The sequence below is a fragment of the Salipaludibacillus daqingensis genome, assembly GCF_029891575.1.
Classification (GTDB): Bacteria; Bacillota; Bacilli; order Bacillales; family Salisediminibacteriaceae; genus Salipaludibacillus; species Salipaludibacillus daqingensis.
In genome coordinates, this window is sequence record NZ_JARZHF010000001.1 from 230,686 (window position 1) to 346,028 (window position 115,343).

The following is a 115,343-nucleotide window of genomic DNA, read 5'->3' on the forward strand; positions in this document are numbered from 1 at the left end:
AACTAATAAATTTATTCCATCTAAAGGATTCTCTGATAAGATATTTTCTTAGTAAAGAGTAATCATTGCTATTAGCAATTAATACAAAACTGATAATAAACAAAGAAGGCTACTAATCAGAAATTTTATGACTATCTCGTACTATAAAAAAGGGTGCGGAAGTGTTATTACACTCCGCACCCTCACATTCTTTTTGATCTTTATTCTGGTGACACGTCTAAATGGAAGTTAGTTTCGTTACCGCAAACACATCGTTTAAAACCTGTATCGAAACCACCCTCTTCATTAGGACGTCCGCGAAGAATATATTTTTCTCCACAACTTTGACAACGAATCGTCACTTTGTACCTTTGTTCTTTTGTTTCAGGCAAAAAGATCACTCCTTTTTCATGGGCACATTTCTACTTTTATAGAAAACGAAGCCTAACTAATAAGTGTCGTTGCCATCCACTATACAACGAATCACGGGTAAGATTCAACAATTGGGTATTCTATCCTGCTCTTTGACTAAATTGATTGATTGCCTCTTGCCTATTTGCTTTCTTCACTTTTGTTAAAGCAAAAACCCATAAGAATACCATAAAAGGCGTTAATACATATACCCATTGGTTTAATGTTAATAGAATGAAATGGTATAAACTATGTAGCACGTATGGAAAAAAAAGTGCCAAAAATAAATATCTATAGCGGTGGCTATCGTCAAACTTCGCTTTACCAAAATAGTACCCCATGACAACACCAAACAAAGCATGGCTTGACACTGGGAAAACTGCCCTTAAAAAGGCTGTATCCACTCCATTCGCAATAATGTATAACATATTTTCCACAGAGGCAAATCCTAACGCAATTGCGGTAGCATAAACTATCCCATCATATCTTTGGTTAAAATGAACATGATAAAATACGGCAACTAAAACAATAAACCATTTCATGAATTCTTCTATAAAACCAATTTGTATGAATGAAATCGCGTAAGGAGAAAGGAACCCAGCTTCCTCTTGAATGGCAAATTGTACGAACATTACAGGAAAAACTAGAAGTGCACCAAAAACAAAACAACGAAATACCATCGTGATTGGCTCTTGTTCAAATTCATCTTTTAAATAAAAAAATAATAAAAGTGCTATAGCCGGGGTTAACGCCACTGTTATAATAGAAAGCATAGGCAATTTTCCTTTCAAATCTTATTATTATATAACCAGATCACTGACAGTTAGTATGGCGCTATGTTCATAGTAAGAAATTGACGAATAAATTGCAATTAAACAGAAGAATTTCAGGAGGTTTAAGATGAAGAAAATATTAATCATGCATACTGGTGGGACAATTGCTATGAGTGAAGACAAGGAAACGGGTGAGGTGAAGCCTAATCAACTGAATCCTCTTCACGCATCATTAACTAGCTTAGAAGATGTCGATTTTTCAATTGAAGATTTTCTTAACATTCCCTCGCCACATATGACAATGGACTTTATGGTTTCATTAGCCAAACGAATTGATTATCTAATTTCAACTGAATCATTTGATGGTGTTGTGATTACACACGGAACCGACACATTAGAAGAAACAGCTTACTTATTAGATTTAATTTTGACAAACAATTGTCCTGTTGTACTTACGGGAGCCATGCGGTCTAGCAATGAACTTGGTTCTGATGGTCCTCATAATTTACTTTCATCTATCAGGACTGCGATGAGTGATGAAGCTTCTGGTAAGGGTGTTCTAGTCGTTTTAAATGATGAAATTCATACGGCAAAAAATGCAACGAAGACACACACTAGTAATATCGCTACGTTTCAGAGTCCACAATATGGTCCAATCGGAATTGTAACGAAAAGACGTGTTCATTTTCATCATACCCCAACATTTAATGAAAGATTTGATATAAAATCTCTGTCAAAAAAGGTCGTTTTAATTAAAGCTGTTGCTGGGATGGAGAGTGAAATCCTTGAAGCGTTTTGTGATATGAAAATTGACGGAATCGTTATTGAAGCACTTGGTCAAGGGAATATGCCACCTGAAACCGTTCAACCAATCCAAAACCTTGTAAATAAGGGGATTCCAGTCGTCCTAGTCTCAAGATGTTTCAATGGCATTGTGCAAGACATTTATGGATATGATGGTGGAGGGAAACAACTAAAAGATATTGGCGTTATTTTTACAAACGGCTTAAGTGGACAAAAGGCACGAATAAAGTTAATGGTTGCATTAGAAAAAACAACAGAGTTAGTCGACTTGCAACATATTTTTCAACAATAAATTCTATCATACAGACCCGAGCAGGAAGCTGTTCGGGTCTGTTGTTACTATTTCGCTGCAATATGTTTTGCAATGATTTCTCCGTGCAATCGACCATTTTCAATGAAAATTTCGTTTGCATTATTCCCTGCTGCAATGACACCCGCAATATAAATATTATTTACATTCGTCTCCATTGTTTTTTCATTATAGAATGGTCGTCCTGTATTATCATCAATCGATACGCCCATTCCCTTTATAAAAGAATGATCTGGATGATATCCTGTCATTGCAAATACAAAACGGGCAGGGTATTCCGTTACGACGTCATTTTTTTTAGCAATGATGCTTTGGTTTGTAATTTCTTCGATCTCCGTTTCAAAATGCATCGTGATGTCGCCTTTTGTAACTAAACCGCTAAATTCCGGTAGTATCCAAGGTTTCACACTAGGAGAGTAATCGTCTCCCCTATAAAAAACCGAAACTTTTGCTCCAGCTTTTTCTAATTCGAGAGCGGCATCCACAGCGGAATTCTTTCCGCCAATGATTGCTACTTCTTGATCAAAAAAGGAATGAGCCTCATGAAAATAATGAAAAACATGCGGTAACTCTTCACCCTTAATCCCCATATAATTCGGCGAATCATAGTAACCAGTTGCAATAATGACAAAACCGACGTTATAGTCCCTCTGCTCCTCTGAATTTCTTATTGTTTGTAAGTGAAATTTCCCATCCGACAATTTGTTAACTTGCTTAACTTCTTCAAACGCATGGATACGGATATTTTTTTCCTTCACTACTTGTCGATAATAAACGAGGGCTTCATTTCGTTTCGGTTTCCTCTCTGTACTATAAAACGGAATATCTCCAATGGAAAGTTTCTCACTAGAACTAAAAAATTGTTGGTGTGTAGGATATTTATAGAGAGAATGAACGATATTCCCTCTTTCGATAACTAAAGGATTGTACCCTTCTTTTTGTAATTCAATCGCAGCTGATAAACCACAAGGTCCTGCTCCGACTATAATGACATCTTCCTTATGCATTCGTTACACCTCTTTCAATGAATGAAAAAAAGAATCCCTTTATTTTACTAAAGGGATTCAAACTATAGTGATATCTTAACGTGAAATCATTATTAAATCCAGCCTCGGAACCTACTTGCCTCAGCCATCTTTCTGACACCGACCATGTAAGCAGCCAATCTCATATCTACGTTTCGAACGGAAGCTACTCTGTAAACATTGTCAAAGGCAGTGACGATAACCTTCTCTAATTTTTTTGCCACTTCCTCTTCTTCCCAATAGAATCCTTGATTATTTTGCACCCATTCAAAATAGGAAACAGTGACGCCTCCAGCACTTGCAAGCACATCAGGAACGAGTAATACTCCTCGATCACTTAACATTTTTGTCGCTTCAATCGTAGTCGGTCCGTTTGCAGCTTCAACAATAATACCTGCTTTAATTCGATCGGCATTGCTTTCCGTGATTTGATTTTCAATTGCAGCCGGAACGAGAATATCACAATCTAATTCAAGTAATTCATCATTAGAAATCGTATCTTTGAAAAGCTTAGATACGGTCCCGAAACTGTCTCTACGATCCAATAAATAATCAATATCTAATCCCTCAGGGTCATATAGACCACCATATACATCGGAAATCCCAACTACTTTAGCACCTGCATCAAACATAAATTTCGCTAAAAAACTACCTGCATTACCAAACCCTTGAATCACAATTCGAGCACCTTCAACATTTAAACCTTTTTTCTTTGCAGCCTCTCGGATACAAATCGTGACCCCTTTAGCTGTGGCAGATTCTCGTCCGTGAGACCCTCCTAATACAAGTGGTTTCCCCGTTATGAAACCTGGTGAATCAAATTCTCTCATGCGACTATATTCGTCCATCATCCATGCCATGATTTGAGAATTTGTAAACACATCCGGTGCAGGAATATCCTTTGTTGGTCCAACAATTTGACTGATCGCACGAACATAACCTCTACTTAACCTTTCCACCTCAGGGAAAGACATTTCTCTTGGGTCACAGACAATCCCTCCTTTCCCACCACCATAAGGAAGGTCAACAATCCCCGCTTTTAAACTCATCCAAATTGATAGCGCTTTCACTTCTGTTTCTGAAACATTAGGATGGAAACGAACTCCTCCTTTAGTTGGTCCAACAGCATCATTATGTTGAGCACGATAGCCGGTAAATATTTTGTTTGATCCATCATCCATCCTGACTGGAATGCGCACAGTCATCATTCTCAATGGTTCTTTCATTAACTCAAACATTTCATCTGAATATCCTAGTTTTCCTAACGCTTGGTGGATAACCGTTTGAGTAGACTGAAGAACATTCTGTTTCGATTTTGGTTCTTCTTTGATACCATTTTCTGTTTTTCCCATCTTATCGCTACCTGCCATTCGTTTCACCCCTGCTCATATGACTAGAAATATGGTTGATTAATTTATAGGTTGCTTCTCCTTCTTACTATAAAGAACTTAACACTTTTTTTCCACTGTTCTGTCATATTTTTAATGATTATTTCAAGGTTAATTTTATCTTTTAACCTATAGGATTACCTCTCTATTAAAAGATAATGTTGATCGTGAAAATGTAGTTCTCTTTCCTTCACTTAAACTTTCCTGAAATTACAACTCACGAAAGAAATGTGTATGCATTTCAAATGAATTTCCAAAATTCCAAAATTAACACCTGATTAACAAAATAAGAAAAAAGAAGCCAAATGTACTTCTGGCTTCTTTAAGAAAAATGTGCGCACATTTGTTGTACGGCCATCGATTCCATGATTACGTTTCCGTATTCCTCGATTTGATAAGTAGTTACGTTTGCTCTTTCTCCGAATTCTCTCATAATTGATACAAGTGTCGTTTTTTCTAAATGAGAAACATCATTTTCATGAAAGTGAAAGAAGTACAAACCTTCAAAGGAATAAAGTTTTCCTTCATGAATATCGAGTGATGATAATGTTTTTGACATTTGAATAACGTGTTCAATGTTATCAAATTGAAAGAGTATTGGATCGTTTTGTGCATTACTTAACTGCCACTCTAACACTGGTTCTTCGATATCATCCAATAGATCTTCGGTTTTTGTAACGATAACAACGACTCCTTGCGCTGGAATAGAAAAAACTTCAACGACTACCGGTCCTTCAGCATCAAAATCTAATTCTTGACTAGCTTCAGCGATCATATCTTGAAACATGTCATCAATGACAGGTACATCTGTCCACGTTTTATCTGTTGAAATCCCTCGTTCTTCAAGGTCTTCATATGTTAAAAATATTTTCATCTTATCGTAAGCTAGTCTTTCGAGGCGCATGAAAATTCCTCCCCTATTCATGTCATCTTTCTTCATTTCCGTGTTCGATGACTTTGTTAATTCTAAAATATGTTCATCTTGAAGAATTGGTGCGATATCTTGCCTATATATTACTTCTATGTTAATTGCGATTTTAACCATTCAAGCCATTCGTCATCATTTTCACCAATTAAATAAGGACGATACATTGTTTTTGCTGTTTTAGACAAGCTTTTTACAGCATGTCCACCTAAACCTATTTTTAATTCACTAAAATGTTCATCTAATTGGCTTACTAATCTAATCGTATCGGATAAATGATCAACAAGCGTGCATGAAATAACAATCATTTTTGGTTTTACTTCTTCCACTACTTGAAAGACATCTTTTTCTGGAATGCCTGAACCTAAATAAATTGCTTCATAACCTCTTCTTCGCAGAAAAAATGTGAATATAAGTAATCCGATCTCATGTCGTTCATTAGGACCGCAAACACAAATGACTTTTGGAAGCATTGTATTTACCGGTAAGTTATGAAATACCATCCCAATTTTTGTGCGAATAAACGATGTAACAAAATGTTCATGGGCAATGGATATTTCATTTCTTTCCCAAAGATCTCCTACTTCAACTAAAATATCACCTAGAATCGTGATGACTACTTTTTCTATTGAAAAAACGTTAAAAGCAAGATCCAACGTCTGATTGGATTTATTTTCATTAAAACTAAGCAATGATTGCAAAAGATCTTCCTTAAACGTGTCAAGTTGGTTACTAGAAACCCTCTCTTTGTCAACATCATCGATGACATCTTGTTTATCTAATAGTTCAACAGCTTGTCCTATCGTAAAACCTTGTTCTACTTTTGCCATTATCCATTTAAGAACTTTCATTTGATCTTCTGTATACAAGCGATGACCTGCTTCGTTTCTAACAGGCTCAATGACATTATATCTTCTTTCCCATGCTCGAAGTGTCCCTGGGTGGATTCCAAGCATGTTTGAAACAGCTTTAATATTATACTTTCCAGTTTGATCACTCATACCCGGACACCTTCTTTAGCTAGTATCATTGCTTCTAAATAAGATAAAAGTACTCCTTATTTGCTTAATTTGTAAAAAACAAAGGAATGCTTGAAATTATTTTTATTTTAGTCGATAAATTCATTATAATCCATCAGTAGAATTGTGCAAATTTCTAGTTAAGCTTTTATGTATCACTTTTGATTGTAACAAGATGAACTTCAGGAACGGCACCAAATCTAAGATGAATCCTTGTTGTACCGAAACCATTGCTAATTAAAACAGGAAATTTATTTTTTACTTTCCATCCTCCTTTTTCCGATATGGAAAATGGGCCTAACCGAATTTGTCCACCATGAGTATGACCTGAAAGAATTGCTTGCACGTTTTTATGTTCTTCCCTAAGTAAATAAGCTACTTCAGGATTATGAGCTACTAATAACACAGGTCCTACTGAGTTTGATAGGGCTTGCTGAACATTTGTTCGTTCTTGGCCTAGATCTTCTACTCCAGCAATTGTCCACTTACCTAGATGTCCATCGATCGTTATCGAATCATTGTTTAACGCTAAAATACCATGCTTTTCTAAACAATGATTTAATTCTTTTTCACCGTACTCATAATCATTATTTCCCCAAACAAACAACGTTTTTCCAAAAGAGGTTAAGGTAGATAAATTATCATCAAGCAGACCTGGTTCTAAACCAACCTCACAGACATCTCCACCGATGATGACAAAATCAACTTTTGGTATTTCTTGAAACAAGTTTCGATCAATCTTTCGTTTATGTATATCGGTAACAAATAAGATTGTCATTTCATTTATGGAGATAGGTAAAGTAACAGTTTCATGTTTGATGTTTAGTTTATTCGCCTCTCGATACATGAGTATGGGTAAAATGACCATCGCAGTTAGGATCAATACAATTATTATGTACATCGGGTGCTCCTTTGTCCCTTCTTTCAATTTGTGTTAGAATATCGTTCAGTATAACGAAAAACACCACATAAAACAATATAATCATTTAGATAATTGATTACTCGACAACTGTTTAAATAAAGCTGCATTGCGGCCTCGAGAAATAAATACATCTGATACAAAGTGGAGGTCTTCCGTACTTTTTCTCAGGATAGTTTACTGAAAAGAAACAGAGTGGTAAACGCCACTCTGTTTCTTATTTAGTATTCTCAACCTATGATTCATTTAAATACTCTGAACACCTAAAATAACCCGAGTGCTTTTCCATTCTCATCTACGTCCATATTTACAGCTGCAGGTACTTTTGGTAATCCTGGCATTGTCATAACATTTCCAGTTAATGCAACAATGAAACCTGCTCCTACCGAAGCTTTTAATTCTCTTACAGTAATAATAAAATCGTTAGGCCGTCCTAATTTGGTAGGGTCATCAGATAAAGAATATTGAGTTTTAGCCATACAGATAGGATATTTCCCCCACCCATTTTTCTCAAATGCCACCAATTGTTTTTTTGCTTCAGCAGAAAACTCTACTCCTTTTGCTCCATATACCTTTGTAGCAACGCTATTTATTTTTTCTTCAATGGATGTATCTAATTCATACATATGCTTAAAATCAATCTCAGCATGATCAATCTCATGTACGACACGCTCTGCTAATGAGATTCCACCTTCTCCTCCATCAGCCCATACATCGGCTAGTTCCACATTTATGTCTTGATCTTCACACCATTTTGTCAACGTACTAATTTCATCTTCCGTATCATGAATGAAACGATTAATGGCTACCACATGAGGAAGACCAAAACTTCGTATCGTTTCAACATGCTTCTCGAGATTTGAAAGTCCATTCTTTAATGCTTCAACATTTTCCAACTTTAACTCATCTTTCGGGACTCCACCGTGCATTTTCAATGCTCTAATCGTTGCTACAATAACAACTAAACTTGGATCAATGTCACCAGCACGAGTTTTAATATCAAGGAACTTCTCCGCACCTAGATCCGCACCAAAGCCAGCTTCTGTCACAACGTAGTCTGCTAATTTAGAGGCCATCTTCGTTGCGATAACACTATTACAACCGTGGGCAATATTAGCAAAAGGTCCACCATGAATTAAAGCCGGAGTATTTTCTAACGTTTGTACAAGATTAGGTTTCACTGCTTCTTTTAATAATAATGTTAACGCCCCTTCAGCTTGAAGGTCACTAGCTGTTACAGGTTCTTCGTCAACATTATATGCTACGACCATTTTAGCTAATCGTGTTTTTAAATCTTCAAGACTCCTAGATAAACATAATATAGCCATGATTTCTGAAGCAACAGTAATATCAAATCCAGATTCTCTCGGAACTCCTTGAAGTGGACCACCTAATCCGACAACAACCTGACGGAGCGCTCGGTCATTCATGTCCAAGACACGTTTCCACATCACTCTTCTCACATCTATTTTCAACTCGTTCCCTCGATGAATATGGTTATCCAACATTGCGGCTAGAGCATTATGAGCTGTTGTGATCGCATGAATGTCTCCTGTAAAGTGTAAGTTAATGTCTTCCATTGGAACCACTTGAGAATACCCGCCTCCAGCGGCGCCACCTTTAATACCCATCGTAGGTCCTAATGAGGGCTCTCTTAAAGCAATCATTGTATTTTTATTTATTTTGTTGAGCGCTTGACCTAATCCAACTGTTACCGTTGACTTACCTTCACCTGCAGGAGTTGGATTTATTGCTGTAACAAGAATTACTTTACCGTCTGGTTTCTTCTCTAAACGATCCAAAACCGATAATGAAAGTTTTGCTTTATAGTGGCCGTAAGGTTCCCACTCCTCTTCATGGAGTTGAAGTTGGTTCACGATTTCTTGCACCTTAATCATCTTACTTTCTTGGGCAATCTCAATATCTGACCTGACTTCCTTACTCATTCGATCCTCTCCTTTTTCTTTCGGTATTGATCACGCAAGTGTTGATCAAAAGAAAACACTTCTGAGACGGTCATGTAACGATTGATTGTCTTATATGATGCTCTTTGATGTAAAAAATAATCGATTATAAGACACTTTCAATCTTCCTTTCACACATCAAAATGCTCATCCTAGTTCTTGGACTGAATGAGTAGACGTGCCGTTCGCTCAGAAAGGGGTACTTTTGATATCAACGTTGTAACATTTATCATTTTCCAACTACTCTAATACATTGACTATTCTATCATTTTATTTCGTTAAGAAGAGCTTTTTTTCAATAAGATTTTCTCCTGCAAGGATTGCTTCCTCATTTACACCTATCAGGTGTTTCTTCTTTTCCCCTAACACGTTAATTAACGCTTCTAAAAGACTATCTTTAGACAGAACCTTTGTTTTTGTTATAAAAGCTCCTAATAAGACCATACCTGCTACTCGTTCCATTTTTAAATTTTTTGCAATTTCCGTTGCAGGAACCGGTAGAAAATAAATATCTTCTCTCTTGCTTGATATATCAACTAAATTTGAATTGGTGAATAAATCTCCCCCTTCGATTAACATCGGTTCAAACTTCTCAAAAGAAGGATTATTTAAAGCAATGACAGAAGTCGGTTTATCAATGACAGGTGACCCTACTTCCTTATCACTTATAACAACGGATACATTCGCTGTCCCACCTCGTTGTTCTGGTCCATATGAAGGGAGCCATGAAACGTGTTTGCCTTCTTTCATTCCAGCATAAGCGAGAAGCTGTCCCATTGACATCACACCTTGACCACCAAAACCAGCAATGATTAATTCCTGTTTCATTTTTATTCACTACCTTTCTTCACGTAGGTCTTTATAAATGCCTAATGGATAGTAGGGAATCATCTCATCTTTTACCCATTGTAAAGACTCTTCTGGAGTTAATCCCCAGTTCGTTGGGCATGTGGATAAAATTTCAACCATAGAAAAACCTTTATTTTTTTCTTGTGTATCAAACGCTTTTCTAATCGCTTTTTTAGCTTTCATAACATGGGCAACATCATGCGTGGATACACGCTCGATATAGGTAGTTCCATCTAACGTTGCTAACATTTCTGAAACACGAATCGGTAATCCTTGTGCTGCAGAACTTCTTCCTAATGGAGATGTTGCCGTCTTCTGTCCCATAAGTGTCGTTGGTGCCATTTGACCACCAGTCATACCATAAATAGCATTATTCACAAAGATGACGGTAATATTTTCACTCCTTGCTGCACTATGAACAATTTCACCCATTCCAATAGATGCCAAATCTCCATCTCCTTGATAAGTAAAGACAAGACGATCATCCGGTAACACACGTTTCACGCCTGTAGCAACGGCAGGCGCTCGACCATGCGCTGCTTGTGTCATATCACAATTGAAATAATCGTATGATAGAACAGAACAACCGACTGATGCAACACCTACAGTTCTTTCTAACGCCCCCATCTCGGCGAGAGTCTCTCCGACTAATCTATGAATAATCCCATGTGTGCACCCTGGACAATAATGAGTATCTACGTCTTTCAAACCATTTGTTCGTTCAAACGCCGTTTTCATGAGGTCACCCCTTTTCCAAGTTTTAAAATCTCTCTATAGATTTCATCTACTGTGGGAATGATACCACCTGTACGTCCGTAAAAACTGACAGGGGATTTACCTTCTACGGCTAAACGAACATCTTCAACCATTTGCCCTGCACTCATTTCAACCGTTAATATCGCCTTTACATTTTTACTCGTGTCAGAAATTATTTTTTTAGGAAACGGCCACAATGAAATAGGTCGAATGAGTCCCACTTTTATGCCATCTTGTCGTGCTTTTTCTATGGCACTATGCGCAATTCTTGCAACAGTTCCATAAGCAACAATCACATAATCTGCCTCTTCTACATTTTTCACTTCCACTTTCGTTTCATTATTTTCGATTTTCCGATATTTTGCTTGCAAGCGATGATTTCGTTGTTCTAGTTTTACATCATTTAAATCAAGAGAAGTAATTACTTTGGGTAAACCATCTCCTTCTGTTCCTGTTGTTGCCCAATCTTTCATGAAGTTATCACCAGTCTCTGTTTTTTCATTAAATTCAACAGGTTCCATCATTTGTCCAAGCATTCCATCACCAAGTAAAATTACTGGAGTCCTATATTGATCAGCGATTCGAAACGCATCTGATGTTAATTCAATAATTTCTTGTAAGTTAGCCGGTGCTAAAACAGGCGTGTGATAATCACCATGCCCACCACCTTTTGTTACTTGAAAATAATCTGATTGAGATGGTTGAATATTACCTAATCCCGGACCTCCTCTTGCCACATTAACAATGACTGCCGGAAGTTCAGCACCAGCAAGGTAGGATATCCCTTCTTGTTTCAAGCTAAAACCTGGACTTGAAGATGAGGTCATCACTCGCTTGCCAGCCGAAGCCGCTCCATAAACCATATTAATCGCTGAAACTTCACTCTCTGACTGTAAAAATAATCCACCCACTTCAGGTAATCGTTTAGCCATATAGGCAACTAATTCGCTTTGAGGTGTAATTGGGTACCCAAAAAAATAATAACAACCTGCATGAATGGCTGCCTCACCAATAACTTCATTACCTTTCATCAATACTTTCCCCATCTGATCCTCTCCCCTATGATGCTCTCTGTTTATTTTTTATAGGTCGATAAACAGTAATCGCTGAATCTGGACACATCCGTGCACATGCTGCACAACTTGTGCATGCCTCTTGATCGACGACTTCGGCTGCCTGGTATCCTTTTATATTCATTCTTGTCGATAAACGAACGATCCCTTGTGGGCAAACACTGACACATAAAGAACACCCTTTACAACGATCTTCGTTGAATTCTACTCTCATGCGAGTTCCCTCCTATTTTGTTATACATACCACGGTGATCGTAACCTTCTTTTGAAAATGATTAATTGTTCTTTAGCTATTAAAGATTCTGAAATTTCTTTATACAATTCTTCTTCTATCATGGTCGCTACTAAAGGTACTCCTAATTTCTTAGACACTTCTTGACAAACGGTTTCTCCGTGGTGTATTTCTTCCGAAGTTACTGCTTCCCCACATAAATGTGTATTGTGGATAATACCTGTCACGTGTAACCGAGAATTTAATTCAATGGCTCGTATGACTGAAATCATTTTTTCTGCTGTTGCGACACTCGGGCGATTCATATTTGCAATAAACAAAAACTCATATGGCATCTCTTCAATAACTGGTGCAAATTGTCCAAGTACCGTTGCCCCATCTTCATCACCACCGACATCAATAATGACAGTGGCATCTTTCTCATTAAGCCTCATTGCCACTTCACCAGTAACAATTGGCAAATCCGCTTTCATTAAATCGCCTTTAGGTGCTACGAGGTTTACCCCATTAACCTCTAACTCCTCTTTGTAATCTCTCGAACGAAAATAAGGATTTATTACGTCTAAATCACACAAGTAAATCTGGCTCCCTTCTTTTTGAAGAGCCTCATGTAAAGCGTATTCTGTTTTTCCACTGCCGTAGTGACCCGTTACAATGATACGGTTCGACTCCACAGCGTCACCTCCCCCTCATCTCACTCTTAATTATAAACCATTGTTGAAAACGCTTTCAATACAATATATGTTATGTTCATAAAAACGTTGGAAATAGAAATTAAACCTAAATGTATATTCATTTATTAAAAAATGAAGCTTGAAATAAACAACCTATTCCGTATATAATTACCTTATCAGAATATTCTGTTTATTGGAGGTGAAGGATCTGTTGGAATTACTCTATAGCAATAAACAGTTTCTCGTCACTGATGATGATTTTCTTGAATTTAATAAGTACGGCCTTCCAATTGAAGTTTTTTGTCCAAATGAATGCAAAACGATAGCGTTTGGTTGTTTACAAAAGTTAGATATTGACCATGCATTAGTAAATGGAATGAAATTCGATCGAAACAAAGTCATTTTTTTCGGTAAATAACATATGGAATCCTCGGAATAGTTTCATTAATAACATGAGCTTATGTGCATTACCATAAATAAACCGAGATCATGGACATGACCTCGGTTTATTTATGGTATAAATTAATATCGTACGTTTGTTTTAGTTCTTCAAATATTCTAGAGCGCTCCATCCACTGTTCTGGCGTAGACCAAATATCAGAAGCTCTTTCTATCATATCTTCTTTTAATTCATCATAATCTTTCTCAGCTTTTTCAAACTTAAATTTTTTATTTTGTAAATGGACAAAGCTAATTCCGATCACAGACATAAAAACTAATACGATTGGATCGCTTGCTATTGTCGTTAACATAGAAGGGCTATTCATTAACATCTCCCATTGCGTTGATAAATACAAAAGAAAACCTGCAACACTTCCTAGAACAAATAACCCTGCCTTAAATAATTTTTTCTCCGCTTTTTTTTCTTTCATTTTTGCCTTTACAATGGCCTTTACCAAGTAAGAATCAATACTTTCTACTTCATTATCTTTTAATTTCTCTTTCCCTACCAACTTGTCCGCCTCCTTTTGTAAAAGCTTATGCAAAAGGAAGTTAAAATAGGATATTTATTTATCCCCACCATGGATAAGTCGTTACAAGAGCAACCAGTAATAAAAATAAAAATAACCATATTCTAACTAATGGAAATCGAATCCTTGTTTTCTTTTTACGTTTTTCCATCCGTGATTTAGCTTGAGAATTTTTTTTGTGCGCTTCTTTTCTAGGGGGAAGATTATCTACGCTGATTTCGTCCATATTTGAGTCAACGTTGTCCCATTGCTTTTCATGATCTCTATTTTCTCGTTTTAATTGTTGTGACAATGGAATCACCTCACTTTTATTCAAGCAGTCTCATTACCGTTGATGTCATAATTTAAATCTACCATGTACGGTAACTTTCTGAAACACTTATCCTGTTTTTTCTTTTCCTTTCGATTTATATCGAATAAGAAGTCCTAGTATGACGTCAATGATAAAATGAGCAACGATGACTGTTAATAAGTTTTCAGTCCAAAGAAACAAACCTCCTAGAGAGAAACTAAGGGCGACAGTAACACTAAATAAAAATATATTTGATAAATATCGAAAATGAACGAGAGCGAAAATGAACGATGCAATCCATATACCAAATTGAGACTGTAAAACGCCTCGAAACAATATTTCTTCACTAATTGCTACAATCAAAGATATAAAAACAATATGTATTGGATGCAATGCAGAGAATACTCGCTCATTTATACCTCCATCATCAAACCATTTTCTTGGGACTATACGGTATAAGAAGAGTTCTATTAGAACAACCCCAATACCAAAAACAAAACCAATCATCAAATGATCTAATTGAAAAAATAGATGTTGAAAGGGTAAAAACACATTACCTAAAAACAAACTTATTAATATTGCAATAACAAGCATGCCAATTTGGGTAACATAGAGGTTAAGTATAAGTTCTTTATCTGTTAATTTCTTTATTAATTCTGCTTGTTTATTCACTATTCTTATCCCCGTTCCTTCTCAACAACATAGATTGCAACCTATCTCTCCAAGACTCTTGGTGAGAATTGCTTTCTATTTGAGTTTTTATTGCTTCTCCTTTCCTCAATCCTTTTCTTTCTTGAACATATGAATCAAACTCCTGACAAGCTGAACAACACCATGTCATTTCAGAATAATTTTGAACGTCATCACCGAAATAGTAACTTATATTATTTCGAATGCACTCCTTTGAATGCAATAGGTTATTCATTCGATTTAACTGTGTTATTTTATCGTTTTGTCTTCTAGTAAAGTGTTTTTTAATTTTTGCCAATACTGTATTTGTTCTTCCTTTAAAATCAAAATAACCTTTTTTTATAACGTTTTCCTTTTCAAGATAAAACATTAGCATTTTCCATTGTGTCTCATCGATTTGGTATAGTTGCCGCACTTCTTCTACTGCCAGTCCATCTATCCGCTCACCTGACAACATATGATCTAACCATGTTTCGTTTGGAAATTCGTTTTCAATAAATGAGATAGGCAAAAACCGATCTTCTTCACTATTAATCAGAAGAGCTAAACTTTGTTCCTGGTCTCGTCCCGCTCGTCCTATTTCTTGAACATATTGTTCGATAGAAGAAGGAAGGTTCAAATGGATAACCGATCGGATATTAGGCTTATTAATTCCCATACCAAAAGCATTTGTACAACAAATAACATCAACCTCATCACGAATAAATTGTTGCTGAATAAGCAATCGATCTTCTTTAGTCATTCCCCCATGATAAAAAGCTACATGAAGAAAACCTTCTTTTTGAAGAAGATTGGCATAATAAACAGTCCCTTTTCTCGTTCCTGTATAAACGACTGTTGGATGATTGATTTTCTTCATCACATCTAAAAAAAACGCATCTTTTTCTCGAGGTGTTTTAACTGTTTCCATCGCCATGTAAATGTTGCTCCTATTAACAGGAGCTCGGTAAACTGATTCATTTTGCATCTCTAAGTATCGACGAATGTCTTGTTCCACTTCTGGTGTAGCTGTTGCCGTTAATGCCATACACGGAGGCCCACCAAGCTCTCGACGAACATCATTTAATCGTAAATAGTCCGTCCGAAATTCATGCCCCCATTGAGATATACAATGTGCTTCATCTACAACGAATAAACTGACTTGTTGACTGATTAATTTTTGTTTAATAAACGGGAGGGCTAACATCTCAGGTGATAAAAAAATCATATGATAGCTTTGTATATTTTTCAGGATCTCTTTTCTTTCATTAGGGGAAATTAAACTACTAATATGTGCTACCGCTTTGTCACCATTTGCTCTAATTTGAGTAACCTGATCTTCCATTAATGATACAAGTGGTGAAACGATAACTGTTAATCCACCAAATATTTTTGCTGGCAAGTGGTAACATAATGTTTTTCCACTTCCAGTTGGTAGAACAGCAAGAACATCCCTTCCAGATAATATCGATTGAATGATTTCTAGCTGCCCTTCCCTAAATTGATCAAATCCAAAGTCTTTTTTTAATATTTGCAATACGTTGTTCATTGACTCCATTCTCCTTTGTAAGAAGAAATTGCTAAACGTATTTGAAAATAAGTATACTTATCGCCAAATTCATCTTTTATAGGTTTTAGCTTTCTTGTATTTAACCGTTTCATTTCTTTCTCAATCTCTTGTAACTGCTCACCAGTAATAAATGAATCGAAGTTAAAGTTAGGATCATGGATCGCTAATTCAATGACGTGATCTTCGATGGTACTATGCTTCAAGTTTCTTCGTTTAGCAATTTCGTCCAAGGAATACCCTTCTTCAAATAATTTCTTTGTCACAGTTGACGTTTGAGTAATTGTAAAGGTTCCATCCCTGTCAATTTGAAAATACGATAAAATAGGATTGTTCTTACGATCCTCATTGGCCTTAGCTATCATATCATGCAAAGTGGAGCGAAATACGATAGATGTATACAATCTGTCTCCATAGTAAATCGATGACAGTTGATCGAAAGTTCTCCCTGTCCTAAAATTAGATGTTAAGCGATTAACAAATAGTGTCGCTTCTTTTTCCGTTTTATTCGATAAAACTCTTTCTATTTCTTGATAAACTTGGTCACCTATGTAATCTATATCATGATATTTTTGTAGTAATTGCTTCACTTTATTTTGCGCTATTCTATCATAGCTCACAGGTATAAATGCAGATTGCTTATCTTTTAAATAAGAAATCGTTTGAACGAGTAACGAGAGCTGTTCCCAAAAATAATAACTAGAATGATTCCATTCGTATTTTAACCCGTGATATGTATCCGGAATATTATATTTTTCTAGTAATTTCTCTCGTGCCATATTGCCAACAGTACTTAAATTCACGCCTCTATCAGAATTTTCTACTATCCATCCATTTTCAAGAAGTTCATTTGCTTTTGCATCTACATATTTTTTCGGTTCGTTCTTTAAAATAGCTGCCGATTGCTCTAGTTGAAATAATGATATGTCTTGAATCGTTTGAGCTGATCTTTTCCCACGTAAAATATGAATAATACCATTAATCGTTCTATCTCCTTGAATAGCATATGTTGTTTGCAAGATAATATAATGAAGACTGGTCATTCCGTTTATCATATCAACTGTCTCCTTTATTGTGACCTATTTTTATTATAAGTGAAAAGGTACACCCAATCCAATCGAGGCCTTGGCTGAAAAGCATTCTCAATTACTTTTTCTATTGAAAAGTCATGTGATAACCTTTACAATGAAAATAGAAAGAACAGCTTTAATGATGAAGATGTTCTTGAAATTATGCCCTTTTTATATATAGAGAGAGTCATAAAGGGTTTCCATATTACAATTCAATGGGAGGTTATTTTTAATGGCAAAGTACACTATCGTAGACAAAGACACTTGCATTGCTTGTGGGGCATGTGGAGCAGCAGCTCCAGACATTTATGATTACGACGATGATGGCATCGCGTGGGTAATCTTAGATGATAACCAAGGTACAAAAGAAGTTCCTGAGGAACTTTATGAAGATATGGAGGACGCACTAGACGGATGTCCAACTGATTCTATCAAAATTGCAGAAGAGCCTTTTGATGGAGACGCGTTGAAATTCGAATAGCGTATACTTTAAAACCACCGATTAATCGGTGGTTTTTTCTATATTAGTTTCTATTAGGCTACCTTGAAAATAGACTAGAGAGAGTTCCAGCATCTTCACAGATAGGAATCCTATTTTCATCCCACATGGTCTGAAATAGATTAGCATGGTTGTCTCTAAAAAAACAGGCTTTATTAAAGCTTTCTTTTATTAGTTATTCAGATCAAATTTTTGTTTAACAATAATTCGATCTTTTTTTACATCAACAAACCCTTCGTGTTCCCACTTTTTCAATTGTCGACTGACCGTTTCTCTAGAAGCACCTATGATATTACCTAATTCTTGGTGCGTTAATTGTATGACACTTCCTTGAACATCAACTAAATAGGAAAAAGTAGATTTAAGTCGCGACTCCACATTTAAAGATAACACTTCGTTTAATTTACGCTGTAGGTAGACGATTTTCTCGTTCATAACTTGAATAATTTTAAAGGCAAGTTCTGGTTTTTCACGTATAAACCTTTCAAATCCCTCAATAGGTATACATAACACCGTTACATCTCTTTTCGCTGTTGCTGTTCCGGGATATGGAGATCGATGAAAAAATCCTGTGTGAGGAAAAATTTCTCCCTCTCCTAAAACGTTAATTAAACTCTCATCTCCACTTTCCGAAAGTTTACTAATTAATATTGTACCTTTTCCGAGAACGAAAAATGATTCTTTTTCTTCGCCTTCCCAAAATAATCGTTCTTTATCTTTTAAAGTTTTCTTTCTACTCATGGTTATAATTGGCACTAATTCTTCTTCTGTCAACCCCTCAAACAAAGGAGAAGACTGTAAATATTTTATCCACTTGCTAATGAGATCCCCTCCAATCTATTTAAACTGTTCTATTCTTTAAATAATTCACTTTCAACACCAACAATATGATCCATCATCGCTCTATATGCTCCGTCTGAATCTTGGTTTTTTATCGCCTCAAAAATTGCTACATGCTCTTGATAAAGTTGAGTCATTTTCATAGGATTAGAATAAAGAAAAAGCTGACGTGCTTCTTTCATTGATTCTCTCATCGTATCTGAAACCGTTGTCATTAAACGATAAAGCATATCATTTTTTGTTGCACTGACAATAGCCATGTGAAAATCTATATCTGCTTTCTCCCCTAACTCACCGTTTCCATGAATTCGTTTCATCGCATCAATAATTCGTTCAAGCTCTATTATATCTTGATTTGTTCGGTTGATGGCGGCTAAACGAGCAGCTCCTGTTTCGTTTAGTTTCCTAACTTCAAAAAGTTGTTCCAAATCTTTTTTTAAAATCACAGAAGGAATCATTTTACTTGATATATCGAAGTCAACTTTTTTGACAAATGTCCCTTCACCTTGGCGGATTTCAATTAATCCCATGGCTTTCATAGCACTTAACGCTTCTCTAATTGCGGACCGACCAACATCAAAATCCTCAGCAAGCTGTTGTACAGACGGTAAGCGATCTCCAGCTTCAAATTCGCTATTAATGATCATTTCCGTTAGTTGTTCTGCGACAATTTCATAGATTTTTTTAGATCGAACGTGTTTAATCACAACCGTTCTCTCCTTTCTTAGTTCGTAACTTTTTTACAAGATAACGAGTTGTGAAACCCTCTGATTGCCATGTGAATTAAGTATGTTAGTATACTTTATTTGTGAGACACTTAACAAATTCTTATAGCGTAATCGGGAATCATCTTATTTATTCATATGCAACATACTTACTTATAAATTGTACATATAAAAACGAAAAGATTCAATACAGTAATCTATCAAAATTTTCCTATACATTTTATTTTTATAATAAACCGTTTTCTAAGAAATGGTTACTTTTAAATGAGAAGAGTCTTTACTATCTCTTTCTTATTTTTTGAATAGAATACTAAAGTTTTTTTAATGATATGATATAGCTAAGTTTATGTCATTTTGAGCTCTATTCTTTTCATACATTAAATCTATAGTGTAATGACTGAATTTCGTGTTAATATAGAATAATTAAAAAATTATTGAGTAGGAGATGGATTATGGTACAAATTCAGCAACCGACCAAAACTAATAAAGAACTATTTACGATTCTCGTGTCCGATCAAATGGACAAACAAGGTTTAAAACCGGTTCTTGAAAGCTCAATAGTTAACGTGGTTTTTGAATCAATAAAAGATACAACTGTTTCTCTAGATGAAGTTGATGCCCTTCTCATTAGAAGTGCCACAACTGTAACAAAAGAACTTATTGAGAAAATGCCCAGCTTAAAAATAATTGGTAGGGCAGGCGTAGGTGTAGACAATGTAGACATGGAGGCGGCCACCTCTCATGGAGTTGTTGTCATTAATGCTCCTGATGGGAATACGATATCAACGGCAGAACATACCTTTGCTATGTTAGCTTCTCTCGTTCGAAATATTCCTCAAGCAAACCAATCTATGAAAGAAGGGCGATGGGACCGTAAGTCTTATCAGGGAGAAGAACTATATGGTAAAACATTAGGCATCATTGGATTTGGAAGAATAGGAGCCGAATTAGCTTCTAGGGCCAGAGCGTTCCGAATGAATGTGATCGCTTATGATCCGTTTTTAACAAAAACACGAGCTGAAAAAAACAATGTTGTCCCAGTTGAATTAAGTGAGGTTCTTTCGAATAGTGATTTCATCACTGTCCATACCCCTCTGACAAAAGACACAAAAGGATTATTAAACCGGCAGACACTTAAACAAACAAAACCAGGTGTTTATATTTTAAATTGTGCTCGAGGTGGGATCATTGATGAGGAAGCATTGTATGAAGCCATTACTGATGGGCAAGTAAAGGGCGCAGCTATCGATGTATTTGAAGAAGAACCTGCTAAAAACCATCCGTTAACTAAATTAGAACAAGTAATTACTACACCACATATTGCAGCGTCAACAACCGAAGCTCAAAAAAATGTTGCAGAACAAGTTGCTGTTGAAGTATTAGACTTTCTTGAAGGGAACCCTGCTCCTCATGCGTTAAACTTACCATACCTTGAAGGTAATATATTCGAGAAATTTTCTCCTGTCACTAAATTAACTAGAACTCTTGGAGAAATGACTTCTCAACTATTCCGTGAACCAGTTAAACAAATTGAGATCAGCTATGCTGGTGAGATCTCTCATCAAGAAACAGGATTATTTAATCGAAGTTTTCTTGCTGGTTTTTTTCGTCATAGAATAGATGAATATGTCAATGAAGTTAACTCTTCTTGGATAGCTAAACAACGAGATGTTCAAGTAGTTGAAAAACATGAGAATGAATCTCAAGGCTATTCCAATTTTGTTAAAGCAACCATCTATGGAGAAGGAAATTCTATCGAAGTTTATGGTACATTTAGCCAAGAAATTGGCCCAAGAATTGTTCAAGTAAACGGCTTCTCTTTTGATTTCCAACCGGCGAAACATACTTTGTACGTTCAACATAATGATAGACCAGGGGTTATTGGGAAAGTAGGACAACTGTTAGGTACTCATGATATCAATATTGCAGCAATGCAAGTAGGCCGAAAACAGGAAGGTGGTAAAGCAATTATGCTTATGTCTACTGATAAAGAGTGCGATAAGTCTGTTCTCGAAGCTTTTGCTAAAATTGAAGAAATTGTCTCCGTCTCAAGTATCGAATTATAATTATTTACGACTTTATAGCATCGCGAACTTTCCTTAAACGAAGGAAGTTCGCGTTTTTTATTTACATTATACCCATTTTTAAATAACGCTGATCAGGATCGACTCGTTTTCCGTCTACGAACACCAAATCCCCTTATAGTTTTGTTTTACAATGGGTCATGAATCCGTATTATTAATTATGTAAAATGCTTACGTTCCTTCGTATGAATTGTCAAGGTTCTAGACATAAACATCAAGTTTTTTAGAATTAATAAATTGAATTAGTCTCCTCTTCTATGGTAAAGTTGTACTTATGCACATATTTCACACATAGACAAAGAAAGGTTGATTAAAAAAATGAAGAGAATGAACAAAAAAGCTCTACTTGCTCTTCCACTTTCAGCAGCAATTCTTCTAGCTGCATGTGGCGGAGAAAATGATGAGGCAAATAACGGAGACAATTCCGCTAATCAAGAAAATAACAACATTACTGAAGAAGAGAATAATAATTTAGCTAGTAATGAAAATGGTGAGGGAGACATGGATGGTGAAGCTGATATGGAAGCTGATCCAGAAGAAGCGGTAGCTACTGTCAATGGAGAAGAAATTAAAATGGCAGATCTTCAAGCTCAAATGGCACAATATCAGCAAATGTTTGCCCAGCAAGGTGTTGATTTTGAAGATGAAGAAAATGCAGAGATGCTTATGCAAATTCAACAAGGTATTCTTGATCAACTGATTACTCAAGAAGTAATCACACAAGAAGCACGTGATAAAGACATCGAAGTATCTGAAGAAGAATTGGAAGCAGAACTTGAAGAAATTCGCGCTCAGTTTGAAAGTGAAGAAGAGTTAGAAGAGTATCTAGCTACTCAGAACTATACGGTTGAAGAAATGGAAGAAGAAATTCGTGATATTTTATTAATTGAAGAATTTCGCAAAATGGAACATGTTGATGAAGATGAATTTGATGTGACTGAAGACGAAGTTAGAGAATACTACGACCAATTAGCTATGCAAGATCCTGAAATTGCTGAGTTTGAAGAGATTGAAGACGAGTTAGAGAGTGAAGTCAAAGAACAACAATATATACAACAACTTCGTGACGACGCTGACATCGAAATTCTTATCTAGATTTACTATTAAGAATTAATACTAGAAACAACCATATCGGCAGATTATCGAGAACCTCCACCTTTTTCAAAAGGTGGAGGTTTTTTTTATTATTCATAAATTCTATTGAGAACAGCTTTTACTAAGACCAAAGAAGATCGCAAACCATCCCCACACCCCAATAAGATGGTTTGCGATCTAAGCACCCAAAAAAGCTGTTGAGAAGAATTTTCCAACAGCCCAATCTCGGGTATTTATTTGGTTTTAATTCTTATTTGAATACGTCTTTCCCTCGCTCATAAAGGACATCTTCCGTTCCTTCTCTCGCGTTAACTACCCTTGCAATTGCAAAAAAGTAGTCAGATAAACGATTTAAATATGCAATTGAATGGGGGGGAGTTTCTGATTGCTCATTGACTCTTACAACTAACCGTTCTGCTCTTCTAGCAACTGTTCGACAAACATGGAGTTGCGCTGCCCCTTTTTCGCCACCAGGTAAAATAAACTTCCGCAATTCAGGCGCTTCCTCCCAATATTTATCGATACTATTTTCTAAATCATCAATATACTCTTTTTTCACTGCCCATTCATGATTATTTGTCACGTTAGCTAAATCACCGCCAAGATCAAAAAGTTCATGCTGAATTTTAGTAAGTTGTTCAATCATATCTTTATGCATTTTTTCGTTAAGAAACGTCACGGCAAGACCAATTTCGCTATTTAGTTCATCTACTGTTCCATAAGCTTCTACTCGTTCATGAGTTTTTTTTACTTTTTGTCCAATCAGGTGTGTATCTCCCTGATCGCCTTTTTTTGTGTAAATTTTCATAAAATGCCAAACCTCCTAGTATTTCTGTTCATTCATTGATCTGTATTTTTCATTATACAAACTATCACTAAAAATAGCACTCAGAAACAATTATATTGCTCCATTCGTTTGTTTATTTTCTAAATTCTTAGTAAGATATTAATGACACGATAGGAGGGTATTTTTATGAGTGTAGAGGAACATAAACAAGAAGCACCAACAAAAGTTTCATGTATGGTTCTTACAGTTTCAGACACAAGGTCATTAGAAACAGATAAGAGTGGTCATATTATGAAGGAAATGTTAGAAGAAGCTGGTTACTCTGTCATAAAACACGAAATAGTTAAAGATAGCTTAACTGACATCCAGCAATGGATTCGTTATGCTGACAATAGTGAGAACGTTGAAGCGTTACTTTTAAACGGTGGGACGGGAATCACATTCAGAGATACTACATACGAAGCAGTATCCACGATGCTTGATAAGGAACTACCAGGATTCGGTGAATTATTCCGTTATTTAAGTTACGAAAAAGATATTGGTCCCGCAGCGATGCTTAGCAGAGCGATTGCTGGTGTAAGAGGATACACGGCTGTTTTCTCAACTCCTGGATCATCTGGTGCAGTGAAACTTGCCATGAAAGAATTGATTGTTCCAGAACTTGCACATGTGATGAGAGAAATTTACAAAGATAAAAAATTATAAATTGAAAAAACGGTCTAATCGGGCCGTTTTTTGTTGATTAAAAGGAAGTTACATTGTATTTTTTACATGAATCTGCTTTTTGCACACCACTTATTACACCTTTTTTGCTCCACCAGCACCTTTATTTTGTGATACCATATCACGGTCAAAATCTTTTTACTACGCTAATCTCTCTTCAAAGTCTAATATGCAGTAATCTATAAAATAACCTCCCCAAAAATAAAAAGGCCGCCCAACATTCATTGGAACTGCCTTTTTATGTTACTTGTGAAACAAGATTATACCTGTTTTTTTTATAAATCTTGCGAAGATCCGTAAGGTAAAAACACAGAAAATGTCGTTCCTTCTCCCATTTTGCTATGAGCAGATACTTTTCCTCGATGGGCATCTACAATATTTTTGACTATTGCTAGACCTAGACCTGTTCCGGAACGTCCTCTTGTTCTGGCCTTATCAGCCTTATAGAATCGCTCAAATACGAACGGAAGGTCATCTTCAGGAATTCCTCCACCTGTGTCTTCTACTTCTAGTTTAACGCCATTATGGAAATGCTCTAGACGGAGAGTGACTACTCCATCATCTGGAGTATGCCTAATCGCATTGTCAATCAAATTAGTTAATATTTGCTCGACTCGGTCTTGATCTGCATAAACGGGTTGATTTATCTCATGAATATCTCCTACTAGCTCTACATCATGCTCTTTTGCTACACCTTGAAACTTTCGAACAATTCTATTTGAAAATTCCTCAATTTCTAATGGTTCTATATTAAGTTGAATATGTCCGGCTTCCATTCTTGCTAAATCTAATAATTCATTTACTAACCTACCCATTCTCAGTGATTCATCATAAATAATTTGGGCTAGTTCTTTCTTCTCTTCTTCACTACCAGCAATATCATCAACAATTGCCTCACTATAACCTTGTAGCATCGAAATTGGCGTCCGAAGTTCATGAGACACATTAGCAATAAAATCTTTTCTTAATTTATCATGCAAACGTTCTTCCGTCATATCTCGAAGGACAGCAACTGCTCCACGAACATGCTCTTGATCATAAAGCGGAGTCATTAAGATAACCCAACTTCGACCTTGAACGTCGACTTCTCCCATTTGCTCTCTTTCTTCTTTGACAACAAGTTCAAATAGGTTTTGCAACTCTTCAGGTAACTCTCCTGACTCTTCCACTTCATATCCTTGTTCAAATAACCAAGCTCCAATAAATTCATTTGCTGGTGGATTCGTAACCATCACTGCACCGTCACGGTCAAGAGTTATAACACCATCTGCCATTGAACTTAATATTCGTGAAAGCTGTTCCTTCTCCTGATTTAGAGCATTTAAATTCGTATTTAGTGCTCGAGCCATTCGATTAAAAGCAATTCCTAATAATCCTATTTCATCGTTTGTTAAAATAGGCACTTTCGTATCAAAATTCCCTTTAGCAACTTCTAAGGACGCTTTCCTCATTTTCCTTAATGGAGCAGTAATCCTCGTTGTTAAGAAAAAAGCGAATACGGTTGTTAATACTATTGCGATACCAGCCGATAAATATATGATATTTTTCGTTTGGTTTGAAGCTTCTTCCACAACATCAAGAGATTGATAAAGAAACAACGAACCTCTTTGCCCAGTAGCAAACTCAACTGGAAGACCGACGACCATCACTTCTTCTGTTATTTGTTCACCACTAACAGGAAACGTATAATTTCCTTGTGTTACAACTGTCTCATTTGAGTTAATCACTCGAGATAAAACCTCGTCCTCATAAAAAATGGAAATAGGTAAATCATCTACGGTTTCATGTGATGTATACCAATACTCATCTTCATCAAGGATAATCAACGCTTTCGTAGAATATGTTTCTGATATCTTTCTACTCATCGTAAATGCCGCATCATCCGTTTCTCCATCCTCTAATAATGATACAATCAAAGTAGCATGATTCATTAATTCACTCTCTGCATGATCCGTATGAAATCTCTCAAAATACTGCAATAATAAGACAGTTAATATAACAAGTACAACAGAAACAAGGAGGAGAATCGTAAACCACAGTTTGCCTACGACACTACGCCAAAACATCATTATTCTCTCACAGCCTCAAATTTATAACCTACTCCCCAAACCGTTGATATCATATTTGCCGCTTCTGGAGAGACTTTATTTAACTTTTCTCTAAGACGTTTTATATGTGTATCAACCGTTCGTAGGTCTCCGAAGAACTCATAGTTCCAAACATCTTTAAGTAACTGCTCTCTTGCAAAAACTTTGTCTGGCGCTAGTGCAAGATAATGTAATAATTCATATTCTTTTGGTGTTAAGTTGATATGTTTGCCTTCAGCTGTTACACGATGGGCATCATTATCAATTGTCAAGTGTGGGAAAACAAGTACATCTTTCGTCGTTGTCTCCGTCTGTAAGAATTTAGTTGACGATGCTCTTCTTAATAATGCTTTTACACGAAGAACTACTTCTCTTGGGCTAAATGGTTTTACAATATAATCATCCGTTCCTGCTTCAAACCCCTGAACTCGGTTAGCTTCTTCCCCTTTAGCGGTCAACATAATAATTGGCGTTGCTTTCTGTTTACGAATTTCTTCACAGACTTCTATTCCATCAATACCAGGCATCATTAGATCTAATACAATTAAATCATAATCTTCTGCTAATGCCATACTTAATGCTTTTTCACCATTTTCTGCATCATCTACATCATATTCTTCACGCTCTAAATACATTTTTAATAAACGTCTAATACGCTCTTCATCATCGACTACTAAAATTTTTGCCTCATTTGCCATTGTCATTTCCCCCTTAAGACTCTTGCTGAATTATTTACTATTATAAAATGAAATCGTTTTAGTCTTTTTTCACATTTATTGTAACATGTTACAGCATTATAGTGTATATGTCTTTCATAAAGAGCAGCACCGAGGGTGCTGCTCTAATTATCATGCATATGAATGCAAACCTGCTATAACTAAATTAACAAAAATCAAGTTAAACATAATCAGCGCAAAACCAATCACACATAACCATGCACTTTTTTCACCGTGCCATCCTTTCGATAACCTAAGATGCAAATAGACAACATAAAATAGAAATGTAATTAATGCCCAAACTTCTTTTGGATCCCAACCCCAAAACCGTGTCCAAGCAATTTGAGCCCATATCATAGCAAAAATCAATCCACCTAAAGCGAAAATTGGCAGACCAATTGCTATCGCTCGATAGCTTATTTCATCTACTGTTTGTGGGTTTACACTTTTAAGTAATGGTTGAATAGCTCCACCAATCGGTTTTCTTAACGATAGCCTTAATAAAAGATATAACACTAACCCACCTAAAACAGACCATAGTACTGTATTTAAATCTGCACTTTCAATATATGCTGGAACTTCTATAAAAGGATTGATACCCTGCTCAGAAATAAGCTCTCCTTCATTTGGTCCAATAATAGGTGGGAAAACATAATTTATTTCAGCTTCGTTGCCTTGTTCGTTAACAAATTCAAATGTTGCTTGATAATCAGCAGCCCCAAAACTAAAACCTAGTATGACGTATGCAAGGGTGCATAACAACGTATACATGATGAACTCTAGTCCTTTTACTTTCTTTGTTGCTTTATTAAAATCAATGACCTTCACCAAATAGATGAGTCCACTGACAAATCCTATTGCTAGAATTCCTTGTCCAATTACTGTGGTAATAACATGAATCGTTAACCAATGAGATTGCAAGGCAGGTATTAATGGCTGCACTTCTCCTGGAAACATGGAAGCATAGGCAACAATGAGCATAACGATTGGCATCGTAAATAATCCAAGATAATTATTACGATAAATAGCATAGATGATGATGAACCCTAAATTGATCGCTATCCCTAACGCCGTCGTATACTCAAACATATTACTTACAGGAGCATATCCAACACCAATCCACCTCGTTGTGAAGTAAGTCATCATAGCTAAGAAAGCTGCAATAGATGAAATATAGCCAAGCAGACCAGCTTTATTTTTTTCTAGTCCCTGCTTATTTTTAAATTTTTTCCCTGTTACAGATACAGCAAATAACACTGTCGCCGCAAAATAAAGAAAGAAAGATGCATACATGAAATTACTACTTAGTTCGATCATCGTCCTGACTCACTCCTTTATTATCCTTATCAGTTTGGTCCAGTGGTAAAGGAATATGAGTGTTATCAGAAACCAACTGAAAATCATTCTTCAGTGCCTGCCAATTTTTATTCGCATGGCCTGCTAATAACAGCGTCCCTTCACGATTTTGAATCCAAATCCGACGATGGTGCCAATATGATCCCTGTATGAAACCGATCATAAATATAATTCCTCCAAGAGAGATAATCGGTAATGTTCGATCTTTACGAATTGTTAGGCCAGTAACATCTACCATTTCTGCACCAGTCATGCGGATCGTATGATCGTTCTCACCATTTAGAGCCTCATTAACTTGAATACCGATTAAACTTATTTCCCCTTCGTCTTCATTCGCTCCAGGGGGAAATACTTCAAAGATAATACGCGGGTTGTCTGGTATTCTGTTTATTGTTGTTGGTTCTCGATTATCGTCAATGATAAAGTTAGGAAAATACTCCATGATTTCAACTCTATAACCATTATCAAATTCAAATGTTTTTTGTGGATCATTTAAATTAACAGTGAACTCTATATCCGAAAAATCTGCATCTACTGTTTCACTTTCTAATGTAAAAGTAAATTCGGATAGTTCATTCAATTTGAAATCAACTTGATAAAGCGAAAATCCCTCAAACGTTAACGGATCGTTTACTCGAATATCATAATCTTTGATTTCTTCTAATTCGGTTTCACTTCCTACCGTTCCATCACTAGTCCTTTTTAATAATGTTGCCGACGTTTGATATGTTTTCACAACAGGACCATCAGCTCTTGATAACGCGTCTTGATACTTTTCATCTTCTTCATCATATAATTCAATTAAAAAATCATTATTTCTTAAAAAATATTCTCCATTGGTTCCACTAACTACTTCATGCTCTCCTTCACGTACCCACATGTGCTCATCTAAGTACATTTCAGGAAAAAATCGTAACATTCCTCCTATGAGAAAGATGATTAGTCCGACGTGGTTAACATAAGGCCCCCACCTAGCAAATCGACCTTTTTCGGCTAGAAGATTACCATTTTCCCTACGTATGTTATATCGTTTTTCTTTTAATAGTTTTTCCGCTTTTTGTATTTCTTCATCAATGTTATCAATTTTGTTTGATTCCCCAAAAAGCCTTTGTCTCTTAAGAAAACCTTCGTGCCTTGATACTCTTTGTGTTTTTAACGCTCTATATAGAGGAACGAATCGATCTAAACTAGCAATAACAAGGGAAATACCTAAAGAAGCAATCAATAACATATACCACCAAGAACTATATAAATTATGAAAACCTAATTGATAATATAGTTTACCCAATAGTCCATATTCTTGTTCATAATAAATAGTTGCATTTTCCCCCGGCGGAATATACATCTCTTGTGGGAATAACGTTCCTAGAGATGACGTGACTAATAGTAATACAATAATCCAAATTCCTACTTTTACGGAGGAAAAGAAGTTCCAAACTAAATCGACAGGTGATTTCTTATAAGTCTGTGAACGGCGAGCCACACCTTCATAACGCATGTTCGCCACTTTGCCCTTTTCTTCTTTAAGCGGTTTTCCACAAGACTCACATAAGTATGTCCCATATGGATTTAAATGACCGCATTCACATTTCACTTTTTCCATTTTGAACCTCCACTAGCTACTTGGAATTAATTCACTTAACGAGTCCAAGACTTGTTCTTCTGTTTTAGCACCAATCTGCCTTTCGGTTACAATGCCATTTTCATCTATTAAAAATGTTGCTGGAAGACTTCGGACTCCATATGCATTGCTTACTAGCATATTACGGTCAATAAACAATGGATAATCTAAACCTTGTCGCTGTTTATGCCTTTCTACTTGGAGTGTGGTTTCATTCACATTCACTGACACAATCCGCACACCTTTATCCTCATATTCCTCATAAAAATTTTGTAAGTATTGCATTTTATCTCGACAATACGTACAGTAAGTTGCCCAGAAATTCACATAAACACCTTCACCAGAAAGTTCTTGCAATTCAAAACGGTTTCCATCAAGATCTTCCAAGACAAAATTAGGGGCTTTATCACCTTGATCAACCAATCCTCTTTCATCCGCGAAATGATTGTAAAATGTATAACCAACCGCTGTAATCATAACGATTAATATAACAGACCGTATGAATAATCTACGCTGTTTCATCATACTCCCCCACTATCTCTTTTAAGAGTATCTCTCACTCTATATTAACATCACACAAATAGTGTTAACAGTCATGTGCGAGTGAGTTTGTGAACATTATGTGACAGCCAATTCTCTCAGTTGTTTTACTTCATGAGGCTTTAGTTCTCGAAATTCTCCAGCATTCATACCACGAAGATGTAAAAAACCATAATTTTCTCTTTTAAGCTTTAATACAGGATGACCTACCGCTTCTAACATTCGGCGAACTTGACGATTTTTACCTTCGTGGATCGATATTTCGACGATAGAGGAATTCTTAGTCTTATCTGTTTTTTTGACTTTTACTTGTGCAGGTGCTGTTTTGCCGTCTTCTAGTTGCACGCCTTTTTCTAATTTTTTAAGCGTTTCTCTTAAAGGCATTCCTTCTACTTTTGCAATATAGGTCTTTTTAATCTTATATTTTGGATGCATAAGTAAATTAGCAAATTCTCCATCATTGGTTAATAACAACAATCCAGAAGTGTCAAAATCTAATCGTCCAATAGGATAGATGCGTTGCTCCACATCAATATAATCTGTTACTACTTTTCTGCCAAATTCGTCTGAAACACTGGATATTACCCCAGTTGGTTTATACATTAAAAAGTAAACTGGTTCCTCTTTATTAATCGGAACCCCATCAACCACTACTTCATCCTTCGATGCATCCACTTTCGTACCAAGTTCCGTTACTTTATGCCCATTTACGGATACTTTACCACTTGTAATTAGTCCTTCTGCTTTCCTTCTTGACGTGATTCCTGCTTGAGCAATCACTTTTTGTAAACGTTCCATTTCTTTCACCTCAGCCTCATCATATCATTATCTTTATTGTCGTCGACAGTAATTGGATTCCAAACGTTAATTTTAGCTTTTTTTTTGTAAAGATACAACAAAAACCCTTGAATCTTTAGATTCAAGGGTAAACCTTCTATAAAAATACGAGTCGTACGATAATAATTGAAGCAATAATTCCTATTACATCTGCAGATAGTCCAACTTTCAAAGCGTCACCCATTTTTTTAATTCCAACGGCTCCAAAGTATACTGTAAGAACATAAAAGGTAGTATCCGTGCTCCCTTGCATCGTAGACGCTAATCTTCCAATAAAAGAATCTGGTCCATAGGTTGCAATAAGATCACTTGTCATTCCCAACGCTCCATTTCCAGAAAGTGGTCTAATGAGAGCAAGCGGTAAAATTTCAGTCGGAATATAAAATAATGCAAATAAAGGACGTAATGCATCAATAAAAAAATCTAACGCTCCTGACTCTCGGAACACTTTAATAGAAACAAGCATCCCTACTAAGTAAGGGATGATAGAAAAGGATAGGTTAACGCCTTCTTTCGCTCCATCAGTAAACGCCTCATATGTGGGGACTTTTTTCCAGGTTGCGATTAGTAATATAATAAATATGAATGAAGGGATGATCCAGATGGAAATCGCCGACAAACCACTCAATAGCTATCACGTCCCTTTTTTAACCTTCTATAATAAAAAAAGCGGTCAATGAGAATTGCCCCAATGGTAGAACACGTTGTAGCTAAAATCGTTGTTACAACGATTTCTGTTGGTGCAATAGAATTATATTCAATCCGAAGTGCAATAACCGTTGTTGGTATAATCGTTAAGCTAGCCGTGTTAATCGCTAATAATGTAATCATCGATCGACTTGCTTCATCTTTATCATGATTTAATTTTTTTAACTCTTTCATCGCTTTAATTCCCATTGGTGTCGCTGCATTACCTAACCCAAACATATTGGCACTCATATTGGAAACGATATAACCAAAAGCTGGATGTCCACGAGGGATGTCTGGAAACAGGCGTGATACAAGTGGGTGTAACCACTCCCCGACTTTGGTCAAAATACCGGCAAGTTCTGCGATTTTCATCATTCCTAACCAAAAGGTTAAAACGCTAATTAATCCAATACAGATAACGACTGCTTCCTTTGCCCCTGAAAAAATTGCTTCATTGACATCCTCCATGTTTCCATTAATTGCAGCAAAAATAAATCCGATAAAAAATAAACTTACCCAAATCACGTTAACCATATGAAAACGCCTCATTTATCATAAACAATTTCTTTAGCCATTTTTTATAAAAAGATTCTTGTTGAATTTCTGCTCCTTTGTAATGTAATGGGACGATTCCGATGACTTCATTATTTAATTCGACTTGGATCGTTCCAATCGGAGAAGGATACCCTTCTTTTTTCCAACGCTCCTCATTGGTTGGATTAGGTACGATAACCCGTCGAGATAAGTTTTGCTTGTCCTTTTCTGATACAGGATACTCAAATGAGAAATCTGCTTCTAACTTATCTTTATAAAACGGATCTTCTATTTGCTCAACCACTCCTTTTTTTATAACCGTTTGTAAATCAAACTTAGAGTAGCCCCAATCAAATAAATTCATATGGTCATTCCAGTCACTAGGGGCATTGATCGTTACTGCTATAAATTTCAAGTCATCTTTCTCTGCCGTTGATACAAGCGTTCTTTTCGCTCTTTTCGTATAACCTGTTTTTCCCCCTGTTGAATATTTGTACAATTGCGTGAGTAGTCGATTCTTATTTTTAAAAACTCGAATCCGATCTTCTTCCGTTTTTGATGTATACGATTTTGTCGAAGATACCTCTGCATATGTTGGATTTTTCATAGCATACTGGGTTAATAAAGCCATATCAAAAGCAGTTGAATAATGTTCTTCATGGTCATCTAGTCCATGCGGATTCGAAAAAAATGTATTTTTCATCCCGATTTCTTCCGCTTTTTGATTCATCAAATATACAAAACCTTCTAAACTTCCTCCTACGTGTTCTGCAATCGCAACTGCAGCATCATTTCCTGAACGCAACATTAATCCATAAATCAAATCCTTCAAAAGAATCTTTTCATTTTCAGCTAAATATATCGAGGAGCCTTCTGTCCATGCTGCGTTTTTCGACACTTTTACTGTGTCGTCCAAATCACCGTACTCAATAGCCAATATCGCAGTCATTATTTTTGTAATACTAGCAATTCTCATTTGTGTTTCCGCTTCTTTTTCAAACAATACTCTTCCACTTTCTTGCTCAATAAGAACAGCTCCTTGAGCAGAAACTCCTTGATTGTAAGCTTCGTCTTCAGACACCTCTGCCCCGATTAATAACAAGATTGTTATCCCACAAAAGAATAAAACAATATGGTTTTTCTTCATTATTTTCCTCCGTTCATAGATAGCGACGAGAGTTATCATCACCAATAAAGACGTATTATCTCTTCCTTCCTCAAACAAAGGAAGAGACACAAATGAACCATTATTTGTACACTTATCATTTCTTAAGTCTAATCTGACCTCTTTAAGAACCAATTTATGCAAAAAAAAATAAAGTATGTCCAAATCATTTCTACTTTAATGGAATATCTATCATTTAATTGTAAATGCTATTTTTAACCACTAACAAAAGAGGGAAGGTGAAGGGGTTGAACGAGACCTTTTGGTTAGATACGTTAAGAGTAATTGTTAGAATTTCAACGATCTTACCATTACTACTTGTTGTCACTTTATATATGGGAAAAAGAGCCATTGGTCAACTACCTCTGTTCGATTTTCTAGTTATCGTCACCCTCGCTTCTGTTACAGGGGCAGATATCGCTGACCCGAACATTCAACATTTCCATACAGTGATCGCTATTTTATTCATTGCCCTTCTACAAAAAATTGTGAGTTATCTACTCATAAATAAAAAATGGCTAGGACAAAAAATGACATTTAAACCAACAGTGGTCATTGAACACGGTGTGCTTTTAATTAAAAATATAGAAAGTATTCGCTATTCTATTGATAATGTTTTACAGATGCTTCGAGAAAAAGACGTCTTTGATCTTTCTATCGTGAAATTAGCTATCGTGGAAGCAAATGGTAAACTAACAATTTTTCGCGAATACAAAAATAATCCTGTTACAATAGAAGATCTCAATATAAATAAAAAATCTTCTAACCTTGCTTACCCAGTGATTATCGAAGGGCAAGTATATGTTAATATGCTAAAATATTTAAACCTGTCTTTAAGTTGGTTACATACAGAACTGCAGAAAAAAGGCATTAATCATATGGAACATGTTTTGTTTGCCAGTGTCAGTGAAGAAGGCTACCTTCATATATCATTAAAAAATCAAACCAATAAAGGCATGCCATTTCATCACTAAAGTATCTTAGATATTTTTACCTACTTTCAAGATTCAACTTGAAAAATAATGAGATTTAAAAATACATATACCTTTTTTACCCTTTTGGTTTAAACAGTAAAGCTGCAATAAAACTGAAAATAATCGCTGAAGAAATACCTGCGCTTGTCACTTCAAATATTCCAGTTAAAATACCAACCCACCCATTTTGTTCTGCTTCTGTTATAGCGCCATGAACGAGTGCATTACCAAAACTTGTGATAGGAACTGTTGCCCCTGCACCTGCAAAATCAATGAGCGGTTCATATAAGCCAATGCCATCTAAAACAGCACCTGATACAACTAACGTACTAAGTGTATGAGCGGGTGTTAATTTTCCAACGTCCAATAATACTTGACCAATGACACAAATAATACCGCCAACAATAAACGCATTTACGAATATCAATCGATTTTCCTCCTTTAATTAAAATAAATAAAATAGATTAATTACAGTCCAAAAAATGTCATTTTAATGATCACAATGAAAAATGCTGCAACTACCCCAAAAACAATAACAGCCGCGGCTAATTTAAACATATTGGAGGATACACCTAGTACATATCCTTCAGTTCGATGTTCGATTGCTGCAGAAGCCATTGAATTTGCAAAACCAGTTACAGGAACAGCCGAACCAGCTCCAGCAAAGTGTCCAAAACGGTCATAAACACCTAACCCTGTTAACAAGGTAGCTAAAAATATTAATGTTGCTACCGTAGGGTCTCCTGCTGTTTTTTCTGTAAAATCAAAATAATATATGTAACCCGTTTGAACCAATTGTCCAAAGGTACAAACTAAACCTCCAATCAGAAAAGCCTTTATACAATTTTTCATTACTGGCCGTTTTGCTTCATGTTTTCTTGCAATTTTTTGATACGCTCTTTGCGTTGGTGAAACTTTTGAATCCTTTGCCATTTTTAAACACCTGCTTTCAAATCTTTATCAACTTTTTTCAAATCGTCTTCCAGCTGTTTTCGAGTTATTTCTTGGTCACTGAGTTTCTGTTTTAATTCTGTTAATTCCAATTCAATCTTTTTATCTGTTGATACTTCCACTGTCCCATCTGGATTTTCAGCTTCTAATTTATCTTTCGCTTCTTTTCTAATGTCTTTTAGAAAAAATCGATCAAATCCTCTAACATCTAAATGAACATACACATCCTTTTTATTAGAAACAGCTGTCGCATCGTCTACTCGGTCCAATTCTTTAACTGTTTTCTCTGCATCTTCAGCAACTTTCTGTGATATTTCACTAGCATCGTCTGCTGATTGTGCTTCAAATGTTTTCTGACCAGTATCACACCCACCTAGATTTAGTAATAAAAATATAAATAGAAAAATAAATGATTTCTTCATATTCACTTCATCATCCTTTCCGCATTCTACTTTTAGTATTGGAAAATCACCCATAAATATGTTGGAAAAAAAGGGTAGTCAATTTATTCAATTACCACTCCATTTCAGAAATAACTAAAAAAAACACATACAAGAATTCTCCTGTACATGCTTTAATAAAATAAATGATAATAAACTCTTTACTTAGAATTAACATTTTTAATTTATACAATGGAACAATTAAAAATAGAAGATTCAGTGTGACTCCCGAAGAAGCACGAGAAGGCTTAAAGTTTATTCGCTTTTCCTTTTTCCTTTGTTTGTAAATCACGATACCAAAGACTATGACGATGTTTCACATAACTTTTATCTACTTTACCAGTAAACATACCTGGTAACATGTTGCGATTTTCTTTGAATAAAAAAGCAGCCATATGCCCGATAAATGCGAATATTATCAACACTGTTCCGATGTTATGCCCCATCGTTACTATAACCATCATTGTATTTGAAATATTAACTCCCATTAAGTTTTGATATACTTTCACGATCCCAGTTCCAATTAATAACAAAATCGCTACAGCAAATAATAAGTAAGCAAGTCGTTGTTCAGGTAAATACTTCTCACTAGGTGGCTCTTGTTTCTTCAAAATCATCGCTTTCATTAAAATCAAAGACGCTTTCATATCACCTTTTTTTGGGATGATAGCATATTCTTTTCGAATAACATGAAAGAAAGCATGATAAATAATGATAAAAATTAAGATTGATGCAAAAATATAGTGAACCCACAATGTCATCTCATAACTTGTTAACCAATTGGTTCCGAATGGCTGCCATAATAGATAACGACCATACAGTGGAAGCTGTCCCAAACCTGTGATGATTAACATAATAATCGAGATAGCACTTACCCAGTGAACAAACCTATTAGATTTAGATTGACGTACAATTTTTTCGGCGGAGTTGTTTTTATTCATTCGAAGACTCCTCCTCTTTTTCACCTTTTAACGTTTTATAAGCAGTTATCCCTGCAGCAGCAGCTCCTGCTACTGGAGCTATCATCATAGCTAACGTGAAGCCATGAGCTGTATCAAGTAAATTTTCCACATCTGGTTTCATATGTGGTCGCCCAGGACGTTGGTCATTATTTGCTTGTTTATCTTTAGCAATTGCCTCATCTATTATTTCAAACGGAACGTCTGATACGTACAATGTATGTGTGCCACCATTTTCATCATCACCATACACATAACCACCAATTTCTTCTGCTCTGGTAGACGCCTCTTGTTTGATTTGATTTAGTGGACCAAACGTAATGGCATCTTTTGGACAACTGGTTTCACAAGCTGGCTTTTGTCCTTTTTCAAGTAAGTCAACACACATATCACACTTAAACATGACTCCTCCACCTGCTAAGTCAGGCATAAGATTCATGTATATTCCAACTCCAGCTTGGCGTTGTGGAATATCCCATGGACAAGCTGAGCGACATTTTGCTCCTCCCATACAGAAGTCTTCATCAATCGTAACTGCTCCATGCTCACTTTTGTGAATCACACCAAAAGGACATAGTTTTTGACAAGTTGCATCATCACAATGCATACATCTGCGAGGAACGGAAACTTTTTTCGTCACTCCGTTATGCTCTACTTCTACCTTATCAACAAACGTCCAGTTGTAAGGTGTCAGCCTGCCCGTTTGATCTTGTTCCCCTGACCAATCTTCATGGTGTTTTTGTGGCCAATAATCTTTTATCGGTTTTTCCGGTTGAGGAAATCGATCAGCATTTTTCGTTTTGCAAGCCGTCACACAAAGTGGAGTATCTTCCAATTCACACCCATCGCATTTCGTCAAATCAATAATCGATCCAATCTGTTTTGAATCCTCTACCCCTGTTGCCGAAACCCATTTTTGTTTTGTTGTCATTACAGCCGCAGCAGCTGTTGCTGCGCTTGCTCGTTTGATAAATGATCTTCTATCCACATAATCCCCTCCAATTTCACAAATACTAATACCCCTACTAGTATTTAATCATAAAACTGACACTTGTCGAAGATTTAAATGTGTCATTTGTTTGACAATTTTGATAAGATAAAATCGAACAGGAAGGGAGAATAGCATTAGATGGAATTAATGATTATTAGTCTCTTATTACTTATTTTTTTGACTCAGCTAATAACAATATGGCTCTATTTTAAAAGAAAACCTCTTACTAAAGGCGATAAATTGAACGGGAATAAAACTCCCATCTCGCAAATGCAACAAAATAATAAAGAAAGCCTAAAAGATGAATGGAATGAAGAAGTAAAACGAACGGTTGAACTTCAACTTATGAGAATTCGCAATGCTGTTCAAAAGCAAACAAGCAGCATTCATAAAAAAGAAATTGAATTGGCACCCAAATCTTTGATATTTGATGAAAAAGTTTTAATGCACGTTTACAATGAAAAACAACGGTCCATTCTTCAAACTTACATATCTAGCTTTCATACATACTTACAGCGATTTTGGTATACGAAAAACGGTAAAATAAAGACGGTTTTCCCCGGAACGACTGAAAATACAAATTCAGAAGTAGCTCAACTTTCTCAAGCTTCTCATGAGCTTTGTCACCTAATGGATACTTGGATAAAGGAACTTCAGGTTCGTTAAGCGAACATTTATACGACAGAGTTTTGTGTGAAACTAAGTATAACCGCAGGAAATAAACACTCCGCTTATATCCACTTATTAAGCCTCTTTTCGTTCCATAGTAGTGTTTAAATTATTATCGCGTGCATTTAACAGATCCAACAAAAAGAAGGAAGAGACCACAAATGGCCTCTTCCTTCTTTTTGTCATTATTATTTACTTTCTCTTTGTTTCACTTTCGTACGATAATCTGTTTCATAGTAGTCCAGCTCTTCGCGAACTTCTTGGAGTGGTCCTTCCATTGCTTTGACAATATCTTTAATTTTTACAGGAACATCTGATCGGAAACGAATTGCATTTTTACCAGTATATGCAGCTCTACTATCTTCAAACCAAATATCATAGTGCGGCTGGAAAAATTCTTCTACACATTGATGAAAAATCCAAAATAACGTTTTTTCAGCTGCACTTTTTCGGAAATTCTCACTTCTAAGTAATAAGTTCCCAGACTCTAACCCTTCATCAAAAAACACAAGCAGCCTGCGGAATTGATCAAGAATAAGTTGATAATCCTCTTCGGATGTATCATTACCTTCACTAATTAAATTTGATAACGTTGCTTCATTCAAGAAACTTCTCAATTTCTTTGATGCCACATCCATATTATCCATCGTAATCGTCAGTTGTTGTTTTACTAAATCATTTCCCATGTTAAAACCTCTCTCCTTCGTCATCTATATATTTATTTATCACGTTAACTGGCTTGAATATATACCAGTAACAAACAGTTAATAATCGATCGTTTTTATGACGCTTCGTTACTTCACATCTTGTTCATTTTTGGATAATTGTTGCTGAAATTTTTCAAAGAATAAATCCACTTCTTCTTCCACTTCATCTTCTGCCACTGATTCAGGAAGGGGTGGAAGCTCTTTAATTGATTGCAGTCCAAACTGCTCTAAGAAAAATTTAGTTGTTCCGTATAGAATTGCTCTTCCTGTTCTTTCTGCACGACCAACTTCTTTAATAAACCCTTTTCCATTAAGTGTACGGAGTGGGCGCTCCGATTTAACTCCTCGAATATCTTCTATTTCCACACGAGAAATCGGCTGTTTATATGCAATGATCGCTAATGACTCTAAAGATGCTTGAGAAAGTGTCGCTGATGTTGGAGATTGCACCAATTTCTTAAAATAACTAGCGTGTTCTTGTTTTGTCGTTAATTGATATCCACCAGCTACTTCTACTAATTGGATACCTCTTGTATTCGATTGATAATTTTCTTTCATTTCAGCTAAATAAAACTTGAGTGATTTACGATCAATTTGTAAAACGTCCATCATCTGATTTTCATCTATACCTTCTTCGCCAGAAACGAATAGAAGTCCTTCAATAACTGCTTTTATTTCATGACTTTTCAAACGATTGGACCTCCTTTTTGAAAATCATAATATCATCAAAATTTTGTTCTTGTTCGCATCGAATCGTATTTGATTTCATTAACTCTAGTAATGCAAGAAAGGTCACGACAATATGTTCATAACCATCTTCTTGAAACAACTCTGAGAAACGACTTTTACCACCGCGAAGATGTAATCGACCGATTATCTGTGACATTTTCAGTTCAATAGGAACCTCTTCCCGATGAACTTTAGAGTAAATCGGTTCATGTTTCTTTTTCCTTTTATTCATCTTTTGAAAAGCTTGAAGCATGTCATATATAGAAACATTTATTTTCGACTCTTCTTTGTCTTCTTCAAAATCACTTAGGAGTGGCGTAAGGTCAGTCATTGGTTTGGAAAACAGCTCACTTCTCGCTAGCTCTCGGCCCTTTAAATCACCTGCCACTTCTTTATATTTTTTATATTCTATAAGTTTTTGCATCAAGTCTTCCCTCGGATCTTCCTCATCTAATAAGAGATCCTCATCCCAAACATCTTCTTCTACTGGGAGTAATAACTGACTTTTCATATGTAATAATGTAGAGGCCATCACCAAATATTCACTGGCCACATCTAACTGTAGTATTTGCATTGCATGAATATAAGTCATATATTGCTCCGTTATCTCTTTTACAGGGATATCGTATAGATCCAAATCATTTTTTTGAATGAGATGGAGTAACAAGTCCAACGGCCCCTCAAAGGAATGAAGCTTTACATTGTATTGCATTGGTTCACCATTCCCTTTCATTCATGAATGAATTATACCATATTCTTTTTTGTTGAATGAATAAAATATATGATTTCGTTATCTTCACATTCAGATTCGAATGGTTTATGATGAAAGTATAAATTAGATTTTTGGAGGAACTTATGAAAAACTATCCAGAGCCCTATTTAGATTATCTTATCCATTTCCATGCATCAAGAGATTACTTTGAATGTCATGAGATTATGGAAGAGTATTGGCTTGAAAATAACCGTCAAAAGAAATGGCTAGCTCTCATTCAATTAGCCGTCGCTGTTTATCATGAACGGCAAAAAAATTATTCTGGAAGTCTGAGATTGTATCGTAAAGTGTTATCTCATCTTAGGACAAATAAAAGCATGCTTGATGACTTAAGTATTCACCAAGCTGACTTGGAGCAGCTCGTTAAGTCACGCATAAAAAATATCCTAAATGACGGGGATTATCAACCGATGAATATTCCGATATTTGATGAAGATTTAATTCACCAATGCGTTCAACTTGCTGAAGAAAAAGGTTGGAAATGGTTATCATCTGAAGAAAAGGAACAAGAACTGATTTTCAGACATAAACTTCGTGATCGTTCTGATGTCATTCTCGCTCGGCAACATTCTCTCATAAAAAAGAAAAAAGAAAGGGAAGAGCAATAATCTTCCCTTTCTTTTTGGCTCTATTTACTAAAAGATTTTGATAAGTTCGCCATTTCTATCGCTCCGGCAGCAGCTTCCCAACCTTTGTTACCTGCTTTCGTTCCAGCACGCTCCACGGCTTGTTCGATACTATCTGTCGTTAGTACTCCGAAAATGACAGGAACACCACTAGATAACGAAACAGATGCGACCCCTTTAGATACTTCACTGCATACATAATCAAAATGAGGTGTGGACCCTCGAATAACGGTGCCTAATGTTACTACAGCGTCATACTTTCCAGACTCCGCCATACGTTTTGCAATTAACGGTATTTCATATGCACCTGGAACCCAAGCTACATCAATGTCATCTTCAGACACACCATGACGTTTAAATGCATCTTCTGCCCCGCCTAATAACTTACTTGTAATAAATTCATTGAATCTCCCTACAACAATTCCTACTTTTAATCCGGTTCCAATTAAATGTCCTTCAAATACTTGTCCCAATCTTAACGCCTCCTGTAATTTTAAAAAAATTATTACTCATGAACATGAGTTTTTGATTGTTCATTTTAATGAATGATGACAATCCGTTACTGTTCTCTCTTTTCAAAATTTTAAGAGGAGAACAGCACGAAATGTAATCTAAAAATTTAACAAATGGCCTAACTTTTCTTTTTTCACTCTCATATACTTCTCATTATTTTTTGAATGAGGCATTTGCAAAGCTACTCGGTCAACAACTTCTAAATCATACCCTTTTAAACCCGTAATTTTCCTAGGATTATTTGTTAATAATTTCATCTTGCGAATACCTAAGTCACGAAGGATTTGTGCACCGATACCATAATCCCTTAAATCAGGTGCAAAACCGAGTTTTTCATTAGCTTCGACAGTATCATAACCTTCTTCTTGAAGTTTATAAGCTTTCATTTTATTTAAGAGACCAATCCCTCGTCCTTCTTGACGCATATATAGAAGCACTCCAGATCCTGCCGCTTCTATTTGTGTAAGGGCTGCGTCTAATTGGGGGCCGCAATCACAACGTTGAGACCCAAACACATCTCCTGTTAAACATTCGGAATGAACTCTCACTAACGTTGGTTTTTCTCCTCCAACTTCCCCTTTTACGATCGCTACATGTTCTTTACCATCTACGATATTAGAATATGCGATTGCTTTGAATTCTCCAAATTGTGTTGGTAACTGAATTTCAACTTCCTTTTTGACTAACTTATCTTTTCGATTCCGATATTTTATTAAGTCTTTTATTGTAACCATTTTCAGTTCATGTTCATCAGCAATCTTACGGAGGTCAGGTACTCGAGCCATTGTACCATCCTCTTTCATTATTTCACATATAACACCTGCAGGTTTAGCACCACTCATTCTAGCTAAATCAACAGCTGCTTCCGTGTGACCGGCTCTTCTTAATACTCCTCCTTCTTTAGCAATCAAAGGAAAAATATGGCCAGGTCGTTGGAAATCTGTTCCTACAGTACTATCATCTATTAATGCTTTTACTGTCATTGCTCTTTCAGGTGCTGAGATTCCCGTTGTCGTATGTTTATGATCGACACTGACCGTAAAAGCTGTTCCATGGGGATCAGAGTTCCGATCTACCATTGGTACAAGCTCTAACTGTTCTGCTCTTTCCCGTGTAATAGGCGTACATACAAGCCCTCTCCCATGCGTGATCATAAAATTAATAACTTCCGGCGTTGTTTTTTCAGCTATGGATACAAAATCTCCTTCATTTTCACGGTCTTCATCATCACAAACGATGACAACCTCACCTTGAGCAAGAGCGTATATCGCTTCTTCAATTGGATCAAACATACTCATAATTATGAACCCCTTTCGTTATTTAAACCCATGTTCTTTTAGAAAACTTTCAGTCATTTTTTCAGATGATACTTCATCTGAAGAGAAACGATGCATCATTAATTCTTCAATATATTTTGTCAACATGTCGCATTCAATATTGACAATTTCTCCAGGACCTTTTTTACCAATTACTGTTTCTTGAACAGTATGAGGAATAAGAGAAATTGTAAATGTATCATGTGTTAATCCAAAGATGGTTAAGCTTGTTCCATCAACAGCAACACTGCCTTTCATCATCATGTACTTCCTTAAGTCTTTGCCAACTCCTATTTCATAGTAGATGGCATTATGCTCTGTTCGTTTTGACTTTATGACACCTGTTCCATCCACATGCCCGGTAACAAAGTGACCACCAAATCGTCCTTTTGCTGACATGGCACGTTCTAAGTTAACTTCAGAACGTACTTGCAGGTCTCGTAAGCTTGTATTTCTAACGGTTTCAGGCATCAAGTCCACTGTAAACGAATGATGATCAAACGTCGTTACCGTTAAACAAACACCGTTAATTGCAATACTATCTCCTAACTGAACATCAGATAGAATTTTCGATGCCAAGATTGTCATCTTTATTGCATCACCTGTTTGTTGTATGTGTTGAACGGTTCCTTTTTCTTCAACGATACCGGTGAACATTATTTTTCCCCCTCTTTATAAAATACAAATTTCACATCATCACCTATTCGTTCCATTGATTTAATTTCCAACCTTGGTGCTTCGTTTAAGTTTGTTATACCATTACCGGAAAAAGATGAACGGGCGTTTTCCCCTCCGATCAATATTGGAGCCATGTATTTCACAACACTTTGGAAATTATTAGAGCGAAGAAAGCTATCATTTATTTGTCCTCCACCTTCAACTAGTAAAGATGTGATGTCTTTTTCTGCTAATAACGTTAACATCGATGAAATCGAAATCATGTCATCATCCATGACAATGATTTCTACACCTAGGTCTTCTAACTCTCGTTTTTTTTGTTTATGAGCAGATCGAGTAGTAACGATCCATGTTGAAGCTTGGTTATCAGTGACTAACTTTGCGTTCAATGGCGTTCGAAGCGTTCGGTCCATCACTATTCGAATAGGGTTCTTACCACCTTGTTCTAATCTCGTTGTTAATGTTGGGTCATCTTGAATAACCGTATCAACTCCAACAAGTATAGCATCGTGCTTATGTCTTAAACGATGTCCATCTTCTCTTGCTTCATCTCCAGTAATCCATTTGCTTTCACCAGATGATGTAGCAATTTTGCCATCAATACTCGTGGCCATTTTCAAGGTTACATATGGTTTTGAGTGTTTCATATAATGAAAAAACACTCGGTTAAGCTCATCTGCTTCTTTTTGCATTATCCCTAATGTGACCGCAATTCCTGCTTTTCTCATTCGTTCAATGCCTTGCCCTGCCACTTGGGGATTAGGGTCTGTCGATGCGATATACACTTTTGATATACCTGCTTCAATAACTGCATCAGCGCATGGTGGTGTTCTACCATGGTGTGAACACGGTTCTAATGTCACATACATCGTAGCTCCCCTTGCTTTTTCTTCAGCCATTTGAAGAGCGTGACGTTCAGCATGCTCATGGCCTGCTTTTAAATGCGCACCTAAACCGACAATTTCACCATTGTTGACAATAACACAGCCTACAACGGGGTTCGGAGATGTTTGTCCTATTGTTTCTTTAGCCATTTTTATAGCTAGCTCCATATAGTGGTTATTCATCGAACCCTCCTCTAAATATGAAAACGCAGTAGCAAACTTTTATTTTTTGCTTTTGATCAGCGTCATTTTCGTATGTTTTATAAAAACAAAAAAACCTAAAGGGAAACACCCTTCAGGACATAGTTGCAGAATATGATTTGTGCAAAACAAGATGCTAATTTTTCACAGAAAAATCCAATATTGCTTTCGATCTGTGAAACAGATGTCTCAGAATACGTGAAGATTTCACACACGTTCCCTATGTCATCTATCATCTTTTTTACCGTCATATCCTTCTCCCATCCAGACTTTACTGTCGGCTTTGGAGTTTCACCAAATCCACCGTTGCTAAAAGTAGCACCGGGTCACGGACTTAAAGGCTTTGCCTTATCACCGCCGGTTGGGAATTTCACCCTACCCCGAAGGAACGGTTTATTCATTTTGTTTATTATATCACAAGAAAATACAAAAGTTTTTAAATTTGCTCAAAAAAAACGTCTGAAATATGAACATTTCAGACGTTTAAATGAAAAATTATGCTTCGTATACAGTCACTTCTTGCATTGTATCTCCCGCTTTAATCCTCGGTAGAATGTCGACACCTTCCGTAACCTTACCAAATACAGTATGAACACCATCTAAATGAGGCTGAGGTTCAAGTACTAAGAAAAATTGACTTCCTCCTGTATCTTTCCCTGCATGGGCCATAGAGAGGCTTCCCTTTTCATGTTTATGAGGGTTTCCTTTCGTTTCACATTTAATGGAATACCCTGGTCCACCCGTTCCATTACCAGTTGGACAACCTCCTTGGGCAACAAAACCTGGAATGACACGGTGGAAAGATAATCCATTGTAAAATCCATCATTAGCTAATTTTTCAAAGTTAGCAACTGTTCCTGGTGCTTCATCTGCAAAAAAGTCTATAACCACTTTCTCGCCGTTTTCAAACTTAATTTCACCTTTTTTCATATTCATTACCTCCATTTTTTTCATTATGTATTGTACACTTTTACTATTTTACACGACTTGAGCAAAGAAGGAAACAAAACGAATGCTTGTTTTGTTTCCTTCAAATTATCCTTCTTTTGTAACAGTATTAGATTCTTGCCTGATTGAAACGTTTTTATACGAACGTTCATGCCTTGTTAAATCTTGAAATGTTTCTCTTTCAATGACTAATGTATGCTCACCATTCTCCACAAAAACAACTGCAGGTCTTAAGATCCTATTATAATTATTTGCCATGGAATAACCGTAAGCACCTGTAGAGGAAACGGCCAACAAATCGCCTTGAACAACAGGTGGAAGTGCCAGGTCCCATATAAGCATATCCCCACTTTCGCAACACTTCCCTGCTATGGAGACAACTTCTGTTTTATCTTGATCCGCTTTGTTTGCTATAATTGCTTCGTATTCTGCTTGATACAAAGCAGGACGAATATTATCTGTCATACCTCCATCAACCGAAATATATGTTCTTAAATCTGGTATATCTTTTCTGGAGCCAATCCGATATAACGTCGTTCCTGCTTCACCAACTAAAGCTCGACCTGGTTCAATCCAAATTTCTGGTAATGGCATATTTAACTTTTCAGATTCTTCTTTTGCTGATTCTACCATTTTATCTATATACACGTGTAATGGTAGTGGATGATCATGCTCTCCATATCGTATTCCAAATCCTCCCCCAACATTTAAGACTTCAGGGTAATAATCTAGTTCTTGTTTCCATTCAGCTAACGATAAATAAATTGCTTTAACCGCTTCTTGAAATCCTTCTGCTTTAAAAATTTGCGAGCCAATATGAGAATGAACACCTTTAAGGTTTAAATATGAATGAGTTAAAATCATTTTTATTGCTTTTCTAGCTTGGCCACTATTTAAATCAAAACCAAACTTAGAGTCTTCTTGCCCCGTTGAAATATAGTCGTGAGTATGCGCTTCTACTCCTGGAGTAATCCGAATTAATACATCCATTTCTGTTTTCATGGATTCTGTCATAGCCATAAGCCATGATAACTCTGTGAAATTATCAACGACAATACATCCAATTTTCTCTTTCACAGCCATTTCAAGCTCATCTGGTGTTTTATTATTTCCATGAAAATGGATTCTATCAACGGGGAAATTTGCTTCTAAAGCTGTATACAGTTCTCCACCTGAACAAACGTCTAAACTGAGACCTAATTCATCTGCTAATTCAATCATAGCAATACAACTAAATGCTTTACTCGCATATGCCACTTGATACTGAACCTGTTGTTTATCAAAGGCTTCTTGAAACTCTTTAGCTCTATTACGGATGTCTTTTACATCATATACATATAACGGTGTTCCATATTGATCGGCTAACGTATTGACGTTAACCCCTCCAATGGTTAAATGACCGTCGTTATTCACTTCGCTTGTTCCATACAATCCCATTATCGCTCACTCCTTGTAACCTACTATGTTAAACATCTCTTCGATAGATAAACTAAACTGTTAAATGCAAAAAGGGAAATGAATGTGAAACACACTCATTTCCCTTTTGGGCCATCTTGGCAATCCATCAGGATAGTGCTCCACTACATATTGCAGTGACAGTGAGTAGTTTATTCAACTACCCCCCAGTTTACTAAAGGAAGGAACCTTTAGTTACTTCGGCAAATTGACCTTTCTATAGCTCTCATCGCTTCCTTACACTCAAGCTATGTACTGATTCTTTTTGCACCTCTACCTATTGTTCGTTCTATTTTAGTTAAATTAGTTTTTTTAAACAATATCATACTCTTCATCATCCTGCAACTGTCTTCTACAATAATTGCAACGTCCACTATTATAGAGAATGAATGAAGTATTATCAATAAAAAAGATTTGTTTTCATGTTTTATTATTTATCCGAATCAGTTACGTATTGCTTTGTCTTATGATATTTTTGGGATGCACAATGCTAGGTCTCTTACGTTTAATTGGAATCGCACGTCTAATGAGAATATCTACAAATGCTTTTGGATAGAAAGGTAGAAAAGGCCACAGATAAGGCGCATTTAAAGCCTTTGATTGAACAAGCAAGATGAATAAAACGGTTGTTCCAATTACAAAACCAGGAACATTAAATAACGCAACTAAAATGATTAAAGCAAGTCGAAGCATCTTTAATGCAACTCCTAATTCATAACTTGGAGTCGCGAACATTCCAATTGCACCTAATGCAACATAGAGAATAACCTCAGAAACAAACAAACCAACTTCGATAGCTATTTCTCCTATTAACAATGCAGCAACAAGTCCTAGCGCTGTGGCTAAAGGCGAAGGTGTGTGTATTGCTGCCATCCTCAAAAGCTCAATACCAATTTCCGCAAAAATGATTTGTAAAAAAATAGGAACAGTAAAATCATCGTCTTCAGGCCCAATAAATTCCAAAGTTTCAGGAAGTAATTCTGGTTGTTGAACTAGCAATAACCATAAAGGTAAGATAAACAAAGCAAACAGCATTCCAGAAAAGCGGACCCAGCGAAAAAACGTACCAGCTATTGGTGCTTGCCGGTATTCTTCTGCATGTTGCACATGATGAAAAAATGTTGCTGGAAAAATGATAACACTTGGGGAAGCATCAACGAATAGAATAACATGGCCTTCTAAAAGATGAGTAGCGGCCACATCTGGTCTTTCCGTATAGCGAACCATCGGAAAAGGATTAAGTCCTTGTTTAACTATAAATTCTTCCACTTCTTTATCAGCCATCGTTAGGCCGTCTATATCGATTGCTTCTAATTCTTTACGAATGATTTCGACAAGATCAGGGTCTGCAACACCTTCAATATAAGATAGACTTAAGTCGGTCTTTGAGCGACGCCCTACTTGCATAATTTCATTCCGTAATCGTTCGTCACGAATTCTCCTTCTCGTTAACGCCGTATTCTCAATGATGTTTTCAGTATATCCGTCACGACTACCTCTGACAACCTTCTCTGTGTCTGGTTCTTCAGGACCTCGACCTGGATAACTTCTAACATCCACTATAAGCGCTTCAGACTCACCTTCTATGAGGATGAAAATTAATCCAGACAACATTTGAGTAATCGCTTTATCTAATGTATCCGTTTCCTCCACTTGCACATGAGTGAGTCGGTTCACAATTTGATCTTTGACACTGGATTCTTTTCGTTCAACAGCATCTAAGAACATTAATTCCTTCAATAATTCAATAATATATTGAATATCACATAAACCATTCACAAAATAAAATTGTATTTCTTTATCAAAAACATATATTTTTCGTACGTCGACATCAAAACTGGTGCCAATCCCCACTCTTTTTTTTATTATACGTTCATTTTCATGTATATCTCCTGAAATAGGATGGTCAATCTTTGTTTCATCTTGGTGGCTCACGAAGACCGCTCCTTTCCATTATTATTTGAATAGCTTTTTTTGTGATAGGTGCTCCCACTTCAAAGTCGTCAAACCCTCCCATTTTCCCTACATCTCCAATCCCAATAATGATTGGTTCATCATGAACATTTAACAGATCTACCGTATCCCCTCTAATTCTTTTTACTACTGTTTCTTTAATTCCAGCTTTATCCACTCCGTACTCAGTAATTTCACCAAACCGATCGACACATATATCAACGTTTGTCCAGTCGTTCGTGTCTGAATGGGCTGCAACGGCAATGATCCCTAGTACGTATATAAATGGGGAGTTAGCAACTTCTTTCATTCGCTTTTCACCAGGTCCTGTGCCTGGAAACCCTGCATCATCAAATAAAATAATAACCGGCTCCAAAGGTGCCTCCATAATTTTTTTTATTAAAACCTCAGTCTTAACAAAACTTGGATTCCCTTTGGATAAAGATAGAAAATAACATTGAAGGGTATCAGCAGCAACTTTCACTGCATTTACGGCTGAATCATCGCCATCTGTAATGAAGATAACTTTTTTCCTTGCTGTCATATATTCACCTTTTTTCGTCTTAACTATAACGTTCGTACGAACTTAGTATGAGTGAAACATTGGAAAACAATACAAAAAAAACAACTCAACATCATTCGTTGAGTTGTTCTTTTAACTGATTTAAAATTTTCTTCTCTAATCGAGATACTTGTACTTGAGAAATCCCTAAACGATCAGCTACTTGTGATTGAGTCTGATCTTTATAATATCGCAGATAGATAATAAGTTTTTCTCTTTCATTGAGCTTATCGATTTCATCTCTTAATGCAATTCTTTCAAACCATTTCCCATCTTCTTTATTTGAAATTTGGTCAAGGATTGTTATTGGATCACCGTCATTTTCATATACTGTTTCATGAATAGATGCTAGTTGTCGACTGGCTTCTTGTGCAAAAACGACCTCTTCTGGTGATATATCTAATTTTTGAGCAATTTCTTGAATGGTAGGAACTCTACCTAGTGTTTTTGATAATTCATCATTCATTTTTCTAATATGATTACCGGTTTCTTTAATAGACCGACTTACTTTTACCGTTCCATCATCCCTTAGAAAACGCTGTATTTCTCCAATTATCATTGGGACGGCATATGTTGAAAATTTCACTTCATAACTTAAGTCAAATTTATCAACAGACTTGATTAAACCAATACAACCTATTTGAAATAAATCCTCCTGATCATACCCTCGATTCATAAATCTTTGCACAACAGACCATACAAGTCTTGTATTGTGTTTGACGATTCTATTTCTAGCGTCTAAATCGCCCTTCTGTGCAATAGCTATCAATCTTTTAACTTCATCGTCTTGTAAATGCTTCTGTTTTTCTTTTTTATAATCCAAATTCGTCATAGGCTACCCTCAATTACATAAAGCTTTTTGCTTTGAGAGTCGCTTCACTAAGGTCAAGGTTGTTCCTGTCATCGGTTCTGAATCAACTTGAACATTATCCATGAAATTTTCCATGATCGTAAAGCCCATTCCACTTCGTTCTAACTCTGGTTTCGAAGTATATAGTGGTTGTCTCGCTTCATCTAAGTCTTCTATACCACGACCTTCATCTCGAATAACTAGATGAACAGTTTCATTGATTAGCTCAACTTCTATATTAACTAATCCATCGTCATTTTCACCATATCCGTGAATAATAGCATTCGTAACAGCCTCACTTACTACTGTTTTTATTTCCGTTAATTCATCAAGAGTTGGATCTAATTGTGTTACAAATGCACCTACTGATACTCTTGCGAATGATTCATTCGAACTTTTCGCTGAAAAGGATAGCTCCATTCGATTTTTCATGACGCCACCCCCAAATTCAACAATGCTTCTCTTTCATTCGTAGCAAACGTTACTATTTTAAACAAGCCTGAAAGCTCAAACAGCCGTTTTACTTGAGGTGATAAAGAACAGATAACTAATTCGCCACCAATGGAATGAACCTTCTTATATCTACCTAACACTACGCCAAGTCCTGAACTATCCATAAATGTTAATTTTTCTAAATTCAACAGTACATGTGTCAAATGTTGTTCAGATAGTGCTTCATCTACTCTTTCTCGCAATTTTATTGCAGTATGATGATCCAATTCACCAACAAGCCTTACGCATAAAACTTCTTCCTTTTTTTCCAAATCAATTAATAAGCTCATGACGTTTCACTCCTTTAATATAAGTTCATTCCCCACAGTTTCCCTCTCCATGGAAACGACGGCTACGCTCAACTAATTCCTTGTCAATTTGTAAATTTCCTTCTCTAAAACAAAACTAGTGCCTTTTCGCCAAAAGGAGTTTTCATTCGATATTATTTTATGATACATCACCAAATAAAACAGCAGATGTTCGTTTCATTAACTTCCATATTGATGCTTGATCGATTGATTCCGATGCAACTAAATCATTTGAAATGATCACTTTACCGTCTTTTTCTAATTCAACCTTCCCTAAGTAGTCACCTTGTTGCACTGGTGCTTTTACCTCATCGCTAATCGTTAATTTCTCTGTCATGCCATCGATATTTTCTCCTTTCTTCAAAAGGATTGACAGAGGTTCTTCCATCGTCACATCCACTTCTTTTTCTTCACCTTTATCTACTCTCGCTTTTCCTAGTACATCAGAAGTTTGATAAATGGTATGAAGCTTAAATTGACTATAGGCATAATCAAACATTTCACTAATTTGATTGTTTCGTGTTTTAGGTGAAGGTGCTCCCATAACAACGGCAATCATTCTCATCCCATCTTTATTTGCACTTGCAGTTAGGCAGTATTTCGCTTCACTTGTATATCCTGTCTTTAAACCATCTACTCCAGGATAAAATTTGACAAGTTTATTCGTATTAACAAGCCAAAATGGATCGTCTGTATCTTCTCTTAAATAATCTTCGTAAAGACTTGTAAATTCGGTGATTTCTTCATGGTGCAATAATTCTTTTCCAATTTGAGCTAAATCATATGCGGAAGAATAGTGATCTTCTGCAGGTAATCCATTGGAATTGACGAAGTTTGTATTTTTCAATCCTAATTCGTTCACTTTTTCATTCATTTGATTTACAAATTCTTTTTCTGATCCGGCTAAATGTTCTGCCATTGCGACAGACGCATCATTACCAGATGCAATAGCAATCCCCTTCATCATTTCTTTTACTGTCATTTCCTCCCCTGGTTCTAAAAAAATCTGTGATCCTCCCATTGATGCTGCTCTTTCACTCGTGCGCACATTGTCATCCCATGACAACTCTCCTTTTTCAATTGCTTCCATAATTAATAGCATTGTCATCACTTTTGTCATACTAGCTGGGGGTAGAGTCTCTTGACTATTCTTTTCAAAAAGGACAGAACCAGTATCCCTTTCCATTAATATAGCCGAAGTAGCTTCATCGGCAAATTCTTGACTCTCTTCTTCATCATTAGCTTGAGCAAATGGGGTTTGGTAGATAAATACTAGAATGGTTAAGCAAACAAAAATAACATTTTTCAATTCATATCCCTCCGGTGATCTTCATCTAAGTTCTCTTTATTTTCTCCAATCCAATCCTTATTTATTCTTAGTAAAGGTCAAAAGTTAGAAAATATAACTTTTTTGACACAAAAAAAAAGCTGCCTCTACTTTATGTAGTAGAAACAACTTTTTTATATCATTTTAACACTTTCAAGGTAGCCTTCATTTAAGAGATCACATCGTATATCAATGTAGGAGCTTTCACTTCCGTTGATGTAATTTCATAAGAAGACAATATTTTTTGCTTGGAAGCTTCTATATCTTCTTGATTTGCATAAATGGTTGCAATTGGTTCCCCAGTTTTCACTTTGTCCCCGATTTTCTTTTTTAATTCAATTCCAACTGCTAAATCAATGACAGACGTTTTTGTTGCACGACCAGCTCCTAGAAGCATCGCTGCGGTTCCAATTTGGTCTGCAACAATCCCAGAGACAAATCCATCATTTTCTGATAAAATATCAACTTTATATTCTGCAGTTGGAAGCCTTTCAGGATCGTCAATCACAGATGAATCACCGTTTTGAGACTCAATAAATAGCTTGAAATGTTCTAAAGCTTTTCCTGAAGCAACCGCCTCTTGTAACATTTCTTTTGCTTCTGCAAGTGTTTCTGCTTTTTTCGCTAAGACGATCATATGACTTCCTAACGTCATACATAGTTCGGTTAAGTCTTCTGGTCCGTTTCCTTTTAGTGTATCGATCGCTTCTTTTACTTCCAAAGCATTTCCAATCATATAACCAAGAGGTTGACTCATATCAGAAATGACCGCGGACGTTTGTCGACCTAAGTTGTTACCTATTCTCACCATGGCCTCTGCTAATTCTTTTGATTCTGATAATTCTTTCATGAATGCTCCAGCGCCTGTTTTAACATCTAAAACGATAGCATCGGCGCCAGAAGCAATTTTTTTACTCATAATGGAACTAGCAATAAGTGGGATCGAGTTCACCGTTGCTGTCACGTCTCTCAATCCATAGAGCTTTTTATCTGCCGGTGTTAAATTTTGCGTCTGACCGATAACAGCTGCTTTATTTGTATTCACTAAATCAATAAATCGTTGGTTGCTAATCTCTACACTAAATCCAGGAATTGCCTCTAGTTTATCAATCGTTCCACCAGTGTGCCCTAACCCTCTACCACTCATTTTAGCAACGGGTACACCAACACTAGCTACTAAAGGAGCTAGCACTAATGTGGTTGTGTCTCCCACTCCACCAGTAGAATGCTTGTCAACTTTTACCCCTTGAATAGCTGAAAGATCGATTGTGTCACCAGATTGAACGATGGCATCTGTTAAGAAAGCTCTTTCATCTTGTGTCATATCTTTAAAGAAGATTGCCATCGCCCATGCACTTATTTGATAATCTGGGATCGTATCATTTGAATAGCCCTCAATAATAAATTCAATTTCTTCTTTTGAATGAGGAAGTCCGTTTCTTTTCTTTTCTATCAAATCAACCATTCTCATCGTTTATTCCTCCTCTTTTTGATTCCACAAACGTCGGTCCCCAGATGCCAAGACATGACGAACTAATGCTTTAAATCTTGGTTTGGCCTTCGCAGCAACTTCCATTACTTCTTGATGGGTGATTCCTTCAATTGTTTCACCTATAGCCATATCTGTAATACAAGAAATTCCTAATATATTCATAGACATGTGCCTAGCAACCATAGCTTCCGGAACAGTCGACATTCCTACCACGTCGCCTCCTAATTTTCGTAACATGATTAGTTCCGCACCTGACATGTAAGTTGGACCACTCACCGCTGCATATACACCTCGTTGGATCGTTTGTCCTAACTTCTCAGCAGCTTCAAACGCATGGTCTCGTAATGCAGGTGTATACGTTGTACTCATATCAGGAAAACGAGGACCATATTCGTCTAAATTTTCACCAATAAGTGGGTTCCCACCAGTGAAGTTAATGTGATCATCTATAATCATCAAGTCACCGGGTTGAAAATTCTCATTCATTCCTCCACATGCATTCGTAACAATTAAACTTTCACATCCAAGTTCTTTCATGACTCGAACTGGAAATGTTATTTCTTGCATGGAGTAACCTTCATAGAAGTGAAACCTTCCTTGCATAGCCATAACAGGAATTCCTTCTAATGTTCCAACAACAAGTTGACCTTTGTGCCCTGCAACCGTCGAAGTCGGAAAATGCGGGATATTTTCATATGAAAGGTAAACAGCTTTCTCTATTTCATCTGCTAAGTCGCCTAAGCCTGAACCTAAAATTAATCCTACAATCGGTTTCATCTCTGCTTGTTGTTTTATCCACTCTGCTGATTCTTGAATCATCTTTACAGTTGTCATCATTTCACCTCTTAATTCAATTTACCAACAATTTGTTTCACAAATTGAAGGAAATCTGCTCTGACTTGTTCGGTTGTTTCCATTACTTCATCATGAGTCAAAGGTTGATCTAGAATTCCAGCCGCCATATTGGAAATACATGAAATTCCAAGTACGTTCATATCGCTATGTCGAGCGACGATCACTTCAGGGACAGTGGACATACCGACGGCATCTCCTCCCATTGCTCTTAACATTCGAATTTCTGCAGGCGTCTCATACGTTGGTCCAGTATTTCCTACATAGACACCTTGTTGAACGTTTAAATTAATTTCATTAGCCACATTTTTTGCTAACTCAACTAATTCCTTTGAATAAGCTGTGGACATATCTGGAAAACGGACGCCTAAGCTATCATCATTAGGTCCAATCAACGGATTAGAACCAAACATATTTAGGTGATCAGTAATAATCATTAAATTCCCAGGTTTATAGTCTTCATTTATTCCTCCAGCAGCATTTGTAACAATCAATTCTTCGACCCCAATTGCTTTCATAACTCGTACTGGTAAAGTCACAAGATCCATGGAGTAACCTTCATAATAATGAAAGCGACCTTGCATAGCCACAACTGTTTTCCCTTGGAGCTCACCTACAACTAACTGTCCTTTATGACCTGCAACAGTTGACGTTGGGAATCCGGGGATTTCATTGTAAGGGATTTCTACAGGATCAGTAATTTCATCTGCTAATACTCCTAATCCTGAACCGAGGATAAGTCCAATCGTCGGTTTTGCATTTAGTTTTTTTTCGATATACTTCTTCGCTTCATCAATCATTTCATAATGAATCATTTTACCATCTCCTATTTCAATTCTTCTAGAAAGCTCGTGCCAAATTTCGGTAGAGCTACATTAAAGTTATCTGCTACCGTTGCACCAATATCTGCAAATGATTTTCTAATTCCAAGGGATTTTCCAGTCGTCATTTCCTTGTTAAAAACAAGTAGTGGAACGTATTCTCTCGTATGATCTGTTCCATGGTGAATCGGATCATTTCCATGGTCAGCTGTAATGATTAACAAATCGTCTTCTTTCAGGTTTTCTAGCACCTCAGGCAGTCGAGCATCGAATTCCTCCAAAGCATTGCCATATCCAATCGGATCACGGCGATGACCAAACTTCGCATCGAAGTCAACCAAGTTAAGAAAACTTAATCCATTGAAATCCATCGCAATTGTTTCATTCAACTTATCCATGCCATCCATGTTAGAGGTTGTTCGAAGTGATTGTGTAATCCCTTCACCATCATAAATATCAGCTATTTTCCCAATACCTATGGAATCATACCCACTATCTTTCAACTCATTCATGACGGTTCTACCAAAGGGTTTCAATGCATAATCATGTCGATTCGCTGTTCGCTCCCAGTTTCCTGGCTGTCCAAGAAACGGTCTTGCAATCACACGTCCGACCATATATTTTTCATCCAAAGTAAGTTGACGAGCCATCTTACATATTTCCCAAAGTTCTTCTGCTGGTATCACTTCTTCATGAGCAGCAATCTGAAGCACTGAGTCTGCTGATGTGTAAACAATTAAATCGCCAGTTTTCATATGTTCTTCCCCTAATTCATCAAGGATTTCCGTCCCCGATGCAGGTTTATTCCCTAAAACTTTACGTCCTGTCCGTTCTTCGATTTCCTGAATTAGTTCTGATGGAAATCCCTCTGGGAATGTTCTAAATGGCGTATCAATATGAAGTCCCATGATCTCCCAATGTCCTGTCATCGTATCTTTACCAACTGATAACTCTTCCATTTTTCCAAAATAAGCTTGAGGATCGTTGATTTCTTGGCCACCTTCGTACTGTTTAATTTGAGTCAAACCTAAACGATCCAAATGCGGCATTGTCAAACCATCCATCTTCTCTGCAATATGTCCAAGGGTATCGGCTCCTTCATCATTAAATGCTTTCGCATCTGGTGCTTCTCCAATCCCTACTGAATCCATAACTACTAAAAAAATACGATTAAATTTCTTTTGACTCATATTCTTCCTCCTCAGTTCTCTTTTGGTCTTTGTCATACTATACCCTAGATCATCCCAACCAATCGATACATGCATCGATGTCTGAGGTCAGACATCTTCAACGAAAAAATTAAGCTCTTGGATGGTATTTCGAGTACACTTCTCTCATTCTTACCTTTGTCACATGGGTATATATTTGTGTTGTAGAAATATCCGCATGACCTAACATCTCTTGTACAGCTCTCAAGTCTGCTCCATTTTCTAATAAATGAGTGGCGAACGAGTGTCTTAATGTATGCGGCGTTACTTTCTTGTCTATCTTAGCATCTTTTGCTAATTGTTTAAGTACTTTCCAAAAACCTTGTCTACTTAACGGTCTACCATGATGATTTACAAACAGAAAATCGTGATGGTTTTTTTTCATTAGAGTTGGGCGGCTTTCTTCTAAATAAGAACCTAAAGCGTCAGAGGCAATTTCACCTATAGGAATAATTCGCTCTTTATTCCCTTTACCAAGACACCGGATAAATCCCATTTGTAAGTGAAGATCCGAAAGTTTCATGCTGCATAGTTCACTCACTCTCACTCCAGTAGCATAAAGCAATTCAAACATCGCTTTATTTCTAATTCCTAGCATAGTTGGATTTTTTGCTGCCTCAAGTAAGGCATCTACTTCTGTTGTGGAAAGAATTTTGGGTAGATTTTTATCAGGTCTAGGCATCTCAATATGCAAGGAAGGGTCGTGTGAGACAACCGCTTCTCTAATTAGGAATTGATGAAAAGTCCTAATAGAAGATAGCATTCGAGACATCGTTGAACTCGCTCTACCTTGATCATTTAAATGATGCAAAAAATAAAGAATCGTTGATTTTTTTACATCATTAAAAGCCTTTACATTCTCCACATTTTCTAAATAACTAATGTAAGTAGATAAATCTCTCTCATAGGCTTTTGTAGAATTTTGAGCTAGGCCTTTCTCCACTACTAAATAATGAATAAACGCTTTCAATTCTTCTTTCAATTAGTGGCCCCACCTTTCTTTACTTATTCACCATCAACAAGAAATAATCGTAAACGTTCGATGGGTAGCCATTCTTCTTGTACATCTAATGAAGATGGAGAAACCACTTTCATAGATCTTCCTTGAGGTTCATCATATCGATGGTACTCTTTATATTCGTCACTCACCCATAGAATACCATAATAAAAAAGCAACGTGCACCCCATGAACAATAAAAATAACCATATCATTTGAAAAAAACGAAAATAACTTTGCATAGTCATCCCTCTTTTTGTGTAAATCTATTGATATTTAAGGATATGTCCATGCCTTTGTCTTCTATACATATTTTCCTAATATTCATTGTATACTTTCTTTTGAACAATTTAAATCAACTTGTGAAAACTTTTCTCGCATGAAAGAACGAGACATTATCAAATATTATTCCTCATTTTCATTTAAAAACGTACAAAAAAAGCAGCTTTGTATAAAGATACGAATGAGCTGCTTTCAACCATTTAGTTAATATTTTAAACGTTAAAATCATTTACATCGATGACAGATGCCATGAAAAGTTAATCGATGATCTTTTATAACAAAGTTCCAGCGATCTTCCACTACTTTTTCCACATCCTCAAGTAAATCTTCTTGAATTTCATCAACTGAACCACATTCAATGCAAACAAGATGATGGTGGAAATGCGCAGCCCCTTCTTGTCTTAAATCGTATCTTGATACTCCATCACCAAAATTAATTTTGTCTACAACTTTAAGTTCTGTAAGAAGCTCTAAAGTACGATATACCGTTGCTAAACCAATCTCAGGATACTTTTCTTTCACAAGCATGTAAACATCTTCCGCACTCAAGTGATCATCCTCATGCTCAAGGAGAACTCGAACTGTCGCTTCACGTTGTGGTGTCAATTTATAGCTTTGAGAATGCAATTGTTTTTTTATACGTTCAATTCGTTGTTCCATCAGTTTTCCCCCTACAACTAACTTGTCGATATTCCTTTGACATTCTTTTAATGAAGCGAAAGGAACGGTAGCTCGTTAACGCTCTTCTAAAAATGACCTATTCTCACTTCATTATACTCTTTGAGAAAAAAAGGTGTCAAATAAGAATAGTTACAAAATTTTATTTATAACTATTATAATTTGATTTTCATTATAATTTAAAGAGCCCTCTCTACAAGAAATTGCATAACAACAGGAGTAACCAAAGCCTCAAATGCGGAGACAATCACAAGTCCTCCGCCAACTAAAAGGATAAACATTGTATATGATACAAATTGATGAAAAATTGGTTGATGTCCTCTGCTTACAATTTGTTTCCATATTTTTATGGAAAACGAAGTTGCTGTGGAAGCGACAAGAATAAAAATCGGAATTAAAAAGATATTTTGAGGGAAAACAGATGAAAATGCGAACAAAAAACCCTCAAACCCCATTTGATCCACAAGAAAACCTACCGTAAATCCAATCGTAAGACCTTTTATAAAAAGTAAGATGAATACAATAGGTAATCCTATGATGGATAAACCTAGGAACCAGATAAACCCTAGCACTTTAGAGTAGTAGGCAAAACTTTGTGTAAATATATCTCTAGCATTTGCAAATTCACCTTTCTCAACTTCACTAAAAAAAAGGGTCAAATAAGCATATAAATCATTTTTTTGCGAAAAACTCATGCTATTTACTATAATTGAACCAAAGACTACTCCCATAATTAATAAAACGGTAGTGAAAATAAATGTTGACCGATTATCTTCCCAGTAATATAACAATTTATTTTTTCTTATATAGGACTTTCCCATTCCGCGCCCCTCATTTCTATCATCTGAATATGTATCTATCAGAGTCTATGAAATGAAGATGGAAACTATGATAAAAATAAACAGTGTCCACTCTCTTACTATCTATAAAATTTTTCCTTTCACTCCTCCCCCTCCTGGCCTTATATGCAATTTACCTTTCCTCATCAAATCAATTTTTTCAACAGCGGAGTTCGAAACAACTTCTTTCAGTTTCGATGAAGGGACTTCATGTAACACTTTCATTTCTGAACCGAATCGACTAATAAGATCTTGAATCGTTTTTGGCCCTACGCTTGGAATCATTTCTAACGGAGCTTGGTGAAGATATGTTGGTCTATGGATGTTAATCATATTCTTCCCATTTTGTTTCGATGATAATTCTTGAACTCTATCGCTCACTCCTTTTACGACAGAATTTCTTTCATGATCGTCACACTTATTTTCACTACCAATACAAAAATCACACACCGTTTGATAATACTTCACTAATTTTGGGCTTAATCCTACATTTTTGAGTATTTTTCTCTCGTTTTTTGTTTGCAATACTTTACCTAGCTCTATAAAAGATGGCTCTTTACATAATATAACTTGATGTTCCCGAGCGATCATTTTCACAGAATGCGCATCTGAATTCGTCAAAAAAGGAAATGGATCTAATTCAGGAAGTGTTCTTGCCATATGTGTATCTGAACTCAATCCAAGTTCAACGGCATCGATTTGTTTTATTTCAAACACCTCTTCCATGTAGGTATCTACGCCTTTCCCATAGACACTTTTAAACGGAGTAAATACGTGGGCAGGAATGAACCACCCACCTCCATCTTTCACACGCTGTTGAAGGATTTTTGCTGAAATATAAATCCTTTGTGTACTTAAAGTGATATTTTTTATATACATTCGGCACCAATTGGAGAACGATCTCATGCTTTTAAGCGAAGGAAAATAACATAATACATGAATAGGACCTTTGCAATTTTGATCATATACTTCTATTTCAGCTCCAAGAATAATCGTTAGTTTCCCATCAACGAGTAAACCACCTTCTTGTAATTCTATAGCCCTTCCTTGTTGAATATAATCTTCTAACTCATTAAGTACCAAAGGAGAAAGACAATCAATCAAACCTATGACGTCCATTCCTTTGTGAAAGATCGCTTCCTCAATGACAGAATCGACATTCATTCGATTGGAGGCAGTAATTTTTACAGGTGCATTTTTTAATGTTCGACCTAAATGAATATGTAAATCCATATAATAAACTTGCAACTGTGTTTTATTCAATCTTCTACATTCCTTGTCTTTGATTTAATTGCCAATACTGAATCGCATAGATTGTTTTTGCATCATGAATTTCCTCAGATAAGATCATTTGATTCGCTTCTTCCAACGTTACGTCGACTCTTTCCACAAATTCATCTTCATCCATATTTACATTTCCAGTATGCAAATCTTCAGCCAAATAAACATAAACAATTTCATTTGCAAAACCAGGACTCGTGTAAAAAGAGTGTAATTTAGACCAATTCTTAGCTTTTACTCCCGTTTCTTCTTCCAATTCTCTTTTCGCACACTCAAGAGGATCTTCTCCTGATTCTAACTTTCCAGCAGGTATTTCTGCTATTGCTTTTTCTAAAGCTTTCCGATACTGTTTTACCAAGATTAACTTTCCTTCGTTTGTAAAAGATATAACAGCAACCGCCCCTGGATGATGTATTATTTCTCGCTTACTTTCTTCTCCATTTGGTAATTGAACGTCTTGAACTTCAAGATCTATAATCTTCCCTTTAAAAATAGATTTCGTTCGAATTGTTGTTTCTTTTAAATGATCATTCATTTTAATGTCCTCCATTATTCGTTATCAGTTATTCCATTTAGCATATCAAAGTAATCTCCATATTTCATTATGAACAAATGATTAGGGACCAATGATTTTATCATTTATTTAACGATCATCGATTTTCCTTGTATAATTTGACTATAGTCTAAAGGTATATGTAGTCTCCTGTATCTTTGTTGAAAATAAACAATGTAGCATTATATAGTCCATAGTAAATAAGATCGAAGAATATTTACTGATTAATAAGGGTAAATAGCTTATGGAGGTGTATGTATGAAAAAAAATCAATTAGGAACATCGCAATTATATGTATCTGAGATCGGATTAGGCTGTATGTCCTTATCAGAAGACCACAAAACAAATAAAAGCATCATTGACGAAGCAATTGATAGAGGTATCAATTATTTCGATACAGCTGATTTATATCAGTTTGGGTTTAATGAAGAAACTGTTGGTAAGGCGTTGAAAGGAAAAAGAAACGACATCATTCTTGCATCAAAAGGTGGAAATGAATGGGGGAGTGGAATTGATGGATGGCGATGGAACCCAAGAAAGAGCTACATAAAAGAAGCTCTAAAAAATTCTTTAAAGCGGTTAGATGTGGATTATCTTGACCTTTACCAATTACACGGGGGAACAATTGATGACCCTATCGATGAAGTTATTGAAGCGTTTGACGAACTAGTTGAAGAAGGTACGGTACGCTATTATGGCATCTCTTCTATCCGTCCAAACGTGATTAAGCAATTTGCCGAAAAATCACAAATAATAAGTGTGATGATGCAGTATAGTCTGTTGGATAGACGACCTGAAGAATGGTTTTCATTATTCGAAAAACATGACATTTCTGTTATTGCTCGTGGGCCAGTTGCCAAAGGACTTTTAACAAATAATTTCAAAAATAAAATTAGTGACAAAGGTTATCTAGATTATACAAAACAAGAACTCGAAAATATATTACCTGAACTAAGTAACATAGCTGCAGATAAAGGAATGACAATGCAACAAATGGCATTAAGATATATTATAGACCAAACTCCTGTTTCAACAGCTATTACAGGTGCGAGTAAACGTTCACAAATCATTGATAACGTTCAAAGTGCCGAAGCATCGACACTTTCTAAAGAGTTCGTGGAAAATATACAAGCGATCGTAAAGAAAACGACTTACGAAAATCATCGATAATCTTAACAAGGTCTCAAGGTATAAACTTGAGACCTTGTTTATTTTGGGGAGGAAGGGGTAACCCTCATTTACTTCCTTTCATTTGTGCGATCCTCTCGCTCCGAGTACAATGACTATCCTTTCCTTCCTTTCCCCATTCTCTTCCATCCAGAAAGTCTATTAACTCTTTTATTCCCGCTATTCAAAGAGAAATTTATAGCAAAAGACCTTATTCTATCTTAAGAAATACTTGGCTAATCGCTATAACTTGGCGAAAGCCTTCGTTTTTTATACTTTAGCCCTTTAACAAATTTAAACTTTCTAAAAGCATAAAAAGCCAGATCTCAAAAATGAGATCTGGCTTTCCACTTGTATCATATTTAGGTGATGTTGAACAAACCTATTCTTTCAAAACGCTCTTTGCTGTTTCACTCTAATAGCTGATATTTTCCTGTTAAGAAGTTTGCTCCTCTTCATAGCTCCTCTTCACATCAAGATAATAGTTTTCTAATAGTTCATAGTTGATAAACCCTTGTCTTCGCACAGCCACTCGACCATCTGGATCGATAATATATGTTGTTGGCATCACAAGTATCTCATAATCTCGAAGAATTATTTCATTTTCATCCAATGCTGTATAAAAAGGGATATTAAAATCATCGACAAATTGCTGTACATCATCCATATTTCGTTCTTGTGTCGTCATATTAACCCCGATCATCTCGACACCTTCATCTTCATATTTTTCGTAAAAATCAATAAAATCAGGCATTTCGTCACGGCAAGGTGGGCACCATGTTGCCCACATATTTACAACAACATAGTTACCTCGAAAATCAGATAAGGTAATTGGATCTTCACTTTCTAAATTAGCTAAAGTAAAATCTTTTGCCATCATTCCAGGTGTGGTTCCTTCTTCATCTTTTGGATCATACTCTTCAAATTCATCACTTCCTAGATCCCTCTCAACACCACCAGTATTCAAATACTCATCTAATAGCTCTTGATTGTGATTCGCTTCCCGTTGATTATCATAAACAACAAATGCTCCAACCCCTATAGCAGCAATGAAAATAGCGATACTAAACCATTGTTTCGCTTGCATAATCACATCTTCCTTCCCATCAAATTAGCTTGTAATTCTAATCATTGTAGTTATTTAATCATGTCTCATTAATTTATTCATATAAATAAAACAAGCTATATTATCCTTCAGATTTTCACTCTAATTATAAGCATTTACGATCATTTTTTAAAGAATGATGCTTTTTTTAAAATAACTATACTTTATTACCTTAAGCTTTGGTAAAATAACAAATGGTAGATTAGATGAGATTAACTTCCATGCCATCACAATAAAAAGATGCTTAGGCAATGTCTTCATTCAAGACCATACCACCATTCATACAATAAAGCATTCGTTAGCCTATTCATACTATCTTATCTCATCAATCCAGTTTTTCGATTTTTAATATCATTATAATGAAAAATAATGAACAACCTATTTAGCTTATGAGAGGAAGATCACATTGACATTATTTGAAGCAATTGTTTTTGGCATCATTCAAGGGATTACAGAATTTCTCCCTGTATCAAGTACGGCTCATATCGTCATAACGCAGTTGGTATTTGGATATACATTTCCTGGACTGGCTTTTGAAATCTATTTACATCTTGCCTCTGTACTAGCAGTAGTCATGTATTTTTGGAAAGACCTTTGGAATGTAATTGAAGGATTTTTCAAATTTATTGTTAAACGATCAAATGAAGATCGAGTTCAGTTTTATTTTGGAGTGTATATCCTTATTGCAACAGTCATTACTGGTATTTTAGGAAAACTATTATCTGATAGTATAGGAGACGGTTTAAAATCACCTGCTATGATTGCTGGTGCTCTTACAGTCACTGGTTTTGCCCTTATTTTTATTGAGAGATTTCACAAAACTGGTCAAAAAGACGAATCTTCCATGACAGTCGTTGATGCAATTATCGTTGGATTAGGACAAACATTAGCTGTGATCCCAGGAATATCAAGATCGGGATCCACTCTTGTCATATCATTGTTAGTAGGATTAAATAGAGAAACGGCAGTACGCTATTCTTTTTTATTAGCGATCCCTGTCATTCTTGGTTCCAGCGTTTTGGCTCTAGATGATTTCTCAGCAGAAATGCTTGCTTACATTGGACCACTTAATCTATTCGTATCCTTTATCGTTACGTTTTTCTTTTCTATTCTTGGTATCATTTGGTTAATCCAATTTTTAAAACAAAGCAAGTTAATCTATTTTGCCATCTATTGTTTTATTGTTGCCATTCTCGTATATACGATGATAGATCCTGAAACGATTATCGACATTTAAAACTTATGCTAGTTATTGTTCGCTAGAAAATCTATTAATCAACAAAGTAAAAATTACTATTCATATGTTCATTTTAGAAGCCCGCAGTTTAAAAATCTACGGGTTTTCTTTCATCTATGTTACATCTTCTTAAAACTAATTTACGTCGTCGCTAACCTCTGCTAGAATGATTCACAGCTAATACTATTTTAATAAGAAGTCGAGGTCTATCTATGAAGAATAATAAAGGTACTCTTATTGGCAAGGACTTATTAGGCCTTGGTTTACTATTTTTATTTCTACTCCTATTTCTATTTAGTGAACAAGTGAGTACAAGTGAACAAATGGAATCTCTTCCAAATGCCATGGTCAATGTAAATACCATTTTTCTTAGTATCGTCATTGAAGCCATTCCATTTATTTTACTTGGGGTATTTATTTCAGCCCTTATACAAATGTATGTATCAGAAGAGACAATTCAACGCTTTTTACCTAAAAATGCTGTTGCTGCATTGGTTCCAGCTGCAATGCTCGGTGCGATTATTCCTTTATGTGAGTGTGCCATTGTCCCTGTCGTAAGGCGTCTTATACGGAAAGGCATGCCTCTGCACGTTGGAGTCGTATTTCTTGTAGCGGCACCGATTTTAAACCCAGTTGTTTTTGCATCCACTTTTTTTGCTTTTCGAAATAATCCCACCATTCTTTACTCAAGAATGGGACTAGCTTTTGTATTATCGATTATTATTGGGGCGATCATATTAAAGTTATTTAAAAATAAACCGGATCAACTTCGGCAAACGGCTAATATGTCCTTAGCTAGTCATCACGTTCATGTTGAAGGAATTCAACCTCAGCGAAAAAAAGCAACCATCTTAACACAAGTTCGAGACACCCTTTACCATGCTGTAGACGAATTTTTTATGATGGGAAAGTATTTGATCTTAGGCGCGTTTATCGCGGCATTATTTCAAACATTTCTCGACAGAAGTTTACTTGAAACAATTGGATCAAATGAATATTCGTCAACAGTCGTAATGATGGTTTTTGCATACCTTCTATCCTTATGTTCTGAAGCTGATGCATTTGTTGCATCATCATTCGGAAATCAGTTTACAGATCAATCATTGGTTGCTTTCTTAGTTTATGGACCTATGTTAGATTTAAAAAATACATTTATGCTATTTGCATTCTTTAAAGCAAGATTTGTTATCGCATTTATGATTATTGTTACATTTATTGTATTCGTTTCTGTTTTGTTATTATTCGGTTGGATATTGTAATGAATTTTCGATTAAAACAACGATACTATGATACTTTTCTTAAAGGAGGGCTTTCCATTGAAACCATATGATCATTCCTTTCATGCCTTTATTCAAGGCATCATTCTCATTGGATTCGCTTTACTCATGCTCGGATTGATTTTGTCAGGGAATATTGTTTATTATATTGCTCCTACAATGATGCCGTTCATCTACTTTTCCATGACTACATTTTTCTTTTTAGGTATCGTACAAGTTTTTCGCAGCACAAAAAAAGAAGATGACCATGACCACGACCATACAGCTTGTAACTGCGAACACGATCACCAAATTAATGGCCCGCCATGGGTAAAGGTAATGATTTATAGCATCTTTATTCTTCCTGTTATTTTCGGATTTGCTCTTCCTGATCGAGGGCTAGATAGTTCTGTCGCTGCTAACCGTGGCATGCAACTTGGTTCTGGAATTAATGAGGAAATTTCTAAAAAGAGTGCGAATAAAAAAGAAACAGTAGAGAGTTCAGACAGTGAAGAAGAAGTGTCTCGTGTCGATGATTATTTAGACGATCCAGAAGGGTATATCGACAGTTTAGGCTCAAGCTCTGACGATCTACAAGATGAAGATCACTATGTCATCGAAGATTTATACGATGAAGAATGGTTTGATGACTATTATGTTGAACTAGCAGAAGAAATGATGGACGAAGATATCATCGTTGTCACAGAAAAAAACTATTTAGATATGATGACTATCTTTGATCTTTATTTAGATAAATTTATAGGAAAAGAAATTGAAATTGCTGGCTTCACCTTTCGCGAGCGAGATTTTGATAGCAATCAAATTGTTGCTGCTCGTTTTTCTATGACTTGCTGTACAGCTGATGCTGGAGTTTATGGAACGTTAATCGAGTCAAGTGAAGCAGAAAATTACGATGATGATACGTGGATTTCAGCAAGTGGAACGATTGAAAAAGATGAATACAACGGTCAAACCGTTCCTGTTATTACAAACGCAACAATTTTTGAAATTGAAGAACCAGATAGTCCTTACGTTTATCCAAGTTTTTAATAGAAACTCACAGCAACTTAGATGACTATACGACTTGTTTCCAAGATATTTGATAAAAGATTTAAAATAATGCACACAAAAGGTTTGCCTTTCACCAGAATGTCGGTGAAAGGCAAAGACAAGGTTTATAATGATATAGGGTTCGCACTTCTGGCGGTGAACTTAAGGAAGAACACCGCCAGAACAAAATCCTTTTTATAATCAAACAAAACGCATCCGACTATCAGTTTTGATAATCGGACGCGTTTTTTTACTATTATTGCATTATCATTACTTTGTTGTAATTGTCATGATAGTTGTTTCTCCAGCAGTTGCTTGTTGATTTTCTTGTTTATCAATATTACTTACAATATCTCCATTCGTAATTATCACAGGTGTAATGGTACTCTCTGCTTTCTCATTCACTAAGTCCATATCAAATTCAATCAGTTTATCACCTTTTGCGACTTTATCTCCTTCTTTCACAAAAGATTTAAAGCCTTCTCCTTGCATGTTAACAGTTTCAATTCCAATGTGAATTAGAATTTCAATCCCATTGACTGTTTTAATACCGACAGCATGTTTGGTTGGGAATAATTGCATGATCTCTCCGTGGACTGGAGACACAATCACACCTTCTGATGGTTTAATAGCAAGACCATCTCCCATCATTTTTTCTGCAAAGGTAGGATCAGGAACTTCAGACAATGAAACAACCTCTCCTGTTGCAGGACTTGCTAATACATCTTTTCCATCCGCTTCTGGCATTTCAACTGTTTTAGCTTCTTTCTTATCTAAACCAAATAATTTTTTAAGCATTATTATCACCTTTCCTGTTCGTATTCTTGTATGTACACGTTCCACGTTAAAGCATATTCTAAACAAAAAAAAACCCTATGTAAACCTCTAACATCATTTGTCATCAGATTGTAGCATTTTCACTATTTGGTCCCTCCCCTTAAACACGAATAATATTTAATTATTATTGATATTCATTCGTAAAAAAGACTTGATTCACTATAAACATATGATATAATCAATCCATCTTCACCAAAAACACATTACTCGTATAACTGTGAGAATATGGCTCACGAGTCTCTACCAAACAACCATTAATTGTTTGCCTACGAGTGACAAAAATTGAGTAGCTTACGGATAGGCAGCACTGCCTTTCTTTTTTTCCGTACGCTTATTTCATTGATTTCCCTTCATTGATGCTCGATATTTTGTTCACTCCTTACAATAGTGGTGAATAAAATATCGAGTTTTTTGTTTTTTGTACATACATACTTTATCTAGGAGGATTTTTATGCAACGTTTAAAACAGTTTATAGAAAAAGAAGGCTCGGTAATAAATGATCAAGTCCTAAAGGTTGATTCATTCCTTAACCATGCCATTCACCCTCAACTAATGAAACAGATTGGCGAGGAATTCTCCCATCGTTTTCAGCATGATGGTATTACTAAAATAGTAACTTTAGAGTCATCAGGAATTGCCCCGGCATTGATGGCATCATTAGCACTTAATTGCGAGCTTGTTTTTGCCAGAAAACGAAAATCAATGACGATGACTGATCATCTTTACACTTCTTCTGTTCATTCTTTTACTAAAAATCAAGTGAACGATATCTCTGTCAGTAAAAACCTTCTTGAAAAAGGAGAAAGAATTCTTATTATTGATGACTTTTTGGCAAACGGTCAAGCAGCACTAGGCTTAATTGATCTTGTCAATCAAGCTCAAGCTAACGTAATTGGACTCGGTATTGTTATTGAAAAATCGTTTCAACCTGGAAGAGAAATATTAGAGAAAAAAGGATATAGAGTGGAGTCATTAGCGCGAATTGCTCATTTATCAGAGGGGAAAGCAACTTTTCTAGAATCTATTACATCAGCTAATTAGGAGTGAAGATTATGTCAGTTAACAAAGTAAATTATCCGTGGTTTATAAAAGAAGATATTGATGCTTTTTTTACATTGTTTCAAAATAATTTGGCCAATTTTGTTATTATCGCAGTAACGATGCTCGGATTAGGTTTTCCAGCTTCTCTTGTTTTTGGCAAAGTCATTCCTGGTGCAGCTGTTGCTGTTATATTCGGAAATATTTATTATGCGTATATGGCTAACCGGTTAGCTAATAAGGAACAGAGAACCGATGTAACCGCCCTTTCATATGGAATTAGTACTCCTGTTATGTTCATCTTTTTGTTCGGGGTTCTCGTTCCTGCTAACGCCTTTACTGGTGATCCAGAATTAGCTTGGAGAATTGCTTTAGCTGCAGCTTTTATCAGTGGGTTGATTGAAGTATTAGCTAGTTTTACTGGTAAATGGTTACAAAGAAACATACCGAGAGCAGCGATGCTTGGAGCCTTAGCTGGTGTTGCACTAACCTTTATTGCAGGTGAAATGCTGTTTACTTCTTTTGAAATGCCTGTTGTCGGTTTGTTTGTTTTAGCGGTGATTCTTATTGGAATTGTTGGAAAAGTTGCTTTGCCTTTTCGAATTCCAGCTTCCCTTTTTGCAATGATCATTGGAACCGGATTGGCTTTTGGTCTTGGTTATGCTGATATTAGTGCAATAAATGAAGGAATGTCTCATTTAGGATTTTATCCTATTCTCCCATCCATTGATGTATTTCAGGGATTCCAATACTTATTTGGTGCAATGATTGCTCTTCTTGCTGTTATTCTTCCGATCACTATTTATAATGCTGTAGAAACGATGAATAACGTAGAAGCGATGAAAGCAGAAGGCGATGATTATGATGTAAGAGAGTGTCAAGCTGTTGATGGTATAGGAACGATGATTGGTGCTATATTCGGAGGCATGTTCCCAACTACTGTTTACATTGCCACTGTCGGATCTAAAAAGATGGGCGCTGGTCGTGGCTATAGCTTGTTAAATGCTGGCGTTTTCACAATTGCTGCCTCATTTGGAATCATTGCTGCCCTTAGTGCAATCATTCCTGTTGCTGTCGTTGCACCTATATTAGTGTTCGTTGGTATTTCCATGGTTTCATCAGCTTTTAGTAATAATAAAGAAAAATATTATCCAGCTGTGGCGATAGCCATGCTACCTTATTTTGCAAACTATTTAATGACGAGATTTAATAACCCATCTCCCGAAGCTATTGCTGATTTATCTGCTGGTATTGTTCCATTAGGACAAGGGGCCATGTTTACAGCAATTATTCTCGGAGCTATTACTGTATTTATTATTGATCATCAATTTCACCGCGCAGCAATTTTTTCGTTTGCAGGTGCATTTCTGAGCTTTATCGGTCTCATGCATGCCCCTAGCTTAGAGTTTGCAGCAGCCATGGATTTTGCAATCGGATATGCGTTTATCGGCATTTTCTTTGGCGCTTATTACTTAAAAGATATTCGAGTTAAAGCTCAATCAAAAGAGAAGGCTGACGCTAAAGCTGCATAACGAAAAAGCATCGACCTAATTTTGGTCGATGCTTTTTTTACGTCTGTTATACAGACCTATGAACTTTAGAAATGACCGAGCGTATAGCATCGGCAACACCATCTTCACTATTTGGTTTAGTAATAATATCACACATATTTTTGATTTCTGTTTCTGCGTTTCCCATAGCTACTGACAAACCTGCTTTTTTCATCATCGATACATCATTGTAATTGTCTCCAATAGCCATCGTTTGCGCTAATACTGTTCCATATTCCTTTGCTATTATTTCTATTCCTTTCCCTTTTGTAGCTAAGTTGTGAGTGATTTCCAAGTTGTCTTTTGCTGAAGCACTAATACTTACGTCAAGCTCATTTTCTATTCGCTTTTTTGCTCGCTCTCTTCTTGTTTCATCTTTTGAAAAAGCTAACAATTTAAATAAATCATATTGCGGGTATTCCAACAATCTTTTGTAATCATTCGTTCGATTCACGGAACCTTCTTGAAATCTTTTTTCAGCTAATTGCATTGCTTCGTCATAAGAATTAAATTCACCTGTTGTTAACAATAAATCAATAACTAAGTCCAACCCTTGTTTATCATCATTTGTATAGGCACCTTTTGACGTATAAATTTCAAAATAAATGCTTTCTTCCTTAAGGATTCGATCCATGATGTTAAACTGTTCCATTGATAATGTTTGTTGGTGGATAATTTCTCCATCTTCTTTTCGTAAATCCGCTCCATTTACACAAATAAGCGGTAACCTTAAGCCCGCCTCTTTCAAAGGATAAGCAGCTTCGGTATAATCTCTTCCTGTCGCAACAACAACATGGATCCCTGCTTTTTGTGCCTCTTTAATTGCGAGAATATTCTCTTTAGAAACCGATCGACCATCATTTAATAAAGTTCCATCCATATCCGTTGCAATCAATTGTATGTTTGTCATTTTTCAGTCTCCTCGAAAATCAATATATCGTCGATAGTACGCCACTTTTGAATAAAGATCAATGATTATAAATCATTTTACGCGTCATCCCACCATCAATCACAAGGTTCTCCCCGGTAATAAAATCATTGTCAGGTGACGATAAAAAGAAACATGCACGAGCAATGTCTTCTGGTTTTCCCACCCGTTTCGACCAATGTTGTTCATGGTCAATCGTTCTTAGTTGTTGATATTTATCGTTTTGAATCCAACCTGGACTGATCGCATTCACCCTTATCTCCATATCAGATAAACTAGCTGCCAAAGCATGAGTCAGGGAAACGATTGCTCCTTTGGAAGCAGCATAAGCTTCGCTGCCAGGTTCGGACATATTTGCCCTTGTGGAAGCAATATTTATAATCGAACTTCCTTTTTTCAAAAATCTTGCTCCAAGTTTTGAAAAAAGAAATGCACTACGGACATTTGTATTCATAATCATATCCCAATCTTCTATAGTAATCTCGTCTAATGGATGGAAGGATGATACTCCAGCATTATTAATAATCACATCTAATGTAATATTTTCTAACTCTATTTTATGAAACAATGATTGAATATCTTCAAGTTTAGAAACATCTATCGTCACATGCGTGCAGCTTAACCCTCTAGTTTTTAGGTCTTTCTCTAAATGAAGTCCTTCTTTTTCGAGAATATCAATGAGCCAAACGTGAAATCCCTTTACGGCAAATTGTTCTGCTATTGCTTTTCCAATTCCTCTTGCTGCTCCAGTTACAATAACTTGTTTCTCCATGTTATGTTTCATCATTATATCCCCTTCTGTTTTCATAAAATTGCATGTTGTTGTACAATTTTTCCACCGTCATATATAATTTAACATAGTAACTATATTTAAAGTTTGTTTAAATAAAGCTGATATCCATCCTTAATAGAATGATGAATGCACTAGTCTATCTGTTTATCAAGCTTTAGACTTCACCGGAGGATCCGATCAGCTTTTTTCATTTAAACACACTTTTTAAAGGAGTATTAAACATGCCAGCAAAATTTGACGTTTACTTGTTTCGATTTTTTGTGATTTGGTACACAATTGGTGTTTTCCTTCTATCGTTTGATTTGGTGCCTCCATGGCTTGAATGGGCCAATGTCGTCTTTTTAATTACTTCTGGTCTTTTAGCGGTCGTATATTTTTACAGAAGCGGTTCCAAAGTCAATAGCATCATTGCTATCATTGTCATTTTCTTTCTTTCTATGGCTATCGAAAGTTTTGGAGTTCATACAGGACTATTTTTCGGTGATTATACATATAAAACAGATTTTGGTCCAAAAGTAATTGGAGTCCCTATCACGATTGGATTTGCTTGGCTGATGGTTATGGGAACCTCACATGTCCTTGCTGCACCTATTATTAACGTCGTTTCTCGCTTCAAAGCATTGATTTATGCAAGTTATGGTGCATTTATTGCCACATCATTAGATCTAATTATAGATCCTGTAGCTTATGATGCAAAACAATATTGGGTCTGGAATGAACCTGGTTTATATTATAACATCCCATTTTCTAACTTTTATGGATGGTTTATCTTATCTTTTGTCCTTCACATTGTTATTTACGGATTATTTTTCCGCTCAAATCAATGGATAAATATAAGATCTGTATTTTGGCGTAACAACATGGTGAAATTATACGTAATGATGGCAGGTATGTTCATCATCATTGCCCTCGTGAACAAATTATGGCTTGCATCTATCGTCTCATTATCGACACTTTGCATTATCTATCTTATTTACTTCAAGCTTAGAAGGATGATTGCAAATGATTAAAGCAGATAAAAAAAAAGCGTTTCAAAAATTATTTCACTTTTACAATCGTTTTTTAATAAGCAGATCTTTTCATCACATTTCCATTTCCAAAAATTCATGGGTTCCTACTACTAATCATGGAATTTATTTGATGAATCATAGTTCATGGTGGGACTCCCTCATTTTATTCTATTTAAACCAAGAAAAGCTAAAACTAGATGGAATAGCAATGATGGCAGAGGAAGGGTTACAAAGATTTCCCTTTTTTCGAAAAATCGGAGCTTTTTCTGTTGATCCAACATCGAGAAGATCACTTCTCGAGTCATTAAACTATGCTTCAGACCAATTACAACATGACAAACATCTGTTTTTGTTCCCTCAAGGCGAAGAATCTCACCTTGAAAAGCGTCCGTTTACATTTTTCTCTGGTGCCGCATACCTTCAGGAAAAAGTTCCTTCTACACCTGTCATCCCTATTGTTTTTTACCATGGCTTATTTCATCATCAACTTCCAGAGTGGTATATTCATATCGGTCAACCGATGACCTTCCCAGAAGGTGCTAATCGAAAAGAGAAAACATTCATTTTTGAACAGAATGTAGAAGATGAATTAAATCAATTAAAACAAATGGTCATGTCAGATCAACCTGATCAGTTCCTCGTTTTATTACGTGGGAAGCAAGGTATTGGGCAGAGGTGGGAAAATATGAAAAAACGATGGAAACGAGAGGATTAATAGATGCTATCTATATATGTTATCATCCTAATTCTTATACTTGTTTGGACAATAGTAAACGGATTCAGTCTCCCTTTGCTGAAAACATCATCAAATAAAGAACTAGATAAGAACAAAAAAGTATCTATTCTCATTCCGATGAGAAACGAGGAAAGAAATATCGCTCCACTCATTGATTCTCTAAAAGAGTTAACTTACGAAAATATGGAATTTATTTTTCTTAATGACGGCTCGAAAGATCGCACGAAAGAACTTTTCTATGAAAAAATAGAAGCTGACAATCGTTTTACTCTCATCGAAGGGAAGCCATTACCATCAGAATGGATTGGAAAAGTTCATGCTTGTTATCAGCTCTCGAAAAAAACAACGGGCGATTATTTGCTATTTTTAGATGCTGATGTAAGAGTCCATCCCAGAACTATTGAAAGAAGCTTACAAGCTTTCTCCACTAACACTGGGTTAGTTACTGGGTTTCCTCGTTATCCATTAAAGAGCTTTCTCGGGCATTTGCTCGTACCGATGCAACATTTTGTTGTCTATTTACACTTGCCTGTATTTCTTGCTAATTTAACGACTTGGCCCGCTGCAACTGCTGCTCACGGCGCGTATATGATGTTTCGTCGTGACGCTTACGAAAAAGCGGGTGGACACGAAAAGGTTAAAAATTCATTAGTGGAAGATGTGCATATTACGAGAGAAATCAAAAAAAACGGGTATCAAGTAAAGCTTGTAAACAACACAAACACGGTACTTTGTCATATGTATGAAACGAATAAAGAGGTTTGGGAAGGCTTTTCTAAAAATCTCTTTCCTGGACTTGGTCGAAATCCTTTCCTTGTGATAGCACTAGTGATTTTCTATTTTATTTTTATGATCTTCCCTTTTCCATTAGCTATTTATGGGATCTTCACGTTGGATTTCCTTCTCATCTTGCCTCTTTTACTAACGATGATGATCAAGTTATTTATTGATATTATGACAAGACAAAAATGGTGGCTATTTGTCGTTACACCATTTTCGTTATTTTTTATGGTATTACTTATGGTTTATTCCACCTATTTAGGATTATCTAACAAAGGATTCACATGGAAAGGAAGAACCTATCAATGAACACACAAAAGCAAGCTGTCGTCATAGGAGGTGGATTAGCAGGATTATCTGCCGCCATCCGCCTCCAATATGAAGGATTTCAAACAACAATATTGGAGAAAAATAATGATATCGGTGGGAAGTTGCATGAAGTTAGCCTAGGAACGCATCGATTCGACTTTGGTCCGAATACAATTACGATGCCCCACGTGTTTCAATCTGTTCTATCTGATGTAGGTGAAAATCCCGATAACTATTTCCAATTTGTTCCATTAGAAACACATACGAAGAATGTTTTTGAAGATGGTTCTCACCTCTATTTTTCTTCTAATCACGAAAAAATGATCGACGAGTTAAGTCGTCTTGATGCTCAATCAGCTTTGAACTATCCTCAATATTTAAAAGAAGTTAAAAAACTTTACCAATTAGCGAACCATCATTTTTTCCACCGAACTTTTTCTTCTTGGAAAGACTATTTATCGATTCCATTGGCGAAATCTATGTTGTCTGCAAAACCAATGGAAAACCTAGACCACTTTCACCGGAAATTTTTCAAGGATGAACGTATCATTCGCGCTTTTAATCGTTATGCTACATATATTGGTTCTTCTCCGTACAATGCTCCTGCTACGTTTGGTTTGATTGGTCATTTGGAGATGGGCGACGGGGTTTATTATACAAAGGGAGGAAATGCACAAATTGCTGCCGGATTTAAAAATGCAGCCGAAAAATTAGGCGTAACCATTTTATGTAATGAAGAAGTGATTAAAGGCCATGCAGTTAATAAACAACTCACTTCCGTTGAAACCTTAAGTGGAGAGAGATACCATGCTGATGTTTTTGTTTTAAACGGAGATTTGCTTACACAATATCCAAGATTAATAAACGAGAGTGATCGCCCATCTTTTTCAAATAAAAAAGTCGATAGTTATGAGCCGTCCATTTCCGCATTTGTCATCCTTGCTGCTACGTCAGAAAGATTTGACCTTCACCACCACCAAGTTTACTTTGGGAATGAAGTGAAACAGGAGTTCAACGATATTTTCAAAAAAGGGCTATATGGTACGGATCCTACTATTTACTTATGTACCTCTTCAAAGACTGAACCTTCTATGTCACCAGATGGGGACAACTTATTTATTTTAGTAAATGCACCGCCACTAAAAAATAGAAACAACGAAATGTTTGATCGAATGGAAATGGAACAAAGAATTTATCAACATCTTGAAGCAAAAGGTCTGTCTATTCGTCCTTCGTTGGAACAGTCCAAAGTCGTCGATCCTCAAACTTTAGCAAATAACTATTATGCATACAGAGGAGCTCTTTATGGTGTTGCTTCAAATAGAAGAAAAGATACGTTTTTAAGGCCATATAACCGCTCACAAGATTTACACAACTTATTTTTTGCAGGTGGGAGTACTCATCCTGGTGGTGGCTCACCAATGGTCGTCCTTAGTGGACAAAATGTTGCGAAACGGATTATTCAAGAATACTAACAAAGTATATTTTTGTGTTCAAAGCTACGATTTCGTTGCACTACAAAACGAAATTGCAATATTTATTATTACCATCGAAACAAAAAAGAAGGAGAACCTAATTACTGGTTTTCCTTCTTTCCATTTAACTTTCTATAGCACTTAATATTTGCTTTTTTTCTCGACTTGAAACAAATGCGCGTTTATGAAAAACATCGTAGTCATTTGCCCTCACAGAATTTAAAATTTCACGATAAAAATGTGCAGCAGCTTTCACTGGCATCCTAGCATTTAATGGATATAAGTGCATTAATTCAAGGCCTTCCTGATAATAATTTTCCGCTAGATGAGCTAATTCTTCCCATAAAGAGATGAATGATTCATTCACCTGTTTATTATTTAACATCATATGTGTATAACCATGATCTTTCATCAATTGAGTAGGTATATAAATACGATCACGCTCGAAATCTTCCCCAATGTCTCGTAAAATATTCGTGATTTGCATGGCATATCCTAATGAAACGGCACTTTGTTTCAACTGCTCTTGATTTGTTGGAGACAAAATAGGCAATAACATCAACCCTACCGTACTAGCAACGTGATAAGAGTAATTGATTAATTCATCCACCGATTCATATCGATTTTTTTTCAAATCCATTTCTTGACCATAAATCATCTCATAAAATGGTTTAATATCAAATGTGAAATTTTTAAATGTATCTTCTAATGCAATCCAAAGGAAAGAAGAATCAGGTTGCTTTCCTAGTATAAACATATCAAGTTGATGCTTGAATTTCTTAAGTTCTTCTTCTGGATTGATCCCTTCATCAACAATATCATCTGCTTTTCGACAAAACGCATAAACTGCCCATACAGCTTGACGCTTTTTCTTAGGTAAATGTTGGAATGCTTTCGCAAATGTTTTCGAATGATACTCAATAACATTCTTACATTGAAGATATGCATCATTAACGAGCATCGCCTTCCTCTCCTTTCTAAGTATCTTTTTTATAAAGGAATAATCAATTACACTTTTGAATAATAGGAGAAAAAACGAATAAATAAATGATTGAAATAAGATTTTTCTCCTTACTTTTTCTGTTAAACTCACGATAATTGGCTATTATTTACCGCATCTTCATCATCTAAAAATTGAGATAACACTTTTGCTCCTTGCATGACAATTGGTACTCCCCCACCTGGATGAATCGATGCTCCAACAGCATAAACATTATCATAATCAAATGGTTTTACTTGAGGACGAAATACCCCCGATTGGAATAATGTTGGTGCTAAACCAAAACTTCCTCCTTCAAACAAGCCGTCTCTTTTTGATTCAAAAGGTGTTCGAACTTGCTTCCACAAAATTTTATTATAAATATTTTCATCTAAACGTTCTTTGATTTCGTGAAGCATTTTATCCGCAAAAGCTAGATATTCCTCTTTGGAAATCTCCTTTGAAGTAGGAACTGGTATCAACATGTATGCGACACTTTTCCCTTCTGGGGCAAGAGTTTCATCAATTAAAGATGGGTGAAACAAATAAAATGATGGGTCTTCTGGTAATTTTTTTTGCACAAAAATTTCATCCATTTGTTGATCTAAGTCGCTTCCCATAAAAAATTGATGAACGTAATTGGTATTTAATTTTCCTTCTATTCCTAAATAAATGAGAACACATCCGGAAGATGGGATATAAGAACGATTTGTCGTCTTATTAACAAGCTTTTCGGCTATAGGAAAATCTCCATTTAATATAAAGCGATCAAAATAATGCTTTTCTCCATGAACCGTAAGCGAAGTGGCTATACCTTTGCTTAATTCTACCTCTTGTACGTCAGCATTATATTCAATTGTTACCCCTCGCTTTTCTAATTCGTCTGTTAGGACTTCAGCAAGATGGGCATACCCACCTTTAATATACCAGATACCATGTTGATGTTCACTAAATGGAACAAGAGAATAAATCGCTGGCGTATGTTCAGGGGAACCACCTATATACAAGGTTTGTAAAGAAAATGCTTCTTGTAATTTTTTAGCTTGAAAATATTTTTTTGACTGATTTTTCACCGATTGATAAGCTTTCAGTTTCACAAGTGTTTTGACATTCTTTCTAGTCCAAAAGGATCGCTTTCTAACAAACGGTTGCTCTAAAAAAGCTTTTGATCCTTTTTCAAATCTATCAGCCATATCTTTCATATATAAAGAAAAATGATCACTTTCACCTGGAAAATGTTTTTCAATTTCCTCTTTTTGCTTATTAACGTTACTCCACTTATGAAAAGATGTTCCATCACGAAAGTGAAGAGGATAAGTTGGGTCAATTTGCACCATGTCAATTTGTGATAAATCAACGTTTACATCTTGTAAAATATTCCGAATCATTTGAGGGAGTAGAACAATGGTTGGTCCTTCATCAATTTTGAACCCATCCTGTTCTGTAAACGCTAAACGACCTCCTAATTTATGCATTCTTTCAAATATCGTAACGTTTTCACCTTTTTGATTTAAGTATAATGCAGTGATCATTCCACCAATTCCACCACCGACGATGGCATTGTTCATATCTTCACCTCCTCTTTACTATACTTTTTGATTAATAAACTAGCTGTAATTCTTGCAGATTCAAAAATCGTTGGTAGACCACTTCCAGGATGTGTTCCCCCTCCAACAAGCCATAGTCGATCAATTTCATTAAATTGGTTATGAGGTCTGAAATACATCATTTGACCTAAATTATGAGCAAGATTAAACGTTGCTCCTTTATAAACATGTTTTTGATGTTCCCAATCGTATGGTGTAAGCACTTTTTCTACTTCAATATTACTTTCTAAATCTTTTAATCCAGTTCTTTTCTTTATCTGATTAAAAATCAATTCTCTAAATGTATCTGTTTCATTGTTCCAATCAATTCCACTGAAATTATTCGGTACTGGAGCTAAAATATACAGAGCTGATTTTCCTTGTGGAGCCAGTGTCGGATCTGTTACGGATGCATTTTGTACGTAAATAGAAGGATTATCCGATAAAATTTTCGTTTTCGTAATCTCTTCCACGTTTTTCTTGTAGTCATCTGAAAACAATATGGTATGATGATCCAAATCAATTGGTTGATTGACACCAGCATAAATCATAAAAGTCGAACAAGAATACTTTTTCTTTTGCAAATGAATATTTTTAAATTTACGTCTTTTATCGTCATCAATTAATTTTGTCATCCCTTGTGCAAAATCAGCATTCATGATTACATCATCGGCCTCAACCAACTCTCCATCATCTAATTCTAACCCTGTTACTGCTCGACGATCATCAAGAAGAAGTTTTTTCACACCAACTCCAGTATGAATTTCTCCACCATGTTCTTTCACAACTTTTGCCATGGACTTTGTTAATTGATTTAAGCCCCCAATAGGATGGAATACTCCATACTCATGTTCCATAAATGAAAGAATACTAAATGCTCCTGGGCAATCCCAAGGAGACATTCCTAAATATTTGGATTGGAATGTAAAGGATAATTTCAAACGTTCGTCATCAAAGTATTTAGACAAAACTTCATACAACGACTTTCCTAATTCCAACTGAGGAAGCGCTTTTAGCGTTCTAAGCCGCATATAATCAAACAAAGAAGCATGGTTATTTTGCAAAATTGGAGAAAGTGCTGCCATTTTTTTTCTTGTATCAACCATAAAACGTTCGTAACTTTCTCCATTCCCTGGAAATAATTGTTCAATATTTTTTTTCATTTTATCAGGATCTCTTGTCGCTCTTATTGTCATCTCATCAAACGATAAAGAATACATCGGATCCAATTCTTTTAACGTTGTGTAATCTTCTAACTTTCGATTAGAAGATTCAAAAACTTCTTCTAAAATGTGCGGCATACTTAAAAAAGTAGGACCCAAATCAAATGTGTATCCCTTTTCAGTAAATGATGATGTTCTACCACCTACATACGGTTGTTTCTCAAATATTTGAACACGAAACCCTTTAGCTGAAAGTATCATTCCAGCAGCTAATCCACCGGGACCTGCACCAATTATTGCAATTTTACGAGCTCCCACATTCCTCACCCCTTTACTATCAAATATGATCTAAAATACCCATTCCCTCTTTTACGTTCTATAAACAAAACTTATACAAATTGTATATCGACTTTAATAAGAATGCAAAAGATTTGCTGAACTCTGCTATAAAGGGATTTTTTTAAAAATTCAGGTAGTTTCAATTGTCAAATTCGGTCTTTTTCGTCATAATGAAGAAAAGAGGTGATGACGCATGAAGGAAATTAAAGTGTTTGCAACATTTAGAGAAATTTGTGATGGCAAAACGATTCAAGTCTCTTACCGTGAAGGACAATCAATCGATGAAATTTTAGCCGATGTGACAAATCAATTTCCAGATATGGAAGAGGAATTATTCACAGAGGAGCATCAAGTAAGACAGCATGTCCATGTTTTTATCAATGGCAAAAACATTATTCACCTCAATGGCCTTAAAACAGAGGTTAAACCTGAAGACCAATTAGCGTTGTTCCCTCCAGTTGCAGGAGGTTAATAATGACTGAAAAATTAGAAATTCGAGGGATTCATCATAAAGACATTATTAGTTATTTAATGGAATTAGGAGGAGAAAAGGTACCGAGTGAAGAAGATTTCGTTGTGATCGATAGTAAGGAGTGGAAGTGTACTGTATCACCAGAACAATTCTTTACATTTATGCATTCTTCTATTCCGAAAGTACATCTTGAATTTCAATCAGATAACAGTGAATTGTTAACTGAGGTACTACGAAAATTCCGATTAAAAACGTTTCGTGCTGGAGGTTGATCCAGATTCATGCCCTACGCCACAACAAAAGGACGTGTTAAGTTTCATTAACAAACGTCCTTTTTAATTTTGCTCTATTTTTACCCTTTCTATGTTGATAATATATATTCAACAAAAGCTTTAACTTTGTATTTTTATGCTCCTACTGTTGAGATATTTAGTTCTTTTAATTTTTCTGGAGGAACAACACCATCTTTCCAGCCTCGAACATCATAATATTCCTCAAGCATTTCAGGTAAATGAGAAACTTCGCCTTCTGAATTTCCTGTCGCTTTTTCTTTCAGGAATCGTTCTGGAAGACTGTCATCTTTACCAGTAAATCCAGCTTTATTATTAAAGTAGCGCTCGATATTGTAAACCCTTTCACCAATCTTCATAATATCATCGGCGCTTAACTCAATACCAACAACTGCTGTATATTGCTCCGCGTACAAATCAGCGTTCTCAGAAAATGCGGAGAACTTACAAAGATCTAATGAATCAGAGAAAGCATGGAGATCTTGGAAAATCTTTAATAGGTTGCCTTTTCCTTCTACCGCTAACCGATCTACGGGTTCAGGAAGTCCTGCAATTTCAGCAGACACGGAGTAACCTCTTAAGTGACAAGCACCTCGATTACTAGTGGCATAACCTAATCCAATACCTTGAATGCCCCGCGGATCATAGGCTGGAATCGATTGATTTTTCGACACCATCGCAAGCCCGCCGTTTCCAAATGAAATGGCTGCTCGACCTGGACCTTCTGCAAGAACATCCCCAATACCTTGACGGTGAACAATCTTTTCTATCCATTCGATCATCGTATCCACATCACCCCAGTCCAAGCGTTCTTTTATGAGGCCTTTCTCGTAAGCTTCCATGGCTACAGAGAAACAATGACCAAGCTCAATTGTATCAATGCCATATTCATTACAGCGGTCAATCATATAAGCGACGGCTTCTTTATTTCCAGTACCACAGTTTGGTCCAAGTGCCCACGCTGATTCAAACTCAAAGCTTTCTACTTTCACTTTATACTTGCCTTCTGTCACTTCTACTTCTTTTTTACAAGCTACTGGACACGCATGACAAGTAGGTTCACTGACAAGAATTTCCTCACGAACCGTTTCACCACTCACACCTTCTGCATGCTCTGAGTGTGTGGATTGTGAGTTATTTGTTGGAAGCGCACCTGATTCGTTAATAATATTCATCAGTACGTTTGTGCCGTAAACCGATAATCCACCTTTGTTTGGTGCCGTTAATGCTCCTTCATTGATAGCTTTTAATCCAGCCTTAACTGCCGTTTTATATTGATCTGGAAGAGCAGGTTGCGGCATGTTACCTCTCTGAGTCGCTTTGATCACAATGGCTTTTAAATTTTTAGAGCCTGCAACTGCTCCCGATCCTCCACGCCCAGAAGCTCGGTCATCTTCATTCATCCAACCTGCATAACGGATTAGATTTTCTCCACCTTGGCCAATAGACATAATACTTGTATCTTTTTCTCCGTAAAGTTCTTCCAATGCTTTAATTGTTGGACGTACACCTTTTCCCCATAAAGACGATGCATCTTTTAATTCAGCTTTTCCATCCTCAACATACAAATAAACTGGCTTATCGCTTTTACCTGTGAAAATTAAGTTGTCAAAACCTGCCCATTTCAGACGAGCGGCTGTCCACCCTCCCATATGGGAATCTGTAACAGTTCCTGTTAGCGGTGAACGTGTGACGGTGCATAAACGACCACTCATGTGAATTCGAGTTCCTGTTAAAGGTCCTGTCATAACAGCAAGAATATTGTCTGCTGAAAATGGCTCCACGTCATACACTCCATGGTCTACCATGTACTTGACCCCTAATCCCCTCGCGCCAACATAATTCCGTAAATCCTCTTCATTCAACTTACGATACGTGACTGTACCTTTCGACAAATCGACCCAGGCTTCGTGATTCTTATAGCCTCCAAGATTCATGAAGATACCTCCCCATTTCAGAATTTTCCTACACTTGAATAGATTCTTCATCGTTTGCTAAAATTCCTCTTTTATCTAAATTTTCTTTTTAATTTTTATTCCGTTATTAATAATATTTTTGACTTTTGCTATGTTAAATAATTTTACTTTGTTTTATATCTCTACATTATATTCTTCAAACCACATGTCTAGTTGAAGCAAGTAAGCAATAAGTTGTGGTCCTGACATTAATTGGCCAAAATAGGGAGTTTGAAATGAAGCACCTTCCGATTCAACTAAGTATTGAAGTTTCTCATAGTCAAAGATGTCGTATAGCTGTGATTCTTTTTTTTCTAACCGATTCTTTAATGCCGTGGTCACTAATTTCGTATAGATTGGATGATGTGTTTTAGGATATGGACTCTTTTTTCGATAAAGTACATCTTCTGGCAGAACTCCTTCTAATGCTTTTCTTAAAATCCCTTTTTCACGTCCGCCTAACATTTTCATCTCCCAAGGGATGTTCCAGACATACTCCACTAATCGATGATCTGCAAATGGAACTCTCACTTCCAAACTTTTTGCCATACTCATTCGATCTTTTCTTTCTAAAAGAGTCGGCATAAACCAAATCATATTTGCATAAAACATCTCTCTTCGTTTAGCTGCTATCCCTGATTCTCCCTCTAATCTTGGTACCTCAGTCAACGTTTCTGCATACCTCAGTTTCGCGTATTTATTTAAGCTAATCCTTTTCTTCCATTTCGTATGAAGAAGCCCTTCTCTTTCAGTTACAGAATTCATCCAAGGGAATACATCACTATATAATTTCTTCGGATCGTGAAACCATGGGTATCCTCCAAATATTTCATCAGCACATTCTCCCGATAATCCAACAGTGGCATGATCACGCACCTTACCACAAAACCATAATAGAGACGAATCTATATCAGCCATTCCTGGTAAATCACGAGCTTTCATCGCATCTTTTAATAAGTAGACTAGTTTTTGTTGGTCAATCACTGCACGATAATGGTCCGTACCAAATGCTTTGGAAACTTTTTTTACCCAAGGAGCATCTTGATTCGGTTGAAATGCACTTTCTATAAAATACATCTCATTGTCTTCGTAATCAATGGAGAAAGTTTTTAAATGAGACCTTCCTTGTCTTGCCTCATATTCCGTTGCAAAAGCTGTTATAGCACTAGAATCAAGCCCTCCAGATAAAAACGTACACACAGGGACATCAGCCACAAGTTGTCGTTCTACCGTATCTTTAAATAACTCTTTTATATGCGTAGCTGTATCTTCAACTGATTCCGTATGCGGAGCACTTTGAACTTGCCAGTATCTTCTGCACTCAAACTCTCCTTTTGATACACGCATCCAGTGAGCAGCTTTTAATTCTTCCATTCCTTTGAATATGCCATGTCCCGGTGTTCGTGAAGGACTTAACGCTAATAACTCTTGCAATCCTTCTTCATCCAGCTTTGCTTGCACTGATGGGTGAGCAAGAATCCCTTTAATTTCAGAACTAAATAATAACCCTTCCCCTAATCGATACATAAATAAAGGCTTAACACCTAAACGATCTCTAGCTAAAAAGAGCTGTTCTTTTTTTCCGTTCCAAATAGCAAATGCAAAAATCCCATTTAGTTTTTTTACACACCCTTCCCCCCAGTGAATATAGGAAAATAGTAAAACTTCCGTATCTGAATGAGATTGAAATTGATAACCGAATTCTTTAAGTTTATTCCTCACTTCCTCGGTATTATACAACTCTCCATTGTAACAAATGGTATACGTGTGACCATTTACTTTTCTTGTCATCGGCTGGCCTCCGCCAGTTGGGTCAACAACTATTAATCTTGTATGACCAAAAACCACGTGGTCGGTTGTCCACGTGGTAGTAGCATCAGGCCCTCTTTTACCGAGAGTATTTGCCATATTTAATACTATTTTTCTCTCTTGTTCATTTAACGGTAGTGTAAAATCGATCCACCCTGTTACTCCACACACTGGTCATCCCTCTTTTCATGAATCAAGTATGATATCTGCTTTTACCATGCTATTCAAAAGAGCTTATCCCTAATACAATGGATTTTTAAACTTCGAGTAAAAGACGCGTACCTTATTGTTAAAATAAGAAAACCCCTCTTTTTTTTAAAAAAGGGAGGTTTCTCAACAAGCTAATTATTTCATTTTTTTCATGGTAACTAAATACCAACCACCCTCTTTAATAAGTGGTTTTGCATCTTTTAAAGTAAGCCCCACTCTTTTCCCGTTTTCCTTTATTTCATCCAACGTTGGCAACGAATATAAATTCTCGTGGGCAGTCATAAATGCATTAAATGCTGAGGTAAACGACTGTCCATATTTAGCTTTCATCATTGGACTTATAAATGTGACAATTCCATCTTTTTTCATCACATTCGATATATTTCTAAAAAGATCCATTCGTTTATCTTCAGGGAAATAATAAAGAAAATTATGTGCCATTACCATATCAACTTTTCCCTGAAAATTTTTAATATACTCCATCATATCCCCTTCGGAAATGGTTACATCTTTACCTAAATTTTCATTTGCTTTTGCTGCTAACTCGGTGTTTATTTCGACTCCATGTAATTCAATCTTTGGAAATTTAGTGTGGATACTATTTAAATACCCTCCATAGCCACAGCCTAAATCAATAATGGACGTTGGCTTTTCTTTTTTTATCCATCTTAATATAGGTGGAACAGCCGCTTTTTCTAATAGCGTAGACGTCTGCGCGACAATATCTGCAAATGAATCTTCTAAGTAAGTGAGTCGTTCATTTGTTTTTAATAATTCTGGATATTTAAGGAGAGTAGGAATATGAAGTTCCATCATTTCTCTTAATAAAATCCCTACTGACTCTGGACTATCTGCTGAAGCGTACTTCACCATTTTCTTTTTTGCTTTTACTTTACCTGCTAATCCTTTCTTTAAGTGTCCTACTTCAATCCCGACTTCTACCCATCTTTCTAACAAGGCGATATTTAGCTCGCATTCCTTAGCAACTTGTTCTACAGATTTTGACTTTTCTAAGCATTTAAATAAATCTAATTTATATCCAACATGTGCATGCCAAGTTGTTAAAAAATCTTCATTACTTTTCATCCAATTTCTTGCAATAATAAAACGATGTAGTTCACTCAACTCGTTCAGCTCCTCTCAAGCATTACCAACAGATGTAAAGCACATTTCCCTTACTTTTACATTGTTAAACTATTTTAGCTGTTCTTATTGAACAATAAAAACCAGCAAAGCTATGATCGCTTATGCTGGCTTCTAGTTAAAGTTTTTCTTTTTTGGAAATGTAGCTTAATAATTTTTCGCAACCTTTATCGATGAGATCATACACCTCTGTAAAATTACCTGTAAAATAAGGGTCCGGAACATCTTCTGTCTTCACGTCAGGAACAAAATCTAGCAAGCGATGGATCTCGCCGCTTGACGTATCCAAACTTTTTAAACGGTGAATATTCCCTAAATTTGATGCGTCCATAGCAATAATATAATCAAACTCTTTTAAATCTTTCTTCTCCAATTGTCTTGCTGATAACTGATCGTGGTTTACATTATATTTCTCTAAAATTTCTAATGTTCCTTCATGTGGTCGTTTTCCGATATGCCAATTGCCGGTCCCCGATGAATCCACTTTTATATGATTTTCTAACCCTTCAGTTATCACTTTATCACGAAAAATTGCTTCAGCCATTGGCGATCTACAGATGTTTCCTAAACAGACAAATAATACATTTATCAACATTTTTCTCTCCTTTATTCATTTCACTCTCATTATTATAGACTAGAATTAGACAAAGAAAAACCTCTTGGATGAACCAAGAGGTAAATAATTTATAAACTTATTGAAACAATTCCGTATAGTTTAATCGAATGTCTTGAACGATCGCATCAATGGAAGGAAATGTTTCACCAACTAAATACGTTTTTACACTTTTTAGTGAAGACGAAGACTCTGGATCTCCTTGTAAAATCTGAACTTGCTCTTCAGGATCACATTCAATTTCTTCAATGTTTTGCCCTTCACAATGGCAGTCAACATTATCAAAGCGCTCATACACGACAAATACGTTCCCATTTGTCTCGTCGGTTAATAACTCTCTTGTTTCCACTAAGTCTTTTACGATCATCGTAAAAACTTCCTTTCTGTTCGAAGATATTATTTTTGTGAATTTAATCACGTACTCTTTGAATTACAATACTTACTATACACTATCTTTACTATTTCTTTGCTACTATCGTGTGAACATTAGGTTACATTTCCAAGACAAAAAAGTAAACGGAGTTACTTAAAGGTACCCTAAAAAATATGCTTAACTAAATAAAATGAACCTAAAAGATTTTTATTTTTGACGTAGTTGTTTACCTGCTACCTTTTCCACTATCCTTGGACACAATTGATACAAAGTAGATCCTATTCCCATCCAAATCGGAAGGTTCAACTCTCGTTTCGGTTTTTTTATAAGTTGGACTATTTTTTTTGCAACATATTCTGCTTCTAAAATAAATTTTTCCATACTCTTTTCATACTCACCTGTTTTATCTGCAATAGTAAGAAACTCCGTTCGAATTGGTCCAGGATTAACGACACTTACATGAATCGGGTCATCGTGTAACTCCATTCTTAATGAGTTTGCAAAACCTAATACCGCATGTTTTGTTGCAGCATATACGCTCGCTTTTGGAGTTGCAAGTTTTGCTGCTTGCGATGCAACAAATATAATTTGACCGTAATGATTGTCTTTCATATAAGTTAGTACTTCTTTCGTACATGCAATAGTTCCGAGAACATTCACTTGAAACATCGCTTTAGCATCATCTAACGATGCTTCCAAAACCGAGTCAAATTTCGCGAACCCTGCATTATTTATTAATGTTGTAATTGGTCCATGCTCTTTATAGATTTGTTGAAAGGTTAACTTAATTGATTCTACATCTGTAATATCTAACCGATAATAAGGAGCATAGATTCCTGTTTCGTATTGAATTTGCTGAGAAATTAATTGTAATTTATCTTCAGACCGAGCTAATAAAATAGGTACTCCACCTCTTTTTGCCACTTCTAAAGCCATTTCTTTCCCAATCCCGCTTGATGCTCCAGTAATTGCTACACGTTCGTTACTAATTGTTTTACCTGTCATAAAGAAAACCCTCTCTAAATAATAGTTGTAGTCAACTCATTATATCTACATCTGCAAGGAAACATCAAAACATCTCTTTGTAGGTTGACATTTATGTCTAGCAGGCTCATAATGATAGAAATTTCAACCATTTTCTGAATAAATAAACTTTTTGATGTAGCGTCACTTATTTCTTCTTTGCTTTGTTATTATTTAAAGTTTAATATTAAAAATTAATTAAGACTTCTTTAGGGAAAAGGTTTAGAGTGTGATATTTCTAAAACAGCAACAGAATAGTTATCGGAGAATTTTTTAACAACCGTGCATAATTGAACATTAAACTCTTTTTTTTTCGTTAAAATGACAATTTTCCAATCGTTATCGGGCAGGATTCTTTAGACTATCCGTCATTTACGGCCATTAAAAAAGAGCATAAATATATTTATAAATGACAAAAGGCGGGATACTATGAATATGAATGTAACATTGATTGGAGCGGGCTCCATGGCAGAGGCTCTCATTACTGGGTGGTTAAGATCAGAAAAACTGTTACCTGAAAATATAATGGTTACAAACCATAGTAATAATCAACGTTTACAAGACCTCACCACTACTTATGGTATACAAACTTCTCGAAATCCAGAACTTCTTCTTGATCATGGACATTTATTTATTCTTGCATGCAAACCAAAAGATTGGAAAAACGCACTAAAACCATTCCAACAAACAATTCATTTGCCGGTAGTTTCTGTAATGGCTGGGGTAACTATAAAAGATATAGAAAACTTTTTTCCTCACTCTCATGTCTCTGTCATCCGGTCAATACCAAATACTTCCGCTGTAGTCAACGCTGCTATGACACCTTTTTCAATAGGACAGTGGGTTACTCCTGTTCAAAGAAACCTTGTGGAAGAACTATTTCAACTAGTTGGGGAAACAGCTGAAGTTCCTGAGAAACATATGGATGCTATGACTGCTTTAACTGGAACTGGACCTGCTTATATTTATTATTTAATGGAATCGATGGAAATTGCTGCAGAAAAAATTGGCATTGATAAAGACTTAGCGAGACATTTAGTATCTCAAACACTTCTTGGTGCTGGATTACGTGTCCAAACAAAGGAGCTTTCACCTAAGATGCTATATGAACAAATCATGAGTCCTGGTGGTACAACAGAAGCAGGATTTAAAGTCTTGCAAGAACAAAAATTGCAAGAAACAATGATCGACTGTATCTATCGAGCTTATGAACGATCAAAAGAATTAGGTAATGCGAAACCAAATGTTCTTATTAGTGATAAGTATCAACAATAATAAATATCCATTATTTTCAATCTTTCTCTTCTTTTTCTTAGCATAGCGAACCACCTTTCTCTCTATAATTAGGATTCTTCTCTTTAAAACCTTTCCATTGTAAGATATAATTATTAACAATGTCACAATAGTATTTACTATAAATTTAGGTCGATTTCGTTGAATTTCATATACATTGGGAGGTATCGCAAATGAGAACGAGCCAATACGATATAGTGGTAGTTGGTGGGGGGTTAGCAGGATTGTCAACTGCAGCTTACTTAGCATACCACGGGAAAAAAGTGGCTCTCCTAGAGCGAGGCAAATTGGGAGGTCGTGCAATGACAATCCAACTAAAAGGATATCAGTTTAATTTTGGAGCTCATGCGATTTATGCTCGAGATACCTCATATTTATCTAAATTGGAACAAGAATTAGGCTTAAATATCCATTGGGAAGATTTCACTCAACTTAAAGCAAAATTTGATATGGGTGAAGATACCTCCGTCATTCCATCCAACATAGGAGGCCTGTTGCAAACCAAACTTCTTAAAGGAATGGATAAATTTAGGTTTGCTTATCACATGTTATTTACTACGTTAGGATTTGAAAAAGGCGATCCTAATTTGTCTATACAAGAATGGATTGATTTAAGGAAAATTAGTCCTGCTGTTAAAGAAATGATGCTTAATTTGGCTACGACAAACTTCTTTTCTGGAGATCCTGACAGCATCCCGTCGGATGTGTTCTTTAGTTATTATCGTAGATTATTTAAGACGAACATTCCGGTTAGTTTTATTCAAGGTGGATGGAAAGTTCTCATTGAGGAATTCAAGAGAATTATTAAAAAAAATGGTGGAGACATTATAGAAAAAACAAAAATCACCAATGTCCTATCTAATGACAGTGAAGTCACAGAAGTCCAAACGAAAAAACACGCTTATTCTGCAAAAGAGTTTGTTTTTGCTATCCCTCCGGAAGAATTGCAAAAGCTTTTTCAAGACTCACCAATTAAATCAGAACTAGAACGTTTTACTGACTATGAACCCACGTATGTCATGTTTTATGACGTCGGTCTAAAAAAACGAATTGAATCAGATTATACTTATATTTTTGATAAAGATCGACAAATATTTATTACGGATATTTCTTACTATGATATGGAAGCTGCTCCTCCAGGAGGACAATTACTGCAAGCAGTTGGATATTTAAGTCAAAACGAAATTCATGATCCTCTGGCACATGAGGAAATGATCAAGAGGATGGAACATTTCTATGATAAACATTTTGATGGTTGGCGAAAACAGTTAGTTATTCCAAGAGCATCTAAAAAACCTGTCTTACAAGCGATTCGCTGGTCAATGAATCAACGAGGATTACCAACACACTTTGACAAGTTACCAAATGTCCATTTTGCCGGTGATTGGTGTCAAGGAACTGGTCAACTATCTGAATTATCTTTCTCAAGCGCCTATAATGTATCTAAGAAGATTTTAACCAAAAAAGCAGCAATACAAGGTGTTTAACATTAGGAGGGTACTCTTTAGGGTAGCCTCTTTCTTCTGTTATTTATTTTTAGTAGAATAATAGAGTATTTATTTTATTGGTTACCCTAAAAACTAATCAAAAAGAGTTCCTACTTTTTGCCTTCCACTTTATAAGAGAAGCGAGTGTTAATCTCAGAGCAATCTCTTATGATAATAGGTCATTTTATTGCTTGGTAACAATATTGAAACTGAAAATTGTTGGAGGAATTCACTTTGAAAAATCATAAAAAGTTGCCCGTTTGGAAACAAAAATTAGGTCAACTAGTAGAAAATCGTTGGTTTACAAGTTCTGTTATAATATTAATCTTGATCAATGCTATCGTAGTGGGATTGGAAACATACCCTAATCTCTATTCAGAATATAAGTCTGCTTTTTGGACTGCAGACCGGATTTTATTATGGATTTTCACTGTGGAAATTGCGCTTAGATTATTAGCAGCTCCTTCGTTAAAGCATTTTTTTACAAACAGTTGGAATTGGTTTGACTTCATCATCGTTGCAGCTGGACATGTTTTTGTTGGTGCACATTTTGTAACTGTCTTACGTATTTTGCGGGTACTTCGAGTGTTCCGCGCTATATCTGTCGTACCTTCTTTACGAAGACTTGTTGATGCATTGCTTATGACGATACCAGCTTTAGGAAATATTATGCTATTAATGAGTATTATTTTTTATATTTTTGCCGTAATCGGTACGATGTTATTTCAACAAGTATCCCCCGAATATTTCGGTAATTTACAACTGTCTCTTTTGACATTATTCCAAGTTGTTACGCTAGAGTCTTGGGCAAGTGAAGTGATGCGCCCTATATTTGAAATACTTCCATGGTCTTGGTTATACTTCGTGTCTTTCGTTTTAGTAGGTACATTCGTTGTGTTTAATTTATTTATTGGTGTTATCGTTAATAATGTTGAAAAGGCTGAATCCGCAGAGGAAGAAGTAAAAGACACCCATAATGAAGTAATGGAACTTAGAAAAGAAGTACAAGAGTTAAAACATTTAATAAAAAATGAAGTCATTAATAAATAAAAGATTACATTTATACCTATAATGGGACTATTATTCCTTTCCAACCTAGCCCATGTTAGATAATCTCACAAAAATACCAACTTCTTTTTCGTTCCATGATATAGTATGAAAAAAGCGAATGTTGAAGAAGGAAGGGATTTCGTTTGACTGCTACTTACAAAGATAAAAAAGTGATTAGTATAGGAATTGCAAGCGAACTGACAGGCTTATCAGAACGTCAAATTCGCTATTATGAAGAACGTAAATTAATTTTCCCGGAAAGAAGTAAAGGCGGGACTAGAAAATATTCGTTTGCAGATGTTGAAAGGCTCGTAGACATTGCAAATAAAATGGAAGATGGAATGCAAACATTCGAAATTCGTAAAGAAGAAATGAAGAAGACAGATCTTCGCGATAAAATGCTTCGCGGTCAGCTGAATGCCGCCTTTAAGATGCGAAAGTAACTTTTTTAGAAGGGGCATTGGAAGTAAACTGTGAAAGACATTTAACATTAAATGATTCCATTTTGAATGGCCACCGAAAAAATCGGTGGTTTTTTCATGGATTCTCGTATATGACACATACTAATAAATACAACTATTCTTTTAGGAGGCATTTGATGGGAATTTTAGGGTATTTATTAGATAAACGTTTCATCGTTATTTGTGTCATAGTTTTGTTCACCTTCACTTGTATTTACAACCTTTCCGTTCAAGCAGAGAACCTATTAACGGATAGAAAAGCAGCTATTATCATCGATGATTTTGGTGGTGTTGCGAAGGGAACACAGGAATTTTTAGAAAGTGATATTCCTATAACCGTAGCTGTTATGCCTTTTTTAGAACAATCAACGGAAATTGCAGAGCAAGCAAACGAATTAGGTTTTGAAGTAATTATTCACCTTCCGATGGAACCTAAAAAAGGAAAGCGTTCTTGGCTTGGCCCTAATCCTATTACTTCTGACTTAAGTCAAGATGAAGTAAAGCAAAGAGTGGAAGAAGCGATCGAAAATGTCCCCCATGCAAAAGGAATTAACCAACATATGGGCTCTAAAATTGTAGAGGAAAAAGAGACAATCACAACTATTTTAAATGTCATTAAGGACCATGATTTATATATCGTGGATAGTGGAACGAACCCTCATTCATACATTTCAGATATTTCTGAACAGTTAGGGGTTCCTTTTGCAAAAAGAGACCTCTTTCTGGATAACACTCTTTCCTCTGAAGATCACGTCTACGATAAGGCGATCCAACTTGCTGACTTAGCAACGAAAGGTGGAAGTGTAATAGGAATTGGTCATGTTGGTATTCATGGAATAGAGACTTATCAAGCACTGGAGAAAGCCCACTCATATTTTATAGATAACCGAGTAGACATCGTTCCTACTTCTCAATTAATCAAGTCAGATATAGATAAAAATCCTGATAACTTTTGGTCAGAATATTGAACCTTTCCATTCTATTTTTACAACTTATCTTTTACTAAAGGAAAAATTTAATAATTCAAGACTCACCCTTTGTGAAAATTAATTTCTCCTATCTACCATTCCAACAAAAATTTCAATAATAACACTATAATAGAGTAACTAACTGATCCAATAGCAAACGAGGTAAAATGCGTATCTCTCGCTAACGGCACTTCAAATCGCATAACATTTAATATCATAGCTCCAGATATAAACGCGAAAATAACAGACAAAGAAAATGGGGATAATTGTATAAACATTCCGGCAAGCCATCCTGAAATAATTCCTAAAACAAGGAACAACCGGCCGTATCTGTTATAGCGTTTATTATCTTTTAACCACAAATCATGTGCCACTGCTACAAAATGCATACCAATTGCCACAGAATAGAAGGCAGCTTGGACCCCTTCTACTTCAGCGGAAATAACAATATAGGAAACTAACATATTGTATAAACTGAAAAATGATAGCTGGACCCAGAAAAAAATCTTCTCCCCTTTTCCAAATTTATTATGCTGATAGTAACTTGCTGCATTTTGTATAGCGAAAAAGATTAGCATTCCTATAAGTCCAAAAATATAAAGCTCTGATTCCATAGCCAACGTGTCAGAAATCTCTTCAAAACTCGCCTGTTCTTCATGAAGTGCAGGTAAAATATAAATAAAAACATAAGAAGCCGCCACACCTGCAGAAAAAGAGAGCCATTTATTTCTTTTAATTCGTGAACTTGGGAGAATGGTATTTGTTAATAAATGAATTGTTATGAAAAGTAGTCCTGTTATAATTGCACCAACTGTCAATACTAGCCCTCCTTCCCCATAAAAAACTCTTCGTCTTATTCACTCTCGTTCCCTCACTTCAAAGTATTTAATCTATTTGTAATAGCTATTCGTATAGAAACAATAGTGCTGAATTTAGCTTGTTGTAAACCCAGCATGAAAAATAAGAACTTTTAGTTGAGCTTTATAAGAAGTAAATTGGATATCAATTAATATCTGATTAAATATAAAAACCCGAATAAGGAGGCACTTCTTTTAAGTGTCCTTTATTCGGGTTACAGTTCCATTTGCCGGTTCTTTTTTTAGTTAAGGAACAAATGTTAGATGATTCTCAATCACCCTTTTCAATCTTACGTTATTTTAAACTTGCTTCCAACTATCAACCATATTTACATTGGCTGCGGCCATCATCGTATATACGGGACAGCGAGATTCAACTTTTTTCTGAAGTTCTTTTATTCGATCTTCAGATTCATTCGTTTCCACTTCTGCATCCACTTTTACAGTCTGAAAATACGGACGTATATTAGGATCTCCCATGAATCCTTTCGGATCGAATTCTCCAGTAATTTTAAAATCAATGTCTTTCAAATCAAACTTCATCTCTTTTGCGACAATTCTTGCCGTAACATTCTCACAAGATGCCAAAGCAGCTAGTGATGTTTGAAGAGGATTTGGTCCTTGATCTTTACCACCCATTTGACTACCTTCGTCTAATACTAGTTCGTGTTTCCCAGCTTTCGCATGTAATGTTAACCCTTCTGTTTTTGCATCTACTTTAAATTTCATCATGACTATTGATCACCATACCTTTTCATAAATTTATATATTAGACAGGGAAATTGAATGAGCCCCTGTGACTCGCTATGCTAAACGTTTGCCGATACTTTTTTTATTTTTGTATCCGCTTTTTCTTTGAACCAGCGCTTTCCAGCTATTTTAGCGTAATAAGTGATGCTCTGATATTGCAACATAAAAGCAATCGTCACAAGTAATGCCGCTTCTCCTCCAAACGACGTTGCCGCAATACCAACCGCTATCGATAAATTTCTAAGAACTGTTCCATTTACTAGAGCAATTCCATCATTACGATTAAACCATTTCAAAGAAATCATCGTAACGAGTGTATAATTAATAACATAAAAAAGGATAAGAGCTATTAGCGCTAAGAGAATAAGTTGTAAATTTGAGACAATCATTTCCGCTCGAGTACTAGTACTGACAAATACAACATATAATAATCCCCAAATACTTAATGGAGTCATGTTAGGTTTAATTTTTTTCTGAAAATACTCTTTAGAATATTTTTTCAATAAAATCTTTGTTGTTATCTGCCCTAAAATCAGTGGTATGAATACGACCATCATGATCGTATGTATTGTTCTCATGATCTCAATATTGACATACTGACCAACCATTCCTAATAAATACCACGGTGTTAATAAAGAACCAATGATTAATCCAAATACAGTTAACTTAACTGCTGCAGGAACATTTCCTTTTTGAATTCCCGTCCATGAAATGGTCATGCCACTTGTAGGTAATAATGCAACCAACGCTAAACCTGCAAACATTAGTGGTTGATCCCTAAAGAAAATCAATCCTATACCAAACGCAGTAAGTGGTATCATAGCAAAATTGATTAAGATGGATATTCCAATCAGCTTCGAGTCACTTTTTAACTTCGTTAACTCTTCTAACCTTAAACCTACCATCGTCGCAAAAATCATTACGATTGTAGCTATCATTATCGTAGGTCTCAATGATGAAGTATCAACATATAATCCGACGACAAAACTGATAACTAATATAAGCGGAATAACAAATAACATATTCTTTTGTGGATAATGGTAAAATTTCATCATTACTTGCACACCCTTTTCATTATTCTTATACCCTACTAGGTATATAAATACTATAAGGGGTATACAAAAAAGAATCAACAATTTTTATATTTCATCACAAAATGGTCACAATTAACATTGTGACCATTCTAAAATAAGTTATTGATAGGTAATCCCTCAGTCATATTTAGGATACTGTAACGAGAATTGTTTATAAAACTCATAGTTTAATCATTATCTTAAGACTGCCAGTTGTCACCACTTCTTTTTATTACTATGTAATGGTCAATTAGATCAAAAACCTTCTTTAACCTAGGTTTTTGATCTAAAGGGAATGACTTTTGCTGGTGGCTGTTTTATATATTCCACATAATATTGATACCCTGCTTTTTTTCTTTTTTCAAATGTACTCTTCGTTATTGGTCTTTTCCGACCCCATTGAAGAGAAGTTGGATCATCCCATGACGACGACGTTATCATTTCCTGCTTATAAAAATAACAGTTTCCTGATAAATATGTTTCGCAAAAATACCGAACGGTAAGTTTCGTATGCATTGTAACACCTCCATTTTTCAGTATGGCAATTCTTTCGTAAAATTAAACGATAAACATACACATATCAGCAGAAAAAAACATAGATAAACAATGTAAGCGTTTGCAATAAATTTGACATTTTCAAAAACTATCGCTAACATTATAGGAGGGAATATTAAATGGTTTGAAAGGTCATCGCTGTGGAATATAAAGGTGAGAGCTCAAATCTTAAAAAGAAAGTGTGCATGATTATGCCTAATTTACAAGATAACGATGTTTTAAATCGCTCTACAACGTCATTTTTAATCCCTGCCGAGCAAGTTGCTCATGTTCAACCAGATAATAATCTTGAACACGCATTACTCGTTTTAGTCAAGTCAGGTTATACCGCTATTCCCGTACTTGATACGGCATACAAACTACAAGGATTAATTAGCAAAGCTCAAATCCTTGATTCTATTCTTGGTATTGAACGAATTGAGCCAGAAAAGCTTGGTCAATGGACTGTACAAGAAGTCATGACGTCAGATATTGCTGGTGTTTATGATGAAACACCGTTTGAAAAAGTACTATCTTTATCTATCAACCATCCCTTTATTTGTGTTCAGAATAAACAAGGAGCATTCATGGGTATTATTCCTCGAAGTAAAATATTAGCTTACCTTAATGGGTATTTTCACGAACAGCGAAAACATATGCGTTCTTAAGGATGCAACACGTAACTGAGTGTTTTTATAGCACTCAGTTTTTAAATTGAATTAGCAGTTTAATCAATAGTCAACGATAATTTTCACCATAGTCTGCCTTGTTATTTCTTCGAAGAGAGTAATTCATGTAACGATGCATAAACCACTCCCCTGCAATGATTAATCCCTAATAAAATAGAAGATTTGCAAAAATATCAGACAATATATTCATTGTATCCTCATCCTTCTTATTACTACCTTGCTACAAAATGAAAGTTCTATGCCCTCCTTCTGACATTTATTGCGCTTTATGATACAGTTAAATCGTATCATGTAAAATGATAGAATAAGGAGTCGGTAACAATGAAGTCAAAACTATTTACCCCATACACCGTGAAAAATGTAACAATAAAAAACCGAATTACAATGTCACCTATGTGCATGTATTCTTCTGAAAATGAAGATGGAAAAGTCACAGATTGGCATCTCACCCATTATATAAGTCGAGCAGTAGGACAAGTCGGTTTAATCATGCTTGAAGCAACTACTGTAACAAGACAAGGGCAAATTTCTCCTCACGACCTAGGAATTTGGAGTGATGAGCACGTATCAGGATTATCGAAATTAGTTGCTGGTATAAAGGCTCATGGTTCAACAGCAGCTATTCAGCTTGGCCACGCAGGACGAAAAGCTATATTCGATGGTGATATCATTGCTCCTTCATCCATCCCGTTTGATGAGTCTACAAAAAAACCAATAGAAATGTCCAAATCTGATATCAAAGAAACGATCGATGCGTTTAAACAAGGAGCACGGAGAGCAAAAGAAGCAGGGTTCGATATTATCGAAATCCATGGAGCGCATGGCTATTTGATCAGTCAATTTTTATCTCCACTTTCAAACAAACGGACAGATACATATGGAGGTTCAAAAGAGAACCGATTAACTTTTTTAATAGAAGTATTGGAATGCGTTAAGGAAGAGTGGAGTGGTCCTATTTTTGTTCGTATTTCTGCAAATGAATACCATGAGCAAGGCAACCAATTAACTGATTTCATTTACTATTCAAAGGAGATGAAAAAGCGTGGCGTTGACCTCATTGATTGCAGTTCAGGTGGTGTTGTTCGAACAGCTATAAATGTTTTTCCTGGATACCAACTCAAGTATGCGGAGGCGATTAAAAAGGAAGCGGACGTTGCCACAGGGGCTGTGGGGATGATCACTTCAGGATTGCAGGCAGAGGAGATTTTGCAAAACAACCGAGCGGACTTAATTTTTGTAGCCAGAGAATTGCTTCGCGATCCTTATTGGCCGAGAACCGCTGCCAAAGAGTTAGGGGAGGAAATTGAGCCCCCTAAACAGTATGGTCGCTCCTGGTAAAAGGTGACCCTTTACATTTCGGATAACATGATGAACCCGGCATCCAAGCAACTGCTTATTATCCGGGTTCTTTTTCATTTAAATTTCTTTTTCAGCTGTTTTTTACGATCATTAAACATTCCCTTTAAAACAAAATTTGCGAGGAGCGGAGGAACATATGCTTCATATTCCACACGGTCAATCATTTTCGTCTTTTCCTCATTTACCTTTTTAAATGCATGTACATGTTTCCAAGACTTAAAAGGAAATGGAAGACTCTCCCCTTCGTCTATAAAATAAGCTTGTTCAACAACTTCAGTAATCTTGCCTTTCCATTGCAATTTAACAACAAAAAAATTTAACTGCAAGTGAACAGACGCACCTTCAAAAACATCCACATCTCCTAAAATATCAATTTTTGGGAATGCCGTGATCGCTGCTAAATTTTCGTTCGTTTGAAAAAAAGACCAAACCTCTGAAATAGGTTTAGGTATTTCTGTTTTATAGTAAAATGTATCGTGGAACATACGGATCACCCTTTCCTTCTTTATCCTTCTATCTTAAAATGAAGAGGGCAGATAAACAACAAATTAAGCTTGACCATGTGAGGAGGACGTATTATGAGTTTTCGTTTTCAAAAAAGAGTTCGAGTAGCACCTGGGGTTCGACTAAACTTTAGTAAACGAGGAATAAGTACATCCGTTGGTCGCCGCGGTGCTTCTGTTACAGCAGGAAGAAGAGGTTTATACGGAAATACAGGAATTCCAGGTACAGGGTTATCTTACAGATCTAAGATTAACAAAAAAAGCCACTCTTCATCAAAAAAACGCCATTCTACTAAATCATCGAAAACCAATGAACAACATCAACCTATTGAAGTATTATGGGATGATTCTCTTCAAGATGTTCGGTTTGAAAAGAGCAATGGCCAAGCGTTAACAGACCAAGAAGAAAAACAAGTACGTAGACAATATAAAAAACAGCTCATTAAAATTTATGAAGATAAAGCAGCTGAAATTAACGAAAAGACAAATCGTTTGTTAGACCTTCATCATCATCTATTTCCACCAATTGATTCTTTGTCTACGAATGCTATTGATTCTATAGAAATGTCGTTAAGAGAGCCCAATAAATCTACGATTTTCCAGAACATCTATGAAGAAAAGAAAAAATCCCTATCTATTTTTGAAAAACTAAAATTATTATTTCCAGGCCCACGAAACAAATTTAGCTCCTCTATCGATAACGAAGCTTTGGCAATATACAATGAACAATTACATGAATACACAGAGGAAAAGAATGCAGTGGAAGAAGAGAAGGAGAACCGTTTGACGATGGCAAATAACGTCGCAGAAGGTCAAGTAGAAGCGATGGAAGAATGGGTAGGTCTATTCCTCGATGAATTAGACTTTCCACTGGAAACGGACGTTGACTTTCAAGTACGTTCATCAGATGTTGCTTATGTTGACATTGATCTACCTAAATTAGAAGAAGTCCCAATAAAAAAAGCCGAGATTTTAAAGTCTGGCAAATTAAAAATACAAGACAAGACTCAACGAGATCACCGGGAGCACTATGCTTTAATGGTTGGCGGAAGTGCCTTGTATTTAGCGAGCTTTTTCTTTCGATTTTTACCTACTCTTCAAACGATTACTTTATCAGGCTACAATCAAATCGTCGATCCTTCCACTGGCCATGATGAAGATCAATATATTTATAGTTTGATCATTGATAAGAAAACACTTTATTCCCTCCATACAGAACGAGTGCATCCAATTGCAGCTTTTGATCAATTTAAACCAAAGATCAACGCTACTAAAACATATATGTTTAAAGAAATTGTCCCTTACGATTAAGTCGTTTTTCTTTTCACTAACTCAACGGGGAAAATTGTCGCTTTTGGCACTTTCTCCCCACCTATTTGCTGAATTAGGAGATCCACTGTTTTTTCGGCCATCTTTTGAATAGGCTGATGGATTGTTGTCAACTCAGGAGTGAAAACAGCACCAATCTTCACATCATCGTAACCAATAATTTTCACTTGTTGAGGTACTTGTATATTTAGACGTTGGCATACTTTCAAAACATAAGACGCAATAATATCACTCGTTGCAAAAACTCCATCAATATTTTCATGTAAGTTAAAGAGGTTTTCAGCTATTTGTTCATACTCCTCAAAATCAAATCCGTTTAAATTTGTTTGAAGAGACGTATGCCATACTTTGTTTTTTGACAGTGTTTCAGCAAACCCATCATACCTTTTTTTCGCCAATAGATCTAAATCAACATTCCCTCCAATATATGCGATTTTTTGACAACCTTTTTTTAAAAGTTCTTCCGCTGCTAACACACCTCCATTGAAATTATCCGAACATATATAAGGAATATTCTCTGATATTTTTCGATCGATCGTAACAAGAGGCTGATGAACATTTACATATTCAAGAACATCCATCGTATGACTCCCCATAATAATTCCATCAACTTGACTAGCTCTTAGCATATTTAAATACTCTTCTTCTTTCTTTGGATCGAGCTGTGAATTACATACAAGTAGTTTAAATCCTAGACTAAACGCATACGTTTCAATAGCACTCGTCAACTCTCCAAAAAATGGATGAGCTACATTAGGAATAATAAGACCAATGATATTTGATTGTTTTTTTTGAAGAGACCTTGCTAATTCATTAGGCTGATAGTTTAATTCCTCTATAGCCGATTGTACTTTCTTTTTCAAATCGTTGCTTAAGTATCCTCTATTATTTAGAACTCTAGACACACTCGTTACAGAAATACCTGCTATTTTTGCTATGTCTTTTATGGTTGCCATCATCAATCGTCCTCCGAGTTTAAATAAATACACTTTACAATAACACAAACAGCCTTTTGATGGTGAAAACGAACCTCCATTTATAGAAGGTTCGTTAAAATTAAAGTTAAATCCCAGCTAATACTTTCTTTGCCCCTGTTTCAGGTTCAATATATGTTACCTCATACTCATGCGTTTTTAGATTTGCTTTTAATGTCGCTTGGTGCTTGCCGTTCGTTCGAATAATTTCCATGATAGGTGAGTCTGGTTGTTCAATTACTTCAATTTCCCCATCAAATGCAGGAAAATCATTACGAAACTTCATTAAATTTGTCAATCGGTCCATCACAGGACGTTTCATATTCTCATCTATTTCTTCTTTTGTATAGTAGTGCCGATTAATGTTCCGTCCTTCTTTCGTTTCTTCCAGAAGCTCAATGTCATTTTCTCCAGCCAATAGTCCTACATAATAAACTTGCGGGATCCCAGGTGTAAAAAATTGAATAGCTCGAGCAAGCACGTAAGCATCATCTTTGTTTCCTAATGCAGAGTAATACGTACAGTTCAACTGATAAATATCTAAATTATTGTATTCCATCGTGTTGTAAACTCTTTTTACATTTGCACCTTTCGTGAACAAATTATCTCTTGTCTCTTCCATTTCTTCATTTGATAGAAGATCAGCGACATCAACGACACCGATGCCATCATGTGTATCAAGAGTCGTAAACTGTTTCTTTGGGCATATTCTTAGCCAATTTGTTAAACGATCAGAACGACCGCTGTAAAGCGCATGAAGGACGAGCATCGGTAAAGCAAAATCATATACCCAATAACCACGTTCTGCTATTTTTAGTTGGATAGAATAGTGTTCATGTATTTCTGGTAGAATTTCCACTCCGTAAGGATCTAAAATAGCTTTGATTTCATCAAGCATCTCCCACGTATCAGGTTCAATGAAAAAGCAGTTTGTCCCTGGCTGCTTTGTGGCATAAGCAAATGCATCCAACCGCATGATAGACGCACCTTTTTTTGATAAATATTCAAGATTTTCTTGAATGAACTTCTTTGTTCGCTCATGATATACGTTTAAATCTATCTGTTCTTCATTAAACGTACACCAAATCTTTTCAGTTGATCCATCACCGAACGTGACATCAATATAAGGTGCTCTTGGCTTCCTTTTGTAGATTTTATCTACGTCTTCTTGCGTTGGTTCTCCGTTTGGCCAAAAATTCTTATACTGAATAAAAAGATCCGCGTAATCTGACCCCTCTTTTTTTTGTTTGAAATCCTGAAAATATTCCGAGCTCTGGGAAATGTGATTAACCATAAAATCAAACATAAGATAAAAGTTATTGGATAAATCTTGGACGTCTCGCCAAGTACCCAAAGGTTTGTCTACTTCTTTGTATGTTTTAGGGGCAAACCCTCGATCTGCCGATGATGGATAAAATGGTAGTAAGTGAACTCCTCCGATTGTTCCTTTAAAATGTTTCGTAAGAACTTCATTTAACTCTTTTAAATTTTTCCCCATACTATCTGCATAAGTAATAAGCATGACTTCATTTTTAATGGACATGTGACGCTCTCCCCTCGAGTTTTAAGATTATTAATCATTTATGATATCGTTTTCATACTAATAATTAAATTATAAATCGCTTCTATTAATATGTCAAACGTTTAACATATAATTATTACTTAACGTTTATCTTAAATTTATGCAAAAAACGTTACAAGACATAAGTCTCATAACGTTTATTATGCATAAATATTAACTAGTAATCCGCGTATTTCTCCAACCATGTTAAGAATGTCGAGTCCTTTTTTTTGTTCTTTAATAACAGCATCTGTTAAATCAAGAAGTTTTCGATCGACCTCACGAACGATCTTATAAACTTTTGTTCTTCCTCGTCGATTAAACCCTTTTCGTTCTTCTAAGCTCAAGCCTAATTTTACTGCATCATCCATAAACTCTTTGACTAGTTGTTTATATTTCTTTAGTTCATCAACTGTCCTAGACTCAGATAACGTTTTTCCTTGGTCATCTATCTTTTGCATCAGCTGACCTAGACGTTCATATTGTGAATTATCTCGACCCCGCTGCATGATCTCTTGAAAGGATACTTTCGCTTCTGTCCCTGTATTTTTTTGGGTTGTTTTATTTATGCTCGCTCGACCTACTCTTTGAACATCCACCTTATTCCCCCCATTCCGTACAATATCTCTTACCATTATAAAGATATCCCTAGAATATTCATAGAGACGATTGCTTTTTATTTAGTACCTATTTTTACAAGATGATATTGAAAATACCTCTCACGTCCTTTTTGACGAGGCGTGAACCCTATGCAAACTCGTTTCCCCCAAGATTGCGCAAGAATCAAAATCAACACTAGTATTAAGAAAATTATTATAAAATCCACGTATAAAGAATATGAAAGGCAACCATAGGTGCCTTTCATCTCGTAATAACTATTGGAGGAGCTGAAGAACTCCTTGAGGTAACTGGTTCGCTTGCGCTAGCATAGCAGTAGCAGACTGATTTAAAATATTATTTCTCGTAAACTCCGTCATTTCCAACGCCATATCCGCATCACGAATACGAGACTCCGCACTCGTTAAATTCTCATGCGTCACTTGAAGGTTGTTTATCGTATGTTCCATACGATTTTGCAGAGCACCTAGTTGAGAACGTGCGTTAGAGACAGTTTCTATAGCACTATCAAAAGATTCTATAGCACTTTCTGCTCCTACTTGATTTGTTACATTTATTACATTTTCACCATCGTTTTCTCCTTCAAAATTATACCCTTCAATTCCTAACTCTTCTGAACTCATTTTAGGAATTTCAATATTTACTGATTGATTAGCATTCGCACCTATTTGAAAGATTAAATTTAACGGATTGCTTTCTGCATCTTCATCTTCATTTTCTGCACCAGCTAACAGACTTCTAGTATTAAATTCAGTCTTATCAGCAATACTATCTACTTCTTCAATCAGTTCATTAATTTCTTTTTGTATTTGCTCGCGATCTTCTTGTGTATTCGTGTCATTTGCTGCTTGAACAGACAGTTCACGCATTCGCTGTAACATGGAATGAACTTCTGTAAGTGCACCTTCTGCCGTTTGAATTAATGAAATTCCATCCATTGCATTACGTTCAGCTTGTTTTAATCCACGAATTTGTGAACGCATTTTTTCCGAAATAGCTAGTCCTGCGGCGTCATCTGCAGCACGATTAATCCTAAGGCCAGATGATAACTTCTCCAAGTTTTTCGACGTTGCATTTTGATTTTGATTTAAATTACGATAAGCATTTAATGCTTGAATATTATTGTTAATTTTCATTTTTTACCACTCCTTTTTTATTCGAAGATCGCATTTTTTTCGTAAGCATTTTTTTTCAATTTCACTGTTTTATTTTCGTGATCTACATTTTTTTTCATTGCTTTAGACCAAGCTGTATATAATGTCTCTATATTCTTTACAACTTCATTAATTATTTCTGGATCTTTATGATAATTTGCCTGTACAACTCGATCCGCCAAGTAGTTGTAAAGTGCATCTAGCTGGTCTGCGACAATTCCTGCCTCATAGTTGATTCCCGCACCTAATCGATAAAGAATATCATTCGCTTTTTGTAATTTTTCATTAGCCACCATCAGGTCATTTATTTCAATTGCTCGTTTTGCTTCTTCCAAATTATCTAAACAAGCTTCATATAATAGGGAAGTGATTTCTTGCGGTGTTTTTTTATGTAAAGCTTCATTTGAAATCAATTTTGTCCCCTCCACTAAATCCATGATGATCCAATTTCATTCACGTTCTTTCTAATCGTATTATCGGCTTAAATATTGAAATAGTTAATAATTTCTTTCGATTTCTTCGATTAATAATAAAATTTCTGCAATAACTGCATATAATTGGGGCGGAATGTTCTCCCCTAAGTCCATATCAATTAAATTCTCTAATAACATTTGATCTTCTTCCATATGAATATGATTTTCCTTCGCTAACTCCATGATCCTTTCTGCAATATAACCTTTTCCAGACGCAATAACTTTAGGATCTTCTCCTTCTTCATCATTGTAGCGAATGACTGCAGCAGAAGGACCATTTATTTTTCGCCGATTAACGTGGTTGAAGTGTTTAGATATCATCATATTTTATAATCAAACCCTTCCTCTGTCATAATCGGTAAAACTGCTAGTTTTTCATCTTCTCGTTTTGTATTCATGTCAGGAGTAGGATTATTCTCTTCCACAGTCATAGGAGAAATCTTTAGCTTATTTACCTGATATCCCACTTCTTTTAATTGATCAATATATTTTTGACCTAAAGGCTCAACACTTTCTGCAAATCCTTCTGTATCATTTTTTAAGGTAACATTCAGTGAGCGTTCTGTTACGTTCAATGAAATTCCAAGTGGTCCGAGACTTTTCGTGTCGATATGAAAATAGAGATTACAATTTTCCCAATCTAAGGACTCTTGTTCGTTTCTAGAATTAATATATACTTGAAGGTTTTCCGACTCTCCTTTGATCATTAACGGAAGTTGAAACAAGTGCATTTGATTTTGTTGCGTATCGTTTCGATTTAGAAGCTGGCTTCCCGATAAACTTTGCAACGTCTGTTGCGCTTGCTGTTGTTGTCCTCTTGCACTTTCCTCTTCTCCCCGAGCTATATTCATTAAAATGGTTTTTAAGTTCCTTTGCTGAGCTTCTGTAGGGATTCCCTTTCCTGCTGCAAAAATTTGGGCAAGTTCCGCTTCACGATTCAATCCCATCCCTCTAATTCCTTCAAATATTTGCCGAGATGACCCATCATGATTTAGAAATGTACGTGTCGTTTGCTCCATTTGCTGAGATAAACGATGTACTTGTGCTTTCGGTTCGTTCCATTGTTTCTCTTCAGATATCATATGCTGGACTCTCTGATTAGAAGGTTGAAACTTTATTTGATCCATTGTTTGTTGGACTTGACGAACAATTTGTCTTGCATCTGAGTGTTTCCCTTGAACTAGTAGTCTTTTTGCATCAGCAAGTTTACTACTTGCACCAAGCAATGTTCTTTCTGTTTTCATGTCGGCAAACAACATAAAATCACTCTTCATAATCGCTCGATCCATCTGTTTTATGACATTTTCAAGCATCGGTTTTGTTTGCTGAACGGCATTTTGTCTAAATTGCTGGATCATCGTTTCTATTCGATGGAGCTGTTTAGCTGTATCTCTCTGGAATACTTTAAACTCATCCGTTGCCTGCGCTAAACGTTCTGTTACTTCTGTAATTAAAATGCTTTTTGAAGATAAGCCTGATGCTTGAATGATTTCATTTCTAACGTATTCTTGCATTTCTATTCTTGACTGTGAAATATCCTGAGAAGTCGAATTTGGCATCATTTGTTGAACTTGATTCAACGCATCTTGCACAGTTTGACGAGCTTTTAGCTCTCTGCCTGAGTCTAGTTCGGTTAAAGCTTTCGTCAAAGAGCGTTCCAATGATTCTGCTATAGGTCGAGAAAGCTGCTGATCCATTTCATTTCGAACTGTTTCTATTGCCGCAGTAAGATTCGGTTGATTTTGAATCATCGTTGACCAATTTTGAACGCTGGAACTGCTGCTAGATGAAACGGTAGGTTGAGATGTTGCTAATAAATTTCCCGTCTGCGTGATGCTTTGACTAAGTTGTTGCGCCAGTTGTTCCATTCTTCCAGCAGCTGTTTCTCGACCCGACTGGGCTTGTAATTGAATCATTTCTCTTAAAGCTTGATTCACAGTTTGTCTCATCGCACTATCACCATTTCGTTGAACAACTTGTTGTAATTGCTCAATCGACTGTCTCACATTATTTCCTGTTTGAAGTGCTGTTCTCACTTGGTCTACTGCGCGAAGGATTGCTTCTCGAGAATTTGAACTAGCAGCATGCTGAGAAGATGACACGATATGTGAACGATCTGACCTTGAGCTGCCGGTAATTCTTCTAACTTGATCGGATACTTTATTACCATGCAACGCCTCATGAACGGCTCGAATTTGATTACCACTAGGCTCTAGCCGTTTTTGTGCCATCACATCAATCGTTTGCATCCTTTGTCTTTCTGTCCCTCGATCAGATTGTAAATATCGATTCAAATCATTAACCGTTTCTCTAGTTAAAGGAACTCCACGGTCCATCATTCTCTGTGTTGCTTGACGTAACTCACCGCTCGGCTGACGTATCCCCATGTCCCTTAGTACACGATCCGCTGACTGAGTTTCTCTCCCTGCAGAACTTCCACTCTCTCTTTGTTGTCCTTGCTGAGACTCTCCCCTTATTTCGCGTACACGCACTCCATCACTTGACCTTTCTTGCACTTGTATATTTACTCGGTCTCGCTCTGGAACTTTCCCTTCAAATTTAGCTTTTACTTCTTGTCCACGAATCGAAATAATTGCTTCTCTATCTGAGACACGCGATTCGATTCGCGCTCTATATACTTCGCCCTCTCTCATTTGGATGGGGCGTTCATTCGTTTTTGATTGAACATTTACTTGTTGTCCTTGAATTTCCATGGGTAATATCTCCTCCCATATTATTGCTCTCACCTACTGTATCGGTTTATATAGCTTAAATGTTGAGGGTAAACTACGTGAAAACAATCGGATATTTTTCTCACCAAAAAAGAGTAGCTTTGAGCTTTAAACTCTGAGTCTACTCTTCATCAAACAAACCGTCTCTCAAAAAATCCTTCTCTAGACTTGTTCCTCTTATTTTTTTATCTCTCAATTGATCACTTCGATCAGACTCTCTCAGTTGAGTCCCTTTTAGTAAAATATTTTCTCCATATTTATTTCTCAAATCATCCACAATTCCACTGAGACGATAGTCTTTTGTATCCTTTTCATAAGAAAATAAATCTAGTTGCTTGTATGCTTGTCCTTTCTCAACTAAATCCATTCCTGTTACACCAAGAAGACGAACTGGATCTCCGTTCCAATATTTTTCCCAAAGTCTCCAGCTAGCTTTGAATATATCATCGTGGGTATGAATTGGATGATTTAATTTACTCGAGCGAGTAATTGTCTTTCTGTCATGGTAGCGAATCGTAAGTTGAATATTCCCTGCATAAACATCTTTTCTGCGTAACCTTCTCCCTACGGAGTCACTCAAATTCATCAGGACTTTTTTCACGAGCTCAGGTCTTATCGTATCTTCAGGTAATGTTGTGGAATTCCCAATACTTTTGAATTCATTCACTGCATCTGGATCAACAATTCTTAAATCAATCCCATTTGCTCTTTCGTGAATTCTCAGACCACTTACGCCTAATTTTCGATGCAAAAGATCTTTTGATGCAGTTGCTACATCACCAATTGTATAAATTCCTATTTTTTCGAGTTTTTCAGCTGTTTTTCCTCCGATTCCATGCATTTCAATACACTTCATTGGCCATAATAGTTGTTCAATTTCTCTTTTTCTTAATACTGTTATTCCCATTGGTTTTTTCATATCACTAGCCATTTTAGCTAAAAACTTATTAGGTGCAATTCCAATGCTAGATGGTAAATTCAACTCTTTTTTCAATCGATTTTGAATGTGTGTGGCTAACTGGACTGCTTGAAAATCTCCTTTTGCATCAGTAACATCCATATACCCTTCGTCAATAGATACAGGCTCAACAAGAGGGGTGTATTCATATAATAATTGAAACATTTGCGTTGATGCTAAACGGTAACGATCAAAATTTGGTGGGCGCACTAACAATTCAGGACAAAGTTTCTTCGCCTCCCACAAGGGCATTGGTGGTTTAACTCCTCTTGCTCTTGCTTCATAACTTGCCGTTACAACTATTCCTCTTCGTTCTTTTGCATTGCCCGCAATAGCAAGTGGTTTTCCGAGCAACTCTGGCTCATATGCAGCCTCAACGGAAGCATAGAAGCTATTCATATCAACATGAAAAATGATTCGTGCGTTTCCCACAATATGACACCCTTTTCGCAACCTTTTCTTTCATCATGACTGTTTTGAGTATGAAAATCAATCTTCATCCCTTGATAATAATTAGAACGGCCTTTTATAATAAGTTATTTGACTTTTTATAAAAAATATTTTTAACATTCACGGTATCGCTGTGAAAATTTGTTAGAATTTTTGACAATTTTTTGATGTTGATATTAACAAAATATTAGCTAAATATGGTATGATATGAATTAATTAAATAGAAAGGTGGTCAAAAAATGTCACAATTTGTTCATGAACAATCACACCACCATTGTATTTTATTCTTAGTAGTAGAGATTTTGACTGCCCATGCAAAAAACGAATGGCCTTCACCAACGATTAAACAACTTTCAAATATAACTGGTTATTCAGAAGAAAGTATTCTTGAATCCATGGAATTTGGTACATCAGAACCTGAATTCCTGCTTCAATAAGCAGGAATTCAGGCTCTTTTTTGTTTTAACCATTACTAAATCATAAAGTAGAAACCCCTTACCTTTGGAAGGTAAGGGGGATATCATCATTTTTATTTTGACTTAGCAACTCTTTCTATGATTGCAACAACTAGTTCCGTTGTTTTAACCAATTCTTCCACAGGAATTTTTTCGTTTGTTGTATGAATTTCCTCATATCCCACACCTAAATTAATACTAGGGATACCATGTCCAGCAATAATATTTGCATCACTACCTCCACCAGATCGTTTTAATGTAGGTGGTCTTCCAATCGACTCCACTGCGTCTTTTGCTATTTTAACAAGGTGGTCTCCTTCTTGATGTTTAAACCCTGGATAAGCGACTTGAATATCAACATCGACTGAACCACCCATTTCAGCTGCTGCTGATTCAAATGCATCTGTCATTGCTTTCGTTTGAGCTTCCATTTTTTCCGCAACGAGTGAACGGGCCTCTGCTAATATATCTACACGGTCACAAACAATATTCGTTTGGCTTCCTCCTTCAAAACGTCCAATGTTAGCTGTCGTTTCATCATCAATTCTGCCTAAAGGCATTTTTGAAATCGCTTTGGAAGCGATTGTTATCGCCGACACCCCTTTTTCGGGAGCAACACCAGCATGTGCCGTTTTACCATAGACCGTTGCCTTTACTTTAGATTGATGAGGAGCAGCAACAATAATATTCCCTACTTTACCATCACTATCTAGTGCGAATCCGTATTTAGCGATCACTTTTGTTGCATCCAGTGCTTTCGCTCCGACGAGTCCAGATTCTTCTCCTACAGTAATGATAAATTGAATCGTCCCGTGGGTAATGTTGTTTTCTTTTAACGTTCGAACCGTTTCCAACATCGCTGCCAATCCAGCCTTATCATCTGCACCAAGGATGGTTGAACCATCTGTTTTTATGTAGCCATCTTCAAAAATAGGTTCGATCCCTTTTCCAGGTACAACTGTATCCATATGAGACGTGAAATAAATGACGTCTGTTTCTTTTGATGAACCTTCCAATGTACAAATAAGATTTCCTGCCCCATGACCCGTGACAGACGTTGAGTCATCTTCTATCACTTTCACACCTAAGTTTTCAAATTTTCCCGTTAATACATTTGCAATTGTACGTTCGTAACGAGTTTCCGAATCAACTTTCACTAGTTCGATAAACTCATCTATTAATCGTTGTTTGTTAATCATATCATTATTTCCTCCATTGCAATTTAGTCATCGTCATTGTAGCAAACATTCTTAGCTTATCCTAGGAATAGTTCACTCATTTACAACATTACAATGGTATGTTTCCATGTTTTTTTGCTGGCCGATTCTCTTCTTTTTTAGACAGCATCCGAAGGCTTTGTATCAACTTTATTCTTGTTTCTCTAGGATCGATCACATCGTCTACCATCCCGTTTGCTGCAGCAATATAAGGGTTCGCAAATTTATTTCGATACAGTTCAATTTTTTCCTGTCTAATTTTTTCTGGCTCATCACTCTCATTAATTTCTCTAGCAAAAATTACGTTTGCCGCTCCATGAGGTCCCATGACAGCTATCTCTGCATTAGGCCAAGCAAACACTAGGTCTGCTCCTATCGCCTTGCTATTTAGAGCAACGTAAGCTCCACCGTATGCTTTTCTTGTAATAACAGTAATTTTTGGAACAGTTGCTTCGGAGTATGCGTACAAGATTTTCGCCCCATGACGAATAATTCCTCCATGTTCCTGCTGAACACCTGGTAAAAATCCTGTGACATCTTCAAATGTAATAATAGGTATATTAAACCCATCACAAAAACGAATAAATCGAGATATTTTATCCGATGAATTAATATCTAGACCACCAGCCATCACTTTCGGTTGATTAGCTATAATTCCAATAGAATTGCCGCCAATTCTTGCAAAACCGACCACTGCATTTTTAGCAAACTGTTTGTGCACTTCCATAAAACTACCCATATCAGCTATTTGATTAATTACTTTTCTAACATCATAAGGTTTGCTTGGATCGATCGGTACATGATCTAGTAAATCATAGAGAAAATCATCACTTTCTTCTTTAGGTAATTTGGGTGGTTTCTCTTCTTGGTGCTGCGGTAAAAATCCAAGCAATTTTCGCACTTCACCTAATACTTCTTCTTCCGTTTCACAAGAAAAGTGTGCGTTTCCACTTTTTGTACTATGAATATACGCTCCACCTAACTCCTCTGAAGTAATGGATTCCCCAGTGACGGTTTCAATCACTTTTGGTCCTGTTATAAACATTTGACTCGTTTTTTCCACCATAAACACAAAGTCAGTAATAGCCGGGGAATAAACTGCTCCTCCAGCACACGGACCCATAATCACAGATATTTGAGGAATGACTCCAGAATATATCGCATTTCGGTAGAAAACGTGACCATAACCATCAAGAGACAAAACCCCCTCTTGAATTCTCGCACCTCCCGAATCATTCAATCCTATAAAAGGCGCTTTGTTTTTTACCGCTAAGTCCATCGCTTGAGCAATTTTTTTGGCATGCATCTCTCCCAAAGCACCACCATAAACAGTAAAATCTTGTGCAAATAGAAAAATTGTCCTTCCATTCACTTCCCCGTAACCAGTCACAACACCTTCGCCTGGTGCTGAGCCTTTTTCCATACCTGGTTCATCAAAACGGTGTTCCATAAATGCATGAAGCTCAACAAACGTGCCTTCATCAAGCAAAATGTCGATTCGCTCTCTAGCTGTTAATTTGCCTTTATCATGTTGTTTATCTATTCGACGTTCCCCACCCCCCATCTCAATTTTTCTGCGGCGGTCGTAAAGTTCATTGATTTTATCGTACATATCCATTGTTATTGGCCTCCTTCATTCTCGGCATCTTGTTTTGACTCATAGAGTTCAATTAATGCTCCATAAGTGCTTTTAGGATGCAAAAATGCAATAGGGTTTCCTGATGCCCCTTTTTTAGGCTTTTCATCAATTAAGCGGATCCCCTCTGCTTTTAATTGGTCAAGACGCTGCTGTATATTATCTATTTCAAACGCAACATGATGCAGCCCTTCCCCACGCTTTTCAATAAATGCGTGAATAGGACTGTTCTCATCTAGTGGTTCTAATAGTTCAATCTTACAGTTACCCAATGGCAGAAAGGCTACACGAACTCCTTGATCAGGAACTTCAGCAATGGTCTCTACATTCACATGAAAATGATTTGAATAAAAAACTGCTGTTTCTTCAATAGACTTGACTGCTATTCCAATATGATCCACCCTCTTTGGTGGAGTTTGTAACATCGGTGTTTCTCCGCGATGCTCCGCTACCGCTTGCTCAATATATGTTGCAACGACTTTTGTCGATGTCCCTGGTGTGAAAATTTTTAATATACCATTTTTCTCAAGAACTTGAATATCCTCTAGTGGGATGACTCCCCCACCAAATACTAAAATATCTTCAGCCTCGTTTCTCGATAGTTCTTTTAGTACTTCAGGAAAGAGAACATTATGAGCTCCCGATAAACTAGACAAACCGATCACATCGACATCTTCTTGTACAGCTGCTCGAACAATTTGTTTTGGCGTTTGCCTCAGTCCTGTATAAATCACTTCCATCCCTGCATCTCGTAACGCTTGCGATATAACAAGAGCTCCTCGATCATGTCCATCTAACCCCGGTTTTGCAATCAATACGCGAATTTTATCCATCTTCGCACCTCCATCTATCCCTTTTAATATTCTCCGTATACATCCCTTAACGCATGACAAATCTCCCCGACCGTTGCGTATTCTTTTACCGCCTCAATAATCGGGTACATTAAGTTTTCTTTGCCTTCTGCTGATTTTTTTAACTTCTCAAGAATGTCTGAGACTTTTTCTTGGTCTCTTTCTTTTCGAATTTGGTTTAATCGTTCAATTTGAGATTCAACAAACGCCTCATCAACTTTTAACAAGTCAGGCTGTTGCTCATCTCCTACCGTAAACTTATTTACACCAACAACGATATCTTCTTCATTTTCTAATCGTTTTTGAGCTTCATACGCTGCTCGATGAATTTCTCGTTGCATGTATTGTTTTTCAACAGCCGAAACCGCTCCACCCATGTCATCAATATGATCCATATATTTTTGTGC

At 36.1% G+C, this 115,343-nt stretch carries 120 protein-coding genes and 3 riboswitches (1 of these 123 running past the window's edge); of the genes, 30 read left to right on the plus strand and 90 right to left on the minus strand.

The genetic code is table 11. From position 1 onward, the window contains the following. Window positions 1-200: 200 nt before the first annotated feature. Both QDN89_RS01175 and prsW read right to left on the minus strand, forming a co-directional pair. Window positions 201-371: a hypothetical protein gene (locus QDN89_RS01175; RefSeq protein WP_280768251.1), complete on the minus strand. Its 171-nt coding sequence runs from the start codon at window positions 369-371 to the stop codon at window positions 201-203. A 120-nt stretch (window positions 372-491) separates the two neighbouring features. Further along, window positions 492-1,163: a glutamic-type intramembrane protease PrsW gene (gene prsW, locus QDN89_RS01180; protein ID WP_280768252.1), complete on the minus strand. Its 672-nt coding sequence runs from the start codon at window positions 1,161-1,163 to the stop codon at window positions 492-494. 127 nt (window positions 1,164-1,290) lie between these two features. Between prsW and QDN89_RS01185 the strand changes: the two genes are divergently transcribed. Then, window positions 1,291-2,259, plus strand: a complete 969-nt coding sequence (locus QDN89_RS01185; protein ID WP_280768253.1) for an asparaginase — start codon at window positions 1,291-1,293, stop codon at window positions 2,257-2,259. A 47-nt stretch (window positions 2,260-2,306) separates the two neighbouring features. Here QDN89_RS01185 and QDN89_RS01190 read toward each other — a convergent pair whose 3' ends face one another. The 11 genes from QDN89_RS01190 to QDN89_RS01240 all read right to left on the minus strand — a co-directional run bounded on the left by QDN89_RS01190 (window position 2,307) and on the right by QDN89_RS01240 (window position 13,101). After that, window positions 2,307-3,284, minus strand: a complete 978-nt coding sequence (locus QDN89_RS01190; protein WP_280768254.1) for a YpdA family putative bacillithiol disulfide reductase — start codon at window positions 3,282-3,284, stop codon at window positions 2,307-2,309. Window positions 3,285-3,376: 92 nt separating this feature from the next. Continuing rightward, window positions 3,377-4,654, minus strand: a complete 1,278-nt coding sequence (locus tag QDN89_RS01195) for a Glu/Leu/Phe/Val family dehydrogenase (protein ID WP_280768798.1) — start codon at window positions 4,652-4,654, stop codon at window positions 3,377-3,379. 358 nt (window positions 4,655-5,012) lie between these two features. Further along, window positions 5,013-5,594 (minus strand): adaptor protein MecA, encoded by a 582-nt coding sequence (locus tag QDN89_RS01200; protein WP_280768255.1) that lies wholly within the window; start codon window positions 5,592-5,594, stop codon window positions 5,013-5,015. A 116-nt stretch (window positions 5,595-5,710) separates the two neighbouring features. Next, complete coding sequence (locus QDN89_RS01205) at window positions 5,711-6,616, minus strand: MerR family transcriptional regulator (protein ID WP_280768256.1); 906 nt, start codon at window positions 6,614-6,616, stop codon at window positions 5,711-5,713. A gap of 166 nt (window positions 6,617-6,782) precedes the next feature. Next, on the minus strand, window positions 6,783-7,535 hold the full coding sequence (locus QDN89_RS01210) for a metallophosphoesterase (protein ID WP_280768257.1): 753 nt from the start codon (window positions 7,533-7,535) through the stop codon (window positions 6,783-6,785). Between the two features lie 281 nt (window positions 7,536-7,816). Continuing rightward, a complete protein-coding gene (locus QDN89_RS01215; protein WP_280768258.1) occupies window positions 7,817-9,499 on the minus strand; it encodes a formate--tetrahydrofolate ligase in 1,683 nt (560 codons plus the stop codon). Between the two features lie 288 nt (window positions 9,500-9,787). Then, a complete protein-coding gene (locus QDN89_RS01220) occupies window positions 9,788-10,345 on the minus strand; it encodes a 2-oxoacid:ferredoxin oxidoreductase subunit gamma family protein (RefSeq protein ID WP_280768259.1) in 558 nt (185 codons plus the stop codon). Window positions 10,346-10,354: 9 nt separating this feature from the next. Next, window positions 10,355-11,104 (minus strand): thiamine pyrophosphate-dependent enzyme, encoded by a 750-nt coding sequence (locus tag QDN89_RS01225; protein ID WP_280768260.1) that lies wholly within the window; start codon window positions 11,102-11,104, stop codon window positions 10,355-10,357. Further along, window positions 11,101-12,168, minus strand: a complete 1,068-nt coding sequence (locus QDN89_RS01230; protein ID WP_280768261.1) for a 3-methyl-2-oxobutanoate dehydrogenase subunit VorB — start codon at window positions 12,166-12,168, stop codon at window positions 11,101-11,103. The genes QDN89_RS01225 and QDN89_RS01230 overlap by 4 nt, the downstream gene beginning before the upstream one ends. Before the next feature lie 13 nt (window positions 12,169-12,181). Beyond that, a complete protein-coding gene (locus tag QDN89_RS01235; protein WP_280768262.1) occupies window positions 12,182-12,409 on the minus strand; it encodes a 4Fe-4S dicluster domain-containing protein in 228 nt (75 codons plus the stop codon). Window positions 12,410-12,429: 20 nt separating this feature from the next. After that, a complete protein-coding gene (locus QDN89_RS01240; protein ID WP_280768263.1) occupies window positions 12,430-13,101 on the minus strand; it encodes a hypothetical protein in 672 nt (223 codons plus the stop codon). Between the two features lie 211 nt (window positions 13,102-13,312). On the opposite strand from QDN89_RS01240, the gene QDN89_RS01245 reads away from it, so the two are divergent. After that, complete coding sequence (locus tag QDN89_RS01245) at window positions 13,313-13,519, plus strand: hypothetical protein (protein ID WP_280768264.1); 207 nt, start codon at window positions 13,313-13,315, stop codon at window positions 13,517-13,519. A gap of 88 nt (window positions 13,520-13,607) precedes the next feature. Here QDN89_RS01245 and QDN89_RS01250 read toward each other — a convergent pair whose 3' ends face one another. The 5 genes from QDN89_RS01250 to QDN89_RS01270 all read right to left on the minus strand — a co-directional run bounded on the left by QDN89_RS01250 (window position 13,608) and on the right by QDN89_RS01270 (window position 17,655). Beyond that, the gene (locus QDN89_RS01250; RefSeq protein WP_280768265.1) at window positions 13,608-14,054 is read right to left on the minus strand and encodes a DUF2663 family protein; all 447 of its coding nucleotides are present in this window, start codon (window positions 14,052-14,054) and stop codon (window positions 13,608-13,610) included. A gap of 58 nt (window positions 14,055-14,112) precedes the next feature. After that, window positions 14,113-14,364: a hypothetical protein gene (locus tag QDN89_RS01255; RefSeq protein ID WP_280768266.1), complete on the minus strand. Its 252-nt coding sequence runs from the start codon at window positions 14,362-14,364 to the stop codon at window positions 14,113-14,115. Window positions 14,365-14,451: 87 nt separating this feature from the next. Beyond that, the gene (locus tag QDN89_RS01260) at window positions 14,452-15,036 is read right to left on the minus strand and encodes a CPBP family intramembrane glutamic endopeptidase (protein ID WP_280768267.1); all 585 of its coding nucleotides are present in this window, start codon (window positions 15,034-15,036) and stop codon (window positions 14,452-14,454) included. Beyond that, complete coding sequence (locus tag QDN89_RS01265) at window positions 15,029-16,582, minus strand: RecQ family ATP-dependent DNA helicase (RefSeq protein ID WP_280768268.1); 1,554 nt, start codon at window positions 16,580-16,582, stop codon at window positions 15,029-15,031. Before QDN89_RS01265 ends, QDN89_RS01260 begins: the two co-directional genes overlap by 8 nt. Further along, a complete protein-coding gene (locus QDN89_RS01270; RefSeq protein ID WP_280768269.1) occupies window positions 16,579-17,655 on the minus strand; it encodes a YpbB family protein in 1,077 nt (358 codons plus the stop codon). Before QDN89_RS01270 ends, QDN89_RS01265 begins: the two co-directional genes overlap by 4 nt. Window positions 17,656-17,902: 247 nt before the next feature. Between QDN89_RS01270 and QDN89_RS01275 the strand changes: the two genes are divergently transcribed. Continuing rightward, window positions 17,903-18,151, plus strand: coding sequence for a ferredoxin (locus QDN89_RS01275; protein ID WP_230895133.1), 249 nt, complete (start codon window positions 17,903-17,905; stop codon window positions 18,149-18,151). 189 nt (window positions 18,152-18,340) lie between these two features. Here the strand turns inward: QDN89_RS01275 and QDN89_RS01280 are convergent, their stop codons facing one another. Both QDN89_RS01280 and QDN89_RS01285 read right to left on the minus strand, forming a co-directional pair. Continuing rightward, the gene (locus QDN89_RS01280) at window positions 18,341-18,925 is read right to left on the minus strand and encodes a Crp/Fnr family transcriptional regulator (RefSeq protein WP_280768270.1); all 585 of its coding nucleotides are present in this window, start codon (window positions 18,923-18,925) and stop codon (window positions 18,341-18,343) included. Between the two features lie 95 nt (window positions 18,926-19,020). Then, window positions 19,021-19,716, minus strand: a complete 696-nt coding sequence (locus QDN89_RS01285) for a FadR/GntR family transcriptional regulator (RefSeq protein WP_280768271.1) — start codon at window positions 19,714-19,716, stop codon at window positions 19,021-19,023. Between the two features lie 470 nt (window positions 19,717-20,186). On the opposite strand from QDN89_RS01285, the gene serA reads away from it, so the two are divergent. Together serA and QDN89_RS01295 are read left to right on the plus strand one after the other, a co-directional pair. Further along, window positions 20,187-21,800, plus strand: a complete 1,614-nt coding sequence (gene serA / locus QDN89_RS01290; RefSeq protein ID WP_280768272.1) for a phosphoglycerate dehydrogenase — start codon at window positions 20,187-20,189, stop codon at window positions 21,798-21,800. Between the two features lie 336 nt (window positions 21,801-22,136). Further along, window positions 22,137-22,913 (plus strand): SurA N-terminal domain-containing protein, encoded by a 777-nt coding sequence (locus QDN89_RS01295; RefSeq protein ID WP_280768273.1) that lies wholly within the window; start codon window positions 22,137-22,139, stop codon window positions 22,911-22,913. Window positions 22,914-23,163: 250 nt separating this feature from the next. Here the strand turns inward: QDN89_RS01295 and QDN89_RS01300 are convergent, their stop codons facing one another. Continuing rightward, entirely contained in the window at window positions 23,164-23,721 is a 558-nt protein-coding gene (locus QDN89_RS01300) for a cob(I)yrinic acid a,c-diamide adenosyltransferase (RefSeq protein ID WP_280768274.1), read from the minus strand. 165 nt (window positions 23,722-23,886) lie between these two features. Here QDN89_RS01300 and QDN89_RS01305 point away from each other — a divergent pair, with 165 nt between their 5' ends. Next, a complete protein-coding gene (locus QDN89_RS01305) occupies window positions 23,887-24,405 on the plus strand; it encodes a MogA/MoaB family molybdenum cofactor biosynthesis protein (protein WP_280768275.1) in 519 nt (172 codons plus the stop codon). Between the two features lie 293 nt (window positions 24,406-24,698). On the opposite strand, the gene QDN89_RS01310 is transcribed toward QDN89_RS01305, so the two are convergent. The 9 genes from QDN89_RS01310 to QDN89_RS01350 form a co-directional block, all read right to left on the minus strand. Further along, the gene (locus tag QDN89_RS01310; RefSeq protein WP_280768276.1) at window positions 24,699-26,492 is read right to left on the minus strand and encodes an ATP-binding protein; all 1,794 of its coding nucleotides are present in this window, start codon (window positions 26,490-26,492) and stop codon (window positions 24,699-24,701) included. After that, a complete protein-coding gene (locus tag QDN89_RS01315) occupies window positions 26,492-27,208 on the minus strand; it encodes a response regulator transcription factor (RefSeq protein ID WP_280768277.1) in 717 nt (238 codons plus the stop codon). Before QDN89_RS01315 ends, QDN89_RS01310 begins: the two co-directional genes overlap by 1 nt. 150 nt (window positions 27,209-27,358) lie before the next feature. After that, window positions 27,359-28,543: a c-type cytochrome biogenesis protein CcsB gene (gene ccsB, locus QDN89_RS01320; RefSeq protein WP_280768278.1), complete on the minus strand. Its 1,185-nt coding sequence runs from the start codon at window positions 28,541-28,543 to the stop codon at window positions 27,359-27,361. Then, window positions 28,527-30,185, minus strand: coding sequence for a cytochrome c biogenesis protein ResB (resB, locus tag QDN89_RS01325; protein WP_280768279.1), 1,659 nt, complete (start codon window positions 30,183-30,185; stop codon window positions 28,527-28,529). The genes ccsB and resB overlap by 17 nt, the downstream gene beginning before the upstream one ends. A gap of 12 nt (window positions 30,186-30,197) precedes the next feature. Next, window positions 30,198-30,725: a thiol-disulfide oxidoreductase ResA gene (gene resA, locus QDN89_RS01330; protein WP_280768280.1), complete on the minus strand. Its 528-nt coding sequence runs from the start codon at window positions 30,723-30,725 to the stop codon at window positions 30,198-30,200. Between the two features lie 96 nt (window positions 30,726-30,821). Continuing rightward, the gene (locus tag QDN89_RS01335) at window positions 30,822-31,541 is read right to left on the minus strand and encodes a pseudouridine synthase (protein ID WP_280768281.1); all 720 of its coding nucleotides are present in this window, start codon (window positions 31,539-31,541) and stop codon (window positions 30,822-30,824) included. 136 nt (window positions 31,542-31,677) lie between these two features. Then, entirely contained in the window at window positions 31,678-32,208 is a 531-nt protein-coding gene (locus QDN89_RS01340) for a spore maturation protein (RefSeq protein WP_280768282.1), read from the minus strand. Beyond that, entirely contained in the window at window positions 32,205-32,804 is a 600-nt protein-coding gene (locus tag QDN89_RS01345; protein ID WP_280768283.1) for a nucleoside recognition domain-containing protein, read from the minus strand. The genes QDN89_RS01340 and QDN89_RS01345 overlap by 4 nt, the downstream gene beginning before the upstream one ends. Then, window positions 32,797-33,951: a D-alanyl-D-alanine carboxypeptidase family protein gene (locus QDN89_RS01350; protein WP_280768284.1), complete on the minus strand. Its 1,155-nt coding sequence runs from the start codon at window positions 33,949-33,951 to the stop codon at window positions 32,797-32,799. Before QDN89_RS01350 ends, QDN89_RS01345 begins: the two co-directional genes overlap by 8 nt. A 266-nt stretch (window positions 33,952-34,217) precedes the next feature. Here QDN89_RS01350 and QDN89_RS01355 point away from each other — a divergent pair, with 266 nt between their 5' ends. Next, window positions 34,218-34,943: a DUF421 domain-containing protein gene (locus tag QDN89_RS01355; protein ID WP_280768285.1), complete on the plus strand. Its 726-nt coding sequence runs from the start codon at window positions 34,218-34,220 to the stop codon at window positions 34,941-34,943. Window positions 34,944-35,019: 76 nt separating this feature from the next. Here QDN89_RS01355 and spoVAE read toward each other — a convergent pair whose 3' ends face one another. From spoVAE to QDN89_RS01380, 5 genes are all read right to left on the minus strand, one after another. Continuing rightward, on the minus strand, window positions 35,020-35,370 hold the full coding sequence (gene spoVAE, locus QDN89_RS01360) for a stage V sporulation protein AE (RefSeq protein ID WP_280768286.1): 351 nt from the start codon (window positions 35,368-35,370) through the stop codon (window positions 35,020-35,022). Window positions 35,371-35,411: 41 nt separating this feature from the next. Continuing rightward, window positions 35,412-35,876: a stage V sporulation protein AC gene (gene spoVAC / locus QDN89_RS01365; protein ID WP_280768287.1), complete on the minus strand. Its 465-nt coding sequence runs from the start codon at window positions 35,874-35,876 to the stop codon at window positions 35,412-35,414. A gap of 2 nt (window positions 35,877-35,878) precedes the next feature. Further along, window positions 35,879-36,316 carry a hypothetical protein gene (locus QDN89_RS01370; protein ID WP_280768288.1) on the minus strand — a complete coding sequence of 146 codons (438 nt, stop codon included), beginning with the start codon at window positions 36,314-36,316 and terminating at the stop codon, window positions 35,879-35,881. 266 nt (window positions 36,317-36,582) lie between these two features. Next, a complete protein-coding gene (locus QDN89_RS01375) occupies window positions 36,583-37,275 on the minus strand; it encodes a formate dehydrogenase subunit gamma (RefSeq protein WP_280768289.1) in 693 nt (230 codons plus the stop codon). Further along, entirely contained in the window at window positions 37,268-38,281 is a 1,014-nt protein-coding gene (locus tag QDN89_RS01380; RefSeq protein WP_280768290.1) for a 4Fe-4S dicluster domain-containing protein, read from the minus strand. Before QDN89_RS01380 ends, QDN89_RS01375 begins: the two co-directional genes overlap by 8 nt. A gap of 141 nt (window positions 38,282-38,422) precedes the next feature. Between QDN89_RS01380 and QDN89_RS01385 the strand changes: the two genes are divergently transcribed. Next, window positions 38,423-38,950: a hypothetical protein gene (locus QDN89_RS01385; RefSeq protein ID WP_280768291.1), complete on the plus strand. Its 528-nt coding sequence runs from the start codon at window positions 38,423-38,425 to the stop codon at window positions 38,948-38,950. 191 nt (window positions 38,951-39,141) lie between these two features. On the opposite strand, the gene QDN89_RS01390 is transcribed toward QDN89_RS01385, so the two are convergent. The 3 genes from QDN89_RS01390 to QDN89_RS01400 all read right to left on the minus strand — a co-directional run bounded on the left by QDN89_RS01390 (window position 39,142) and on the right by QDN89_RS01400 (window position 41,101). Then, window positions 39,142-39,639: a DUF3907 family protein gene (locus tag QDN89_RS01390; RefSeq protein ID WP_280768292.1), complete on the minus strand. Its 498-nt coding sequence runs from the start codon at window positions 39,637-39,639 to the stop codon at window positions 39,142-39,144. Window positions 39,640-39,747: 108 nt separating this feature from the next. Then, window positions 39,748-40,350, minus strand: coding sequence for an SMC-Scp complex subunit ScpB (gene scpB, locus QDN89_RS01395; RefSeq protein ID WP_280768293.1), 603 nt, complete (start codon window positions 40,348-40,350; stop codon window positions 39,748-39,750). Continuing rightward, window positions 40,337-41,101 (minus strand): segregation/condensation protein A, encoded by a 765-nt coding sequence (locus tag QDN89_RS01400; RefSeq protein WP_280768294.1) that lies wholly within the window; start codon window positions 41,099-41,101, stop codon window positions 40,337-40,339. Before QDN89_RS01400 ends, scpB begins: the two co-directional genes overlap by 14 nt. Window positions 41,102-41,244: 143 nt before the next feature. Here QDN89_RS01400 and QDN89_RS01405 point away from each other — a divergent pair, with 143 nt between their 5' ends. Next, a complete protein-coding gene (locus QDN89_RS01405) occupies window positions 41,245-41,769 on the plus strand; it encodes a DUF309 domain-containing protein (protein ID WP_280768295.1) in 525 nt (174 codons plus the stop codon). A 20-nt stretch (window positions 41,770-41,789) separates the two neighbouring features. Here the strand turns inward: QDN89_RS01405 and ribH are convergent, their stop codons facing one another. From ribH to QDN89_RS01515, 22 genes are all read right to left on the minus strand, one after another. Then, on the minus strand, window positions 41,790-42,260 hold the full coding sequence (gene ribH / locus QDN89_RS01410) for a 6,7-dimethyl-8-ribityllumazine synthase (RefSeq protein WP_280768296.1): 471 nt from the start codon (window positions 42,258-42,260) through the stop codon (window positions 41,790-41,792). Between the two features lie 138 nt (window positions 42,261-42,398). Next, complete coding sequence (locus QDN89_RS01415) at window positions 42,399-43,592, minus strand: bifunctional 3,4-dihydroxy-2-butanone-4-phosphate synthase/GTP cyclohydrolase II (protein ID WP_280768799.1); 1,194 nt, start codon at window positions 43,590-43,592, stop codon at window positions 42,399-42,401. 24 nt (window positions 43,593-43,616) lie between these two features. After that, complete coding sequence (gene ribE / locus QDN89_RS01420; protein WP_280768297.1) at window positions 43,617-44,273, minus strand: riboflavin synthase; 657 nt, start codon at window positions 44,271-44,273, stop codon at window positions 43,617-43,619. Continuing rightward, window positions 44,273-45,361, minus strand: a complete 1,089-nt coding sequence (ribD, locus tag QDN89_RS01425; RefSeq protein ID WP_280768298.1) for a bifunctional diaminohydroxyphosphoribosylaminopyrimidine deaminase/5-amino-6-(5-phosphoribosylamino)uracil reductase RibD — start codon at window positions 45,359-45,361, stop codon at window positions 44,273-44,275. Before ribD ends, ribE begins: the two co-directional genes overlap by 1 nt. A gap of 266 nt (window positions 45,362-45,627) precedes the next feature. Further along, window positions 45,628-45,771, minus strand: a riboswitch (FMN riboswitch). A gap of 103 nt (window positions 45,772-45,874) precedes the next feature. Further along, complete coding sequence (locus QDN89_RS01430; protein WP_280768299.1) at window positions 45,875-46,309, minus strand: peptidylprolyl isomerase; 435 nt, start codon at window positions 46,307-46,309, stop codon at window positions 45,875-45,877. 105 nt (window positions 46,310-46,414) lie between these two features. After that, entirely contained in the window at window positions 46,415-47,764 is a 1,350-nt protein-coding gene (gene lysA / locus QDN89_RS01435; RefSeq protein ID WP_280768300.1) for a diaminopimelate decarboxylase, read from the minus strand. 125 nt (window positions 47,765-47,889) lie between these two features. Beyond that, window positions 47,890-48,066, minus strand: a riboswitch (Lysine riboswitch). A gap of 163 nt (window positions 48,067-48,229) precedes the next feature. Then, window positions 48,230-49,717, minus strand: a complete 1,488-nt coding sequence (locus QDN89_RS01440; protein WP_280768301.1) for a spore germination protein — start codon at window positions 49,715-49,717, stop codon at window positions 48,230-48,232. Then, on the minus strand, window positions 49,701-50,279 hold the full coding sequence (gene spoVAEA / locus QDN89_RS01445) for a stage V sporulation protein SpoVABEA (RefSeq protein ID WP_280768302.1): 579 nt from the start codon (window positions 50,277-50,279) through the stop codon (window positions 49,701-49,703). The genes QDN89_RS01440 and spoVAEA overlap by 17 nt, the downstream gene beginning before the upstream one ends. 91 nt (window positions 50,280-50,370) lie before the next feature. Then, a complete protein-coding gene (sigF, locus tag QDN89_RS01450; protein WP_280768303.1) occupies window positions 50,371-51,129 on the minus strand; it encodes an RNA polymerase sporulation sigma factor SigF in 759 nt (252 codons plus the stop codon). A gap of 9 nt (window positions 51,130-51,138) precedes the next feature. Continuing rightward, complete coding sequence (gene spoIIAB, locus QDN89_RS01455) at window positions 51,139-51,579, minus strand: anti-sigma F factor (protein WP_280768304.1); 441 nt, start codon at window positions 51,577-51,579, stop codon at window positions 51,139-51,141. Continuing rightward, window positions 51,576-51,929 (minus strand): anti-sigma F factor antagonist, encoded by a 354-nt coding sequence (gene spoIIAA / locus QDN89_RS01460; protein WP_280768305.1) that lies wholly within the window; start codon window positions 51,927-51,929, stop codon window positions 51,576-51,578. The genes spoIIAB and spoIIAA overlap by 4 nt, the downstream gene beginning before the upstream one ends. A 157-nt stretch (window positions 51,930-52,086) precedes the next feature. Continuing rightward, window positions 52,087-53,256: a D-alanyl-D-alanine carboxypeptidase family protein gene (locus QDN89_RS01465; protein ID WP_280768306.1), complete on the minus strand. Its 1,170-nt coding sequence runs from the start codon at window positions 53,254-53,256 to the stop codon at window positions 52,087-52,089. 187 nt (window positions 53,257-53,443) lie between these two features. Further along, window positions 53,444-54,745, minus strand: a complete 1,302-nt coding sequence (locus QDN89_RS01470) for a pyrimidine-nucleoside phosphorylase (RefSeq protein WP_280768307.1) — start codon at window positions 54,743-54,745, stop codon at window positions 53,444-53,446. A gap of 3 nt (window positions 54,746-54,748) precedes the next feature. Beyond that, window positions 54,749-55,603 carry a purine-nucleoside phosphorylase gene (locus QDN89_RS01475; RefSeq protein WP_425335359.1) on the minus strand — a complete coding sequence of 285 codons (855 nt, stop codon included), beginning with the start codon at window positions 55,601-55,603 and terminating at the stop codon, window positions 54,749-54,751. Between the two features lie 8 nt (window positions 55,604-55,611). Next, window positions 55,612-56,418, minus strand: a complete 807-nt coding sequence (locus QDN89_RS01480; RefSeq protein ID WP_425335368.1) for a purine-nucleoside phosphorylase — start codon at window positions 56,416-56,418, stop codon at window positions 55,612-55,614. Window positions 56,419-56,444: 26 nt separating this feature from the next. Continuing rightward, complete coding sequence (deoB, locus tag QDN89_RS01485) at window positions 56,445-57,629, minus strand: phosphopentomutase (RefSeq protein ID WP_280768309.1); 1,185 nt, start codon at window positions 57,627-57,629, stop codon at window positions 56,445-56,447. Between the two features lie 109 nt (window positions 57,630-57,738). After that, window positions 57,739-58,629: a site-specific tyrosine recombinase XerD gene (gene xerD, locus QDN89_RS01490; RefSeq protein ID WP_280768310.1), complete on the minus strand. Its 891-nt coding sequence runs from the start codon at window positions 58,627-58,629 to the stop codon at window positions 57,739-57,741. A gap of 23 nt (window positions 58,630-58,652) precedes the next feature. Continuing rightward, complete coding sequence (locus tag QDN89_RS01495) at window positions 58,653-58,886, minus strand: YqzK family protein (protein WP_280768311.1); 234 nt, start codon at window positions 58,884-58,886, stop codon at window positions 58,653-58,655. Window positions 58,887-59,151: 265 nt separating this feature from the next. Then, entirely contained in the window at window positions 59,152-59,586 is a 435-nt protein-coding gene (fur, locus tag QDN89_RS01500; RefSeq protein ID WP_280768312.1) for a ferric iron uptake transcriptional regulator, read from the minus strand. Window positions 59,587-59,783: 197 nt separating this feature from the next. Next, the gene (spoIIM, locus tag QDN89_RS01505) at window positions 59,784-60,425 is read right to left on the minus strand and encodes a stage II sporulation protein M (RefSeq protein WP_280768313.1); all 642 of its coding nucleotides are present in this window, start codon (window positions 60,423-60,425) and stop codon (window positions 59,784-59,786) included. 102 nt (window positions 60,426-60,527) lie between these two features. Then, a complete protein-coding gene (locus tag QDN89_RS01510) occupies window positions 60,528-61,706 on the minus strand; it encodes an endonuclease Q family protein (protein ID WP_342394362.1) in 1,179 nt (392 codons plus the stop codon). Window positions 61,707-61,710: 4 nt separating this feature from the next. Beyond that, entirely contained in the window at window positions 61,711-62,259 is a 549-nt protein-coding gene (locus QDN89_RS01515) for an NUDIX hydrolase (protein WP_280768314.1), read from the minus strand. Window positions 62,260-62,535: 276 nt separating this feature from the next. Between QDN89_RS01515 and QDN89_RS01520 the strand changes: the two genes are divergently transcribed. Further along, entirely contained in the window at window positions 62,536-63,447 is a 912-nt protein-coding gene (locus QDN89_RS01520; protein WP_280768315.1) for an aldo/keto reductase, read from the plus strand. 433 nt (window positions 63,448-63,880) lie between these two features. On the opposite strand, the gene QDN89_RS01525 is transcribed toward QDN89_RS01520, so the two are convergent. Further along, complete coding sequence (locus tag QDN89_RS01525) at window positions 63,881-64,531, minus strand: TlpA disulfide reductase family protein (protein ID WP_280768316.1); 651 nt, start codon at window positions 64,529-64,531, stop codon at window positions 63,881-63,883. A 424-nt stretch (window positions 64,532-64,955) separates the two neighbouring features. Here QDN89_RS01525 and uppP point away from each other — a divergent pair, with 424 nt between their 5' ends. From uppP to QDN89_RS01540, 3 genes are all read left to right on the plus strand, one after another. After that, window positions 64,956-65,786 carry an undecaprenyl-diphosphatase UppP gene (gene uppP / locus QDN89_RS01530; RefSeq protein ID WP_280768317.1) on the plus strand — a complete coding sequence of 277 codons (831 nt, stop codon included), beginning with the start codon at window positions 64,956-64,958 and terminating at the stop codon, window positions 65,784-65,786. A 212-nt stretch (window positions 65,787-65,998) separates the two neighbouring features. Further along, window positions 65,999-67,045: a permease gene (locus QDN89_RS01535; RefSeq protein WP_280768318.1), complete on the plus strand. Its 1,047-nt coding sequence runs from the start codon at window positions 65,999-66,001 to the stop codon at window positions 67,043-67,045. Window positions 67,046-67,102: 57 nt separating this feature from the next. Then, entirely contained in the window at window positions 67,103-68,092 is a 990-nt protein-coding gene (locus QDN89_RS01540) for a TIGR03943 family putative permease subunit (protein WP_280768319.1), read from the plus strand. Window positions 68,093-68,362: 270 nt separating this feature from the next. On the opposite strand, the gene QDN89_RS01545 is transcribed toward QDN89_RS01540, so the two are convergent. After that, a complete protein-coding gene (locus QDN89_RS01545; RefSeq protein ID WP_280768320.1) occupies window positions 68,363-68,890 on the minus strand; it encodes a PTS sugar transporter subunit IIA in 528 nt (175 codons plus the stop codon). A gap of 226 nt (window positions 68,891-69,116) precedes the next feature. After that, a riboswitch (purine riboswitch) is annotated at window positions 69,117-69,218 on the plus strand. Window positions 69,219-69,380: 162 nt separating this feature from the next. Between QDN89_RS01545 and QDN89_RS01550 the strand changes: the two genes are divergently transcribed. After that, window positions 69,381-69,971: a xanthine phosphoribosyltransferase gene (locus tag QDN89_RS01550; RefSeq protein WP_280768321.1), complete on the plus strand. Its 591-nt coding sequence runs from the start codon at window positions 69,381-69,383 to the stop codon at window positions 69,969-69,971. Between the two features lie 11 nt (window positions 69,972-69,982). Then, entirely contained in the window at window positions 69,983-71,500 is a 1,518-nt protein-coding gene (locus QDN89_RS01555; protein ID WP_280768322.1) for an NCS2 family permease, read from the plus strand. A gap of 46 nt (window positions 71,501-71,546) precedes the next feature. Here the strand turns inward: QDN89_RS01555 and QDN89_RS01560 are convergent, their stop codons facing one another. Both QDN89_RS01560 and QDN89_RS01565 read right to left on the minus strand, forming a co-directional pair. Further along, window positions 71,547-72,428, minus strand: coding sequence for a Cof-type HAD-IIB family hydrolase (locus tag QDN89_RS01560; RefSeq protein ID WP_280768323.1), 882 nt, complete (start codon window positions 72,426-72,428; stop codon window positions 71,547-71,549). Between the two features lie 58 nt (window positions 72,429-72,486). Further along, complete coding sequence (locus QDN89_RS01565) at window positions 72,487-73,230, minus strand: SDR family oxidoreductase (protein ID WP_280768324.1); 744 nt, start codon at window positions 73,228-73,230, stop codon at window positions 72,487-72,489. 230 nt (window positions 73,231-73,460) lie between these two features. On the opposite strand from QDN89_RS01565, the gene QDN89_RS01570 reads away from it, so the two are divergent. The 4 genes from QDN89_RS01570 to QDN89_RS01585 are packed head-to-tail and all read left to right on the plus strand — an operon-like array spanning window position 73,461 to window position 77,549. Then, the gene (locus QDN89_RS01570) at window positions 73,461-74,249 is read left to right on the plus strand and encodes a carotenoid biosynthesis protein (protein WP_280768325.1); all 789 of its coding nucleotides are present in this window, start codon (window positions 73,461-73,463) and stop codon (window positions 74,247-74,249) included. Beyond that, window positions 74,242-74,964: a lysophospholipid acyltransferase family protein gene (locus QDN89_RS01575; RefSeq protein ID WP_280768326.1), complete on the plus strand. Its 723-nt coding sequence runs from the start codon at window positions 74,242-74,244 to the stop codon at window positions 74,962-74,964. Before QDN89_RS01570 ends, QDN89_RS01575 begins: the two co-directional genes overlap by 8 nt. A 3-nt stretch (window positions 74,965-74,967) precedes the next feature. Then, window positions 74,968-76,074 carry a glycosyltransferase family 2 protein gene (locus QDN89_RS01580; protein WP_280768327.1) on the plus strand — a complete coding sequence of 369 codons (1,107 nt, stop codon included), beginning with the start codon at window positions 74,968-74,970 and terminating at the stop codon, window positions 76,072-76,074. Continuing rightward, on the plus strand, window positions 76,071-77,549 hold the full coding sequence (locus QDN89_RS01585; RefSeq protein ID WP_280768328.1) for a phytoene desaturase family protein: 1,479 nt from the start codon (window positions 76,071-76,073) through the stop codon (window positions 77,547-77,549). Before QDN89_RS01580 ends, QDN89_RS01585 begins: the two co-directional genes overlap by 4 nt. A gap of 124 nt (window positions 77,550-77,673) precedes the next feature. Here the strand turns inward: QDN89_RS01585 and QDN89_RS01590 are convergent, their stop codons facing one another. From QDN89_RS01590 to QDN89_RS01600, 3 genes are all read right to left on the minus strand, one after another. Then, the gene (locus tag QDN89_RS01590; protein ID WP_280768329.1) at window positions 77,674-78,510 is read right to left on the minus strand and encodes a phytoene/squalene synthase family protein; all 837 of its coding nucleotides are present in this window, start codon (window positions 78,508-78,510) and stop codon (window positions 77,674-77,676) included. A 128-nt stretch (window positions 78,511-78,638) separates the two neighbouring features. Beyond that, window positions 78,639-80,096, minus strand: coding sequence for a phytoene desaturase family protein (locus QDN89_RS01595; protein ID WP_280768330.1), 1,458 nt, complete (start codon window positions 80,094-80,096; stop codon window positions 78,639-78,641). Continuing rightward, window positions 80,093-81,595: a phytoene desaturase family protein gene (locus QDN89_RS01600; RefSeq protein ID WP_280768331.1), complete on the minus strand. Its 1,503-nt coding sequence runs from the start codon at window positions 81,593-81,595 to the stop codon at window positions 80,093-80,095. Before QDN89_RS01600 ends, QDN89_RS01595 begins: the two co-directional genes overlap by 4 nt. Before the next feature lie 214 nt (window positions 81,596-81,809). Here QDN89_RS01600 and QDN89_RS01605 point away from each other — a divergent pair, with 214 nt between their 5' ends. Both QDN89_RS01605 and QDN89_RS01610 read left to right on the plus strand, forming a co-directional pair. Beyond that, the gene (locus tag QDN89_RS01605; protein WP_280768332.1) at window positions 81,810-82,088 is read left to right on the plus strand and encodes a ubiquitin-like small modifier protein 1; all 279 of its coding nucleotides are present in this window, start codon (window positions 81,810-81,812) and stop codon (window positions 82,086-82,088) included. Window positions 82,089-82,090: 2 nt separating this feature from the next. Continuing rightward, entirely contained in the window at window positions 82,091-82,360 is a 270-nt protein-coding gene (locus tag QDN89_RS01610) for a MoaD-like domain-containing protein (protein ID WP_280768333.1), read from the plus strand. Between the two features lie 134 nt (window positions 82,361-82,494). Here QDN89_RS01610 and QDN89_RS01615 read toward each other — a convergent pair whose 3' ends face one another. The 6 genes from QDN89_RS01615 to QDN89_RS01640 form a co-directional block, all read right to left on the minus strand. Then, window positions 82,495-84,315 (minus strand): aldehyde ferredoxin oxidoreductase family protein, encoded by a 1,821-nt coding sequence (locus QDN89_RS01615; protein ID WP_280768334.1) that lies wholly within the window; start codon window positions 84,313-84,315, stop codon window positions 82,495-82,497. 153 nt (window positions 84,316-84,468) lie between these two features. Next, window positions 84,469-86,313 (minus strand): asparagine synthase (glutamine-hydrolyzing), encoded by a 1,845-nt coding sequence (gene asnB, locus QDN89_RS01620; protein ID WP_280768335.1) that lies wholly within the window; start codon window positions 86,311-86,313, stop codon window positions 84,469-84,471. Window positions 86,314-86,487: 174 nt separating this feature from the next. Further along, the gene (locus QDN89_RS01625; protein WP_280768336.1) at window positions 86,488-87,477 is read right to left on the minus strand and encodes a class I SAM-dependent methyltransferase; all 990 of its coding nucleotides are present in this window, start codon (window positions 87,475-87,477) and stop codon (window positions 86,488-86,490) included. Window positions 87,478-87,613: 136 nt separating this feature from the next. Beyond that, window positions 87,614-88,087, minus strand: a complete 474-nt coding sequence (locus tag QDN89_RS01630) for a low molecular weight protein-tyrosine-phosphatase (protein ID WP_280768337.1) — start codon at window positions 88,085-88,087, stop codon at window positions 87,614-87,616. A 100-nt stretch (window positions 88,088-88,187) separates the two neighbouring features. Next, window positions 88,188-88,475, minus strand: a complete 288-nt coding sequence (locus QDN89_RS01635; protein WP_280768338.1) for a hypothetical protein — start codon at window positions 88,473-88,475, stop codon at window positions 88,188-88,190. 213 nt (window positions 88,476-88,688) lie between these two features. Further along, window positions 88,689-89,486: an SDR family NAD(P)-dependent oxidoreductase gene (locus QDN89_RS01640; RefSeq protein ID WP_280768339.1), complete on the minus strand. Its 798-nt coding sequence runs from the start codon at window positions 89,484-89,486 to the stop codon at window positions 88,689-88,691. A 447-nt stretch (window positions 89,487-89,933) separates the two neighbouring features. On the opposite strand from QDN89_RS01640, the gene proC reads away from it, so the two are divergent. From proC to QDN89_RS01665, 5 genes are all read left to right on the plus strand, one after another. Continuing rightward, a complete protein-coding gene (proC, locus tag QDN89_RS01645; protein WP_280768340.1) occupies window positions 89,934-90,779 on the plus strand; it encodes a pyrroline-5-carboxylate reductase in 846 nt (281 codons plus the stop codon). 191 nt (window positions 90,780-90,970) lie between these two features. Beyond that, a complete protein-coding gene (locus QDN89_RS01650) occupies window positions 90,971-92,284 on the plus strand; it encodes a phytoene desaturase family protein (RefSeq protein ID WP_280768341.1) in 1,314 nt (437 codons plus the stop codon). A gap of 234 nt (window positions 92,285-92,518) precedes the next feature. Then, window positions 92,519-93,334, plus strand: a complete 816-nt coding sequence (locus tag QDN89_RS01655; RefSeq protein WP_280768342.1) for an ion transporter — start codon at window positions 92,519-92,521, stop codon at window positions 93,332-93,334. A gap of 143 nt (window positions 93,335-93,477) precedes the next feature. Then, window positions 93,478-93,777: a MerR family transcriptional regulator gene (locus tag QDN89_RS01660; protein ID WP_280768343.1), complete on the plus strand. Its 300-nt coding sequence runs from the start codon at window positions 93,478-93,480 to the stop codon at window positions 93,775-93,777. 155 nt (window positions 93,778-93,932) lie between these two features. Further along, window positions 93,933-94,763, plus strand: coding sequence for a divergent polysaccharide deacetylase family protein (locus tag QDN89_RS01665; protein ID WP_280768344.1), 831 nt, complete (start codon window positions 93,933-93,935; stop codon window positions 94,761-94,763). Window positions 94,764-94,855: 92 nt separating this feature from the next. On the opposite strand, the gene QDN89_RS01670 is transcribed toward QDN89_RS01665, so the two are convergent. The 4 genes from QDN89_RS01670 to QDN89_RS01685 all read right to left on the minus strand — a co-directional run bounded on the left by QDN89_RS01670 (window position 94,856) and on the right by QDN89_RS01685 (window position 97,959). Then, complete coding sequence (locus QDN89_RS01670) at window positions 94,856-95,581, minus strand: hypothetical protein (protein WP_280768345.1); 726 nt, start codon at window positions 95,579-95,581, stop codon at window positions 94,856-94,858. Window positions 95,582-95,920: 339 nt separating this feature from the next. Further along, window positions 95,921-96,352, minus strand: coding sequence for an OsmC family protein (locus QDN89_RS01675; RefSeq protein ID WP_280768346.1), 432 nt, complete (start codon window positions 96,350-96,352; stop codon window positions 95,921-95,923). A gap of 77 nt (window positions 96,353-96,429) precedes the next feature. Beyond that, entirely contained in the window at window positions 96,430-97,425 is a 996-nt protein-coding gene (locus tag QDN89_RS01680; protein ID WP_280768347.1) for an arsenic resistance protein, read from the minus strand. Window positions 97,426-97,716: 291 nt separating this feature from the next. After that, window positions 97,717-97,959 (minus strand): hypothetical protein, encoded by a 243-nt coding sequence (locus QDN89_RS01685; RefSeq protein WP_280768348.1) that lies wholly within the window; start codon window positions 97,957-97,959, stop codon window positions 97,717-97,719. 230 nt (window positions 97,960-98,189) lie between these two features. On the opposite strand from QDN89_RS01685, the gene cbpB reads away from it, so the two are divergent. Both cbpB and namA read left to right on the plus strand, forming a co-directional pair. Continuing rightward, a complete protein-coding gene (cbpB, locus tag QDN89_RS01690; RefSeq protein ID WP_280768349.1) occupies window positions 98,190-98,645 on the plus strand; it encodes a cyclic-di-AMP-binding protein CbpB in 456 nt (151 codons plus the stop codon). Window positions 98,646-98,987: 342 nt separating this feature from the next. Next, window positions 98,988-100,004, plus strand: coding sequence for an NADPH dehydrogenase NamA (gene namA, locus QDN89_RS01695; protein ID WP_280768350.1), 1,017 nt, complete (start codon window positions 98,988-98,990; stop codon window positions 100,002-100,004). 74 nt (window positions 100,005-100,078) lie between these two features. Here namA and QDN89_RS01700 read toward each other — a convergent pair whose 3' ends face one another. Further along, window positions 100,079-100,510, minus strand: coding sequence for an SRPBCC family protein (locus tag QDN89_RS01700; RefSeq protein ID WP_280768351.1), 432 nt, complete (start codon window positions 100,508-100,510; stop codon window positions 100,079-100,081). A gap of 93 nt (window positions 100,511-100,603) precedes the next feature. On the opposite strand from QDN89_RS01700, the gene QDN89_RS01705 reads away from it, so the two are divergent. Further along, a complete protein-coding gene (locus tag QDN89_RS01705) occupies window positions 100,604-101,839 on the plus strand; it encodes a DUF4236 domain-containing protein (protein WP_280768352.1) in 1,236 nt (411 codons plus the stop codon). Here the strand turns inward: QDN89_RS01705 and QDN89_RS01710 are convergent. The 8 genes from QDN89_RS01710 to QDN89_RS01745 all read right to left on the minus strand — a co-directional run bounded on the left by QDN89_RS01710 (window position 101,836) and on the right by QDN89_RS01745 (window position 110,762). Next, window positions 101,836-102,813, minus strand: coding sequence for a LacI family DNA-binding transcriptional regulator (locus QDN89_RS01710; RefSeq protein WP_280768802.1), 978 nt, complete (start codon window positions 102,811-102,813; stop codon window positions 101,836-101,838). The two genes, QDN89_RS01705 and QDN89_RS01710, sit on opposite strands and share 4 nt — an antisense overlap. Window positions 102,814-102,919: 106 nt before the next feature. Beyond that, window positions 102,920-104,374 carry a sucrose phosphorylase gene (gtfA, locus tag QDN89_RS01715; RefSeq protein ID WP_280768353.1) on the minus strand — a complete coding sequence of 485 codons (1,455 nt, stop codon included), beginning with the start codon at window positions 104,372-104,374 and terminating at the stop codon, window positions 102,920-102,922. Between the two features lie 179 nt (window positions 104,375-104,553). Beyond that, window positions 104,554-104,991: a YaaR family protein gene (locus tag QDN89_RS01720; protein ID WP_280768354.1), complete on the minus strand. Its 438-nt coding sequence runs from the start codon at window positions 104,989-104,991 to the stop codon at window positions 104,554-104,556. A gap of 276 nt (window positions 104,992-105,267) precedes the next feature. After that, window positions 105,268-106,146, minus strand: coding sequence for a flagellin Hag (hag, locus tag QDN89_RS01725; RefSeq protein WP_280768355.1), 879 nt, complete (start codon window positions 106,144-106,146; stop codon window positions 105,268-105,270). Between the two features lie 17 nt (window positions 106,147-106,163). Further along, complete coding sequence (gene fliS, locus QDN89_RS01730; protein WP_280768356.1) at window positions 106,164-106,577, minus strand: flagellar export chaperone FliS; 414 nt, start codon at window positions 106,575-106,577, stop codon at window positions 106,164-106,166. A gap of 84 nt (window positions 106,578-106,661) precedes the next feature. After that, window positions 106,662-106,961 (minus strand): EscU/YscU/HrcU family type III secretion system export apparatus switch protein, encoded by a 300-nt coding sequence (locus QDN89_RS01735; RefSeq protein ID WP_280768357.1) that lies wholly within the window; start codon window positions 106,959-106,961, stop codon window positions 106,662-106,664. Next, entirely contained in the window at window positions 106,958-109,351 is a 2,394-nt protein-coding gene (locus QDN89_RS01740) for a hypothetical protein (protein WP_280768358.1), read from the minus strand. The genes QDN89_RS01735 and QDN89_RS01740 overlap by 4 nt, the downstream gene beginning before the upstream one ends. 139 nt (window positions 109,352-109,490) lie before the next feature. Continuing rightward, complete coding sequence (locus tag QDN89_RS01745; RefSeq protein WP_280768803.1) at window positions 109,491-110,762, minus strand: DNA polymerase IV; 1,272 nt, start codon at window positions 110,760-110,762, stop codon at window positions 109,491-109,493. 254 nt (window positions 110,763-111,016) lie between these two features. Here QDN89_RS01745 and QDN89_RS01750 point away from each other — a divergent pair, with 254 nt between their 5' ends. Next, window positions 111,017-111,214 carry a hypothetical protein gene (locus QDN89_RS01750; RefSeq protein ID WP_280768359.1) on the plus strand — a complete coding sequence of 66 codons (198 nt, stop codon included), beginning with the start codon at window positions 111,017-111,019 and terminating at the stop codon, window positions 111,212-111,214. A 92-nt stretch (window positions 111,215-111,306) separates the two neighbouring features. On the opposite strand, the gene QDN89_RS01755 is transcribed toward QDN89_RS01750, so the two are convergent. The 4 genes from QDN89_RS01755 to QDN89_RS01770 all read right to left on the minus strand — a co-directional run. Beyond that, complete coding sequence (locus tag QDN89_RS01755) at window positions 111,307-112,431, minus strand: M20/M25/M40 family metallo-hydrolase (protein WP_280768360.1); 1,125 nt, start codon at window positions 112,429-112,431, stop codon at window positions 111,307-111,309. 88 nt (window positions 112,432-112,519) lie between these two features. Further along, window positions 112,520-114,067 carry an acyl-CoA carboxylase subunit beta gene (locus tag QDN89_RS01760; RefSeq protein ID WP_280768361.1) on the minus strand — a complete coding sequence of 516 codons (1,548 nt, stop codon included), beginning with the start codon at window positions 114,065-114,067 and terminating at the stop codon, window positions 112,520-112,522. 2 nt (window positions 114,068-114,069) lie between these two features. Further along, window positions 114,070-114,918, minus strand: a complete 849-nt coding sequence (gene mce, locus QDN89_RS01765; RefSeq protein WP_280768362.1) for a methylmalonyl-CoA epimerase — start codon at window positions 114,916-114,918, stop codon at window positions 114,070-114,072. Window positions 114,919-114,941: 23 nt separating this feature from the next. Beyond that, on the minus strand, window positions 114,942-115,343 hold the 3' portion of the coding sequence (locus QDN89_RS01770; protein WP_280768363.1) for an acyl-CoA mutase large subunit family protein. 1,236 nt of this gene lie beyond the right edge of the window; only the last 402 of its 1,638 coding nucleotides appear in the window; the start codon falls outside the window, past its right edge — the gene reads right to left on this strand; it ends in the stop codon at window positions 114,942-114,944.

Excerpts from the sequence above, each read along its gene's own strand:
- QDN89_RS01415 (WP_280768799.1), bottom strand. The coding sequence starts at position 43,592 with ATGTTTGATCCAATTGAAGAAGCGATATACGCTCTTGCTCAAGGTGAG.
- QDN89_RS01205 (WP_280768256.1), bottom strand. The coding sequence starts at position 6,616 with ATGAGTGATCAAACTGGAAAGTATAATATTAAAGCTGTTTCAAACATG.
- QDN89_RS01685 (WP_280768348.1), bottom strand. The coding sequence starts at position 97,959 with ATGCATACGAAACTTACCGTTCGGTATTTTTGCGAAACATATTTATCA.
- QDN89_RS01200 (WP_280768255.1), bottom strand. The coding sequence starts at position 5,594 with ATGCGCCTCGAAAGACTAGCTTACGATAAGATGAAAATATTTTTAACA.
- QDN89_RS01595 (WP_280768330.1), bottom strand. The coding sequence starts at position 80,096 with ATGAACAATGCCATCGTCGGTGGTGGAATTGGTGGAATGATCACTGCA.
- spoVAC (WP_280768287.1), bottom strand. The coding sequence starts at position 35,876 with ATGGCAAAGGATTCAAAAGTTTCACCAACGCAAAGAGCGTATCAAAAA.
- QDN89_RS01230 (WP_280768261.1), bottom strand. The coding sequence starts at position 12,168 with ATGGGGAAAGTATTGATGAAAGGTAATGAAGTTATTGGTGAGGCAGCC.
- QDN89_RS01605 (WP_280768332.1), top strand. The coding sequence starts at position 81,810 with ATGAAGGAAATTAAAGTGTTTGCAACATTTAGAGAAATTTGTGATGGC.
- QDN89_RS01235 (WP_280768262.1), bottom strand. The coding sequence starts at position 12,409 with ATGAGAGTAGAATTCAACGAAGATCGTTGTAAAGGGTGTTCTTTATGT.
- spoIIM (WP_280768313.1), bottom strand. The coding sequence starts at position 60,425 with ATGGGAAAGTCCTATATAAGAAAAAATAAATTGTTATATTACTGGGAA.
- QDN89_RS01225 (WP_280768260.1), bottom strand. The coding sequence starts at position 11,104 with ATGAAAACGGCGTTTGAACGAACAAATGGTTTGAAAGACGTAGATACT.
- QDN89_RS01310 (WP_280768276.1), bottom strand. The coding sequence starts at position 26,492 with ATGATGTTTTGGCGTAGTGTCGTAGGCAAACTGTGGTTTACGATTCTC.
- QDN89_RS01615 (WP_280768334.1), bottom strand. The coding sequence starts at position 84,315 with ATGAATCTTGGAGGCTATAAGAATCACGAAGCCTGGGTCGATTTGTCG.
- QDN89_RS01295 (WP_280768273.1), top strand. The coding sequence starts at position 22,137 with ATGAAGAGAATGAACAAAAAAGCTCTACTTGCTCTTCCACTTTCAGCA.
- QDN89_RS01740 (WP_280768358.1), bottom strand. The coding sequence starts at position 109,351 with ATGGAAATTCAAGGACAACAAGTAAATGTTCAATCAAAAACGAATGAA.
- QDN89_RS01495 (WP_280768311.1), bottom strand. The coding sequence starts at position 58,886 with ATGCAAAGTTATTTTCGTTTTTTTCAAATGATATGGTTATTTTTATTG.
- QDN89_RS01400 (WP_280768294.1), bottom strand. The coding sequence starts at position 41,101 with ATGCAATACAATGTAAAGCTTCATTCCTTTGAGGGGCCGTTGGACTTG.
- cbpB (WP_280768349.1), top strand. The coding sequence starts at position 98,190 with ATGCCTAATTTACAAGATAACGATGTTTTAAATCGCTCTACAACGTCA.
- QDN89_RS01760 (WP_280768361.1), bottom strand. The coding sequence starts at position 114,067 with ATGGATATGTACGATAAAATCAATGAACTTTACGACCGCCGCAGAAAA.
- prsW (WP_280768252.1), bottom strand. The coding sequence starts at position 1,163 with ATGCTTTCTATTATAACAGTGGCGTTAACCCCGGCTATAGCACTTTTA.
- QDN89_RS01555 (WP_280768322.1), top strand. The coding sequence starts at position 69,983 with ATGTCAGTTAACAAAGTAAATTATCCGTGGTTTATAAAAGAAGATATT.
- QDN89_RS01520 (WP_280768315.1), top strand. The coding sequence starts at position 62,536 with ATGAAAAAAAATCAATTAGGAACATCGCAATTATATGTATCTGAGATC.
- QDN89_RS01700 (WP_280768351.1), bottom strand. The coding sequence starts at position 100,510 with ATGTTCCACGATACATTTTACTATAAAACAGAAATACCTAAACCTATT.
- QDN89_RS01390 (WP_280768292.1), bottom strand. The coding sequence starts at position 39,639 with ATGGGAAATGATTTAGTAAAACAACAACTGACGATTACGATGGATAAT.
- QDN89_RS01190 (WP_280768254.1), bottom strand. The coding sequence starts at position 3,284 with ATGCATAAGGAAGATGTCATTATAGTCGGAGCAGGACCTTGTGGTTTA.
- QDN89_RS01755 (WP_280768360.1), bottom strand. The coding sequence starts at position 112,431 with ATGATTAACAAACAACGATTAATAGATGAGTTTATCGAACTAGTGAAA.
- QDN89_RS01590 (WP_280768329.1), bottom strand. The coding sequence starts at position 78,510 with ATGCTCGTTAATGATGCATATCTTCAATGTAAGAATGTTATTGAGTAT.
- QDN89_RS01195 (WP_280768798.1), bottom strand. The coding sequence starts at position 4,654 with ATGGGAAAAACAGAAAATGGTATCAAAGAAGAACCAAAATCGAAACAG.
- QDN89_RS01470 (WP_280768307.1), bottom strand. The coding sequence starts at position 54,745 with ATGAGAATGGTTGATTTGATAGAAAAGAAAAGAAACGGACTTCCTCAT.
- QDN89_RS01680 (WP_280768347.1), bottom strand. The coding sequence starts at position 97,425 with ATGATGAAATTTTACCATTATCCACAAAAGAATATGTTATTTGTTATT.
- QDN89_RS01575 (WP_280768326.1), top strand. The coding sequence starts at position 74,242 with ATGATTAAAGCAGATAAAAAAAAAGCGTTTCAAAAATTATTTCACTTT.
- QDN89_RS01650 (WP_280768341.1), top strand. The coding sequence starts at position 90,971 with ATGAGAACGAGCCAATACGATATAGTGGTAGTTGGTGGGGGGTTAGCA.
- fur (WP_280768312.1), bottom strand. The coding sequence starts at position 59,586 with ATGGAACAACGAATTGAACGTATAAAAAAACAATTGCATTCTCAAAGC.
- gtfA (WP_280768353.1), bottom strand. The coding sequence starts at position 104,374 with ATGTCCATTAAAAATGAAGTCATGCTTATTACTTATGCAGATAGTATG.
- QDN89_RS01350 (WP_280768284.1), bottom strand. The coding sequence starts at position 33,951 with ATGAAGAAAAACCATATTGTTTTATTCTTTTGTGGGATAACAATCTTG.
- QDN89_RS01475 (WP_425335359.1), bottom strand. The coding sequence starts at position 55,603 with ATGATGACAACTGTAAAGATGATTCAAGAATCAGCAGAGTGGATAAAA.
- QDN89_RS01300 (WP_280768274.1), bottom strand. The coding sequence starts at position 23,721 with ATGAAAATTTACACAAAAAAAGGCGATCAGGGAGATACACACCTGATT.
- QDN89_RS01405 (WP_280768295.1), top strand. The coding sequence starts at position 41,245 with ATGAAAAACTATCCAGAGCCCTATTTAGATTATCTTATCCATTTCCAT.
- QDN89_RS01610 (WP_280768333.1), top strand. The coding sequence starts at position 82,091 with ATGACTGAAAAATTAGAAATTCGAGGGATTCATCATAAAGACATTATT.
- QDN89_RS01385 (WP_280768291.1), top strand. The coding sequence starts at position 38,423 with ATGGAATTAATGATTATTAGTCTCTTATTACTTATTTTTTTGACTCAG.
- QDN89_RS01560 (WP_280768323.1), bottom strand. The coding sequence starts at position 72,428 with ATGACAAACATACAATTGATTGCAACGGATATGGATGGAACTTTATTA.
- QDN89_RS01430 (WP_280768299.1), bottom strand. The coding sequence starts at position 46,309 with ATGAAAAAAGGTGAAATTAAGTTTGAAAACGGCGAGAAAGTGGTTATA.
- QDN89_RS01580 (WP_280768327.1), top strand. The coding sequence starts at position 74,968 with ATGCTATCTATATATGTTATCATCCTAATTCTTATACTTGTTTGGACA.
- resB (WP_280768279.1), bottom strand. The coding sequence starts at position 30,185 with ATGGAAAAAGTGAAATGTGAATGCGGTCATTTAAATCCATATGGGACA.
- QDN89_RS01535 (WP_280768318.1), top strand. The coding sequence starts at position 65,999 with ATGAAGAATAATAAAGGTACTCTTATTGGCAAGGACTTATTAGGCCTT.
- QDN89_RS01370 (WP_280768288.1), bottom strand. The coding sequence starts at position 36,316 with ATGAAGAAATCATTTATTTTTCTATTTATATTTTTATTACTAAATCTA.
- ribE (WP_280768297.1), bottom strand. The coding sequence starts at position 44,273 with ATGTTCACCGGTATCGTTGAAGAAAAAGGAACCGTTCAACACATACAA.
- QDN89_RS01275 (WP_230895133.1), top strand. The coding sequence starts at position 17,903 with ATGGCAAAGTACACTATCGTAGACAAAGACACTTGCATTGCTTGTGGG.
- QDN89_RS01375 (WP_280768289.1), bottom strand. The coding sequence starts at position 37,275 with ATGAATAAAAACAACTCCGCCGAAAAAATTGTACGTCAATCTAAATCT.
- QDN89_RS01215 (WP_280768258.1), bottom strand. The coding sequence starts at position 9,499 with ATGAGTAAGGAAGTCAGGTCAGATATTGAGATTGCCCAAGAAAGTAAG.
- spoIIAB (WP_280768304.1), bottom strand. The coding sequence starts at position 51,579 with ATGAAAAATCGAATGGAGCTATCCTTTTCAGCGAAAAGTTCGAATGAA.
- QDN89_RS01665 (WP_280768344.1), top strand. The coding sequence starts at position 93,933 with ATGGGAATTTTAGGGTATTTATTAGATAAACGTTTCATCGTTATTTGT.
- spoIIAA (WP_280768305.1), bottom strand. The coding sequence starts at position 51,929 with ATGAGCTTATTAATTGATTTGGAAAAAAAGGAAGAAGTTTTATGCGTA.
- deoB (WP_280768309.1), bottom strand. The coding sequence starts at position 57,629 with ATGAGTCAAAAGAAATTTAATCGTATTTTTTTAGTAGTTATGGATTCA.
- QDN89_RS01335 (WP_280768281.1), bottom strand. The coding sequence starts at position 31,541 with ATGGAACGTTTACAAAAAGTGATTGCTCAAGCAGGAATCACGTCAAGA.
- QDN89_RS01270 (WP_280768269.1), bottom strand. The coding sequence starts at position 17,655 with ATGATAAACGGAATGACCAGTCTTCATTATATTATCTTGCAAACAACA.
- QDN89_RS01345 (WP_280768283.1), bottom strand. The coding sequence starts at position 32,804 with ATGGTTAACGTGATTTGGGTAAGTTTATTTTTTATCGGATTTATTTTT.
- serA (WP_280768272.1), top strand. The coding sequence starts at position 20,187 with ATGGTACAAATTCAGCAACCGACCAAAACTAATAAAGAACTATTTACG.
- QDN89_RS01305 (WP_280768275.1), top strand. The coding sequence starts at position 23,887 with ATGAGTGTAGAGGAACATAAACAAGAAGCACCAACAAAAGTTTCATGT.
- QDN89_RS01315 (WP_280768277.1), bottom strand. The coding sequence starts at position 27,208 with ATGGCAAATGAGGCAAAAATTTTAGTAGTCGATGATGAAGAGCGTATT.
- lysA (WP_280768300.1), bottom strand. The coding sequence starts at position 47,764 with ATGGGATTGTATGGAACAAGCGAAGTGAATAACGACGGTCATTTAACC.
- QDN89_RS01565 (WP_280768324.1), bottom strand. The coding sequence starts at position 73,230 with ATGAAACATAACATGGAGAAACAAGTTATTGTAACTGGAGCAGCAAGA.
- sigF (WP_280768303.1), bottom strand. The coding sequence starts at position 51,129 with ATGACGAATTTGGATTATAAAAAAGAAAAACAGAAGCATTTACAAGAC.
- QDN89_RS01570 (WP_280768325.1), top strand. The coding sequence starts at position 73,461 with ATGCCAGCAAAATTTGACGTTTACTTGTTTCGATTTTTTGTGATTTGG.
- spoVAEA (WP_280768302.1), bottom strand. The coding sequence starts at position 50,279 with ATGACAGCAAGGAAAAAAGTTATCTTCATTACAGATGGCGATGATTCA.
- QDN89_RS01515 (WP_280768314.1), bottom strand. The coding sequence starts at position 62,259 with ATGAATGATCATTTAAAAGAAACAACAATTCGAACGAAATCTATTTTT.
- QDN89_RS01735 (WP_280768357.1), bottom strand. The coding sequence starts at position 106,961 with ATGATGATATCTAAACACTTCAACCACGTTAATCGGCGAAAAATAAAT.
- QDN89_RS01635 (WP_280768338.1), bottom strand. The coding sequence starts at position 88,475 with ATGATCGTAAAAGACTTAGTGGAAACAAGAGAGTTATTAACCGACGAG.
- namA (WP_280768350.1), top strand. The coding sequence starts at position 98,988 with ATGAAGTCAAAACTATTTACCCCATACACCGTGAAAAATGTAACAATA.
- QDN89_RS01185 (WP_280768253.1), top strand. The coding sequence starts at position 1,291 with ATGAAGAAAATATTAATCATGCATACTGGTGGGACAATTGCTATGAGT.
- QDN89_RS01675 (WP_280768346.1), bottom strand. The coding sequence starts at position 96,352 with ATGATGAAATTTAAAGTAGATGCAAAAACAGAAGGGTTAACATTACAT.
- QDN89_RS01550 (WP_280768321.1), top strand. The coding sequence starts at position 69,381 with ATGCAACGTTTAAAACAGTTTATAGAAAAAGAAGGCTCGGTAATAAAT.
- mce (WP_280768362.1), bottom strand. The coding sequence starts at position 114,918 with ATGGATAAAATTCGCGTATTGATTGCAAAACCGGGGTTAGATGGACAT.
- QDN89_RS01480 (WP_425335368.1), bottom strand. The coding sequence starts at position 56,418 with ATGATTGATGAAGCGAAGAAGTATATCGAAAAAAAACTAAATGCAAAA.
- hag (WP_280768355.1), bottom strand. The coding sequence starts at position 106,146 with ATGAAAATTAACAATAATATTCAAGCATTAAATGCTTATCGTAATTTA.
- QDN89_RS01220 (WP_280768259.1), bottom strand. The coding sequence starts at position 10,345 with ATGAAACAGGAATTAATCATTGCTGGTTTTGGTGGTCAAGGTGTGATG.
- proC (WP_280768340.1), top strand. The coding sequence starts at position 89,934 with ATGAATATGAATGTAACATTGATTGGAGCGGGCTCCATGGCAGAGGCT.
- ccsB (WP_280768278.1), bottom strand. The coding sequence starts at position 28,543 with ATGATCGAACTAAGTAGTAATTTCATGTATGCATCTTTCTTTCTTTAT.
- resA (WP_280768280.1), bottom strand. The coding sequence starts at position 30,725 with ATGAAACAGCGTAGATTATTCATACGGTCTGTTATATTAATCGTTATG.
- QDN89_RS01210 (WP_280768257.1), bottom strand. The coding sequence starts at position 7,535 with ATGTACATAATAATTGTATTGATCCTAACTGCGATGGTCATTTTACCC.
- QDN89_RS01525 (WP_280768316.1), bottom strand. The coding sequence starts at position 64,531 with ATGCAAGCGAAACAATGGTTTAGTATCGCTATTTTCATTGCTGCTATA.
- QDN89_RS01710 (WP_280768802.1), bottom strand. The coding sequence starts at position 102,813 with ATGGCAACCATAAAAGACATAGCAAAAATAGCAGGTATTTCTGTAACG.
- QDN89_RS01750 (WP_280768359.1), top strand. The coding sequence starts at position 111,017 with ATGTCACAATTTGTTCATGAACAATCACACCACCATTGTATTTTATTC.
- QDN89_RS01265 (WP_280768268.1), bottom strand. The coding sequence starts at position 16,582 with ATGAACAACGTATTGCAAATATTAAAAAAAGACTTTGGATTTGATCAA.
- QDN89_RS01705 (WP_280768352.1), top strand. The coding sequence starts at position 100,604 with ATGAGTTTTCGTTTTCAAAAAAGAGTTCGAGTAGCACCTGGGGTTCGA.
- QDN89_RS01545 (WP_280768320.1), bottom strand. The coding sequence starts at position 68,890 with ATGCTTAAAAAATTATTTGGTTTAGATAAGAAAGAAGCTAAAACAGTT.
- QDN89_RS01640 (WP_280768339.1), bottom strand. The coding sequence starts at position 89,486 with ATGACAGGTAAAACAATTAGTAACGAACGTGTAGCAATTACTGGAGCA.
- QDN89_RS01585 (WP_280768328.1), top strand. The coding sequence starts at position 76,071 with ATGAACACACAAAAGCAAGCTGTCGTCATAGGAGGTGGATTAGCAGGA.
- ribD (WP_280768298.1), bottom strand. The coding sequence starts at position 45,361 with ATGAATAACCACTATATGGAGCTAGCTATAAAAATGGCTAAAGAAACA.